Source organism: Sinomonas terricola (assembly GCF_034931225.1).
Taxonomy (GTDB): domain Bacteria; phylum Actinomycetota; class Actinomycetes; order Actinomycetales; family Micrococcaceae; genus Sinomonas; species Sinomonas terricola.
In genome coordinates, this window is the sequence record NZ_JAYGGQ010000011.1 from 109,438 (window position 1) to 191,632 (window position 82,195).

82 protein-coding genes (1 of these 82 cut by a window edge) are annotated in these 82,195 nt (G+C 69.7%); 51 read left to right on the forward strand and 31 right to left on the reverse strand.

Features of this window, described 5'->3' with window-relative positions; all coding sequences use genetic code 11:
* Nucleotides 1-147, reverse strand: partial view of a cupin domain-containing protein gene (locus tag SPF06_RS14495; protein ID WP_323279827.1) — the beginning only. 228 nt of this gene lie to the left of the window's left edge; only the first 147 of its 375 coding nucleotides appear in the window; it begins with the start codon at nt 145-147; the stop codon falls past the left edge of the window.
* Between the two features lie 176 nt (nt 148-323).
* On the opposite strand from SPF06_RS14495, the gene SPF06_RS14500 reads away from it, so the two are divergent.
* A complete protein-coding gene (locus SPF06_RS14500) occupies nt 324-1,292 on the forward strand; it encodes an SMP-30/gluconolactonase/LRE family protein (RefSeq protein ID WP_323279828.1) in 969 nt (322 codons plus the stop codon).
* Between the two features lie 121 nt (nt 1,293-1,413).
* On the opposite strand, the gene SPF06_RS14505 is transcribed toward SPF06_RS14500, so the two are convergent.
* On the reverse strand, nt 1,414-3,312 hold the full coding sequence (locus SPF06_RS14505) for an FAD-binding monooxygenase (RefSeq protein WP_323279829.1): 1,899 nt from the start codon (nt 3,310-3,312) through the stop codon (nt 1,414-1,416).
* A 220-nt stretch (nt 3,313-3,532) separates the two neighbouring features.
* Complete coding sequence (locus SPF06_RS14510) at nt 3,533-4,528, reverse strand: aldo/keto reductase family protein (protein ID WP_323279830.1); 996 nt, start codon at nt 4,526-4,528, stop codon at nt 3,533-3,535.
* A gap of 307 nt (nt 4,529-4,835) precedes the next feature.
* On the opposite strand from SPF06_RS14510, the gene pcaH reads away from it, so the two are divergent.
* The 11 genes from pcaH (at nt 4,836) to SPF06_RS14565 (ending at nt 14,052) form a co-directional block, all read left to right on the forward strand.
* Nucleotides 4,836-5,651 carry a protocatechuate 3,4-dioxygenase subunit beta gene (gene pcaH, locus SPF06_RS14515; RefSeq protein WP_323279831.1) on the forward strand — a complete coding sequence of 272 codons (816 nt, stop codon included), beginning with the start codon at nt 4,836-4,838 and terminating at the stop codon, nt 5,649-5,651.
* On the forward strand, nt 5,644-6,210 hold the full coding sequence (gene pcaG, locus SPF06_RS14520; protein ID WP_323279832.1) for a protocatechuate 3,4-dioxygenase subunit alpha: 567 nt from the start codon (nt 5,644-5,646) through the stop codon (nt 6,208-6,210). Before pcaH ends, pcaG begins: the two co-directional genes overlap by 8 nt.
* 6 nt (nt 6,211-6,216) lie before the next feature.
* Complete coding sequence (locus SPF06_RS14525) at nt 6,217-7,662, forward strand: lyase family protein (protein WP_323279833.1); 1,446 nt, start codon at nt 6,217-6,219, stop codon at nt 7,660-7,662.
* Nucleotides 7,663-7,670: 8 nt separating this feature from the next.
* A complete protein-coding gene (locus SPF06_RS14530; RefSeq protein ID WP_323279834.1) occupies nt 7,671-8,513 on the forward strand; it encodes an alpha/beta fold hydrolase in 843 nt (280 codons plus the stop codon).
* Nucleotides 8,514-8,524: 11 nt separating this feature from the next.
* Nucleotides 8,525-8,992, forward strand: coding sequence for a 4-carboxymuconolactone decarboxylase (gene pcaC, locus SPF06_RS14535; RefSeq protein WP_323279835.1), 468 nt, complete (start codon nt 8,525-8,527; stop codon nt 8,990-8,992).
* The gene (locus tag SPF06_RS14540; RefSeq protein WP_323279836.1) at nt 8,989-10,248 is read left to right on the forward strand and encodes a thiolase family protein; all 1,260 of its coding nucleotides are present in this window, start codon (nt 8,989-8,991) and stop codon (nt 10,246-10,248) included. The genes pcaC and SPF06_RS14540 overlap by 4 nt, the downstream gene beginning before the upstream one ends.
* Nucleotides 10,249-10,270: 22 nt before the next feature.
* A complete protein-coding gene (locus tag SPF06_RS14545; protein WP_323279837.1) occupies nt 10,271-10,930 on the forward strand; it encodes a 3-oxoacid CoA-transferase subunit A in 660 nt (219 codons plus the stop codon).
* Nucleotides 10,931-10,934: 4 nt separating this feature from the next.
* Nucleotides 10,935-11,639, forward strand: coding sequence for a 3-oxoacid CoA-transferase subunit B (locus SPF06_RS14550; protein ID WP_323279838.1), 705 nt, complete (start codon nt 10,935-10,937; stop codon nt 11,637-11,639).
* 104 nt (nt 11,640-11,743) lie between these two features.
* Nucleotides 11,744-12,538, forward strand: coding sequence for an IclR family transcriptional regulator domain-containing protein (locus SPF06_RS14555; protein WP_323279839.1), 795 nt, complete (start codon nt 11,744-11,746; stop codon nt 12,536-12,538).
* Nucleotides 12,539-12,620: 82 nt separating this feature from the next.
* A complete protein-coding gene (locus SPF06_RS14560) occupies nt 12,621-13,415 on the forward strand; it encodes a 2-oxo acid dehydrogenase subunit E2 (RefSeq protein ID WP_323279840.1) in 795 nt (264 codons plus the stop codon).
* Nucleotides 13,416-13,503: 88 nt separating this feature from the next.
* The gene (locus tag SPF06_RS14565; RefSeq protein WP_323279841.1) at nt 13,504-14,052 is read left to right on the forward strand and encodes a flavodoxin domain-containing protein; all 549 of its coding nucleotides are present in this window, start codon (nt 13,504-13,506) and stop codon (nt 14,050-14,052) included.
* Nucleotides 14,053-14,056: 4 nt separating this feature from the next.
* Here SPF06_RS14565 and SPF06_RS14570 read toward each other — a convergent pair whose 3' ends face one another.
* The gene (locus tag SPF06_RS14570) at nt 14,057-14,539 is read right to left on the reverse strand and encodes a DUF805 domain-containing protein (RefSeq protein WP_323279842.1); all 483 of its coding nucleotides are present in this window, start codon (nt 14,537-14,539) and stop codon (nt 14,057-14,059) included.
* Nucleotides 14,540-14,720: 181 nt separating this feature from the next.
* Here SPF06_RS14570 and SPF06_RS14575 point away from each other — a divergent pair, with 181 nt between their 5' ends.
* The 4 genes from SPF06_RS14575 to SPF06_RS14590 all read left to right on the forward strand — a co-directional run bounded on the left by SPF06_RS14575 (nt 14,721) and on the right by SPF06_RS14590 (nt 18,151).
* The gene (locus SPF06_RS14575; RefSeq protein ID WP_323279843.1) at nt 14,721-15,347 is read left to right on the forward strand and encodes a bifunctional 4-hydroxy-2-oxoglutarate aldolase/2-dehydro-3-deoxy-phosphogluconate aldolase; all 627 of its coding nucleotides are present in this window, start codon (nt 14,721-14,723) and stop codon (nt 15,345-15,347) included.
* 101 nt (nt 15,348-15,448) lie between these two features.
* Nucleotides 15,449-16,765, forward strand: a complete 1,317-nt coding sequence (locus SPF06_RS14580; protein WP_323279844.1) for an MFS transporter — start codon at nt 15,449-15,451, stop codon at nt 16,763-16,765.
* An 11-nt stretch (nt 16,766-16,776) separates the two neighbouring features.
* On the forward strand, nt 16,777-17,340 hold the full coding sequence (locus SPF06_RS14585) for a P-loop nucleotide/nucleoside kinase family protein (RefSeq protein WP_323279845.1): 564 nt from the start codon (nt 16,777-16,779) through the stop codon (nt 17,338-17,340).
* A 25-nt stretch (nt 17,341-17,365) separates the two neighbouring features.
* Nucleotides 17,366-18,151: a DeoR/GlpR family DNA-binding transcription regulator gene (locus SPF06_RS14590; RefSeq protein WP_323279846.1), complete on the forward strand. Its 786-nt coding sequence runs from the start codon at nt 17,366-17,368 to the stop codon at nt 18,149-18,151.
* Nucleotides 18,152-18,274: 123 nt separating this feature from the next.
* Here the strand turns inward: SPF06_RS14590 and SPF06_RS14595 are convergent, their stop codons facing one another.
* Complete coding sequence (locus SPF06_RS14595) at nt 18,275-18,838, reverse strand: HutD/Ves family protein (protein ID WP_323279847.1); 564 nt, start codon at nt 18,836-18,838, stop codon at nt 18,275-18,277.
* 53 nt (nt 18,839-18,891) lie between these two features.
* Nucleotides 18,892-20,106 carry an MFS transporter gene (locus tag SPF06_RS14600; protein WP_323279914.1) on the reverse strand — a complete coding sequence of 405 codons (1,215 nt, stop codon included), beginning with the start codon at nt 20,104-20,106 and terminating at the stop codon, nt 18,892-18,894.
* 254 nt (nt 20,107-20,360) lie between these two features.
* Between SPF06_RS14600 and SPF06_RS14605 the strand changes: the two genes are divergently transcribed.
* Complete coding sequence (locus SPF06_RS14605; protein ID WP_323279848.1) at nt 20,361-21,110, forward strand: IclR family transcriptional regulator; 750 nt, start codon at nt 20,361-20,363, stop codon at nt 21,108-21,110.
* A 31-nt stretch (nt 21,111-21,141) separates the two neighbouring features.
* Here the strand turns inward: SPF06_RS14605 and SPF06_RS14610 are convergent, their stop codons facing one another.
* Entirely contained in the window at nt 21,142-21,849 is a 708-nt protein-coding gene (locus SPF06_RS14610; RefSeq protein WP_323279849.1) for an alpha/beta fold hydrolase, read from the reverse strand.
* Between the two features lie 153 nt (nt 21,850-22,002).
* Between SPF06_RS14610 and SPF06_RS14615 the strand changes: the two genes are divergently transcribed.
* Together SPF06_RS14615 and SPF06_RS14620 are read left to right on the forward strand one after the other, a co-directional pair.
* Complete coding sequence (locus SPF06_RS14615) at nt 22,003-23,193, forward strand: 4-hydroxybenzoate 3-monooxygenase (protein ID WP_323279850.1); 1,191 nt, start codon at nt 22,003-22,005, stop codon at nt 23,191-23,193.
* A gap of 87 nt (nt 23,194-23,280) precedes the next feature.
* Nucleotides 23,281-23,763 carry a carboxymuconolactone decarboxylase family protein gene (locus tag SPF06_RS14620; RefSeq protein WP_323279851.1) on the forward strand — a complete coding sequence of 161 codons (483 nt, stop codon included), beginning with the start codon at nt 23,281-23,283 and terminating at the stop codon, nt 23,761-23,763.
* Between the two features lie 24 nt (nt 23,764-23,787).
* Here the strand turns inward: SPF06_RS14620 and SPF06_RS14625 are convergent, their stop codons facing one another.
* The 3 genes from SPF06_RS14625 to SPF06_RS14635 are packed head-to-tail and all read right to left on the reverse strand — an operon-like array spanning nt 23,788 to nt 26,490.
* On the reverse strand, nt 23,788-24,318 hold the full coding sequence (locus tag SPF06_RS14625; protein WP_323279852.1) for a cupin domain-containing protein: 531 nt from the start codon (nt 24,316-24,318) through the stop codon (nt 23,788-23,790).
* Nucleotides 24,311-24,709: a PAS domain-containing protein gene (locus SPF06_RS14630; RefSeq protein ID WP_323279853.1), complete on the reverse strand. Its 399-nt coding sequence runs from the start codon at nt 24,707-24,709 to the stop codon at nt 24,311-24,313. The genes SPF06_RS14625 and SPF06_RS14630 overlap by 8 nt, the downstream gene beginning before the upstream one ends.
* Complete coding sequence (locus SPF06_RS14635) at nt 24,706-26,490, reverse strand: GMC oxidoreductase (protein WP_323279854.1); 1,785 nt, start codon at nt 26,488-26,490, stop codon at nt 24,706-24,708. The genes SPF06_RS14630 and SPF06_RS14635 overlap by 4 nt, the downstream gene beginning before the upstream one ends.
* A 217-nt stretch (nt 26,491-26,707) precedes the next feature.
* Here SPF06_RS14635 and SPF06_RS14640 point away from each other — a divergent pair, with 217 nt between their 5' ends.
* The 4 genes from SPF06_RS14640 (at nt 26,708) to SPF06_RS14655 (ending at nt 31,898) form a co-directional block, all read left to right on the forward strand.
* Nucleotides 26,708-27,319: a PadR family transcriptional regulator gene (locus SPF06_RS14640; RefSeq protein WP_323279855.1), complete on the forward strand. Its 612-nt coding sequence runs from the start codon at nt 26,708-26,710 to the stop codon at nt 27,317-27,319.
* Nucleotides 27,320-27,359: 40 nt separating this feature from the next.
* Nucleotides 27,360-29,288: an ABC transporter ATP-binding protein gene (locus SPF06_RS14645; protein WP_323279856.1), complete on the forward strand. Its 1,929-nt coding sequence runs from the start codon at nt 27,360-27,362 to the stop codon at nt 29,286-29,288.
* A gap of 179 nt (nt 29,289-29,467) precedes the next feature.
* A complete protein-coding gene (gene rlmN / locus SPF06_RS14650) occupies nt 29,468-30,706 on the forward strand; it encodes a dual-specificity RNA methyltransferase RlmN (protein WP_323279857.1) in 1,239 nt (412 codons plus the stop codon).
* Between the two features lie 7 nt (nt 30,707-30,713).
* Nucleotides 30,714-31,898, forward strand: coding sequence for an FUSC family protein (locus tag SPF06_RS14655; protein WP_323279858.1), 1,185 nt, complete (start codon nt 30,714-30,716; stop codon nt 31,896-31,898).
* A 24-nt stretch (nt 31,899-31,922) separates the two neighbouring features.
* On the opposite strand, the gene SPF06_RS14660 is transcribed toward SPF06_RS14655, so the two are convergent.
* From SPF06_RS14660 to SPF06_RS14680, 5 genes are all read right to left on the reverse strand, one after another.
* Nucleotides 31,923-32,804 carry an ATP-grasp domain-containing protein gene (locus tag SPF06_RS14660; protein ID WP_323279859.1) on the reverse strand — a complete coding sequence of 294 codons (882 nt, stop codon included), beginning with the start codon at nt 32,802-32,804 and terminating at the stop codon, nt 31,923-31,925.
* A 322-nt stretch (nt 32,805-33,126) separates the two neighbouring features.
* The gene (locus SPF06_RS14665) at nt 33,127-33,996 is read right to left on the reverse strand and encodes a class II glutamine amidotransferase (RefSeq protein ID WP_323279860.1); all 870 of its coding nucleotides are present in this window, start codon (nt 33,994-33,996) and stop codon (nt 33,127-33,129) included.
* A 161-nt stretch (nt 33,997-34,157) separates the two neighbouring features.
* Nucleotides 34,158-35,582 carry a dihydroorotase gene (locus tag SPF06_RS14670; RefSeq protein WP_323279861.1) on the reverse strand — a complete coding sequence of 475 codons (1,425 nt, stop codon included), beginning with the start codon at nt 35,580-35,582 and terminating at the stop codon, nt 34,158-34,160.
* A gap of 14 nt (nt 35,583-35,596) precedes the next feature.
* Nucleotides 35,597-36,517: an acetamidase/formamidase family protein gene (locus SPF06_RS14675; protein ID WP_323279862.1), complete on the reverse strand. Its 921-nt coding sequence runs from the start codon at nt 36,515-36,517 to the stop codon at nt 35,597-35,599.
* Between the two features lie 8 nt (nt 36,518-36,525).
* Nucleotides 36,526-37,527, reverse strand: coding sequence for a branched-chain amino acid transaminase (locus tag SPF06_RS14680; protein ID WP_323279863.1), 1,002 nt, complete (start codon nt 37,525-37,527; stop codon nt 36,526-36,528).
* A gap of 288 nt (nt 37,528-37,815) precedes the next feature.
* Between SPF06_RS14680 and SPF06_RS14685 the strand changes: the two genes are divergently transcribed.
* The 15 genes from SPF06_RS14685 (at nt 37,816) to SPF06_RS14755 (ending at nt 50,850) form a co-directional block, all read left to right on the forward strand.
* A complete protein-coding gene (locus SPF06_RS14685) occupies nt 37,816-38,703 on the forward strand; it encodes an ABC transporter permease (protein WP_323279864.1) in 888 nt (295 codons plus the stop codon).
* Nucleotides 38,700-39,536: an ABC transporter ATP-binding protein gene (locus tag SPF06_RS14690; RefSeq protein ID WP_323279865.1), complete on the forward strand. Its 837-nt coding sequence runs from the start codon at nt 38,700-38,702 to the stop codon at nt 39,534-39,536. The genes SPF06_RS14685 and SPF06_RS14690 overlap by 4 nt, the downstream gene beginning before the upstream one ends.
* Nucleotides 39,536-40,411 (forward strand): ABC transporter ATP-binding protein, encoded by an 876-nt coding sequence (locus SPF06_RS14695; protein WP_323279866.1) that lies wholly within the window; start codon nt 39,536-39,538, stop codon nt 40,409-40,411. The genes SPF06_RS14690 and SPF06_RS14695 overlap by 1 nt, the downstream gene beginning before the upstream one ends.
* Nucleotides 40,408-41,463, forward strand: coding sequence for an ABC transporter permease (locus SPF06_RS14700; RefSeq protein WP_323279867.1), 1,056 nt, complete (start codon nt 40,408-40,410; stop codon nt 41,461-41,463). The genes SPF06_RS14695 and SPF06_RS14700 overlap by 4 nt, the downstream gene beginning before the upstream one ends.
* Nucleotides 41,464-41,501: 38 nt before the next feature.
* The gene (locus SPF06_RS14705; RefSeq protein WP_323279868.1) at nt 41,502-42,362 is read left to right on the forward strand and encodes a hypothetical protein; all 861 of its coding nucleotides are present in this window, start codon (nt 41,502-41,504) and stop codon (nt 42,360-42,362) included.
* Between the two features lie 8 nt (nt 42,363-42,370).
* On the forward strand, nt 42,371-43,186 hold the full coding sequence (locus SPF06_RS14710) for an MBL fold metallo-hydrolase (RefSeq protein WP_323279869.1): 816 nt from the start codon (nt 42,371-42,373) through the stop codon (nt 43,184-43,186).
* Between the two features lie 151 nt (nt 43,187-43,337).
* On the forward strand, nt 43,338-44,927 hold the full coding sequence (locus tag SPF06_RS14715) for an ABC transporter substrate-binding protein (protein ID WP_323279870.1): 1,590 nt from the start codon (nt 43,338-43,340) through the stop codon (nt 44,925-44,927).
* A gap of 13 nt (nt 44,928-44,940) precedes the next feature.
* The gene (locus SPF06_RS14720) at nt 44,941-45,615 is read left to right on the forward strand and encodes a cysteine hydrolase family protein (protein ID WP_323279871.1); all 675 of its coding nucleotides are present in this window, start codon (nt 44,941-44,943) and stop codon (nt 45,613-45,615) included.
* Nucleotides 45,616-45,641: 26 nt separating this feature from the next.
* A complete protein-coding gene (locus SPF06_RS14725) occupies nt 45,642-46,385 on the forward strand; it encodes an MBL fold metallo-hydrolase (RefSeq protein WP_323279872.1) in 744 nt (247 codons plus the stop codon).
* A complete protein-coding gene (locus SPF06_RS14730) occupies nt 46,382-47,254 on the forward strand; it encodes an MBL fold metallo-hydrolase (RefSeq protein WP_323279873.1) in 873 nt (290 codons plus the stop codon). Before SPF06_RS14725 ends, SPF06_RS14730 begins: the two co-directional genes overlap by 4 nt.
* A gap of 16 nt (nt 47,255-47,270) precedes the next feature.
* Nucleotides 47,271-48,194 (forward strand): polysaccharide deacetylase family protein, encoded by a 924-nt coding sequence (locus SPF06_RS14735; RefSeq protein ID WP_323279874.1) that lies wholly within the window; start codon nt 47,271-47,273, stop codon nt 48,192-48,194.
* Nucleotides 48,191-48,640 (forward strand): cupin domain-containing protein, encoded by a 450-nt coding sequence (locus SPF06_RS14740; RefSeq protein WP_323279875.1) that lies wholly within the window; start codon nt 48,191-48,193, stop codon nt 48,638-48,640. Before SPF06_RS14735 ends, SPF06_RS14740 begins: the two co-directional genes overlap by 4 nt.
* Complete coding sequence (locus SPF06_RS14745; protein ID WP_323279876.1) at nt 48,633-49,394, forward strand: aldolase/citrate lyase family protein; 762 nt, start codon at nt 48,633-48,635, stop codon at nt 49,392-49,394. Before SPF06_RS14740 ends, SPF06_RS14745 begins: the two co-directional genes overlap by 8 nt.
* 68 nt (nt 49,395-49,462) lie before the next feature.
* The gene (locus tag SPF06_RS14750) at nt 49,463-50,101 is read left to right on the forward strand and encodes a helix-turn-helix domain-containing protein (protein ID WP_323279877.1); all 639 of its coding nucleotides are present in this window, start codon (nt 49,463-49,465) and stop codon (nt 50,099-50,101) included.
* Nucleotides 50,101-50,850 carry a maleate cis-trans isomerase family protein gene (locus tag SPF06_RS14755; protein WP_323279878.1) on the forward strand — a complete coding sequence of 250 codons (750 nt, stop codon included), beginning with the start codon at nt 50,101-50,103 and terminating at the stop codon, nt 50,848-50,850. The genes SPF06_RS14750 and SPF06_RS14755 overlap by 1 nt, the downstream gene beginning before the upstream one ends.
* Before the next feature lie 16 nt (nt 50,851-50,866).
* On the opposite strand, the gene SPF06_RS14760 is transcribed toward SPF06_RS14755, so the two are convergent.
* From SPF06_RS14760 to SPF06_RS14775, 4 genes are read right to left on the reverse strand one after another with little or no spacing between them, the layout of a single operon-like run.
* Complete coding sequence (locus SPF06_RS14760) at nt 50,867-51,643, reverse strand: GntR family transcriptional regulator (protein WP_323279879.1); 777 nt, start codon at nt 51,641-51,643, stop codon at nt 50,867-50,869.
* Nucleotides 51,640-52,611 carry a nucleoside hydrolase gene (locus tag SPF06_RS14765; RefSeq protein WP_323279880.1) on the reverse strand — a complete coding sequence of 324 codons (972 nt, stop codon included), beginning with the start codon at nt 52,609-52,611 and terminating at the stop codon, nt 51,640-51,642. Before SPF06_RS14765 ends, SPF06_RS14760 begins: the two co-directional genes overlap by 4 nt.
* Nucleotides 52,608-52,976, reverse strand: a complete 369-nt coding sequence (locus SPF06_RS14770) for a hypothetical protein (protein ID WP_323279881.1) — start codon at nt 52,974-52,976, stop codon at nt 52,608-52,610. Before SPF06_RS14770 ends, SPF06_RS14765 begins: the two co-directional genes overlap by 4 nt.
* Nucleotides 52,913-54,040, reverse strand: a complete 1,128-nt coding sequence (locus SPF06_RS14775; RefSeq protein WP_323279882.1) for an MFS transporter — start codon at nt 54,038-54,040, stop codon at nt 52,913-52,915. The genes SPF06_RS14770 and SPF06_RS14775 overlap by 64 nt, the downstream gene beginning before the upstream one ends.
* Nucleotides 54,041-54,129: 89 nt before the next feature.
* Here SPF06_RS14775 and SPF06_RS14780 point away from each other — a divergent pair, with 89 nt between their 5' ends.
* Complete coding sequence (locus tag SPF06_RS14780; protein WP_323279883.1) at nt 54,130-54,603, forward strand: nucleoside deaminase; 474 nt, start codon at nt 54,130-54,132, stop codon at nt 54,601-54,603.
* 47 nt (nt 54,604-54,650) lie between these two features.
* On the opposite strand, the gene SPF06_RS14785 is transcribed toward SPF06_RS14780, so the two are convergent.
* A complete protein-coding gene (locus SPF06_RS14785) occupies nt 54,651-55,466 on the reverse strand; it encodes a polysaccharide deacetylase family protein (protein ID WP_323279884.1) in 816 nt (271 codons plus the stop codon).
* A 105-nt stretch (nt 55,467-55,571) separates the two neighbouring features.
* Here SPF06_RS14785 and SPF06_RS14790 point away from each other — a divergent pair, with 105 nt between their 5' ends.
* Genes SPF06_RS14790 through SPF06_RS14800 form a run of 3 tightly spaced genes read left to right on the forward strand, consistent with a single transcriptional unit; the run spans nt 55,572 to nt 58,530 of the window.
* Nucleotides 55,572-56,942 (forward strand): amidohydrolase family protein, encoded by a 1,371-nt coding sequence (locus tag SPF06_RS14790; protein WP_323279885.1) that lies wholly within the window; start codon nt 55,572-55,574, stop codon nt 56,940-56,942.
* A complete protein-coding gene (locus SPF06_RS14795) occupies nt 56,939-57,145 on the forward strand; it encodes a hypothetical protein (RefSeq protein ID WP_323279886.1) in 207 nt (68 codons plus the stop codon). Before SPF06_RS14790 ends, SPF06_RS14795 begins: the two co-directional genes overlap by 4 nt.
* The gene (locus tag SPF06_RS14800; RefSeq protein WP_323279887.1) at nt 57,142-58,530 is read left to right on the forward strand and encodes an amidase; all 1,389 of its coding nucleotides are present in this window, start codon (nt 57,142-57,144) and stop codon (nt 58,528-58,530) included. Before SPF06_RS14795 ends, SPF06_RS14800 begins: the two co-directional genes overlap by 4 nt.
* A gap of 58 nt (nt 58,531-58,588) precedes the next feature.
* On the opposite strand, the gene SPF06_RS14805 is transcribed toward SPF06_RS14800, so the two are convergent.
* Nucleotides 58,589-59,092, reverse strand: coding sequence for a GNAT family N-acetyltransferase (locus SPF06_RS14805; RefSeq protein ID WP_323279888.1), 504 nt, complete (start codon nt 59,090-59,092; stop codon nt 58,589-58,591).
* A 177-nt stretch (nt 59,093-59,269) separates the two neighbouring features.
* Between SPF06_RS14805 and SPF06_RS14810 the strand changes: the two genes are divergently transcribed.
* The 4 genes from SPF06_RS14810 to SPF06_RS14825 are packed head-to-tail and all read left to right on the forward strand — an operon-like array spanning nt 59,270 to nt 62,934.
* Nucleotides 59,270-59,596, forward strand: a complete 327-nt coding sequence (locus SPF06_RS14810) for a hypothetical protein (protein WP_323279889.1) — start codon at nt 59,270-59,272, stop codon at nt 59,594-59,596.
* A complete protein-coding gene (gene chrA, locus SPF06_RS14815) occupies nt 59,596-60,825 on the forward strand; it encodes a chromate efflux transporter (RefSeq protein ID WP_323279890.1) in 1,230 nt (409 codons plus the stop codon). Before SPF06_RS14810 ends, chrA begins: the two co-directional genes overlap by 1 nt.
* Nucleotides 60,826-60,876: 51 nt before the next feature.
* Nucleotides 60,877-61,902 carry a LacI family DNA-binding transcriptional regulator gene (locus SPF06_RS14820; protein ID WP_323279891.1) on the forward strand — a complete coding sequence of 342 codons (1,026 nt, stop codon included), beginning with the start codon at nt 60,877-60,879 and terminating at the stop codon, nt 61,900-61,902.
* Between the two features lie 33 nt (nt 61,903-61,935).
* Nucleotides 61,936-62,934 (forward strand): aldo/keto reductase family protein, encoded by a 999-nt coding sequence (locus tag SPF06_RS14825; protein WP_323279892.1) that lies wholly within the window; start codon nt 61,936-61,938, stop codon nt 62,932-62,934.
* A 79-nt stretch (nt 62,935-63,013) separates the two neighbouring features.
* Here the strand turns inward: SPF06_RS14825 and SPF06_RS14830 are convergent, their stop codons facing one another.
* Nucleotides 63,014-63,370 carry a VOC family protein gene (locus SPF06_RS14830; protein WP_323279893.1) on the reverse strand — a complete coding sequence of 119 codons (357 nt, stop codon included), beginning with the start codon at nt 63,368-63,370 and terminating at the stop codon, nt 63,014-63,016.
* A gap of 69 nt (nt 63,371-63,439) precedes the next feature.
* Nucleotides 63,440-64,936: an FAD-dependent oxidoreductase gene (locus tag SPF06_RS14835; protein ID WP_323279894.1), complete on the reverse strand. Its 1,497-nt coding sequence runs from the start codon at nt 64,934-64,936 to the stop codon at nt 63,440-63,442.
* 129 nt (nt 64,937-65,065) lie between these two features.
* On the opposite strand from SPF06_RS14835, the gene SPF06_RS14840 reads away from it, so the two are divergent.
* On the forward strand, nt 65,066-65,797 hold the full coding sequence (locus tag SPF06_RS14840; protein WP_323279895.1) for a GTP cyclohydrolase II: 732 nt from the start codon (nt 65,066-65,068) through the stop codon (nt 65,795-65,797).
* Between the two features lie 48 nt (nt 65,798-65,845).
* Here the strand turns inward: SPF06_RS14840 and SPF06_RS14845 are convergent, their stop codons facing one another.
* The 3 genes from SPF06_RS14845 to SPF06_RS14855 all read right to left on the reverse strand — a co-directional run bounded on the left by SPF06_RS14845 (nt 65,846) and on the right by SPF06_RS14855 (nt 69,150).
* A complete protein-coding gene (locus SPF06_RS14845) occupies nt 65,846-66,949 on the reverse strand; it encodes a pyridoxal-phosphate-dependent aminotransferase family protein (protein WP_323279896.1) in 1,104 nt (367 codons plus the stop codon).
* Nucleotides 66,950-66,973: 24 nt separating this feature from the next.
* The gene (locus SPF06_RS14850; protein ID WP_323279897.1) at nt 66,974-68,437 is read right to left on the reverse strand and encodes an esterase/lipase family protein; all 1,464 of its coding nucleotides are present in this window, start codon (nt 68,435-68,437) and stop codon (nt 66,974-66,976) included.
* 200 nt (nt 68,438-68,637) lie between these two features.
* Nucleotides 68,638-69,150, reverse strand: a complete 513-nt coding sequence (locus tag SPF06_RS14855; protein WP_323279898.1) for a hypothetical protein — start codon at nt 69,148-69,150, stop codon at nt 68,638-68,640.
* A 395-nt stretch (nt 69,151-69,545) separates the two neighbouring features.
* Between SPF06_RS14855 and SPF06_RS14860 the strand changes: the two genes are divergently transcribed.
* A complete protein-coding gene (locus SPF06_RS14860; protein ID WP_323279899.1) occupies nt 69,546-70,622 on the forward strand; it encodes a PP2C family protein-serine/threonine phosphatase in 1,077 nt (358 codons plus the stop codon).
* Between the two features lie 52 nt (nt 70,623-70,674).
* Complete coding sequence (locus SPF06_RS14865; protein WP_323279900.1) at nt 70,675-74,007, forward strand: hybrid sensor histidine kinase/response regulator; 3,333 nt, start codon at nt 70,675-70,677, stop codon at nt 74,005-74,007.
* Between the two features lie 77 nt (nt 74,008-74,084).
* On the opposite strand, the gene SPF06_RS14870 is transcribed toward SPF06_RS14865, so the two are convergent.
* Genes SPF06_RS14870 through SPF06_RS14880 form a run of 3 tightly spaced genes read right to left on the reverse strand, consistent with a single transcriptional unit; the run spans nt 74,085 to nt 77,638 of the window.
* On the reverse strand, nt 74,085-75,470 hold the full coding sequence (locus SPF06_RS14870; RefSeq protein ID WP_323279901.1) for an APC family permease: 1,386 nt from the start codon (nt 75,468-75,470) through the stop codon (nt 74,085-74,087).
* An 18-nt stretch (nt 75,471-75,488) separates the two neighbouring features.
* On the reverse strand, nt 75,489-76,562 hold the full coding sequence (locus SPF06_RS14875; RefSeq protein WP_323279902.1) for an agmatine deiminase family protein: 1,074 nt from the start codon (nt 76,560-76,562) through the stop codon (nt 75,489-75,491).
* Nucleotides 76,559-77,638 carry a nitrilase-related carbon-nitrogen hydrolase gene (locus tag SPF06_RS14880; protein WP_323279903.1) on the reverse strand — a complete coding sequence of 360 codons (1,080 nt, stop codon included), beginning with the start codon at nt 77,636-77,638 and terminating at the stop codon, nt 76,559-76,561. Before SPF06_RS14880 ends, SPF06_RS14875 begins: the two co-directional genes overlap by 4 nt.
* Nucleotides 77,639-77,880: 242 nt before the next feature.
* Here SPF06_RS14880 and SPF06_RS14885 point away from each other — a divergent pair, with 242 nt between their 5' ends.
* A complete protein-coding gene (locus tag SPF06_RS14885; RefSeq protein WP_323279904.1) occupies nt 77,881-79,251 on the forward strand; it encodes a flavin monoamine oxidase family protein in 1,371 nt (456 codons plus the stop codon).
* Nucleotides 79,252-79,253: 2 nt separating this feature from the next.
* Here SPF06_RS14885 and SPF06_RS14890 read toward each other — a convergent pair whose 3' ends face one another.
* Together SPF06_RS14890 and SPF06_RS14895 are read right to left on the reverse strand one after the other, a co-directional pair.
* Nucleotides 79,254-79,481 carry a hypothetical protein gene (locus SPF06_RS14890; RefSeq protein ID WP_323279905.1) on the reverse strand — a complete coding sequence of 76 codons (228 nt, stop codon included), beginning with the start codon at nt 79,479-79,481 and terminating at the stop codon, nt 79,254-79,256.
* Nucleotides 79,482-79,616: 135 nt separating this feature from the next.
* Nucleotides 79,617-80,288, reverse strand: a complete 672-nt coding sequence (locus SPF06_RS14895) for a class I SAM-dependent methyltransferase (RefSeq protein ID WP_323279906.1) — start codon at nt 80,286-80,288, stop codon at nt 79,617-79,619.
* An 89-nt stretch (nt 80,289-80,377) separates the two neighbouring features.
* Here SPF06_RS14895 and SPF06_RS14900 point away from each other — a divergent pair, with 89 nt between their 5' ends.
* Nucleotides 80,378-82,054, forward strand: a complete 1,677-nt coding sequence (locus SPF06_RS14900) for an FAD-binding dehydrogenase (protein WP_323279907.1) — start codon at nt 80,378-80,380, stop codon at nt 82,052-82,054.
* Nucleotides 82,055-82,195 lie beyond the last annotated feature (141 nt).

Here is an 82,195-nt window from a genome sequence, read left to right on the forward strand (position 1 = left end):
CCAGCTCCAGCCCGGGTCGAACGTGAAGCGCCCGATCGTGTAGTCCCCGACGGTGACGATGTCGATCTCGGATTTCTCCGGCCGGCGCGCCTCGTCGGGCTCGTCGTGGGATTTGACGTCCAAGGTCGTGACGATGTTGGTGGGCATGGCGTTCTCCCTTGACTCGTGCGGACGGCATCAGAGTAGGAAGGCGCGCCGAGCGAGTGTCAAGATTCCGAGCAGCCGACTATGGGCTGCTCTCGCCACGCCGCCTACACTGACAGCACCAAGACGCGGAGTTCGGCTGGGGTCTCCCGCGACCGTTCGATCCCAAGGGAGCGACGATGCTTCGCCAACACACCCCATCCCCCGCCGCACGAGGCCTCAGGCTGCGGTTCGCCGCGGCCGGACTCGCGGCACTTGCGGCCCTCTTTGTCTCTGGGCCTTCAGCCGTCGCGGCGCCGCCGTGGTCTGGCTCGAGCTTTGTGGTGCCCCTGACGTCCGCCGAGGGGATTGCCGCAGGCGCGGACTACACCTTCTACCAGGGCGAGCTCTTCACGGGAGACATCTACCGCGGCGACGTCCGATCCGGGACCATCGCGCGCTTCATCGACGCGCCGGACGGTCGGAACGCCGTCGGCATGAAGGCCGATCTGGCCCACCGGCTGTTGTTCGTCGCCGGCGGGTCCACGGGCCAGGCCTACGTGTACAACACTGTGACGGGCCGTGACGTGGGCCTCTTCCAGTTGGCGGCCAGCGGCACATCGTTCATCAACGATGTGGCCTTGACCCCCGCGGGGGCGTGGTTTACGAATTCGAGTGAGGCCGCGCTGTACTTCCTCCCGGTCGACGCCAGCGGGCAGCTTGGTGCGGTTGAACGCTTGCCCCTGACCGGGCCGGCCGCAGATACGAGCTTCGGCTTCAACCTCAATGGCATTGCCGCCAGCCCCGACAGCGGGACGCTGATCGTGGACCACACCGGGCTCGGGTCGCTCTTCACCGTAGATCCGGTGACTGGTGCCAGCGCTCCGGTGGTGATCAATGGATCGGCCGAAGGCGCGGTCGAAGGGGCGGACGGGCTCCTGGTGCAGGGGCAGACCGTCTGGGTCGTGCAGAACCCGGCCAACAAGGTCGCAAGGCTCACTGCAAATGCCGACTTCTCGGCCGCGACCCTCGAGGCGATCAATGCGAGCCCCGACTTCCAGTCGCCATCGACCGCGGCGCTGTTCGGCGACACCCTTGCCGTGGTGAATTCGCAATTCTTCTCGGGGACCGGCACACCTTTCGAGGTTGTTCGCATACCCGCACGCTGAGCCCAGTCCGCGCATCTCTGTGGCCACGCGTGAGGTGAGATGTGGCCACGCGTGAGGTGAGATCTGGCCACGCGTCACCCCTCGACGCGTGGCCAGATCTCACCCTGCGCGTGGCCAGATGTCACACCGTTTCGGCCCGCCGGGCGCGCTGGTTCCCGGCGAAGAAGGCCGCGAGCTCGCCCGTCGCGGTGAGCGGGAGGACGTTGGCCACGTACTGGTCCGGGCGGACGACGACGACGGCCCCTTCGCGGTCGATCCCACGCTGTTCGAAGATGTCCGCCTTCGGATCGACGCCGTAGACCTTCTCAAGGTAGGTGAGCCGGAACGGGCCCACCTCGGGCTTGAACACGGCCGGCACGGCGTTGATGTCGACCTCCGTGTGGCCCTGCTGATAGATGACCTTGACGTCGAACCACGCGTCGCGGTCGAGGCCCTCGGGCGTGGCCGCGATCGGGGAGTCCGGGGCGTTCGCGAGCCAGTCCGCGAACTCTGCGACGCGCGACCCCGCCCCGGCCGCGGGAGCGTCGGCGAAGACATAGATGCGCCACCGGCCGTCGGCGATGGCCTGGTGGCCGAGCTCGAGCGGATTCGCGTCGCACACCCGCACGACGGGCGCGGACTTGAAGCGCTTGCCGATCGGGAAGCCGGTCGCGAGCTCCTGATGCGTGGGTTCTGCGATGAGCATCGACGGCGCGTATTGCGTCATGAAGCCCGCGGGGAACTCAGCTGTGCGCACGTAGAAGTCCTCGAGCTCCGAGGGGTCCTCGAACTCCTCGGGCTTCTTCGCCATGAGCGTCGACCACTCCTTGTCGAAGTCGATGAGGTTCTTCGCGATGACCTGGCGCTCGGCGGAGTACGTCCCGAGCAGGCTCTCGGGGCTGCGGACCTCAAGAACGTGGCCGAGCTTCCAGCCGAGGTTGAAGCCGTCCTGCATCGAGACGTTCATGCCTTGCCCGGCCTTGGCGCTGTGCGTGTGGCACGCATCGCCGGTGATGAAGACGCGCGGGGTGCGCGAGCCTGCGTGCTCGGGGAGGACGTCGTCGAACCGGTCCGTGAGGCGGTGGCCCACCTCGTAGACGCTGTGCCACGCGACGTTGCGGACGTCGAGCGTGTAGGGGTGCAGGATGTCGTTCGCCGTGGCGATGATCTGCTCGATCGTGGTGTTCCGCACGGCCCGGCCGTCCTCCGCTCCGACCTCGCCGAGGTCGACGTACATGCGGAAGAGGTGGCCGCCCTCGCGCGGGATGAGGAGGATGCTGCCAGCCTCGCCCTGGATCGCGCACTTGGTCCGGATATCGGGGAAGTCGGTCACGGCGAGGACGTCCATGACGCCCCACGCGTGGTTGGCCTGGTCTCCGGCGAGCGTGCAGCCGATCGACTGCCGCACCTTGCTGCGTGCGCCGTCGGCCCCGACGACGTACTTCGCGCGCACCGTGCGCTCCTCGCCCTCGCGCTCGCCCGCCGTGTGAGCGAGGGTGACCTTGACCGGGAACTCGCCTTCGCCGTCGACCGTAAGGCCCTGGAATTCGTAGCCGTAGTCCGGCCGCAGGCGCGCAGGCGAGTTGGCCATGAACTCGGCGAAGTAGTCGAGCACGCGGGCCTGGTTGACGATGAGGTGCGGGAACTCGCTGATGCCCATTTCGTCGTCGACCGCGCGCGCCGCGCGGACGATCCGCGAGGGATCGGAGGGGTCCGGCTTCCAGAAGGCCATCTCCGTGATGCGGTAGGCCTCGGCGATGATCCGCTCGGCGAAGCCGAAGGCCTGGAAGGTCTCGACGCTGCGCGCCTGGATGCCGTCGGCCTGCCCGATCGCGAGCCGGCCGGGGCGCCGCTCGACGATCCGAGTCGTGATCCCGGGGAACTGCGAGAGCTGCGCGGCCGTGATCATGCCCGCGGGCCCGGTGCCCACGATGAGGACGTCCACCTCCGCGGGAAGCTCGTCGGGCCGATCGATGCCGACGCCGGCCGCCGGCTGCACACGCGGGTCACCGGAGACGTATCCGTGGTGGTGGAACTGCACGGGCTTTCCTCACTTCGTTGTGGCTGTGCTGTTCGATAATAGAACTCAGTGTTCTCATATCGCTCACCCAATGGTAGGGCGCGTCACAGTCGCGCTTCAAGCCTTAAACAAGAAGGACGACGGCGGCGCGTGCCCGCCGTCGTCGTCCTCGTTGTCTTGTCCTCGCCAAGGGGGAACGCGTGGCCACCTCCCGCCGACGCGTGGCCAGATCTCGCCCGGCTTATGCCCGGTGCTTGACGCCTGTCTGGGCGTTGGCCGCGAGCGTCGGCTCCTTGACGGCGACGCCGTCGAGGGCCGCGTCGATGGCGGCGAGGACGTCGTCGCCCAGTTCGACGCCGGATGCAGCGGCGTTCGCGTGGACCTGCTCGGGCCGTGAGGCGCCTGTGATCGCGGAGGCGAGCTCGCCGCGCCGGAGGACCCACGCGAGCGCCATCGTCGGGAGGGTCAGGCCGGCGTCCTCGGCGATCGGAACGAGCCGTTGAACTGCCTCGAGGATCGGCTCGGTGATGAGGCGGTCCTTCGAGACGTTCATGGCATCGCTCGCGAAGCGGCTGTCGGCGGGGAGCGGCTGGCCCGGCTTGTACTTGCCCGACAGGACGCCCTGCGCGAGCGGCGACCACACGATCTGAGAGATGCCGTTCTGCTCGCACAGCGGGAACACCTCGGTCTCGGGCGCCTGCCACAGCATCGAATACTGCGGCTGCGAGGAGACGAAGAGATCCGGCCCTGCGATGTCGATCGCCGCCTGGATCTGCTCCGGAGTCCATTCGCTGAAGCCGAGATAGCGCGCCTTGCCCTGCTCCACGACCTTCTGGAAGGCCTCGACGGTGTCCTCGATCGGAACGCTCGCGTCAAAGCGGTGCGCCTGGTACAGGTCGACATAGTCGGTCTTCAGACGGGCCAGCGAGGCATCGATCTGCTTCGCGATCTGCGCGGCGGAGAGGCCGGAGTCCGTGTCCGACATCTCGCCGAAGACCTTCGTCGCGAGGATGTACGAGTCGCGCGGGTGCTTCGAGAGGATCTCGCCCCACGCGGTTTCGGCCGCGCCGCGCCCGTAGACGTTGGCGGTGTCGAAGAAGTTGATGCCGGCGTCGAACGCCGCCTCCGTGCAAGCCCTCGTCGCGTCAGCCTCCACGCCGCCCGAGAAGGTGAGCCACGAGCCGAGGGAGATCTCCGAGACCTCGAGGTCGGAACTGCCGAGTTTGCGGTAGCGCATGAGAGTGCCTCCATCGTTGTCAGGGTTACCCTCCATGCCTACGCCTATCGGCTGGCGTGAGGAAGGGTCTCTCAGACCCACTCAGACCCACTCAGACTTCCTCGGGCTCACTCAGGCGGCCGAATCTCTTCCGTTCAACGGAAGATCTCTATCTCTGCGCCATGCCCAAAACCTACGCTGGCAGCACCGCCCTCAATGACAAGTGTTCGCGATACGAACACTTGTGCAGAATGCGAACAGCCGGTACTCTCGAAAGGGAGACGGTGCCGTTCGCGGGGCACTCGGCAACGAAGCTAGAGGAGGAACCATGGGCGAGCCCGTCAAGTCGTCGGACGCCGCTGCTGATAATCAGGCGATCGTCAGCCAGGAGATCCGGGATCTCGAGGAGGGCTACAAGGCGGCCCGCGCCGCCGGTCAGCCGGCGGAGACGCAGCCGCGCGTCGACTACGCGCCGTACCGCAGCTCGATCCTGCGGCACCCCACGAAGAGCCTGCACCACACGGACCCCGAGACGATCGAGCTCTACAGCCCGGCGTTCGGCCACCAGGACGTGCACGCGCTCGAGTCGAACCTCACGATCCAGCACGGCGGCGAGCCGCTGGGCGAGCGCATGATCCTCCGCGGCAAGGTGCTCGACGGCGACGGCCGCCCCGTCGCGGGCCAGCTCGTGGAGATCTGGCAGGCGAACTCGGCCGGCCGGTACATCCACAAGCGCGACCAGCACCCGGCCCCGATCGACCCCAACTTCACGGGCGTCGGCCGCTGCATCACGGGCCCCGACGGCTCGTACGAGTTCCTGACCATCAAGCCCGGCGCCTACCCGTGGAAGAACCACCTCAACGCGTGGCGCCCCGCGCACATCCACTTCAGCCTGTTCGGGACCGAGTTCACGCAGCGCATCGTCACCCAGATGTACTTCCCGGGCGACCAGCTGTTCCCGCTCGACCCGATCTACCAGTCGATCGTCGACCAGGACGCGCGGGACCGCCTCGTGGCACGCTACAACCACGACCTCACCTCGCCCGAGTGGGCGCTGGGCTACGAATGGGACATCGTGCTCACCGGTGCGAAGCGGACGTGGACCGAGAACGAAGCGTATGGAGAGCAGGGCGAGAATGAGTGAGAAGACCCAGTTGATCGCCACCCCCGGCCAGACGGTCGGCCCGTTCTTCGGCTACGCGCTGCCGTTCGAGAAGGGCGCCGACCTCGTCCCTCCGGGCAGCCCCGAGAGCGTCCAGCTCCACGGCACCGTCTACGACGGCCACGGCAACTCCATTCCGGACGCGCTCGTCGAGATCTGGCAGGCGGACGCGCACGGCAACGTCCCGCACGAGACCGGCTCGCTGGTCCGCGACGGCTACACCTTCACGGGCTGGGGCCGCACCCCGGTGGGCAACACCGGAAAGTACGTCTTCACGACCGTCAACCCCGGCCCGACCGAGCCCGGCAAGGCGCCATTCATCGCCGTCGTCGTCTTCGCGCGCGGCCTGCTCAACCGGCTCTTCACGCGGGTGTATCTCCCCGAGGACACCGAGGCGCTTGAGAACGATCCGCTTCTCGCCTCGCTCGAGCCCGCGCGCCGGAAGACGCTCATCGCCGAGCGCCTCGCGGACGGCTCGCTCCACTGGGACATCCGCCTCCAGGGCGAGGACGAGACCGTGTTCCTGGACTTCCAGGGCTGATCCGAGATGACCGCCGCCTTCGACCCGAGCCCCTCCGATCCTTCGGACCGCGGACTCCTCTCGCCGGTGTGGGCCAACCCGGCCCTGTCCGGTGAGACGGGGGACGCTGCGCTCGTCGCCGCGATGCTCGAGCTCGAGGCGGCGTGGGCGGAGACGCTCGAGGCCGCGGAGCTTGCTGAGGCGGGAGCGGGCGACGCCGTCCGCCAGGGGACGACGGCGGGAGCGTACGACGGCGGTGCGTTCGCGACGTGGCGCCTTGCAGCAGCAGCGCAAGGCGGCGGGAACCCCGTCATCCCGCTCGTGAAGGCCCTCCGCGAGGCCACGCCGGAGCCTGGGCGCGCCGCCGTCCACCGCGGCCTCACGAGCCAGGACGTGCTGGACTCGGCGCTCATGCTCGTGGCGCGGCGTGCCGTCGTCGGGATCCTCGCGGACCTTGCCGCGGCGGCGGACGCGCTCGCGGGGCTCGCAGCCCAGCACCGGACGAGCCCGCAGGTGGCCCGCACGCTGGCCCAGCATTCGCTGCCCTCGAGCTTCGGGCTCAAGGCGGCGAACTGGCTTCAAGGCGTCGCCCACGCGGAGGCGCGCCTCGCGGGCCTGACGTTCCCGATCCAGTGCGGGGGAGCGGCGGGAACGAACGCGTCGCTCGTCGCGCTCGGCGGGGAGCCGGCTGCGCTCGCCGCGGACTGGGCCCACCGGGTGGGGCTCGACGCGGCCGTCGCACCCTGGCAGTCGTTCCGCGGTCCGGTGACAGACCTCGGCCACGCGCTGGCCGCGGCGTGCTCGGCGGCGGGCCACGTCGCGAACGACGTCATGCTGCTCTCCCGCCCGGAGATCGGCGAACTCGGCGAACCGCTCGCGGCGGGCCGGGGCGTCTCCTCGGCCATGCCGCAGAAGCAGAACCCGGCGCTCTCGGCGCTCATCCGTTCGGCCGCCCTCCGGGCCCCCGCCGACGCGATGCAGCTCGAACTCGCCTCCGCGCTAAGCGAGGACGAGCGCACAGGCGGCGCCTGGCACAGCGAGTGGCCCGCGCTGCGGGAGCTCCTGCGCCTCGCGGCGGGTTCGGCCGCGGCGCTGCGCGAGCTCACGGAAGGCCTGCGCGTGTTCCCGGAGCGCATGCGCGCGAACCTCGAACTGAGCGGGCCGCTCCTCGTGAGCGAGCGCCTCATGCTCGAGCTTTCGGGCGTGGCGGAGGGCGGACGGGCTGGCATCCAGAAGGCCGTCGACGCCGCACTCGCCGCTGCGGTCGGCGTAGCCGACCCCGCCGATCAGGCGAGGGCCCTCCGGAAGGCCCTGCGCGCCGTCGTGCCTTATATAGCAGCCGACGACGCGCGGCTCGACGACCTCCTGGACCCCGCCGGGTACCAGGGCGACGCCGCCGGGATCGTGGACCGCGTCCTGGCCGACTACGAAGAGCGTGCGGCCGGGCGCCGCACCCAGCACAACAGGAAGTGAGCAGCACCATGAGCGTGCCACAGATCCGTGCGGTGAGGCTCTCGCCGCGCGAGCACCTGGGGGAGAAGGACCTTGTGGTGCTTGGGCCGTCGCTCGGGACCTCGACAGTCATGTGGGACGCGGCCGCGCGCCTGCTCGGCGAGGACTACGACGTGCTCGGCTGGGACCTCCCCGGCCACGGCGTGTCCCCGGCGGCCGCGCCGGACACGGCGTTCAGCGTGGGCGAGCTCGCCGACGCCGTCGTCGCGCTCGTCGACTCGATACTTCCCGCTGAAGCCTTGCCCGCCGGGGGCGAGCGGCCGGTGCGGTTCCACTATGCGGGCGATTCGGTGGGCGGCGCGACGGGCGCCGAGCTCGCGCTCCGACACCCCGAGCGCCTCCTGAGCCTCGCGATGATCTGCTCGTCGCCGCGCTTCAACGGTGCCGAGGGCTACGCGGAGCGTGCCGAGCTCGTCGCGGAGCAGGGCACAGCCGTGCGCCTCCAGGCTTCCGCTGAGATCTGGTTCGCGCCGGGCTTCCTCGGCGAGCACCCCGCCGAGTCCTCGCGGCTGCTCCACGCGCTCCGAGACGCCGACCGCTTCGGCTACGCCGCCGTGTGCCGCGCCATTGCGGCCTACGACGTCCGCGACCGCTTCGGCGAGATCACCGTCCCATTCCTCGCCGTCGCGGGCGAGTTCGACTCCGTGTGCCCGTTCTCCGAGGCGCAATGGATGGCCGATCGCGCCCAGCGCGGCTCCGCCGTCGAGCTTCCCGGCGTCGCGCACATCGCCCCGACGGAGAACCCGGCGGCCGTCGCCGAGCTCCTGCGAAGCCACTTCGCGGCGGCCTACGAGAGCGAGCGTGCCCAGTGAGCGCGCAGCTTGTGGGCGAGAACTGGGCCGACGACGCGCGGGCCGGCGCCGTCCAGCCCGACGCCACCCAGCGCGACGTGTACGACGGCGGCATGACCGTGCGGCGCGAAGTGCTCGGCGACGCGCACGTGGACCGCGCGAATTCGACGACCGATGACTTCACCGCCGAGTTCCAGAACATGATCACGCGCATCGCGTGGGGTGGCATCTGGACCCGGCCCGGGCTGACGCGGCAGATGCGCTCGGTCGCGGTGCTGACGGCGATGATCGCGCACGGGCACTGGGACGAGTTCGCGATGCACGTGCGCGCGGCCCTCCGCAACGGGCTCACGCGTGACGAGATCAAGGAAGTGATCCTGCAGAGCGCCATCTACTGCGGGGTCCCCTCGGCCAACACGGCCTTCAAGGTGGCGCAAAAGACATTGTCGGAGATCGACGGAAACGGCATTGACGCCGCGGGCAGTAAGGAACAGCAGTGACCGAAGCATTCATCTACGACGCCATCCGCACGCCGTTCGGCAAGTTCGGCGGCGGCCTCGCCGGGGTTCGCCCCGACGACCTCGCGGCGCATATCGTCCGCAGCATCGTGGACCGCGCCCCGGGCCTCACCCCGGAAGCCCTTGAAGGTACCGACGGCAAGCACAGCGCGATCGACGAGGTCATCTTCGGCAACGCGAACGGCGCAGGCGAGGAGAACCGCAACGTTGCGCGTATGGCCACGCTGCTCGCCGGACTTCCGACGTCGATCCCGGGCACGACGGTGAACCGCCTCTGCGGCTCGTCGCTCGACGCCGCGATGATCGCCTCGCGCCAGATCGCGGTGGGCGACGCGGACGTCGTCCTCGTGGGCGGCGTCGAGTCGATGAGCCGCGCGCCGTGGGTGCTGCCCAAGACGGAGAAGCCATACCCGGCCGGGGACATGACGCTCGCGTCGACGACGCTCGGCTGGCGGCTCGTCAACCCGAAGATGCCGTCGCAGTGGACGGTCTCCCTCGGCGAGGCGACCGAGCAGCTGCGCGAGCGGCACGCGATCGGCCGCGATCGGCAGGACGAGTTCGCCGCGCGCTCGCACAACCTCTCCGACAAGGCGTGGAGCGAGGGGTTCTACGACGAACTCGTTGTCCCCGTGCCCGGCACCGAGCTCACGCGGGATGAGGGCATCCGGCCCGGTTCGACCGCGGAGAAGCTTGCGGGGCTCAAGACCGTCTTCCGCCCCGACAACGGCGACCGCTCCGGGTCGACGACGGGCGGCACCGTGACGGCGGGCAACGCCTCGCCGCTGTCCGACGGCGCCTCCGCCGCGCTGCTCGGCTCGGAGGCCGCCGCTGCGACGATCGGCCTCGAGCCGATTGCGCGCATCGCGGGCCGCGCTGCCGCGGCGAACGAGCCGCAGTTCTTCGGCTTAGCCCCGGTCGAGGCCGCGAACCGTGCCCTCGCCAAGGCGGGCATCGGATGGGACCAGGTCGGCGCCGTCGAACTCAACGAGGCGTTCGCGGCGCAGTCGCTCGCGTGCCTCGACGCGTGGAAGATCGACCCGGAGATCGTCAACCGGCACGGCGGCGCGATCGCGATGGGCCACCCGCTCGGCGCGTCCGGCGGCCGCATCCTCGGCACCCTCGCGCGCAGCCTGCAGCGCAGCGGCGAGCGCTGGGGCGTCGCCGCCATCTGCATCGGCGTGGGGCAGGGCCTCGCGGTGGTGCTCGAGAACGTTGCTGCAAAGCAGAGCGCAGAGTAGCCGAGAAGGTACAGGACAGAAAATGCTGGAATTCAAGGACACCGTCGCCGAGGCGGTCGCGGGCGTTCAGGACGGCTCGACGGTCATGATCGGCGGCTTCGGCAATGCCGGGCAGCCGTTCGAGCTCATCGATGCTCTGCTGCAGAGCGGCGCGACGGACCTCACGGTGGTCAACAACAACGCGGGTCAGGCCGACGAGGGCCTCGCGCTCCTCATCAAGGAGGGCCGCGTGCGCAAGATGATCTGCTCGTTCCCGCGCCAGAGCGACTCGTGGCACTTCGACGCGAAGTACCGCGCGGGGGAGATCGAGCTTGAGCTCGTCCCGCAGGGCAACCTCGCGGAGCGCATCCGGGCCGCAGGCGCCGGCATCGGCGGCTTCTTCACGCCGACCGGCTACGGCACGATGCTCGCCGAGGGCAAGGAGACGCGCTTCCTCGACGGCAAGTGGCAGGTCTTCGAGACGCCGATCCACGCCGACGTCGCCCTCGTCAAGGCCCTCAAGGCAGACGGCAGGGGCAACCTCGTCTACCGCAAGACGGCGCGGAACTTCGGGCCCATCATGGCCGCGGCGGCGAAGCACACGATCGTCCAGGTGTCCGAGATTGTGCCGATCGGCGGCCTCGACCCGGAGAACGTCGTGACGCCCGGCATCTACGTCAACACGATCGTGAAGGTGGGCTGAAAGCATGAGTGAACTGTCGACGTCGCCTGTTTCTTCAGATGTGGCGCCCCAAAGCGGGGCGCCCCAGACCAGCACCGAGCCCATCGGCCGCGACGACCTCGCGCGGCTCGTGGCGCGGGACATCGCGCCCGGCTCGTTCGTGAACCTCGGCATCGGCCAGCCGACGCTGGTCTCGAACTATCTCACGGAGGAGCAGAACATCACGCTCCACACCGAGAATGGGATGCTCGGCATGGGCCCGGTCGCGGTGGGCGAGGAGATCGACCCGGACCTCATCAACGCGGGCAAGATCCCCGTGACGGAGCTGCCCGGTGCGAGCTACTTCCACCACGCGGATTCGTTCGCGATCATGCGCGGCGGCCACCTCGACGTGTGCGTGCTCGGCGCGTTCCAGGTCTCCGCGACCGGCGACCTCGCGAACTGGCACACCGGCGCACCCGATGCCATTCCCGCGGTCGGCGGCGCGATGGACCTCGCGACCGGCGCCAAGGACGTCTACGTCATGATGACCCTGCTTACGAAGGACGGGAAGTCCAAGCTCGTGCCGTCGTGCACATACCCGCTCACGGGCGTGGGCTGCGTGACGCGGGTCTACACGGACAAGGCCGTCTTCCTCATCACGGGCGACGGCGTGCGCGTGCGCGAGACGTTCGGCGTCACCTTCGAGGAGCTTCAGGAGCTCATGGACATCCCGTTGCTCGCGGGGTGACCACGTAGGGTTGCCATGACCGTTCCTCTACGGCATAACCGTTCCGCATTAGGCGACGGTCGTGCCTCTCAGGGACGGTTACGCAGACTTCGAGAGGACACGTGATGACCGAGAACCCTGCCGCGGGCGACCAGTTCGTGCAGTCGCTCGCGCGCGGGCTCGCCGTCATCCGCGCGTTCGACGCCGACCATCAGGAGATGACGCTCTCCGAGGTCGCGGCCCGGACCGAGCTGACTCGCGCGACGGCACGACGTTTCCTGCACACGCTCGTCGAGCTCGGGTATATGCGCACGGACGGGCGGCTCTTCGCGCTCACGCCCCTCGTCCTCCAACTCGGGTATGCGTATCTCTCAGGCCAGCAGCTGCCCGAGCTCGCGCAGCCGTTCCTCGAGGACCTTTCGCATCGCGAGGGCGAGTCCACCTCGATGGCTATCCTCGACGGGACCGACATCGTCTACCTTGCACGGATCCACACGCGGCGCATCATCTCCGTGGGGATCTCGCCCGGCACGCGCTTCCCGGCGCATGCGACGTCGATGGGCCGGGTGCTGCTCGCGGCCCTCCAGCCCGCCGAACTCGACGCGTATTTCGCCACCGCCCGCCTCGAACAGCTCACTCCCCGCACACTGACGTCTCGCGAGGCGATCGAAGCGGAGCTTGCGCGCGTCCGCACGCAGGGCTACGCCGTCGTCGACCAGGAGCTCGAGGTGGGCCTTCGCTCGGTCGCCGTGCCCGTCCTCGGCGCCGACGGCCGGACTGTCGCCGCGATTAACCTCGCCCTCTCCGCGCGGCTCGACGGCGACGAGGATCGCAACGCCGAAGTGGCGCGCCTCGTGCCCGAGCTGCGCAAGGCTGCGGCCGACATCGCCGACGCCGCGCGGGCCGCAGGGGTCGCGTAGCCCCTTCCTTTCTCCCCGCGGCAATTGTTCGATTAATGCGGGTCGAACCGCCTGATCGGGGGATCGAGAGAGGGGCGGCTGGATGAAGGGTTCGTCCGGATACAGGATTGAACGGCTGACGGCGCAGCGGCGTGCGCTGGCGGCGGGGCAGGAGCTCGCGCGCAAGCGCCACCTCATGTACGGCCTCGTTGAGGCGGATCTCAGCGTGCCCCGGGGGCTGCTCCGTGAGCATCGTGAACGCACGGGCGAGCGGCTCTCGTTCACGGCCTACGTCGTGACTTGCGTGGCCCGCGCCCTGGCCGAGTTCCCCCAGCTCAATGCGCTCCGGCGTGGACGCTCCCTTGTGTTCCTCGACGAGGTCATCGTCGAGGTGCTCGTGGAGCGGAACGTCGGCGGCCAGTCGGCGGTGAGCTATCTCCCGATCAGGCACGCCGACACCAAGACCCTGCGCGACATTCACCGGGAGATCCGGGAGGCCCAGAACAGCACGCCCGAGGCGATCGCGGGGCAGCGCTGGCTCGATGCCATACCCCCAGCGGTCGTCCCATATCTCATGCGCTGGATGAGTCGGAGCATCCCGTGGGCGCTCCGCCTCGGCGTTGCGGGTGTCAACAACGTCGGGATGGGCGCGGGTGCGGTCGGCTGGGCGTTGAGCCCCGGCGCCGGAACGCTCGCGGTCACCATCGGGAGCATCGGCCCGGAGCCACGGCTGGTGGACGGGCACCTCACGGAACGGGAGATCGGCCGCCTCACCATCACCATCGACCACGACGTTGTCGACGGGGCGCCAGCAGCCCGTTTCACGTCTCGCCTCCTCGAACTCCTTGCCGCGGGGGAGTCGGTGACGTCCGCGACCGGACCGCCCGTTCGCCCCTGACCGGTGCGCGGGACCTACGCCTCTTCTGCCGCGGGCGCGAGCGAGTCATCGTTGCACCACCGAGCCGAACGAAAGTTGAGGTGACCCCGTGGCCAGAGTTCTCATCGCCTACGGAACAACCGAAGGGCAGACCGCGAAGATCGCGGACGTCGTGGCTGACGTCGTCCGGGAGAACGGTCATGATGCCGAAGCAGTCGACGTCACGACTCTGGGGGGAGAAATTCCGGACGTCTACGACGCCGTCGTCATCGGCGCATCGGTCCACGTGGGGAAGCACGACAAGCATGCGGTGGAGTTCGCACACAGCAACCGCTCTGTCTTGGAGCGGCTGCCGTCCGCGTTCTTCTCCGTCAGCCTCGCCGCCCACGGCGACACCGAGGAGGCCGAAAAATACGTCGAGCAATTCGAGACCGAGACGGAGTGGCACCCAGACGCCGTCGCGATGTTCAGCGGGGCCCTCCTGTACACGAAGTACGGCTTCATCAAGCGGCGGCTCATGAAGAAGATCTCGGAGGGAAAGCCGGGGGGACTCGGCCTCGACACTTCGCGCGACTACGTCTACACGGAGTGGGACGGCGTGAAGCGGTTCGCCGAGCACTTCGCGAAGCAGCTGGGCGCCGGAACCTCCTCGAGATAGTCCGTCAGGCCTGCGGCGGCTGCGGCGGGTACGGGGAGTACGGCGAGTTTGGCGGGTACGGCGCGGGTGGCCGGTCGAAGCGCTGGCCCAGGGGGCTGGGCGGCAGGATCATGAGCACCACGAGGGCGATCCAGCCGAGCACGGGGATGAGCGCGAGGAGCAAGAGCCACGCGCTCAGGTTCACGTCATGCAGGCGGCGCGCGCCGAGGGCCAGCGATGGGACCACGGTCGCGAGGAACCACAGGCCGTCCAAGGCCGACGACGTGCTCGTGCTCCCGCCTCCGGTCGACCCTGCGGCGTTGATGATTCCCGAGACGAGTGCCGAGATGAGGAACCACCACCAGTATTCGCTGCGGCTTGCCCGTCCGGAGAAGACCACGTATTTCGTCCAGAAGCGCTTGACTGCCTCGAGAGGGGGCGCCCCGTAGTACGGGAGCCAGAGCGGCACAGGGCCCTGAGAGGCATACGGGGGCTGGTAGGTGCTCATGGGGTCGGCCTTTCGCGCGGCGTTGTTACCGCCATCGTAGGAAGCCCCCGGCGAGGACCGACAGAGCCGAAAGCCCCGGCCTCCCAGCACCCGTAGAGCTGATCATTTTTTCACATAGCTATAGACGACATGTGAATCTGTGGGATAGATTGAACGAGTGATGTTAAGCAAGCATGCTGTCGTGAACAGCATCGTGTCCACGGGTGCCGTGCTGATCGTTCGGCTCGACTCCGCCGAGGAAGCCCTCGCCGTCTCGCGAGCCGCGGTCGAGGGGGGCATTCGGGCCCTCGAGATCACGCTCTCGGTGCCCGACGCGCTCGGCGTCATCCGAACGCTCGCGGCCGAGTACGAGGGGCAGGGGATCGCGGTGGGCGCCGGCACGGTGCTCGACGAGGCGGCGGCCTTCGCGTGCATCCAGGCTGGCGCGCGACTGCTCGTGAGCCCCAACGTGAGTGTCGGGATGATCCGGGCGGCCCACCGCTACGGCGCTGCGGCCATCCCCGGCGCGTACACCCCGACTGAAGTAGTGGCCGCCCTCGAGGAAGGCGCCGACTTCGTCAAGGTGTTCCCGACCGAGAGCCTCGGCCCGAGCCACCTCAAGGCGATCAAGGCTCCGCTTCCCCAGGCCGAGCTCCTTCCAGCAGGGGGAGCCACCCCCGAGAACGTCGCGGAATGGTTCGCGGGCGGGGCGAGCGCTGTCGGGGTGGGCAGCAGCATCACCAAGGCGGCGCGGGTCGACGGCGACTACAGCCGGGTCACGCGGGCGGCCAAGGAGATGCTCTCCGCGATTGCTGCCGCCCGCGCCTGAACCCACTCGAGCCTGAACCCGCCCATCCCTCCCTACCCATCCCGTCCCGCACCCCCACCGTGGGGCATCACGCCCCACCGGCTGCACAAAGGAGTGAAGCAATGGCATCGTCGACCCCAGATCTCACGAATACGAGCGACACCAGACAGCCTTCCGAGACCCGCAAGGCCCTGAGGGTTCGCTGGGCGTTCGTGGCGCTGCTCGTCATCGGCGGCGTCGTCAACTACCTTGACCGGAGCAACCTGAGCATCGCCAACACGACGATCGCGAAGGAATTCGCCCTCAATCCGGTCCAAATGGGTCTCTTGCTCTCGGCATTCTCGTGGCCCTACGCGATTGCCAACCTTCCGGCCGGCTACCTCGTGGACAAGCTCGGCCCTAAGAAGATGTTCGCGTGGGCGGCCGGCCTCTGGTCCCTCGTCTCGGCGGTCTCCGCCGCCGCGAACTCCTTTGGCTTCCTCTACGCGGCGCGCGTTGCGCTCGGCATCGCCGAGTCCCCCTTCTTCACGGCGAGCCTCAAAGTGACCGATCGTTGGTTCAACAAGACGGAGCGGGCGCTTCCGGTCTCGATCGTCAACACGGGCTCGCAGATCGCGAACGCGATCGCGCCACCGCTCCTCACCTACCTCCTCATCACGATGAGCTGGCGCGGCATGTTCGTGTTCATCGCGGCGCTCGGCGTCCTCATCGTGCTCGTGTGGCTCCGCATGTACCGCGATCCGTCGATCCGCGAGCAGATCCTGATCAAGGGCGCTGAGGCGGATTCCGCGGAAGAGGCAGAGAAGAAGTCCGTCAAGCCTGCCGGCTGGGGCGAGCTCTTCCGCCACCGCAACACGTACTTCATGATCCTCGGCGCGTTTGGCATCTTCTACACCGTGTGGGTCTACCTCACGTGGCTCCCGAGCTACCTCCAGACGTCCCGCGGCCTGAGCCTCACCCAAAGCGGCTGGCTCGCCTCGCTTCCGTTCCTGTGCGGCGTGCTCGGCGTCCTGTTCGGCGGGTGGCTCTCGGGCCGCCTCGTCCGCCGCGGCGTCGGTACCGTGCTGGCCCGCAAGGTGCCGATCGTGGGAGGCGCGATCCTTGCCGCCGCCGCCGTCCTGCCGGTCGCCTACGTCGACAGCACGGCAGTCGCCGTCGTCCTCCTCTCGCTCGGCTACTTTGCGGCGCAGGTGCCGATCGGGTGCCTCTGGACCCTCGCGGCGGATATCGCGAAGCCGAACCAGGTGGCCTCTCTCGGCGCCATCCAGAACTTCGGCGGCTTCCTCGGGGCCGCGGTTGCGCCGATCGTCACGGGGGCCATCCTGGCGGCGACGGGCGGCAACTACACGCTCGTGTTCGTGATCGGCGGCGCGCTCCTGCTCGTCGGCGCGTTCTCCTACGGCGTGTTCGTCAAGGACCGCTCCAGCGCCGAGGCCTAGGGAAGGGCAGCATGCCGAGCATCTACTTCGTCATCGGGCCGGCGGGATCCGGCAAGTCCACGGTGGCGAGGCTCCTCGCCAAGGAGCGCGGCGCCGTCTACCTCGACAAGGACAGCCTCGCGACGTACTTCACCGAGGCGCTCCTGACCCAGGCGGGCGGTGATCCGCATGAGCGGGACAACAGCGAGTTCTACCAGCGCACCGTCATGGACCTCGAGTACGCGACGCTGCTGCGGGTGGCCGGGGACAACCTGCGGCTCGGGCTCTCCGTGGTACTGGACGCACCGTTCGTGCGGTACTTCCCGCGCGAGGACTACATCGAGGACGCCGCGCGCACGTACGGCTGGCCGCCCGAGACGGAGGCCGTCGTCGTGCACGTGGTCGCGGGGAGCAGCACGGTCCGGGAACGTGTGACCGCACGGTCCCTCGACCGGGACGCATGGAAACTCGGCCATTGGGACGAGTTCTGGGCGAACGCCCAGGCTGCAGAGTGCGAGTGGCGCGGGGCGCGGCATGTGCTCTTCGACAACAGCGGCGACGGCGTATCGGCGGAGGCCCTGGCCCGGCATCTATGATCGTCGGGGTACGAGGGGAGAGCGCGTGAGCAGTCCGATGATCCCGGAGCAGCGTCAGAAGGAGCTTCTGAGGCTCCTCCGAACCGCGGGTGTCCTCAGCATCCGGGATCTCACGGAGCTCATGAAGGTCTCCCACATGACGATCCGGCGCGACATCTCGAACCTCGAGGAGAGCGGACAAGTCGTCGCCGTCCAGGGGGGCGTACGCCTTGCCGAGCACCCCGGCGTCGAGCCTCCCCCTGAGCGTTCGTCGCGCGCCCAGCTCGAGCTGCCCCGCAAGCGGGCCATCGCCGAACGCGCGGCGACGCTCGTCGAGGACGGCATGGTCCTCTTCCTCGACGCCGGCACCACGTGCGAGTCCGTCGTGCCGTTCCTGGCGGCACGGCGGAACATCACGGTCGTGACGAACGACTACGGAACGGTGGCGGCGCTCTTCGACTACCCGGAGATCGAGACGATCCACACCGGCGGGGTGGTCGACGTCGAAAGCCGCTCAAGCAGCGGCCCCCTCGCCGCAGCGACCCTCGCGTCGGTCAACCTGGACCTGTGCTTCCTCAGCACCGGCACGTGGGACGTTCCGCACGGCGTCACGACGCCGTCCACCGAGAAGGTCGTCCTCAAGCGGGCGGCGATGGCTTCGGCGTCGACGAGCGTCCTGCTCGCAGACACGACGAAGTTCGGCACGTTCGAGCGCTTCAACGTCGTGCCGCTCGCGAAGCTCGATGCGGTGGTCACGGACTCCGACCTCAGCGAAACGACGGGCCGCGCCCTGCGAGACCTGGGCGTGGACCTCCACGTCGCTGAGCTCTGACCCGGTCGGCTGGAGGATCGGTGTAGTAAGCCACAACTCGAGCGCCAGAAGGCGCCTTTAAGGGGCGAGTGGCGCGCGAGTTGTGTCTCTGGAAACCGATCCGTCGGCCCGAGTCGGGACCGCTCAGTCGCCGTCGCCGACGGGGTCGACCGAGACCACGGCCAGGAACCCCCGCCCGAGGACGGCCGGCTGGTCCTCGGAGCCGACCACGGTGTCATACCGCCCGAGCTGCTCCCCGCCGTCGATCGCCGCCTCGCCCTGCAGGAGCACGCCGAGCTGCCCGGGGAACAGCGGATGCGCGCGCTTCTTCGACAGCTCGAGGATCGTGACGTGCCCTGCGAACGCGCCGCGGCGCGTGATGAGCCCCAGATCGCGGATCGATCCCGTGGGGAGGACCGCGCTCGCGGGGGCGCCGCCGTCGAACCTGAACGGGCGGTACCGCTCGAGGCCCTGCTCGCGCCCTCCCACGGTCAGCACGAGAAGCTCGCCCTCGACGACCGTGAGGATCCGCTCCATCCCCTCGAAGGAGGAGAAGTCGCCGGCCCGCTCGACGTCGGCGAGGCTGAGCCGCCACCCCCAATCGTCGGCCGCGGTGTCAGGGCCGCGCGCAATCTCGACCGTCGTGCCGCCGCCGTTGCGCCACGCCGTGCGGGGCAGGTCGGAGAAGCGGATGATCTGCGCGGGCATGGGCGTCCTTCCGTCAGTCCTCCAAGGCTACGGCGTCCGCGACGGTCTGCTCGCTAGCGTCCAGAGCGCTCGCGCGCCACCGCCCGAGGAACGAAGGCGAGCGCTGCGACGGCGATGACCGCGGCGAGCGCGAACACGTAGAACCCCCACGGGTAGGCGACGCCTGCCGCGACGAGCGCGCCGGTCACGGCCGGGCCGAGGATCGCCCCGACGCGCCCGACGCCGGCCGAGAAGCCGAGGGCGGTCGCCCTGAGATGGGCCGGGAAGAGCTGGCTCACCCACGCGTAGACGAGCACCTGGGAGCTGAAGACGAACACGCCCGTCGCGAAGACCGCCGCGTCGAGCAGGAGTTCGTTCTGCATGCGGACGCTCAGGAAGGCCAGGAAGACGGCCGAGACGCCGAACCAGAGCAGCACCACGCGCTTGGCGCCGTGCCGGTCGGCAAGCCATCCGGCCACGACGAGCCCCGCGACGGCCCCGACGTTGAGCACGAACAGGAGCGTGAGCGAGGAGCCCATTGAATAGCCGGCACCGGCCATGAGCGTGGGCAGCCACGTGTTGAGCCCGTACACGAGCAAGAGGCCCATGAACGACGCGACGGCGATGCCCACCGCGACGAGCGGGTAGGGCGGCCGGAGCAGCGCGCGGAGGCCGAGCTTGTGCCCACCCGAGGAGGCCGACGACGGCGGCTGGCTGGCGCCGTCGTCGCTGGCGCCGCCGCTGGCGGCGCCAGCGGGGATGATCTGACGCGCGGAAACGGGATCCGGAAGCATGAGCCAGAGGAACGGCACGAGCGCGAGGCCCGCGAGGCCGCCGACGATGAACATCGCGCGCCAGTTGGGGACGAGGGCGATCGCGAGGAGGGAGGTCACCACGGCGCCGACGTGGTAGCCGGTCATGGTGCGCGTGGTGGCGCGGGCGCTGGAGCCCGCGGGTGCGTAGTCGTTCATGTAGGCGAGCGCGGCGGGCAGGCACGCGCCGAGGCCGAGGCCCGCGAGCAGGCGGAAGGCACCGAACACGGCCACGTTGGGCGCGATGACGACCGCGAGCGTGAAGATCGAGAACCACGCGACGCACGCGACGAGCAGCTTCCGGCGGCCAAACCTGTCGGAGAGGGGCGCGATGAAGAGGGCCCCGATCCCCACTCCCACGAGGGAGATGGTGGCGGCAAAGGTTGCCCCGACGGGGTCGAAGCCGAGGTCCTTGGATTTGAGCAGGACGGGAATGACGGCGCCGAGGACTACGAGGTCGAAGCCGTCGAGGACCATGGCGAACCAGCAGAGCCAGATGGGCTGCGGGCCCGGGTGGGTGGGTGAGGAATCGCGGGTGGGAGTGCGGGCGAGTGAGGAATCGTGCGTCGGTGAGTGGGCGGGGGAGGGGGACGGCGTTGTCACTGGGGAACCTCCGGGAAGTGGAAGAGACGTGAGAGGTGTATCACTCTCGAGGATCGGAACGGAACGCAGTTTTCCGTTGAATGGGATAATGAATGACAGTCGCATTGACGGACTCATAGGGAGGCAGCGTGGCCAATTCGAGTTCTGGGGATTCGGTCGTGGACCGCGTGGTCCGCATTCTTGAGGCGTTTCCGGAGGGCGTGAGCGCGCTTCCGCTTGGCGAGGTCGCGGCGCGCGCGGATCTCCCGCTCACGAGCGCCCACCGCCTCGTGGCTCAGCTCGCCGAGCATCGGCTCCTCGAGCAGGCGCCCGGCGGCAAGCTCCAGCTCGGCCTGCGGCTCTGGGAGCTCGTCAACCGCAACTCGCCCATCCTCCTTCTCCGGCAGGCCGCGCTGCCGTTCATGGATGACATCCATCAGGTCCTCAACCAGAACGTCAACCTCGCAGTGCTCCAGGTCGACGACGTCCTGTTCGTCGAGAGGCTCTCCCGCCGCGGATCCGTGGCGAACCGGGCGAAGGTCGCGGGCCGCATGCCGGTGCACATCTCCTCCGCAGGCGTCGCGCTCATGGCCGGGCAGCCGCGATCCGTCCAAAACGCCTACCTCGAGCGCTTTCGCGACCCCACAGGACGCGTCGATGCGGACCACGTCCGCCGGCTCCTCGCGACCGCCGCCGAGCGCGGCTATGCAGAGCTGGCCGGCGTCGTCGATCCGGACACATGGGGCATCGCTGTGCCGATCGAGGACCGCCAGCGACGCACCGTCGCGGCGATCGGCGTCGTCGTTCCCATCGCCGAGGTGAGGATCCACCAGATCGTGCCCGCGCTCAGGACGGCCGCGCGCGGCATCGGGCGGCAGCTCGCCACTCCGGGAACCTGAGCGCGCGACGCATCATCGGTTCAGCGGTCTCCTAGCTGAGCAGGATGTCGACGATCTCCTGCGGATGCGAGTAGAAGGGGGAATGCCCGGCCGCGAGCCGGTGGGTCCTCGCTGGTTCGCGCGTGGCCATGAGCTCCTGGAGGGCCGGAGGGATCGCGCGGTCCTCGCTGCAGATCACGTACTCGGCCGGCGGAAGGGCGGCCGCGCGGATGCTGACCGGTGTCGCGAAGAGGGAGAGCGGCTGGGGTGTCAGCTTCGCAGCCGCCTCCTGGGCCAGATGGGCTGGGACTCCGTTGCCGAAGACGTCGTTCGCCTTCTCGAAGTCGAAGGTCGCGACTGGGGGCTCGCCCGCAACGGTGATGTTCGCCTGGACCCCGTCCCCAGCCCCTTCCGGGAGGTGCGTGAGGTCGAGGAGCGACTCGCCGTCGACGGGGCGAAACGCCGTGACGTAGACGAGCCTGGAGATCAATTCGGGGACCTGTGCGGCCGCTTGCGTCGTGACGATGCCGCCCATACTGTGCGCCACGAGAACCGAAGGCTCGTCGGAAGCCTTCAAGGCCTCGATGACCCGGTCGACAGCGGATTCGAGCGTGACTTCCTCGACCGGCGTCCGGTCATCGCCGGATCCTGGAAGGTCCGGAGCCACGACCGTGTGGCCCCTCTGCGTCAACCCTGCGGCGACCTCGGACCAGCACCATCCGCCGTGGAAAGCGCCGTGGACAAGAACAATGTGTGTCATGCATCACAAGCTAGGGCCGCCTCCAAGAGGGCAGCCACCGCGTTTCCGTTCAACGGAAACGCCCTTACGCGGTCGTCGGCCGCCGTCGCACACTCGATCCAGACGTTCGGCGCGGGCCCAACGGTGGGCCGGCCCGAGAGAGAGCGAGTTGAGATGAGCGAACGCAAGATCCACAAGACCCAGGTCGCCATCATGGGCGCCGGCCCGGCCGGCCTCATGCTGTCCCACCTGCTATTCCGTGCGGGGATCGAGAACACGGTCGTGGAGATCCGCAGCCGCGACTCCATCTCGCGCACCATCCGTGCGGGCATCCTCGAGGCCGGATCCGTGGACCTGCTCGTCGATTCGGGCGTGGACAACGTGCTCCGGAACGGCCACGAGCACGAGGGCACCGAATTCCGCGTCAACGGCGAGGGCCACCGCATCGACTTCAAGGGCCTCACGGGGAATTCGGTGTGGCTCTACCCGCAGAACGACGTCTTCGACGACCTCGCTGCCCAGCGCGAGGCCGACGGCGGCGACGTGCGCTATTCGTGCTCCGGGACCCAGGTCTCCGACCTCACGGGCACCCCGAAGGTGTTCTTCACCGATGCGGATGGCCAGGACTGGGAGCTCCGGGCGGAGATCCTCGTGGGGGCCGACGGCTCGCGCTCGCTGTGCCGTGGCGCGGTCCCCGCGGCCGAGCGCACATGGCACTTCAACGAGTACCCGTTCGCGTGGTTCGGCATCCTCGCCGAGGCGCCGCGCAGCGCGCCCGAGCTCATCTACGCGAACTCGGCGCACGGCTTCGCGCTCATCAGCCAGCGCACGGATGCGGTGCAGCGCATGTACTTCCAGTGCGATCCCGCGACGAATCTGGCGGGCTGGACCGATGAGCAGATCTGGGAGCAGCTGCGCGTGCGCGTCAACGGCAACGGCTTCGAGCTCAAGGAGGGGCCGGTCATCGACAAGGTCGTGCTCCCGTTCCGTTCGTTCGTGCACACTCCCATGCGCCACGGGAACCTGTTCCTCGCGGGCGACGCCGCCCACACCGTCCCGCCAACGGGCGCGAAGGGCCTCAACCTCGCGCTCCACGACGTGAAGCTGCTCTTCGAAAGCCTCGATTCGTACTTCTCAACGGGTTCGTCCGCGCTCCTCGACACATATTCCGACCGCGCCCTCGACCGCGTGTGGAAGGCGCAGTACTTCTCGTACTGGATGACGACGCTCCTCCACACCGTCCCGACAGAGCCGAACCACGACTTCTTCCGCGCGCGGCAGATCGGCGAACTGCGATCGCTCCTCGAGTCGGAGCATGGCCGCGCCTACATCGCCGAGTGCTACACGGGGTGGCAGGGGAAGTAGCTGGCCACGCGTCCGGCGAGAGGTGGCCGACCGTTGGGTGGTGACGCGTGGCCAGATCTCGCCGAGCGGGGATGAAAGGATGCCCCTATGACCCACCCGCTGACCCACCAGCCGAGCCCGATCCCCGCGTTCTACCTCGACAAGGCCGATCCCGGATCGTGGAAGGCCCTCAACGCGCTCGCCGCGGCCGTGCGCGAGGCGACGGACGCCGCCGGGCTGCCGCGCGACGTCGTCGAACTCGCGAACGTGCGCATCTCGCAGATCAACGGCTGCGCCTTCTGCCTTGACCTCCACGTGCGGCTCGCGGAGGAGGCGGGCGCGGCGCCGGTCAAGCTGCGGGTCCTGCCCGCGTGGCGGGAAACCTCGATCTTCACGGAGATCGAGGAGGCAGCGCTCACCATCGCGGAGGCCGTCACCACGCTCCCGGACGACGACGAGCGCGTCGCCTCGCTCGAATCCGCGCGCTTCGCCTTGGGAGACAAGGCATATTCGGCGCTGTGCTGGGCCGCTGCGACGATGAACACGTTCAACCGCGTCTCGATCGTGAGCCGCCACCGCGTGAAAGCGTAGCGGCGTCAGGGCGCACGTCGGCATTCAGGCACCAGCCGCGAGCCGCCGGATGAGCACCTCCCGTTCGGGGAACTGGGCACACAGGCGAGCGACGTCGTCGTCCGTGGGGAGTGTCGGATCGGACGGCTGCCAGCCCGGCCCGAGGCTGCAGCTCACGAGCGCGAACTCCGTGCCGCGGGCAAGCTCGGCGCCGAACCACGTGGAATGCGGCGCCGCGGCGTGCAGGGTCTCCCCGCGTTCGGGATCGGGCCCGATCGCGACCGTGACGGCCCCAGAGTCCGGGAAGCTGTGGAGGAGCAGTGGCCCGCCGACGTGGAAGAACCACAGCTCGTCCTGCTTGAGCTGATGCAGGAGCAGGTGCTGCCCCTCCTCGAGGAGGTACCAATTCGACGAGTACAGCGGGTGCGGGCCGGTGAAGCGCGCGGGGAGGGCGGCGCCGTCGACCGTCTCGTCGGAGGCCATCGCCGCGCCGAACCAGCCCCCGACGGACGACGGCGTGAGGCCCAGCCGCTTGATCCAGCCTTCCGCCGCGCGGCCTCGCCCGAGGCTACTCATCGACCGGGTTCCGCAGGCTGAAGCACACGGTGATGCCGATGATCTCGCCGGTGTCGAGCGAGCGGAGGAGCCCCTTCTGCGTCACGATGTCCACATTGACCATGCCGCCCGATTTCGTGGGCACGGCGATGGTCTCGTGGAAGTTCAGGAGGGGCTTGCCGCTCGCCATGACCTGCTGGTCGTGCTCGACGTGGGCCGCGCGCGAGTCCCTGTGGCCGATGAGCTCGTCCTTGCTCATCCCGACGAGGTCCGCGAAGTTCTCGTTGACCCAGAGGAACACCGAGTCGCGGTTCTTGACGACCCAGTAGACGCCGTCCTGCCGGTTGAGGACGTCCGCGACGCTCATGGGCGGCTCGGTCGGCAGGATCACGGGATCGGGTGCGTGGGTCATCGGGTGCCGCCTGCCGCGGCGAGCTCGTCGGTGAGGCTTTCCTCGCCCTGGGCGGGCCCGGGCGTGAGCCGGTCGGCGAGGTCTTGGGCGAGCGCCGTCATCGTCATGGTCGGGTTCCACGATCCGCCCGTGGGCCACAGGCAGCCGCCCGTGACGTACACGTTCTCCGTGCCGCGCAGGCGGTAGCCCGTGTCGACGGGGAACTCGTTGGTCTCGCCGATCGCGAGCGTCGAGCCCTCGTGGACGAGGCCCGGCACGCGCCGCTCGGGGATGCCCGGCCGCTCGGACGACCAGCTGCCGTCGTCCGGGCTTCCGTGCCAGTACTCGACGCGGCCCGCGCCCGCGGGCGAGAAGACCCGCTCCATCATCTGGAACGTCGCCTCGTCCATCGTGTCCCAGGTCTGGGCGTCCGTCCCGTTGGCCAGGACTTGGAGGGTGACGTTGCAGGTAGGGTCCGCGCCGCCGTCGGGCTTGAGCCAGTTCTCGGAGTTGGCCTCGTCGAGCTCGCCGAGCACGGCGCACACGAAGACGAGGTAGTCCTCGGAGCCGCGGAGCTGCGCCGCGGACGCCGTCGCGACGACGTCGGGCGCGTACCGCTCGGCCTTCTGCGCGTTGATGACCGGTTCGCGATCCGCCAGGACCGAGAGCTGCACGTGGTACTGCATGCCCGCCGAGCTTTCGCCCGCGAGGTAGATCGCGGCGACTTCGAGGCTGCCGAGGCCTTCGCCGAAGGGGAAGTCGGCACGCGGCACGCGCGCGACGACGGACGTGATGAAGTGGGCGGAGAACGTCGAGCCCGCGCCGGGCGTCTCCGGAAACGAATTGAGGACGAGCGTCGTGGGCGGCAGGGTGCCCATCGCGAGGATTAGCTGGGCGTCCCCGAGGGCGACGACGCCGCGGCTCGTCTCGAGCGCGGTCGCGGCGCCGCCTTGGGAGTGGATGCGCTCGACGACGCACTCCGTGACGATGCTCAGCGGCGCGCCGCCGCCGTTCGCCGCAAGCGCGGCCTGCCGGTCGGCGAGCTCGAGGAGAACGGCGGGCGTCGAGAACTTCGCGAAGTCGATGCCCGAGTCGGTCCCGGTCGCGGCGGCGAGCGGCGCGGGGATCCAGCGCGTGCCGGAATCGATGCGGTGGAACTCGGCGCCGAGGATCCCCTGCAGTCCCTTCTGAAGCTCGCCATAGACAGGTCGGGTGCGGCTGATGAGCTCGAGTGCCGCCCGTGACTCGCCCGCGTCGATGCGGTCGGCCGGGATGACGTTGAGGAGGGCCTCCGCGCTTGCGAAGTTCCGCTGGGCCGCGGCGATCGTCTCGGCGGGCCAGGCACGCATCTCCTGCTCCTCGGGCCGCGGGCACCACGCGCTCCACATGATGCTGCGGCCGCCGTAGAACGGCACCATGCCGTGCTGCCAGCCGATCTTCCCGGCGGGTTGCTTGGCGGTCTGGGCGGAGAGCGTCCACGGGAACGTTTCCGAGAGGCCGCCGAGTGTCTGCCGATAGGGGAGCGGAAGGTTCTGGAAGTGCTGGGGGAGGAAGAACGGCCCGCGCTCCAGGATGAGGATGCGCGCGTGGGGGTTGTGGGAGAGGGTCCGCTCGGCGAAGGCGAGGGAACAGAAGCCCGAGCCGACCACGACGAAGTCGAACTGCTGGTCTTCCCTGGCCTGCTTCCAGGCGCCCTGCGAAAGGAAGAAGACGTGGTCCATGACCTTCTGCGGCGTCGGCGCTTGCGGGCCGGGTGTCGGATAGCCGTGGTTGAAGTTGGGTGTGGACGAGACAGCGCTCATGAGAACTCCCGAAGTGAGGTGACACCGTGTTTAAGGGCGTTACTTCTCCGGTCGTCCCCAGCCGACAGCCGTCAAAGTAGTGACGAGATTAGTCATGTACAACGGCGCAGGCAAGAGCTGGGGGAGGTCTTGTGGAATGAAAATTAGCGATATATCGTTGAGACATCTTGATACATCGATGCTGTATCGGTGTATCGCCTTACCAAGGAGAGAATCAATGCATCCACATCCAGACCATCACCACGAGCATCAGCATCACCACGACGGGCGCGGCTTCGGGCCCGGCGGCTTCGGGCCGGGCTTCGGCCCTGGCGGCTTCGGCCGCGGGTTCGGGCGCGGATTCGGTCCCGGGCGGGACTTCCCGCCGGGCTTCGGGCCCCGCGGAGGGCGCAGGGCCAGCCGCGGAGACATCCGCGCGATGATCCTCTCGCTCCTGTCGGAGAGCCCCTCGACGGGCTACGGCATCATCCAGGCCGCGAACGAGCGCACGAACGGCATGTGGCGCCCGAGCCCCGGCTCCGTGTACCCGACGCTCCAGCAGCTCGTCGACGAAGAGCTCGTCGAGCAGACCGGCGAAGGCAAGCGCACCGAGTTCACCCTCACCGAGGCTGGCCGCGAGTATGTCGCCGACCATGCCGAGGAGCTCCAGAAGGCATGGGACGCCGCGCCGGGCCGGAGCGAGGAAGCGGACGCGCTCGTGGCCAGTGCCATGAAGCTCATGGGCGTGCTCAAGCAGTTCCACTTCGCCGCGACCGATGAGCAGCGCGCCAAGGCTGCGGCCGCACTGGACGAGGCCCGCAAAGCGCTGTACCTCATCCTCGCCGAATAGCGGGATCATTGCAGAGTAAGCAGTACTCCTAAGGAGGCGCATGTCCCACATCACACCCGGGCGACCGCCCGCCGTCGTGCGCGGCGGTCGCATTTCGGGCGGTGACGTCGCGCTGCAGAAGAAGCTCAACGCCGAGGCGCCCAAGATCCCGCACCTCTTCCGGCGCATCGCCGAGCTGTTCACGCCGCACCGCGGCGCGCTCATGCTGACCGTGGTCCTCGTGCTTGTCGGGGCGGCGCTCTCCGTCGCCCCGCCGCTGCTCACCCAGAGGACGTTCGACGACGGCCTTTTCCCGCCCGGCGGGCACCCCGACATTGCGCGCCTCGCCGAGCTCGTGGGCCTCATGATCGCCGTGTACATCGTCTCTGTGCTCCTCGGGGTGTGGCAGACGTACCTCACCTCGACCGTGGGCAACTCGGTCATGGGCGCGCTCCGCGTGCGTCTGTTCAGCCATCTGCAGTCGATGGAGCTGAGCTTCTTCACGCGCACCAAGACGGGCGTCATCCAATCTCGGCTCCAGAACGACGTCGGCGGCGTCGCGAGCGTCCTCTCCAACACGGTTTCCGGCGTCGTGGGGAATATCGTGACCGTGATGGCGGCGTTCGTCGCGATGCTCGCGCTCAACGCGCAGCTCACGCTCATCGCCGTCGTGCTCATGCCGTTCCTCGTCATCGCCCAGCGCCGCGTGGGCCAAGTGCGCGCGCGCATCGCAACCAAGACGCAGGAATCGCTCTCCGACATGACCGCGATCACGCAGGAGTCGCTCAGCGTGTCCGGGATCCTGCTCTCGAAGAGCTTCAACCGCCAGCCGGACGAGATCGAGAAGTACTCCGCGGAGAACCGCAATCTCGTGAAGCTCCAAGTGCGGCAGGCCATGAGCGGGCAGTACTTCTTCGCCCTCGTGAGCATCTTCCTCTCGTCGATTCCGGCGATCGTCTATCTCGTGTCCGGGTGGCTGCTCTCGGGCGGGGTCCACGGGATCACGGCGGGCACGATCGTGGCCTTCACCACGGTCCAAGCCCGGCTGCTGTTCCCCCTCATGGCGATCATGCGCGTGGCGCTCGACCTGCAAACCTCCGGCGCCCTTTTCGCGCGCATCTTCGAGTACCTCGACCTCCGCCCCGCGATCGCCGACGCGCCGGGCGCCGTGCCGCTCCCCGCGGCCTCGCCGCGGCTCGGCGAGATCGAGTTCGACGGCGTGACGTTCCGCTATCCGGATGCGCGCGGCGAGGACCGGGCCACCCTCGAGGACGTCTCCTTCCGCGTCGAGCCCGGCCAGTACGCCGCGTTCGTCGGCCCGAGCGGCGCCGGGAAGACGACCGTCTCGTATCTCATCCCGCGGTTCTACGAGGCGAGTGCGGGAGCCGTCCGCTTCGCGGGGCGCGATGTGCGCGAGCTCGAGCGCGAATCGCTCGTGGGCCACATCGGGATCGTGAGCCAGGAGACGTATCTCTTCCACGCGACGATCGCCGAGAACCTCCGCTATGCGAAGGCCGGCGCGACGCAGGACGAGCTCGAGGCCGCCGCCCGCGCCGCGAACATCCACGAGACGATCATGTCCTTCCCCGACGGCTACGACACCGTAGTCGGGGAGCGCGGCTACCGGCTCTCGGGCGGCGAGAAGCAGCGCATCGCGATTGCGCGGGTGCTGCTCAAGGATCCCGAAGTGCTCGTCCTCGACGAGGCCACGAGCTCCCTCGACACGATCTCGGAGCGCGTCGTGCAGAAGGCCCTCGACACCGCGGCCCATGGCCGCACGACGATCGCCATCGCGCACCGGCTCTCGACCGTCGTCGGCGCCGACGTCATCTACGTCGTCGACCATGGGCGGATCGTCGAGCATGGCACGCACGCCGAATTGCTCGCCGCAGGCGGCGCGTACGCGCGGCTCTACCTCGAACAGGCAGGCGCGAGCCCGAACGGGTCTCGCGGCGGGAGCGCTGGTGCCGCGGCGAGAGCGGAAGCGTAACCACCCGCAGCTGGCCACGCGTCGGCGAGAGCTGGCCACGCGTTGGCGAGAGCTGGCCACGCGTCTGGGGGACGGGTGGCCACCTTTCGAACAACCCGTGGCCAGATCTTGCCCCGCGAGAGCGGAATCATAGTGCCCCGATTCGGGAACGCGAAAACCGGCATGGGATGATGGACGGGATGACTTCCCCCACGCCAACTCCGAACACACCTGTGAGCCGCACGCCCGCGAGCCGTGCCGGCGACGACGCGCGCCCCCAGGTCCTCCCCGCGGCGGAGGGCTGGGAACAGCAGCGCACCGCCGAGGGCCGGCCGCTGCTCCAGTTCGCGTCCCCGCGCGTCAAGCAGCCGCCGCAGCACCTCGCGGACCTCACGCTCGCGGAGCGTCAAGGGAAGCTCAAGGAGCTCGGCCTGCCGGCGTTCCGCGCGAAGCAGCTCAGCACGCACTACTTCCAGCACTGGACCACGGATCCCGTGCGCATGAGCGACCTGCCGAAGGCCGGCCGCGAGGAGCTCGTCGAGGCGATGTTCCCGCCGCTCCTCACCGAGGTCCGCCGCCTGCGCACCGACGACGGCAACACCATCAAGTTCCTCTGGCGCCTCTTCGACGGCGCACTCGTCGAGTCGGTCCTCATGCGCTACCCGGGCCGCATCACGCTGTGCGTCTCCTCCCAAGCTGGTTGCGGCATGAATTGTCCGTTCTGCGCGACGGGCCAGGCGGGCCTCACGCGCAACATGTCGACGGCAGAGATCGTGGACCAGGTCGTCGCGGCGAACCGCGTCATCGCGGCTGGGGAGCTCGGCGTGAGTGAACACCCGGACGAGCGCGTCACCAACATCGTCTTCATGGGCATGGGCGAGCCGCTCGCGAACTACAAGCGCGTCATGGCCGCCGTCCACCGTTTCGTGGACCCCGCGCCCGAAGGCCTCGGGATGTCGGCCCGCAACATCACGGTCTCGACCGTGGGCCTCGTCCCCGCGATCCGCAAGCTCGCCGACGAGGAGCTCCCGGTCACCTTCGCGCTCTCCCTCCACGCGCCCGACGATGAGCTCCGCGACGAGCTCATCCCCGTCAACAACCGCTGGAAGGTCGACGAGGCGATCGACGCCGCGTACGACTACTTCCGCAAGACCGGCCGCCGCGTGAGCATCGAGTATGCGCTCATCAAGGACATGAACGACCATGCCTGGCGCGCCGCCCTCCTGGCCAAGAAGCTCAACCAGCGCGGCCGCGGCTGGGTCCACGTCAACCCGATCCCGCTCAACCCCACCCCGGGGTCGATCTGGACCGCGTCCGAGCCAGAGGTCCAGGACGAGTTTGTCGAGACGCTCCGCGCGGCCGGCATCCCCACGACCCTGCGCGACACGCGCGGCAAGGAGATCGACGGCGCGTGCGGCCAGCTCGCCGCCGCGGAGTAAGGGCCGCATGAGCGGGGCAGGGCTTCCGTCCGCATCTCGCCCTGGCGCGAACAACGACGGCGAGGCTCGCCCGCGCGGGCCGCTCGCCGTCGTCGTCCGCTTCCTGCATGAGCTGCTGTTCTCCATCGGCCCGGCCCGGAACGACCACCAGCCCGCCTTGCGCGTGGCGCTGGGAGTGTTCGTTCCGCTCCTGGCGCTCACGCTCGCGAACCGCCTCGACCTCGCGATCTTCGCGAGCTTCGCAGCGTTCACCGGGATCTATGGACGCAACGAGCCGCATCGCGTCCGCGTCGTCGCGCAGGCCCGCGCGGGGCTGCTCATGCTCGGGGTCATCCTCGCGGCCACGCTCGCGGCACGGCTCAGCCCGGGTGGAGCGCTCACTCCGTGGGAGATCGTCGAGGCCACGACCATCGTCGCGTGGCTGTGCTCGGTGCTCGTGGGCCTGTGGCGCCTTCGGCCCGCGGGCTCGCTGTTCCACATCTTCGCGTTCGCGGCCGTCTCGTCGCTCCCGCATCAGCCGCCGCTCGCGGATGCGGTGCTCGCCGCCGGCGCCACGTTTGCCCTCTGCCTCGCGATCGGCCTCTCCTCGCGCGTGACCGCGTCCCGCCGCAGCCCCCTCGCGTGGGCGGACGTTCGGGCGGCGGCGCGCGTTCGGCTGGGGAAGGCTGAGCGGCGGGCAGTGTGGCTCGAGTCGATCGGGTACCTCGTGGCTCCCGGCATCGCGGGTGTGGCCGCGACCGCCGTCGGCCAGGCCCTGGGTTTCGGCCACAACTATTGGGCCATGGTGGCCGCCGTCGTGCCGCTCGTCGGGCACTCGACGCGGCACCGCGCGAGCCGGGGGCTGCAACGTGTGCTGGGCACCGTCGTCGGCCTTGTGCTCCTCGCGGGGATCGCGGCGCTGCGGCCCGCGCCGTGGGCCATGGTCGTGCTCATCGCGGTGTGCCAGTTCGGTGCGGAAATGCTCATCGCGCGGCAATACTTCCTCGCACAGGTGTGCGTGACACCGCTCGCGCTCCTCTCGACCCTTCTCGCCGCGCACACCGATCCCGGGGCGCTCCTCCACGACCGCTTCATCGACACGGCGATCGGCTCCGTGGTCGGCGTGGCGGTGGTGCTCGCGCCGCACGCGTACCGGCGCACCGGCAGATTGCCGAGCCTTTCGGACTCCGCCCCGCGCTCCAGCGCGGGGTAGGGCCCGGACGGGGGGCGGAATCGCTCAGGCGACCAGTATCTGCGGGCTGGGGAGGGGCTGGGCCGCAGCTGCGGTGAGGGGGTCGGGGCGCCAGCCCCAGTCGGGGTTTTCCTCCTGCGAGGAAAGTATCGCGGCGACCGTTCCGTCGGGATCGCCGCGGCAGGGGTCGGCAGACCACGCTGGCCTCGCGTCGATGACGGCCCATCGGCCGACGTCGAGACGGCCGACGTCGAGACAGTACCCCGGGGCTTGATCCGGCCCCACTGCGTCTGCGACCTCCTGGGCGAAGCGTTGGGCATCCCTGGTGTCGGGTCCTTCGTCCCTGCCGTGGGCTTGCCAGGTCGTCTCGGCCCCGCCGTAGCGGGTGCGCGTGTGGCTCACCGAGGTGACTCGAGCCCGGGCGAGAAAGCACCGGAACTCCTGGGCGAAGACGACCGGCTGGGACACGATCGTGGCGAGTCCGCACAGCTCCTGCAGGGAACGGCCTGGGAAGGCGCTCAACGCGAGCGCGAGCAGGGATTCGGCGTCCGAGTGGACTCGGCCGTGGAACGTGCGCGATTCGTGCTGGGCGAGGCTGACGAACAGCGGACGGCGCCATGGGTGGAAGAGGTCTCCGAGGAAGCCCGAGCGCAGCGGCCGCGCGAGGAACTCCTCCGGCAGGCGGGCCAGCCATGCCGGGCCCGGGGAGAGGAACGGGTGGTGGCCGGTGGCAACCACCCTGGCCGCCCAGGACCCCGAGCACCAATAGGCTGCCTGGGGATCCAGTGCCTCCAACCCCGGCGTGTGGACGACCGGGACGAGGGCGCTCGCTCCGAGATCTCGGGCGATCCTGGGCGAGCCCACCACCTCCAGGTGTATGTGGCTTGCGTTGCCGGGGTCGCTGCTGGTCCGCGTCGCGGTCGGCATGCTGTCCTCGCCTCCATCCGGTCTTGCACCCGGACCAAGGGTTTCCACCCTGGGCTCAATGTCCCACGTCGGCTGGGTCGCGTCATGCGTACCCGATACCTGAAATCGATGGGTCCCGGCAGGCGCACCACGCGGCACCGCACGCGTGAGTACGCGGCGAGGAGGGGCGGCGTCCCGCGTTCCTGGGCTTCGGCCACGCAGTGGCGCGCGATCTTCTACGCGGGCCGCGCAGCCACCGCCTGCCGAGTTGTTCGGCGACCGCCCAGCTGCAGTTTGCTCGGGCGAGCCAAAGCGCCGGCCTGACTCAGGCCGAGAGGGCGAGCTAGGCCGGGTGCGGGCGCTGGGAGGCCGCGGCCCTCGCGTCCAGATCGGCGAGTGAGAGCTGGATCGCTGGTGCGCGGGGGATCGGGCGGCTTGAGGCGGGCACAAGGTCCGGCCCCACGTGAAGCAGTTCGCCCGGTTCCACGAGCCGCCACCGGGGGTCGTCGTCCATGCGCTCGGTCGCGACGAGGACGCGGTCGCCCATGTCGGGGCTGCGCACCGTGATCCGCTGGCTCGTGGCGTCGAGGCGACGTGGCTCCGCCTCGGGGGCGCCGTGGTCCTCGCGGACGTACAGCTCGTGGCTGTCCGGGTAGCGCAGGGCCCAGAGTTCGGTGGCCGTCGTGATGATGAAGTTGAGGCTGAAGACGGGGAGGTTCTCGGCGACCCAGGCGACCGCGTGTGCGATCCCCGCGCCCACATCGCCGCCCGCGATGCGCGTTTCCGCGGTGATGAGGGCGAAGAGGCGTTCGCTGTCCGTCTCGCCGCGTACGAGGCTCGCCGTGCCGAGGTCCTCGAGCCGCTGTTCGAGTCGGTCGAGTCCGCCGAAGGCGCCGTTGTGCGCGAAGAGCCGACCGGCCTGTTCGAACGGATGGGTATTGACGAACGTATGGGCTCCCGTGCTCGCATAGCGTACGTGGGCGAGGAAGGTCGTGCTCTCGAGGTGGCGAGCCTCGCGCGCGAACGCCCGATCCTCCCACGCGGCCACGGCCTGCTTCTCGACCTTCGGCCGTCCCTCGGGAGTGAACGTGCCCACGCCGGTTCCGTCGGGCTCACGGCGGCTCTGCTCTCTCAGGCTGTCCGGAGCGTCGAGCAGCCAGAACGTCGCTTTGGCTCGATTTCGACCCGCGTGCAGGGCGAACAGGCGGCACATGCCCACACCATACTGCTCCGAGGGTGGGGCAGCGCGGGCAGCGGACGACGGCGGAGTGCCCCGCCTCTTTGGCCACGGGTTGGCGAGAGGTGGCCGCTCGTCCTAGACGTGTGGCCACGGGTTGGCGAGAGGTGGCCACTCGTCCTGGGCAACGGGAAGGGTCAGCAGGCCGGGCGGCTCCGCACGTCGCTCGAAACCCGCTGCTCCTGCAGCACGCCGAGGGGCCCGGTCTTGAGCTCGCGGTCCTCGACCACAACCTGCCCGCGCAGCACTGTCATGCTCGGCCATGCCGCGACCTCGTAGCCCTCCCACGGCGTGTAGTCGGCCTCGTGCAGGTCCGAGGCGGTGACCCGGCGCGCGTCGGTCGTGTCGAGGACGGCCAGGTCGGCATCGCTCCCGATCGCGATCGCGCCTTTGCGCGGATACAGCCCCAGGATCTTCGCGGCGTTCGCGGACGTGAGGTCCACGAACCGCGTGAGGTCGAGGCCGCGCTTCGAAACCCCTTCGGTGTACGCGACGGCCATCCGCATCTCGACGCCCGCGTGCCCGCCGGTCGCGTCGAAGATCGTCTTGCCCCGGGTCTTGACGTCGAGATCGGTGCACACGCCATCGGTCGCGAGCGTGCTGAGCACGCCTTCGAGGAGGGCGTCCCACATCGAGTCGCGATCGTCGGCCGACTTGAGCGACGGGTACGTGTGGTAGATCGCGCCGTTCTCCTGGCGGTAGTCCTCGGCCGTGAAGTGCGCGTAGTGGGGGAGCACCTCGCCGTAGACCGGCAGGCCGCGCCCGCGCGCGTCGCGGATCGCGTCGACGCCCTCGCGCGCGCTCACGTGCATGAGGTAGATGGGCGCGCCGACGTGCTCGGCGAGCGTGATGGCCCGCTGGAACGAGAGCTTCTCGGAGAGGTTGTTATGCGCGTGGGACATGTACTCGAGGCCGGTCTGCCCGGCTCGCTCGAGCCGCTTGTACGAGTACATGACGATGTCGTCGTCCTCGGCGTGGACGGCGAGCATCGCCCCGGCCGCTGCGGTCTGCTCCATGAGGCCCCACATATTGCCGAGGTCGGTCTTCTGCCGGGGCCGGGTGGGCGTCGTGTTGGTCATCCAGACCTTGTAGCTCCCGTGGCCCGCGGCGACGGCGTCCGGGATCTGCTCGAGCACCTCGAACGGGATCTCCGGCTCCTTGAACGTCCCGTGCAACGCGTAGTCGGTGAAGCTGCTTCCGGCCCATTCGGCGGACTTCCGGGCGAACGATTGGGACAGTTCGTCACCCGGCTGCCAGTGCGCGAAGTCGACGAGCGTCGTCGTCCCGCCGTAGATTGCCCCCTCGCTCACGCGGTCGGGGCCGAAGCACATGATGCCGCTTTCCGCGGCGGTCGGCAGGACGCTGTTGGTGTGCACGTGGGGGTCGACGCCACCGGGCACCACGAGCTGGCCGCGCAGGTCGATGGTCCGGCGGGCTTCGGCGGGATTCCCGAACTCGGGCGCTGTGAGCGAGACAATCGTGCCGCCGGCGATGCCGATGTCGAGGCGGCGGGCGCCCGACGGCGTCACGACGAGGCCGTTGGTCAGCAGGAGATCAAGCATAGAAGCCTCCGAGGTTAGGCAGGAGAGAAGGGGGAATGAAGGAAGTACTCTTCGGCGAGGCTCACCTTGACGGACGCGCGCGCGTTGACGAGTTGCGAGACGGCGACGTCGGCGGCCGCGCTGAGCAGCATCGCCGCCTTCTCGCGGCTCCACGAGCGGTCGACGACGACGAGCTCGAGCATGTCGTCGAGCGCCGCCAGCGCGGCGGCGTCCAGATCGTCGCCGTCTCCGATCGTGATGACACGGCCGGCCGAGAGGACGACGGGCCGCCGCACGGCGACGCCGGGAAGCACACGGCAGGAGAGCGTCACCGAGCCTTCGACTTCGACGCCCGTGAGCGAGCATTCGCCGTCGCCCTGCGCGGCGTGAAGGTCGCCCGCGAAGAGCCGCGCGCCGTCGGCCTGGACGGGAAGGATCACGGCGGAGCCTGCAGTCACATCGTTGCAGTCCATGTTGCCGCCATAGGGACCGACCGTGCTCGAGCTTGGCTCGCCGTCGGCCGGGGCGACCCCGAGCTTGCCCACCATGGGGCGCACGGGGATAGCGACGCCGTCGGCGAAGTGGACCCCGCCGTCGTCGATCTCGACGACGTGACCGAAGCGGCCCAGCGGCTCGCCGAACCCGCCGCGCCCAGGGAGGGTCACCATGGCGCCGCGGTCCGCGACGCGGATGTCGTGGAGGTCGACGCGGAGCGCATCACCCGGGCGGGCGCCGTGGACGACGACGGGCCCGGTCACCGGGATCGAGCACTTCTCGTACTCTCCGGCCTCGAAGAAACCGCCCGTGAGGAGGCTGCGCGCCTCGAGGATGAAGCGCTCGCCCTGTTCGACCTCGAGGATGGGCGCGGCGAGTGCCGTAAACACCGTGGATGCATGATTGTATCCGGCATAGGCGAAGCCTGCGCGGGCCAGCTGGCCGGTGATGGGGGAGGCCATGCCTCGCCCTACGCCGGGTAGACGGGCTGGGCCCAGCCCTGGTCCGCGGCGGCGCGGCCGACGACGGCGTCGAGGTAGAGCCGCTGGAGCCGGGCCGTGAGCTCGCCGACGCCGCCCGAGCCGATGGGCGTGCGGTCGACCGACGTCACGTGGTTGACCTCCGCAGCGCTCCCGCAGACGAAGACCTCGTCCGCCGAGTACAGCTCGGTGCGGTCGATGGGCCGGATATCGACGTCGAGCCCGAGCTCGGTGCGCGCGAGGTGCAAGACGCTGTCCCGCGTGATGCCTTCGAGGATGCTGTCCGTCGTGGGCGGCGTGCAGAGCCGACCCTTGCGCACCATGAAGACGTTGTAGCCCGCGCCCTCGGCGACGTGGCCGGACTCGGTCATGAGGAGGGCAGCGTCGTAGCCGTTGCGGCGCGCCTCGAGCATCGCGAGCCGGCCGTTCTGGTAGTTCGCTATGGACTTGATGCGGGGCGGCATCGAGCGGTCGGAGAGGCGGGCCCAACTGCTGATCTGCACGTCGAGGCCCGTCGCGCCGAAGTAGTTCCCCATCGGGATCGCGGCCATGAAGACGGTCGCGGGGCCGGTGTCTTCGGGCTTGCCGTCGCTCGAGTCGACGAAGACCTGGGCGCGCATGTGGAGGTTGCCGCGCAGCTCGTTGGCGCGGACGAGCCCGAGGAGCTGTTCGGTGAGGACGTCGACGTCCTGCGGCCCGTCGATCTCGACGACGCGCATCGAGTCGACGAGCCGGCGCATGTGGTCGCCCACACGGAACGCGTAGAGCTGCTTCTCGTCCTCGCTCCAATAGGCGCGGAAGCCCTCGAAGACGCCGACGCCGTACTTGAGGGTCGTGCTGAGGACGTGCAGGCGGGCGTCGTGGTAGTCGACGAGTTCGCCGTCGTGCAGAAGATACCGGACCTTCGGTGCGGAGGCGGGGGCCTCGGGGACAGGCAGCGTGGCTTCTTCGCTCAGCGTCGACATCTCGTAGTGCTCCTCTTCCCAGATCATCTTCAACAACGTATGGTGTGTGTCACTATATTGAAGATTGCGTCGGAGGCCTGTCAATGGTTCAACGAATGGCATTCCTAAACTTCTCTCGGCTGGTGCGTCGCAACACGCACTTCTTCCGCTCCAACAAACCGAACGCCCACTCTGGGATACCAGACCTTCCCAAAGTCGGCGAGGGTCGGTTCAATAAAGTGATGACGCTTTGATTCAAGGAGTCCACATGCCCCAGCTGTCTGCCCGATCCTCTCGGCGGCACAAGGACGTGCCCGCCGCCGCGGAGCATGCCCCATGAGTGTTCAGGGAATTCCGCGCACCTCGCCGGGGCTGCGCGTCGCCGAATGGGCGAGGAGGGGGAGGGCTGAGGTCTTCGCACGATCACATGTCGCGGTGACGGTGATCGCCGCAGCCGTGATCCTCGGCCTCCCGCTCCTCGCCCTCGTCATGCCGTATCCCCACAGTCCGCTCAGGCCGGACCCCAACGCGATCGCCGTGGCCCCCAGCGGCACGTACTGGTTCGGCACGGACGGCAACGGAATGGATGTCTTCTCGCGCACGATCGAGGCCGCGAAGCTCGACCTCCCCATTGCCATCGGTGCGACGGCCCTCGCTCTCATCGTCGGCGTTCCGCTCGGCCTCTTCGCGACGAGCGGCCGCGTCGGCGACGCGCTCATGCGGGTCGTCGACGCCTTCGCAGCGCTGCCCACGATCGTGATCGCCGTCGTCGGCATTCAGCTCATGGGCGGTTCGGTGCTCGACGTCGTGATCGCGATCGCCGTCGTCGGGGCGCCGCGCTTCGTGCGGCTCTCGCGGGCGGCAGCGCTCTCGCTGCGCTCGGCGCGCTACGTCGAAGCGGCGGTCGCAACCGGCTGCTCGCCGCTTCGCGTCGCGTTCAACCACATCTTCCGCAACGCCTATGGCGTCGTGCTCGTCCAGGCCACCCTGACCGCCGCGAACGCGCTCGGCACGATCGCGGCCCTCAACTTCCTCGGCGTCGGGGCGAAGCCGCCGCAGCCGAGCTGGGGCGGCATGATCGCGGACGGCTTCAGCATGCTCATTCGCGGGGACTGGTGGGCCTCGGGCTTCCCGACGGCTGCGATGCTCCTCGCGATCGGGTCGCTCAACATCCTCGCGGGCGCGCTTGAGAACCGCATCGAACGCGTGGAGCGTGCCCGATGAGGGCGGGGCTCGAGGTGCGCGGGCTCGTCGCCGAATTCGCGACGCGCGGCGGCGCGGTGCGGGCGCTCCATGGCATCTCGTTCGACGTCGGCGAGACGGAGATCGTGGGCATCGTCGGCGAGTCGGGGTCCGGCAAGTCAACGGTCGTCCGCTCGATCACGCGGTTGCTCGTGCCCCCGGGACGCGTGGCAGCAGGGAGCGTGGTCTTCGGCGGACGCCCGCTGCTCGATGTGCCGGAGCGGCGCATGCGCGAGCTCAGGGGCCGGGAGATCGGCTTCGTCGCCCAGAATCCCTTCAGCGCGCTCAATCCCGTGCTAAGGATCGAGAAGCAGTTCGCGAACATCGCAAAGGCGCACGGCGTCAGGGTCGACGCCGCCTCCCGAGAGCGCGCAGTCGGCCTGCTCGAGGCCACGGGGGTGAGCGAACCCGAGCGCGTGATCCGCGGCTACGCGCACGAGCTGAGCGGCGGCATGGCGCAGCGCGTCGTCATCGCGATGGCGCTCTACCTCAACCCGCGGCTCGTCATCGCCGACGAGCCGACGACGGCGCTCGACCTCACCGTGCAGCGCCAGGTTCTCGACACGCTTCGCGAGCTCACGAGCAGGAGCGGGCGGTCGATGCTCATCGTGACGCACGACCTCGGGGTCGTGGCCGAGTACTGCGACCGCGTCCTCGTCATGTACCACGGGAACCTCGTCGAACAGGGGCCCGTGTCGAAGGTCTTCACCGCCCCCGAGCACCCGTACACCGCGTCGCTGCTCAGGTCCGTCGTGGGGCCATCCGACCCATCGCGGCCCGTTGGGGCCGCGATGTCCGAGACAGGGGGTGCGTGATGCCCATCATCGAAGTGAAGGAGCTGCGCAAGACGTTCCAGACGCCCCAAGGCCGCGTCCTGACGGCGGTCGACGGCGTCTCCTTCGACGTCGAGGCCGGCGAATGCCTCGGGATCATCGGCGAGAGCGGCTCGGGGAAGTCGACGCTCGGGCGCCTCCTCCTGAGGCTGCACGAGGCGGATTCGGGCTCCATCCTGCTCGAAGGGCAGGACGTGCGCGCCCTCGCGCCGCGTGCCCTCCGGCGGAAGCGACGCCACTGGCAGATCGTGTTCCAGGAGCCGTTCGCGTCGCTCAATCCGCGGCTGACGGTCCGCCAGATCGTCGAGGAGCCGCTCATCGTCGCGAAGCTCTGCGCCTCGCGCACCGAGCGGCTCAAGAAGGTTGAGAGGACGCTCGACGAAGTGGGCCTCTCGGCGCAGTTCCTCGACCGACGGCCCGCCAACCTGAGCGGCGGGCAGCAGCAGCGCGTCGGCATCGCCAGGGCCCTCGTGACGGATCCGAGCATCGTCGTCCTCGACGAGCCGACGTCGTCGCTCGATCTCACGATCCGCGCCTCGATCCTGCGCAAGCTCTCCGAGCTCCAGCGGGCCCGCGGGCTCACGTACGTCTTCATCTCCCACGACATCGAGACCGTGCGCCACTTCTGCTCGCGCGTCGCGGTGATGCATCGCGGGCGGTTCGTCGAGACGGGCCCCGCCCTCGACGTCCTCGACCGCCCCCAGCAGCCCTACACCCAGGCGCTCATGGCGGCAGCGATGGCTCCTCTTCCATATATGTCGCCGGACGACGACGGCGGCCTCCCGCCTGTCGGCGGAGCGGACATCCCGCCAGACGACGACGGCTCCCTCCTTCCCACCAAGGCGGCCAACGCATGATCCGGTACATCGCCTCGCGGCTGGCCATCGCCGTCGGCCTTCTCCTCGGCCTCGTGACGCTGAGCTTCGGGCTCGTGTCCCTCTTGCCCGGGGATCCCGCCGTCGCCCTTCTCGGCGAGTACGCGACGCCCGACGATATCGCCCGCATCCACGGCGAGCTCGGCCTCGACAAGCCCCTCTGGGACCGATACCTCGATTACCTGGGCCGCACGCTCAGGGGCGATCTGGGCCATTCGTTCTTCACGGGCACGCCCGTCGCGCAGGAGCTCTGGACGCGACTGCCCAACACGCTCGTCTATCTCGTGCCGGGGCTCGTCCTCGCGCTCCTCCTCGGCGTCGCGATGGGCACGTTCGCGGCGTATCGGAGCGGGCGGCTGCCGGACAAGACGTTCACCGCTGGCGTCTCGGTGCTCATGGCGATGCCAGAATTCGTGCTCGCCCTGCTCCTGCTGTTCATCTTCTACCAGCAGCTCCACCTTGCGCCGGCCCCGCTCGGAATGCTCGCAAGCGCCGATATCCCGCCGCCCAAGGTCACCGGTTCGGTGCTCGTGGACGCGGTGATCGCGGGGCAGTGGAAGATCCTGGGCTCGGTCTTGAGCCGGGCGGCCCTTCCGATTGTCACGATGGGGCTGTTCTTCGCGGCGCCGTTCGGGAAGACCGTCCGCACGGGCCTTCTGCAGATCCTCCACTCTCCGCAGATCGAATTCGCGAGGGCGTGCGGACTGCGGCCCTTCCAGGTGTACCGCTACGCCCTGAGCGACGTGCGGGCGGCCCTCATGACGTACATGGTGCTGCTGTTCGCGGCCGCCCTGAGCGGCGCGGCGATCATCGAGAGCGTCTTCTCGTGGCCGGGCGTGGGCGGGTGGTCGCTCGACGGCGTGCTCAAGGGGGACATGCCGGTCATCCAAGGCTTCGTCCTCGTGATGGGGGCGACGAGCCTGTTCGGCTACGTCATCCTCGACGTGCTCATCACGCTGCTCGATCCGCGGGCCCGCGGTGTCGCGCTGCGGCCAAGACGCCGCGCCCGCCCCATCGCGACGCCGGCAATGTGACCCTTGACACCTTGAAGAGCCATCAATAGATTGAAGATATGTTCACTAAAATAAAGAACGACAAGTTGGTCGTCCTCGGTGGGCTGATCCCCCTCGACGGCCGCGTGAGCTGGGTGCCCCCGCAGGCAACCGGCTTCCAGCCCTCGAACTGCTACCTGCTCTCTGAGCCCGGCGCAGCGGGACACTCCCATCTGCTCGTCGACTCGGGGCTTGCGGTCCACAGCGACGAGATCCTCGAAGACCTTTCGACCCTCATCGGCGAGGGCGGGAGCCTCTCGGTCTTCTTCACGCGGGCCGAGATGGACTGCGTCTCCAATCTTGAGCCCATCGTCCGGCACTTCGACATCGAGCGACTCTTCACGGGTGGCGTCATCAACCCCTTCGACGCGTTCGAGGACCTCGCCCGCACCGGGCTGCGCAGCCGCCGCCACCAGATCGACGCGCAGCGCACCGGCCATGGCGACTCGGTTGCCCGAGCTGCCACCATCGAGATCGGACCCGGCCGCGTGCTCGAGATCGAGGCGCCGCTCCTCCGGCTCCTCATGACCTTCTGGGGCTGGGATGCCGAGACCGGCGCGCTCTTCACGTCAGACACGTTTACCCACGGCGTCATGGCCCGGCCGGACAGCCCCCGCGTCATCGACTCGACCGTCGAGGACACCACGACGCCCGAGCAGGTGGCGGGCCACCTCTACGCGAAGTATGAGTGGCTGCCCCGCGCCACGCGCGAGCCGCTGCGGGACTGGCTCGCAGCGAAGTTCGACGAACTCGATCCCGAGATCGTCGCCCCCTCGCGCGGATGCGCGCTCCGCGGCCGCGACGTGGTGCGACGCCATCTCGACTTCATGCTCAAAGCCCTCGAACCGCAGCACGCCGGGCTCGTGCCGCAGGCCGTCTAGGAGGACCCATGGAAGAGCTAGTTGAGACGATGAGCAGCGACCTTCCGCGGAGCATTGCCGACGGCGTGACCTGGATGAGCTCCTGCCTCCCCTTCAACATCGACGGTCGAGTGATCCACGGCCACAACTCGACGTTCCTCGTTCAAGGCGAAACGGCGTCGATCCTCGTCGACACGGGCAACCCCTCGAGCTGGCCCATCATCTCCGAGAAGCTCGACGGGCTCCTCGGCGGCCGGGAGCTCGACTACGTATTCCCGACGCACCCCGAGCTCCCGCACACCGGCAACCTGCCGCGGCTCGTCCAGAAGTACCCCAACGTCCAGATCGTCGGCGACATCCGCGACTACCACCTGTTCTATCCGCAGATCGAGCCGAACCTCCACGCGCGTGTGCCGGGCGACCGCATCGACCTGGGCGGCGGGACCGAGTTCCTCATCGTCGAGGCCCTCATCCGCGACCTCCCCAACACCCAATGGGGCTTCGTGCCGCAATCCGGCGTCCTCTTCACCGCGGACGGCTTCTGCTACATGCACCGCCCCGAACTCGACGACGAGGATCCCGTGCACCTTCCGGGCGAGTGCGGGCTCGTGACCACCGAGCTTTCCGGGCCGGTCGCCGTCGAGAACGCGGCGTTCTTCACCGGCAGCGCCCTCTACTGGGCGCGCTTCGCGAACGACGCCGACCGGGTCTACGACCGCGTCCTCGCGCTCATCGACGAGCTCGGAGTGACCACCGTTGCCCCGACCCACGGCAACGTCATCACCAACCTCCGCGACGTCGAACCGATCATCCGGGCCGGCCACAAGCAGGCCTACAGGTACTAGCAGGGCTCCCGTGGCCCCGTTTCACCCACCCACCTGTTCTTCCCCCACCCACCCACCTGTTCTTCCCCCACCCACCCCACCTGTTCTTCCCCCACCCACCCCACCTGTTCTTCCCCCACCCACCCCACCCCAAAGAAACCGGTGTAAGACCATGAATCGCTTGCGTCTGCTCTCCGGCGGCCTGGCCGCCGCCCTTGCGGTTTCCCTGACCGGCTGCGGAGGCGGCAGTTCCGCGTCCCCCACTCAGCCGGACAGCATCGTCCTTGCCGTCGGGGCCCTGCCCGACAGCCTCACACCCGCCCCCTGGGGCGGAAGCGCCTCCCACGTCGTGCTGAGCGGCCTCGGCTCGCAGCTGCTCCAATACAAGTCCACCGCGACGAGTTCAGATCCGTGCGGCCAGCCCACCACCGAGGTGTCCGGCCGGCTCGCCGAGAGCGCGACCCCCGCCCCGGACGGCAAAGGCATCATCGTCAAGCTCAGGAAGCTCACGAGCCAGTTCGGCCACACGCTCTCGGCCGAGGACGTCCGGTGGAGCCTCCAGATCGGCATGGTGCGCCAGCCGGTCATGAAGGGCACGCTCGCGAGCAGCGGCTTCGATGTCAACAACGTGGCCAAGGTCATCGATGACCAGACGGTCGAGCTCAACACGACCGCCCTCACGTCGTTCAGCATCGAGTCCCTCCAGAACAACCTGTTCTACATCCACGACAGCGTCGAGGCGAAGAAGCACATCACCGCGGACGATCCGACGGCGAACAACTGGCTCTCGAAGAATCTCGCCGACTACAGCGGATGGGACCTCGAGGAGTTCACGCCGGGAACGTCCCTCACCGTCACGGCCGATCCCAAGTGGGAGGGCCAGCGCGGCTCGGTCAAGCGCGTCGTCGTGAAGGCCGTGCCGAACACCTCGACCCGCAGCCAGCTCATGCAGTCGGGCGAGGCGCAGATCGCGAACGGCTTCGAGTACGACCAGTACGCATCCCTCGGGAAGTCCCCCGACGTGACGGTGCTCAATTGCCCGAGCGCAACGCGGGACACGCTCATGTTCAACGTCAAGTCCGGTCCCCTCTCCGACGCCCGCGTGCGCCAGGCCCTCTCGATGGCGATCGACCGCGATGCCCTCGTGAAGGGCGCCTACGCCGGCTACGGCAAGGCGGCCCAGGCGACGTTCCCCGGCGGCGACCCCTCAGGCGTGTACAAGTTCGACGCGGCCGGGGCGAAGAAGCTCATGGCGGACGCCGGCTACGCGAACGGCTTCAAGCTCACGCTGAGCTACAGCGCGACGCGGCCCGGGCCCGTCGCGAACAAGTCGTCCGTGCTCATCCAGTCGATGCTGAGCCAGATCGGCGTCACCGTCCAGCTCCAGAACGTCGCGAGCTCGACCGACTTCTCGAGCGCGCTCATCCAGGGCCGCTTCGAGGCGGTGCTCTATTCGGAGCCGATCGTCATCGCGGATCCCGCGTTCTACAGCTTCGCGTACTACGCCGGGAACGCGCCGAGCAACACGACGGGCTGGAAGGACGCGAAGTTCGACGAGCTCCGGACGAAGCTCGCCGCGACGCCCCAGGATCAGACTGCCCAGCGGAACGACCTCATCAAGCAGATGACCGCCGTCGTCGATGCGGGCGCCCCGATCCTCTCGCTTGTCGAGACGCGCGGCCTCATCGCAGCGAAGAAGGGCCTCACGGGCGCAAGCCCGCTCACCAACGGCCAGGTCTACTTCAACGCCCTCGGCAGCTAGGAGGAAGTGAATCATGATCGAACTGTGCGGAAAGCTCGTCCGCGACACCCTCGACGAGCTCCTCGACCCCGCGACCACGGCCCTCGTCGTCATCGACATGCAGAAGGGAGCGGTCTTCCCCGGCGGAGCCATCGGGGATTCGGGCCATGACCTGAGCATGATGCCCCGCGTCCGCGAGCAATGCCGCGCGGCGATCGACGCGGCTCGCCGCAACGGCGTCCCGGTCTTCCACATCCGCGTCGAGAACCTGCCCGACGGCGCGAGCTCGCCGGCGGCCTGGCTTCGCGCGCTCTACACGGCGTCCAACGGCCGCCCGATCGATCTGGGCAAGCTCAGCGTCAAGGGCGATCCGGCCACGGAATTCTGCGACGAGTGCCTCCCCCTCGACGGCGAGCCCGTCATCACGAAGCGCCGCCCGAGCGCGTTCGTCGCGACCGAGCTCGCCCTCCTCCTGCGGAGCCAGGGCATCGAGTCGGTCGCGCTTGTCGGGGTTTCGACGGGCGGCTGCGTCGAGGCCACGCTGCGGGACGCCGTGCACCACGACTTCTACGCCGTGCTGCTTGAGGACGCCGTCGGCGCCTACGACACGACGGTCCACGACGCCGCGCTCACGGTCATGCGCGCGCGCCACGACATCTGCAGCGTTGCGGAGGCCGCCGCCGTGTGGGACGCCGCGCGGGGAGCCTGAGGGAAGCGATGAACAGGAGCGCGGGAGTGCTGGCCCCGCCCGTGGGCCTCGCGGGCACGAGGGTGCATCGCCTTGGCGGCGAGATCGCCCTGGATGAGCACGTGAGCTGGTGTCCAGAGGGCGTCCGACGTCCCCAGCCGGTCAACGCGTATCTCATCAGGGGAGAGAGCGGCGCCGTCCTCGTCGACACCGGCGTGCGGCGCCACGAGGCCGAGATCCTCGGCCAGCTCGGAGAGCTGCTGGAACCAGGCGAGCCACTCACGATCCTCCTCACGAGGACGGAGATGGAGTGCTGCCTCAACGTCCCGGCGATCGAGGCGAGCCACCCCGTGGACGCGGTCTGGTACACGGGCGGCATCACGGTCCCGCGCTCGTCCGCGCCGGCCCGCCGGGTCTCGGTCGAGCCGGGGACGTCGCTCGACGTCGAGGTGCGCCCCGGCGTCGTCGTCCAGCTCGTCTCCCCGCTCCTGCGGCTCCTGCCCACGCTCTGGGTCTACGACCCGCCGTCGGGCGCCCTGCTCACCTCGGACGCGTTCACGCACGGCGTCGCCGACGGCGAGCCGGGCGACCCGGCGGAGGGCCTCGTGAAGTTCCGCTGGTTCGCGGGAGCGGACACGCGCCCCATCGCGCTTGACGTGCTGCGCGTCGTCGGACGACGGCTGGTCACGGCGATCGGCCCGGGCTACGGCTTCCCGTTCATCGGCGAGGCGGAGTGCCGCCGTGAGGCCGCGCGCCTCGCGGCGAGCCTTGAGGAGGTGGGAAGGCGATGACCAACGACGACGACGCCGCAGCTCGCCGCGTCGCGGGGCAGCCCCGAGGGGGCGGGCGTAGGGAGAGTGCCGACGCCGCAGCTCGCCGGATTGCCGACGGCGTGTTCTGGCTGGGCGGCTGCCTTTCGGCCTTCTCGGCGGGCGAAGAGGTTCATTACCACGTCTCCTCCTACCTCGTGATCGGCTCCAGGGCGACGCTCCTCGTCGACACGGGCGATCCCGCGCACCGGCCGCTCGTCCTCGACCAGCTCGAGCGGGCACTCGGCGGCCGGCCGCTCGACTACGTGTTCCCGACCCATCCGGAGATTCCGCATGCGGGCAACCTTCCCGCGCTGCTCGAGCGGTTCCCGGGAGCCCGCGTGGTGGGAGACGTCCGTGACTACGCGCTGCACTTCCCCGAGTCCGAAGGACGCTTCGACGCGAAGCGGCCCGGGGACGCGATCGATCTGGGCGGACGGGAATTCCGCTTCCTCCCGGCGTATATCCGGGATCTCGAGAACACCCTATGGGGCTACGACAGCGGGGCTCGCATGCTGTTCGTCTCGGACGGCTTCTCGTTCATCCATGACGTCCCCTCGCCGGACGGCGAGGACGAGCCGGCCCACCGGCCGGGCCAGTGCCGGCTGCTCTCATCAGAGATGCCCGCGCCGCCGTCGGTCGAGCAGGCCGCGTATGGCACGGGGCGCGCCCTGTATTGGACCAAGTTCGTCGACGTGAGCTCGGCGTTCGCGGAGATCGAGCGAACGCTCGCCGAGCTGCCCACAGAGCTCATCGGCCCCGCCCACGGCAACGTCATCGACGACGTGGACGGCATGCTCGCGACGTCCCTCGCGGCCCATCGGCGGGTCTACGAGGACGCAAGGATTTAGGTAAAGGAGTACGGACATGAGAGATCTCATCGGATACGGGGAGAACCCTCCCGTGGTCGAATGGCCGGGGGGCGCGAAGGTGGCGGTCTCCGTCGTCGTCAATTACGAAGAAGGGGCCGAACGGTCTATCGCCTGGGGCGACGAGGCGGACGAGGACATCGTGATCTTCGGCGGCTGGTCCTCGGACCCGTCGCGCCGGAACCTCATGAAGGAGTCGTTCTTCGAGTACGGCCCGCGCGTCGGCGTCTGGCGCTACCTCGCGATGCTGCGCGAGGTGGGAATCCCCGCGACGTTCATGGCCTGCGGCGCCGCGCTCGAGAAGAACCCCGAGGCGGCCCGCGCGATCGCCCGGGACGGGCACGAGATCTGCGCCCACGGCTACCGCTGGCGCGGGACGGCGGGCATGACCCCGGACGAGGAGCGCGCTGAGATCCGCGCGGCGCGGGCAGCGATCGAGGCCACGGCGGGCGTGACCCCCGTCGGCTGGTACGTCCGCGAGGACATCACCGAGAACACGCGGGCCATCCTCGCCGACGAGGGATTCCTCTACGACTCGAACTCCTACGCCGACGACCTCCCGTACTTCGTCCAGGCCGGCACGGCGCGGCACCTCGTCCTTCCCTACGCGGGGGATACGAACGACGGACGCTTCTGGGGGCCCGGGAGTCTCGGAACCGGGGCCGACTTCTTCAGCGTCCTGAAGGACACCCTCGACTGCCTTCTCCTCGAGGGGGAGGACGTTCCCAAGATGATGTCGGTCGGGATCCACTTGCGCATCGGCGGTCGGCCGAGCGTCGCCCACGGCGTTCGCCGATTCCTCGAGTACGCGCGCGCGCAGACGGGCGTGTGGTTTGCGACGCGCGAGGAGATCGCGCGGTGGTGGCTTGAGCACGCGCCCGCGGAACCGCAGCGCGGCGTCTTCGAGGAGATTGCCTCGTGAGCGCCGTGGACGGCCGCACCGACGGTCCGCGCACTGACAGTAGGCGGACCGCAGATCTCGCGAAGCTCGTGCACAATGTCCACGAGCAGGGCTTCCAAGAACTCGACCGCGTCGGCCTCAGCGGGCAGCGGGACCAAGGACTCGTCTCGACCCTCATCTCGCGCGATCTGAGCGATTCGGACGATCTCTGCATCAGCTGGGGCCGCATCCTTCCCGGCCAGCGGCACCTATGCCACCACCATCCCGACGCGTCCGAGTTCTATGTGGTCATCTCGGGGACCCCGCTCGTCTTCCTCGGCGACCAGGAGTACCGGGCCAAGCCCGGCGACGGCATCTACATTCCGCGCGGCCTCACGCACGGGGCGCGGAACGACACGGACACGCCGGTCGACCTCGTGGTCGGCGTGAGCAAGCCGGCCGACTGGGAGTTCGTCCACGATGAATGAGGCCCGTATAGCCCATGAGGCCCGCGCGACGTACGAGGCGGGCGCGGCGCGTGAGGCACGCCGCGCCGTCGGCCTCATCACGGCGGACACGAGCCCGACGCTCCTCGCGGTTCTCGCCCACGCGCGAGTCGACTTCGTGGTGCTCGACGCCGAGCAGACCCCGCTCGACGTCCAAGCCTGCGCGGGCGCGGTGCAGCGGCTGCGCGGAACCGGGGTGAGGGTCTCGGTCCGCGTTCCGGACCTCGAGCCCAACACGCTTGTGGCGTTTGCGAACACGGGAGTTGACGAGCTCGTGCTCCCGCATCTCCGCAGCGTCGGCGAACTCGAGCGCGCCCGCGAGGCCATTGCGTACGCGCCGCGCGGGCTGCGTTCGCGACAGGTCTCACCTGCCTCGGGCTTCGGCACGGATTTCAGCCGCGAGCCCGTGCTGAGCGTCCTGTTCGAGACCGTCGACGCGGTCGCGGAGGCCGAGGGCTTCGCGGCCTGCGAGGCGTTCGGCGGGGGCTGGCTCGGGCCCACCGACCTCGCGGCCGATCTGCAGCGGGACGGCCGGTCGGCCCCTGACTATCTCGACAAGGCCATGCAGTCGGTCGTCGAGACGCTGCGCGGCGCCGGGCACAGCGTGGGCTTGCCCGCGCCGTCGATGGCCCGCGCGAACGAAGTCTTCGCCCGCGGGGCCGATCGCTGCGCCGTCTATTGGGAGCGCGAGCTCGCGACGCTGCTCGCGGGATTCGTCGCGTCGCAATCGGCATGACATCCAGCGTCACGTCCCCGTCAGCTCGGTACAATGCCGCCAACCGAGACATATTGAAGGAGCCCTGCGTGGGAGACTCTCCGAACGGCACAGCCAGCGTGAGCGGGAACGCCACCGCCAACGGCGAGGCCGTCGATCGCGATTTCTGGATTGCCCGGATCGGCGCCACGATCCGGGAGCAGCGCGTCGGCCGGTACACGGTCGAGGAGCTCGCGGAGCGCGCGGGGGTGAGCGCCGGCCTCATCAGCCAGATCGAGCGCGGGATCGGGAATCCCTCCTTCGCGACGCTCCTCAGGCTCGCGAGCTCGCTCGACCTCCCGCTCGCGAGCATGTTCAACGAGCCGCCCGGGGGCCGTCACAACATGCTCGTGCGCCGCGCAGACCGTCGCCGCATCGAGATTCCGTCCCAGGGCGTCGTCATGGAGCTCATCGTCCCGGACACGGAGCGCAAGCTTGGGGTTGTGAGCATGACGATCCCGGCGCATTTCGACGGCGCGAATTCGTCGGATTCGCACGAGGGCGAGGAGTGCGTGATCGTCCAGTCCGGCTCGCTCGTCGCGACCGTGGGAGGCCAAGAGTTCCACCTCGAGGCCGGGGACAGCCTCACGTATGATTCGTCGCTCCCGCACTGGTGGCACAACCGGACCGATTCGGCCGCCGTCATGATCGCGATCTCCACGCCGCCGTCGCTCGGCCGGGCGCACTGATGGCGCGCCCCGGCCCGAGCTCTCCCGGGTCGGCAGGCGCCCCTGGTCCGCGCGTCCGCCTCGGGATGCTCGTCCCGTCGTCGAACTCGAACGCGGAGACGCTCACGGCCGCGCTTCTCGCGCACCGCCCCGACGTCGGCGTACATTACAGCCGCTTCCGGCTCCCTCCCGAGCTCGGGGATGCGATCGACGCCGCGGTTCTCGGCGACGCGCCGAGCCTGCTTGCAGATGCCGAGCTCGACGCCGTCGCCTTCCACGGCACTTCGGGCAGCTGGGTAGGGCTCGACGGCGATCGGAACCTGAGCGCGTCCCTCGCCGCCGCGACGGGTGCGCCGGCGACGACGGCGTCCCTCGCCGTCGTCGATGCCCTCGCCGCACTTGGGGCGACCCGCATCGCCGTCGTCTTTCCCGGTCCCGCGCCGATCGCCGACCTCATCGCGCAGGAGTATGCGCGCTCGGGCCTCGAGGTCGTCGCGACGTCGACGCCCGAGACGGTCCTCTCGAACCCGGAGATCGCACGCCTGCCCGCCGAGGACATCGCAACCCTCATGCGACCCGCGTTTGTGCCCGACGCCGAGGCGGTCGTGTGCATCGGGACGAACCTGCGCGCGGGCTACCTCGTGCCGGAGTTCGAGCGGGAGTTCGGCGTGCCCGTCGTCGACAGCGCGGTCGCGACGCTCTGGAAGCTCCTGCGCCTTGCGGGCGCCGCCCAGCCGACGCCTGGGTGGGGGCGGCTCTTCGAGGTTTGACCGAGACCGCCTGCGGTCAGAAAGTGCTGTGGGCGACGGACACGTGCGTCTTTCGGGGGTCGACGAGGATCTTGCTGATGTAGAAGGCCCGGTCGTTGAGCTGCAGCGTCCTGGTGAGGAGAAGCACGGGCTGGGCGGCGGATGCCTCGATGAGTTTTGCGCGGTGGGTGCCTGCCGTTCCCGCAGAGATGTCGGTTACGCCTTTGCTTGGACGCAGGCCGGCGGCGAGGATGGCTCCGAGGATCGTCTGGCCGGGCGGTGGGTCCGCGAGGATGGCGGCGACGGCCGAGAGCTCTTCGGCGAAGGCGTCCGGCGTCGGCAGGTGCTCTTGCACGAGGGCGACGGGGGTCTCGTTGCGGAGGATGACGCTCTCGATGAACCATGACGGATCGGACTCGGCGAGGTGCAGCGCCTCCGCAGCGAACGATGCGGTGGTTTCCTGGAGTGATCGCTCGATGCGTTCGACTCGCACGGTCCCCCCGTCGGCGAGCATCACCTCCGCGGCCTGGACCTTCTCGATCCCGGAACGCGGAAGCTGCTCGCTGACGAACCGTCCGATCCCTTTCCTGGAGCGGATGAGGCCGTCCTCCTCAAGGAAGATCAGGGCTTCGCGGACGACCGTGCGGGACACCCCAAGGAGATCCACGAGCTCCGACTCCGACGGCAGCAGCGACGCAGGGGGCAGGGCGCGGCTGCGGATGGCGTCGCTGATCCGCATGTACGCTGCCACCCGGAGGGGGACTTTGCCATGCGTCGGCAGCGGTCCGCGCAGCGCGCTCTCTACGGTGTTCACGTCCCAAGTCTCTCAGCAGAAGGGGATGGAGCGGTTCTCACAGCGCTGGCCATGATGCGGTCGAGGATCACTGTCGCCGCCGACTCTTGGGCGGCGACGATGACCCGCACGAGAGGATCGCCAGGGGTGTCCACCGGAACTGTCTGCCCGCGGTTCGCTGATTCGAGCACGACGTCAAGTGGGACTTCGCGAATTTGCGTGGGGGTGACTTCGCCGGCCGCGATGGCCGCGGCGAGCGGGTCGTGCAGGGGTGCCCGGCGGATGAAGTCGACGCTTTCGTAGAAGTCGATGTAGCGGTGAAGCATCTGCCCCAGAGCAATGTGGAGGTCCGAGCCGGTGCGGGCGAGGAGGTCGGCGTCGCCGTCGTCGAAGCGATGCTGGAGGGTCACGTCGAGCGGGACGAGGTTGATCCGGAAGCCAGCGCGGAACACGCGGCGGGCGGCTTCGGCGTCGTTGAAGATGTTCGCCTCGGCCGCAGCAGTGATGTTGCCAGGCACCCACACCGCGCCGCCCATGATGGTGAGGGTCGACACGAGGTTCGGCAGCGTGGGGTCCAGTTCGAGGGCTTTGGCCAGATTGGTGAGCGGGCCGATGGCGACGACGTCCAGCTTCCCCGGGTGGGTGCGGGCGAGGCGGACGATCATGTGCGGCGCGGTCTCGGCCACGGGTGCCGCGCCCCCAGACAAGGCGACGTCTCCGACGCCGTTGCTGCCGTGCACGTCCGGGGCCCCTCCTCGGTACGAGCCTGCGATGGGGTCATGCGCGCCGACCGCGACCGGGATCTCGGACCGGTCCGCCAGCGCGAGCAGCGCCGCAGTATTCACCGCCGCTTCCTCGGAGGAGGTGTTTCCCGAGACAGTGCCGATGCCCACAAGGTCGACGGCTGGAGTGTTCAGCAGGTAGGTCAAGGCGAGGGCGTCGTCGATGCCGGTGTCGCAGTCGAGGTAGAGGCTTACGGAGGTCTTCATGCGTGTCCCTTGATCACGAGAGCCTTGGCAGGCATGGAATGGGTGGTCGGACGGAGGATGAGAGCGCTGACAAGGCCTGCGGCGGCGAGCCCGGCTGAGACCCACAGGGCGGCTTGGTACCCTGCCGCGGTGCCGAGATTGACCAGTGGGGCGACCATCGCGATGCCAGTGGATGCGCCCAGGCCGAAGCATGCGCCGTTGATCCCGGGCAGGGACCCGGGTGCGTCCTCGGGTGCGTTGAGCACGGCCAGGCCGTTCGCGGTGGACTGGAACTGTCCCAAGTAGAACAGCCCCATCGCGATCAGGACCCCGAAGGCGATCCTCGCGTCGAGGGCGAAGACCGCCAGGGCTGCGGAAAGCAGCACAATAGCGCGGTGGAGACTCGCAGGGAGACGACCCATCCCATCTTCTGCGCGAGCCATCCTGCGACGGTCGCTGCGATCACCCCCGCAAAGGCGGTGGGGGTCAGGTACAGAAGACCCGAGATGCTGGCATCGAGCCCGTATCCGACCTTATGGTCCTGGCTCAGCAGGATGATGGTGAAGTTGGTCGAAGAGAAGACGCCCGCCAGGGTCAGGAACGTGCTCATCAGGACGGGCCAGACCTTGCGGGAGCGCAGTGCGGGGACGGGGATGAGGGGCTGGCGGGTCTTGCGCTCGACGGCGACGAATGCCACCGCGCTCCCGACGGCGCCCGCGAGCCAGAGGAGGCTGGCGGCGTCGGAAAGGCCGTTGCTGGAGAGGGCGCCGATCAACTGCGTGAGGGACACCAGGAACACGGCCAGCAGCGCGGCGCCGACCCAGTCCATGCGGCGGGCGGCTGAGCGCCGGTGCCAGGGCACAGCGAAGATCACGCTGACCGTGGCCAAAATGCTGACGCCCAGGATGATCAGGAACACCGCTCGCCAGCCGAACGCGTCGGTCACGGACCCGCCGATGTAGCCGTCGAGGCCACCGAGGCCGCCGTTGACGGCGGTGACTATGCCGACCGCGATGCCGAACTGCTTGGCTGTGAGCTCTTCGGCGAGCACCAGGAACGCGATCGTGAACGACCCTGACGCCGAGCCCTGCAGGATCCGGCCAGCCAGCAGCACGGGAAGCGAGGGCGCGATCAGGGTCAGGCCCGTGCCGACCAGAAGCATCCCCAGCGTGATGAAGAGGGCCGGGCGCCGTCCGATCGTGTCCGACCATCGGGAGATGACCATGCCGAGCACTGAGCCTGACAGGAAGAACAGCGACTGCACTTGCGACACTGCGTTGGCGTCGACCAGCAGGTCGCGCGAGATTGCCGGGAGTGCCGGGGATAGCAGGCTCGCATTGAGCTGGAATGCGAGCACGGTGAGCATCAGGGCACCCACCAGGATCACCACCCGCGCGCCACGAAGCGTGGGGGCCTCCTGGACGGCGGCGGTTTGGTCAGTCGTGGACATTGGAGAACTCCTTCGGTCACAGTCCGTGAAGACATAGTACTTACTCGTATTACGGGTGCATAGTACGAGCCTGTGTTATGTTTGACCGCATGAATGAGAATGATCGTCGGCTCCTCCGCCGAGCCGTCCAGGTGTCCAAGGACGCCAAGGCCCACGGGAATCACCCATTCGGGGCGGTGCTAGCCAACGCCGCAGGCGACGTGGTCCTCGAAGCAGAGAACACCGTGACCACGAGCGGGGACTGCACCGGCCACGCCGAGACCAACCTGGTCCGCCTGGCCTCGACGACGATCCCCCGGTCCGAGCTGCTCAGCCACACGCTCTACACGAGCTGTGAACCCTGTGCGATGTGCTCTGGCGCGATCTACTGGGTCGGGATCGGCCGCGTCGTCTATGCGCTGGCTGAAACCGGGCTCCTCGCGCTGACCGGCTCGCACCCCGACAATCCGACGCTGGCCCACCCCTGCCGTCTCGTCTTCGCAGGCGGCCAGCGCGAGACCGAGGTCTCGGGGCCACATCTGGAGGAGGAAGCCGCGGATCCCCACCGCGGGTTCTGGGACTAGACAGTCAGCGGGGGCGCATCGAGTCTGCGGGAGGCAATGGAGGCTCGCTACAGGCCGAGCCACGCCTCAATGATCTCGCGCCGCGTCGCGATCCACGCCCCCCGACTGATCGCGTGCTCGAGGAAGCGGTCGAGCGCGCCCGCGTACGCCGGGCGCCCGATGATCCGCGGATGCAGCCCGACGCTCATGACCGAGGGGCCGCCCCGAGGGTCGTCGAGCTGCAGGTCGAGGCAGCCGATGAGATGCTCGGCGAAGGCCTGGCCCGTGGGGAACTGGCTCATGAGCCCTGCGTCGTTCGTGTCTCCAGAGTAGGGAAGCACGGGCAGGCGCGCAGCGTCGGCGCCCCAGTGTGGAAGATCGTCGTTGAAGCTGTTCGACTCGTACGCGAACCCCTCCTCGACGAGCAGTCTGCGGGTGTGGGGGTTGAGCCCATCCTTCGAGTACCAGCTCGTCGGCCGGTCTCCCGTGGAGGCGGCGATCGAGTCCCGTGAGGCGACGATGAGCTCCCGCTCCGCCTCGGGGGTCAGGCCCGCGTGGGCGTCCCAGCCGTAGCCGTGGTCGGCGATCTCGTAGCCGCGTTCCGCGAGGGCCGCCGCGATGGCCGGGTTGGACTCGAGGGCGAGGGCGCAGCAGAACGCCGTGGCCTTGACCCCGTGCCGGTCGAGGATGCGCAGGACGCGCCAGATTCCCGCGCGGGCTCCGTAGTCGATGGCGGTCTCCTGGCCGGGGGCGGAGCTCCGCTCCGCACCTTCCTCGATGTTGAGCACGAGCGAGACGGCGACGCGGGAGCCACCCGGCCACGTGACCGCGGGCGGGTGCTCGCCGTAGCCGGTGAGGTCGCGGGAGTAGGCTCCGTCGGGCACCGTGGGCGTCCTCTCCGTCGAGGCTCAGGGGGGATTCCGAGAGCCGCTCGACCCGGTTATAGTGAAGCAACTTCGATATTATGAAATTAGTGTACAGGGAGGGCGATGTCCACGCTCATTCGCGGGGGAACCCTCGTCACCGGCACAGGAGGCGTGATCGAGGCAGGCGCGCTCGTCCTCGCCGACGGCAGGATCGACGCCGTCCTCGACCGCTGGGATCCGACGCTCGGCTTCGACGGCGAGGTCATCGACGCGACCGGGCTCCTCGTGATGCCGGGGCTCATCAACTGCCACACCCACGGCGTGACCCCCGGTCCGCTCTTTCCGAGCGCAGCACCCGCGCTTCCCGACGAGGAATGGCTCGGCCACCTCGACCGGCACCTCCTCGCGGGCACCACGACGGTCCTGAGCCTGTGCGGCTTCGCGACCATGGACCACGTCCGGGAGGCGGACCGCCGTCACCCCGTCCACGTCCGCGGCGCCACGACGCACCTTCCCTCGGCGCTCGCGGCCGCGCAGCGCGCCGACGGCGGCGGGCTGAGCGGGCGCGAGGCGCAGCTCAGCGTCGAGAAGATGCTCGACGACGGGGCCGTCGCCGTCGGCGAGCTCGGCGGCGGCCAGACGCTTGGAGGCGGCGGCCAAGATCTCGTGTATCTTCCGGCGGCGATCGGGCGCCGCACAGGCGTTCGCATCTCGCAGACGGAGGCACGGCGGCTCAAAGAGGCCGTGCTCGGGCGCTTCCTGGATGCTGCCACCGTCGACGTCGACGAACTCACCGCGGCGGCCGACGACGCCGGGCTCGCGGGCCGCCTCACGCCAGGCGAGCTCGCGGCCCTCGTCGCGGATACCGTCATGCCGTCCATCGCCCCCGCGCTCGAGGGCATCCGCGAGGGCGTGCGGGCGGCCGCTCGCCTCGGCGTGCCCGCCGTCGTCCATAGCGCCTCGGCGACCGCACGGGTGCTCCGGGAGCTCATGGAGGATCCAGCGACCGCCGGCGCGACGGTCATCGCGGGCCACGCCAACCACCCGTCCCACGCCTCCCGCGAGGCGCTTGAGCTCGCGAGGCTCGGCCGCGAACACGGCTGGCTCGCCGAAGTGTCTGTCTTCGACCTCCTCCACAGGCGGCACACGGTACAGACGCGAGAGCACTGGGACGCGCTCCTCGCCGAACCCGACCTCGTGCAGGTCCTCGGCACGGACTACGGCCACGGCGGCCGGCACGACGAGCTCATCGCCGCCGTCCAAGACATCACCGCCCGTGGCCACCGCACCCTCGGCGAGGCCGTCGCGATGGCGACGAGCGCCGTCGCCCGCGCCATCCCCGGCCTCGCCCCGCAGCGCGGCGAGCTGCGAGCCGGGTTCGCGGCCGACGTCGTCCTCGCGGACGCCCGCGACTTCCGGGAGGTGCGCGACGTCTTCGTGGACGGCGAGCGCGTCGTCCACGACGGTGCGCTCACGGCGGGAGCCCGCCGATGACCGCGCCCGCGGGAACGCCTCGCGAGCCCGTGCCCCGCGAGGCGGTGCCGCGGGAGCCTCTGGACGCGGCGCAGCGCCGCGTCCTCGAGCGGCTCGTCGGCGCGGACGTCGCGCGGCAGGACGAGGCCGCGGTCGCGGAGGCCTACGCGGACTTCCGCGACGCGATGGACGCGCTGCGCCGCGAATTCGGAGGGCAGCGATGAGCGAGCCGTGGGAGCTGGGGGGCGCGGAGGCGGCCCGGATGATCCGCGAGGGCGCGCTTTCCGCCGTCGAACTCCTCGACTCGGTGCTGGGCCGCGTCGTCGCAACGGAAGGCTTCGCGCGCGCGTGGGCCCATGTCGACGCCGACGGCGCGCGGGCCGCGGCGCGCACGGCCGACCGGATCGTGCGCCGGGGCGGCGGGGGGCCGCTCGTGGGCGTTCCGCTCGGCGTCAAGGACGTCATCGACGTGCGGGGCCTGCCGGCCGAGGGCGGGTCCGCCGCGCTGCGGGGACGCATCGCGATGCGGGACGCCGGCGCGGTCCGGCGGCTCCGCGACAACGGCGCCGTGATCCTCGGAAAGCTCCGGACCCACGAATTCGCCTTCGGGCAGGGCACGCCGCCCACACGGAACCCGTGGGATCCGGGTCGCTACGCGGGCGGCTCGAGCGTGGGCTCGGGCGTCGCCGTCGCGGTGGGGAGCGTTCCCGCGGCGCTCGGCACAGACACGGGCGGGTCGGTGCGGAACCCGGCCTCGGTCAACGGCCTTGTGGGGCTCAAGCCGACGTCCGGCCTCGTTCCGGGCTCGGGGGTGCTCACTGTGAGCCACACGCTCGACCACATCGGGCCCATCGCGCGCAGCGCCGAGGACTGCGCGCTCGTGCTGCGGGGATTGGCTTCTCCCGCGGCCGCCGCTGCGGCGCCGCGGACGACGACGACGGCGCGCCTCGCCGTCGACCGTGGCCTATGGGCGCCGTGGGGGGTCGCTCCTGATGTGCGGGATATCGTCGACGCCGCGATCGGGGAGCTTGCGCGGCTCGGTTTCGAGATCGTCGACGTGAGCCTCCCCGAGCTCGACCTCGCGCTCCCGGCAAGCCTCGCCATCTCGCTTTCGGAGGCCTCGCATCACCACCGCGAGCGGCTGCGCACGTCGGCGGACCGCTATCTTCCGCAGACCCGCACGATGATCGAGACCGGCGCCCTCGTGACCTCCGCCGACCTCCGTCTCGCGCACGACGTTCGGACGCACCTCCGCACCGCGCTTGCGGCGTTCTTCGAGCGCACCGGCGTGGACGCGCTGCTTTCGCCCACCCTGCCGGTCGCTGCGCCGCGCCTCGAGTCGATGGCCCATGAGCTCACGGGCGACGCCGACGGCGAGTCGCTCTCCTCCGCGCTGCGCATGCTCTCGGCCGCGAATCTCACAGGCTTGCCAGCCGTGAGCGTGCCGTGCGGGCTCGCGGGCGGGCTGCCCGTCGGCCTGCATCTCCTGGGCCCCATGTTCTCGGACTACGCCCTTCTCGAAATCGCCGAGGCCTACGAACGGGCCTCGCCGTGGCAGGCGATGGTGCCGCTACGGGAGCTGCCGCGCCTCCCCGTATCGGCCCGCTGACGTCCCGCCGTCACCTTCGCAGGGTGCGGCGCGGCCAGGTCTCACCCGGCGCCGCGCCTCAGCTCGCGACGGCGTGGACCCGCACGGGCGCCATGACCGGCTTCGCGTAGCAGACCGAGCCGTCGACCTCCTGATACGGCCCGAAGTTCGGGACGAGCCGGTAGCCGGCGGCCTCGTAGAACATGCGTCCGTCCGGCTGCGCCGAGCCGGCTTCGGCCATCACGAGCGTGATCCCCGCATCGTGGGCCTCGGCCTCGAGGGCCAGGAGAATCGAGCTCGCGACCCCGGACCCCCGCGCGTAGGGGAGCACGTAGACCCGCTTGACCTCCGCCGTCGTCCGATCCAGCCAGCGCAAGCCGCCGCAGCCGAGCGGCTGCCCCGTCGCGCGCTCATAGGCGATGAGGAAGACGGCCATGTCCGCCGCAGTGGGCGGCTCGCCGGCCTCATGCTCGCTGTGGCCGTAGCGCGCGTCGAGCTCGGCCTGCTGGGCTGTACGGAGGTCTCGGCCCACGGGGTTGGACCATGACGTTCGACGGATGGTCAGCTTCGGATGGGTCTGCATGCCGCCTCCTGGATCGACTGGATCGAAGGGTATGCAACTAAACGGTAGGCATGACCCGTTTCCGTGCCGTTACGGGGGTGTGAGTTCTGCGGGAATTCGCCATTTCGGCTGCTCGCCCACGAAGGAACACCATGGTTGCGATAGTGTTGGCGCGGCCCACCGATCCAAGGAGCCCCGGTGATCTCACCCCTCCTCATCGTCGTCGCCGCCCTGCTCTCAGCAGGGGCGGTAGCCATCGCCGCGCGGTTGTCGCGTTGGTCCGCGACCTCTCTCGCGGCGGGAGCTGGCGGCACGTTCGTCGCCGTGGCAGCTTGGCGGCTGATCGCGAATCTCTTCGCGCTGAACGACGACTTCATGCCAGCCGTCAGCGTCGCAGACGTCGGCTGCCTCATCGCGGGCGCCCTTCCGCCGGCCCTCGTCGTCAGTAAACAGTGGGCCAGCAGAAGCCTCGTGATAGCCACCGGGGCGCTCGTCGCGTTCGTCGTGAACGTCGTCATCCTCTGATGGCCAACGGCACGGGCGGTCACAGCGCCGAGTCCGAGACCACGCCGGGGGAGGACGTCCCGTTCCGCAAGTTCCTCCTCTACTTCCTGCGCCTGGGCACGATCGGCTTCGGCGGTCCCATCGCGACCGTCGGGTACATGCAGCGCGACCTCGTCGAACAGCGCGAGTGGATCGACCGGCAGGACTTCCTCGACGGCGTTGCCCTGGGCCAGGCGATGCCGGGGCCCCTTGCCGCGCAGGTGGCCATGTGGATCGGCTACCTCCGGCGCGGGCCATGGGGTGCCATCGCGGTTGCGGCGGCGTTCATCGGCCCCTCGTTCCTCATGGTCGTCGTCGCCGGCGCCCTGCACGCCGCCTACGCGGGAACCGGCATCGTCCAGGCCCTCTTCTATGGGATCGCCCCCGCGGTCATGGCCATCATCCTCATTGCCGCCTACAAGCTCCTCAGGCTCACGGATCGCCGTGACTGGCGGCTCTGGGCGATCAGCACCGTCGTCTTCTCGGTCACGGCTCTCACGGGCTCCGAGCCCATTCCGCTCATCCTCGGCGCTGGCCTCGTCATCCTGTTCTTCGACGCCCCGCCTCCATGGCCCAGGCGCAAGAAGAGGCGGCCGGGCGGCGAGCCGCCCTTTCCGCCCGCCCGCGGGCACGCGCTCCTGCCCGCGCTCGCGGCGCCGTTCGCGGCCGCCGGGGCGGGGGGCGCCGCGACGCTCGTGCCGCTCGGCCTGTTTTTTCTCCAGACTGGCGCCCTTGTCTTCGGGTCCGGGCTCGCGATCGTGCCGCTCCTGCGCGACGGCGTCGTCGCCCAGCACCACTGGCTCGACCAGTCGCAGTTCCTCGACGCCGTCGCGATGGGCCTCATCACCCCCGGTCCTGTCGTGATCACGGCGGGATTCATCGGCTATCTCACCGCCGGGCTTCCCGGCGCGATCGTGGCCACGGTGGGAATCTTCACCCCGATCTATCTCGCCGTCGTCCTCCTCGGGAGATGGTTCATCCGGCACCGGGAGAATCGACGCGTCAAGGCCTTCGTTGCCGGCGCGACCGCGGCTGCCGCCGGCGCGCTCGCCGGCGCCGTCGTCGTCCTCACGCGGCAGGCCGTCGAGGATTGGGCGACCGCCGCCATTGGCCTCGTCACGCTAGGCCTCCTGTGGCGGTTCAAGGTGGGCGAGCCCTGGATCGTCCTTGCGGCGGGAATCCTCGGCCTCGTCCTCCACCTTCCGCGGTGAGCGTTTCGCAAGCGCTTGCGAAATAGCGCTGAACCCGACTACGCTCTTCTTGTGTCAGTTTCCGTCGTGAGTGTTGCCGAGCGTGCTGGCGTCTCGGTTTCCACGGTGTCGCGCGCGCTGCGCGGGATTCCGGGAATCGCCGAAAGCACCCGCAAGCGCGTGCAAGATGCGGCCGAGGAACTCGGCTACGTCGCCTCTCCGAGCGCATCGCGTCTCGCGACCGGACGCACTCGGACCATCGCCGTCGTTGTCCCGCTGCTCTCGAAGTGGTTCTTCGCGGAAGTCATCGCGGCCGCGGGCCGCGTGCTGAGCCGTGAGGGCTACGACGTCCTGCTGACGGAGCTGTCCACGCCCGCGCTCCGCGCCGAGTTCTTCGCGAGCCCGCGTCTCCACGGGCGCTCGGACGGCGCCCTCGTCGTCGCCCTCCAGCTCGCACCCGAGGAGTTCGCGGCGCTTGAGGCGCAGGGGCAGGCCGTCGCGCTTGTAGGCTCGGAGCGCACGGGTGCGTCCTCCGTGCAGGTCGAGGACAGGGCCGGGGGCCTCGCCGCGACCCGCCACCTCGTCAACCTCGGCCACGAGCGCATCGCGTTCATCGGCATCCAGGAGCTCCCGGGCTCGCCCCTCGGGGGCGTGCCCCCGGCCGAGCGGCTGCTCGGCTACCGCGACGCGCTCGCAGGGGCCGGGCTGCCTCCGGATCCGGAGCTTGAGCTCGGCGTCGAGAACACGGTCGACGACGGCGTTGCGGCCATGGCGTCCCTTCTCACCAGGGCGGATCCACCGACGGCGGTCGTCGCGGCGTCGGACGAGCTCGCCTTCGGCGCCCTCTCGACCCTGCGTGGCGCGGGCCTCGACGTTCCGCGCGACGTCTCGATCGTCGGCTACGACAACCACGAACTCGCACGCGCCGTCGGCCTCACGACAATCGACCACGGAGTCGCGGACCAGGGCCGCCTCGCCGCCGAGGCTCTCGTCGCGACGCTCGCGGGGCAGCCCGCCGCCGTCGGGCGCCTCGAACCACGCCTCGTCGTGCGCGGCACGACGGCACCGCCGCGCCGGCTCCGCGCCGGCAGCTCCTGACTACCCGTCCCCCCCTTCCGCGAAAGGAACCCCATGGAATACCGCAAGCTCGGCAACTCCGGCATGTACGTGAGCGAGATCGCGTATGGCAACTGGGTCACGCACGGCGAGCAGATCGACCAGGCCGCAGCGACCTCGTGCGTCCGCGCGGCCCTCGACCTCGGCATCACGACGTTCGACACCGCAGACGCCTACGCGGGGACGCGGGCCGAGACGGCCCTCGGCGAGGCTCTCGACGGCGTGCGACGCGAGAGCGTCGAGATCTTCACGAAGGTCTACTTCCCCACCGGCGAGGGGAAGAACGACCGCGGCCTCTCCCGCAAGCACATCATGGAGTCGATCAACGGCTCGCTCCGCCGCCTGCGCACGGACTACGTGGACCTCTACCAGGCCCACCGCTACGACTACGAGACGCCGCTCGAGGAGACGATGCAGGCGTTCGCGGACATCGTGCACTCCGGCAAGGCCCACTACATCGGCGTCTCCGAGTGGACCCCGGACGAGATCCGCGCGGGCGTTGCGCTCGCGAAGGAGCTCGGCATCCAGCTCGTCTCGAACCAGCCGCAGTACAACATGCTGTGGCGCGTGATCGAGCCCGAGGTGGTGCCGCTGAGCGAGGAGCTTGGCCTGGGCCAGATCGTGTGGTCGCCCATTGCGCAGGGCGTGCTGACCGGCAAGTATGCACCGGGCGCTGCGGCTCCGGCGTCGTCCCGCTTCTCCACGCCGGAGGGGGCGGTGAAGGCCGACCACCGGTACCTTCAGCCCGCCGTCCTCGAGGCCGTCCAGGGCCTGCGACCGCTCGCGGACGAGGCTGGCCTCTCGATGGCGGCGTTCGCCGTCGCGTGGGTCCTGCAGAATCCGAACATCTCCGCCGCGATCGTGGGCGCCTCGCGGCCCGAGCAGCTCAAGGACAACGCGACGGCGTCCGGAGTCGTCCTCGACCCGGCGCTCCTCGCCCGCGTCGACGAGGTGCTCGGCGGCGTCGTCGAGCGCGACCCCGCGAAGGTCGAATCCTTCCTCAAGCGCCCCTGACCGCTCATCGACTGCTCCGCAACTGTCGTTCTCAGGTCTCATAACGACAGTTGCGGAGCAATGGATCGGTGCCGGCGCGCTACTCCTTGCAGAGGCAGAACGGGTGGCCCGCCGGGTCGAGGAACACGCGGAAGGTCGTGCCCGGCTGGAATTCCGCCTTGCGCGCGCCGATCGCCAGGACGGCCGTCTCGGCTTCGTCGAGGTCATCCACGACGACGTCGAGGTGCATCTGCTGAGGGGCGTCCTGGGTGGGCCACTCGGGCGCCCGAAAGTCCTCAACCTTCTGGAAGGAGATGCAGTCCCCGTAGTCGGCGCGGAGGTCGGCCCAGTCAGAGGAGGCCTCCAGCTTCCAGTCGAGGAGGGACGCGTAGAACGCCCCGAGCTCGGCGGGATCGGGGCAGTCGATGACGACGGTGGGGAATCGAGCGATGGCCATGGGGCCAATCTAAGCCCGCCTGCGGACAGGACGCGTCCGCAGGCCGTCCCGATCATCCGCGCAGGAGGACTACGTGTGCGGCGCAGGCACAGCCCGCGAAGACAGGGGCCTTTCCGCCGGTCCGTGGATGACCGAGCCGTCGAGGGCGAACCGCGACCCGTGGCACGGGCAGTCCCACGTTCTGGCGCTCGCGTTGAACTCGACCGTGCAGCCCAAGTGCGTGCACGCGGCCGTGAGGGCTCGGAGCGAACCGTCGTCCTCGCGGTAGACGGCGGTCGGCTTGCCGTCGTCATCGACCACGGTCCCCTGCCCGGGCCGCAGGTCCTCGGGCGCCGTGCTTTCGGCCGCCTCGGCTTCGGCGGACGACGGCGGGGCGAGCTTCGCGTGCACGGTCCGGGTGCTGTCGAAGACCCCGGCCCCCGGGCTGTCAGCGCCCGTGATGAGGTCTGCCACGACAAGCGCCCCGGCGGTGCCGTTCGTGAGCCCCCACTTCCGCAGGCCCGTGACAACGTAGACGTGCCGGGAGTCCGGGGACATCGGTCCCGCAAACGGCAGCCCGTCCGCGGGCATCGCGTCCTGGGTCGACCAGCGGTACGTCGGCGCGTCGGCCCCGAGGCGGTCGCGCGCGAACGCGCCGAGCCGCTCGAAGCGCTCGGCGGAACCCGTCTCGCCTCCGACGCGGTGCCCCTCTCCTCCCACGAGCGCGTACTGCACTCTGTCGGCGCGCACGCCGAGCATCGAGCGCATGGGCTCCTCGACGCTGATGAACGTCGATCCTTCGGGAAAGTCGCGGACCGGGCTCGCGACGATGTACGAGCGGTGCAAGTACAGGCGTTCGTCGAAGCGCCCGCCGTCCTCGATCGGGACGTTCGTCGCGAGGACGACGTCGAGCGCGCGGACGGTCCCGCCGTCGGACGCGACCTCCGCCGGCGAGCCGTCCCGGACCGCGCCGACGCGCGTCCGCTCGAAGACGAAGCTGCCATCGCCGTCGACCGCTCGGGCCATCCCCTGGACGTAGGCCACCGCGTTGAGCTGGGCCTGGCCATCGAAGCGGACGGCGCCGGTCGTCGCGTAGGGCAAGGGCACGTCCGTGGTGAAGCTCGCGGGAAGCCCCAGTGAGGCAGCGAGCTCTGCCTCGGCCATGACCGCTTCCCGGCCCTCGGCGGTCTCCGCGTACGTGTAGTTGGCCACGCGCCGGAAGCCGCACGCGATGCGCTCCTCCGCGGCCGTCCGCGCGATGTGCTCGATCGCGGCCTGGTTGGCCCGGCCGTACGCGCGGGCGGTCTCGAGGCCGTGGTCCGCCGCGAGCGACGTGTACGCGAGCCGATGGAGCGAGGTCACCTTGCCTGTCGTGTTCCCCGTGACGCCGGTGGCGACGCGCGCGGCCTCGAGGACGGCCACGGTGAGCCCCCTGCGCTTGAGGGCGAGGGCCGCGGTCAGGCCCGCGATGCCGCCGCCGACGATGACGGTGTCGACGGCGAGATCGCCCTCGAGCCGGGGGTAGGCCGTCTCGTGGGCCGTGGCGAGCCAGAGCGAGCCTGCGCTGGGTTCGGGTGTTCGCTGCACTGCGGCCTCCCGCTCGTCTTATGCCCCAGCTGCCGGGGGCAAATGCAAAACTGAGATACGCTATTTTAGAGATGTCTGCCGCGGTTGGCCAACGCTTCCGCATCCGTTTTCAGCGCAAAGGAGCCCATCATGGGACAGAGCCAGCCGCATCGGTCGCCGGAAGCGCAGATCCGCACGCGCGTTCACCTGCCGCTCAGGTTCGCCGACGGCTACACGGCGAACGCCGCCGTCTTCACGTTCCGGCACCTCGCGGACCGGAAGGAGCACCTCCTGCTGGGCCTCGGGGACTGGGCCGGCGCCGTCGAACGTTCGACGGCGGGAGGCGAGCCGCCCCTTGTGCGCCCACACAGCGAGTGCCTCACCGGAGACGTCCTCGGTTCCCAGCGCTGCGACTGCGGGCCGCAGCTGCGCGAGGCGGTCGAGCGGATCTCCGAGGCGGGCGGTTTCCTCCTCTACCTGCGGCAGGAGGGGCGCGGCATCGGCCTCTACGCGAAGCTCGATGCCTACGCGCTCCAAGACGACGGCCTCGACACCTACGCGGCCAACGTTGCCCTCGGCCACGGCGAGGACGAGCGTGATTACCGCGCGGCCGCCCAGATGCTGCGCTCCGTCGGAGTTGGCCGGGTTCGGCTCCTCAGCAACAACCCCGACAAGGCCCGCCAGCTCCACGCCTACGGCATCGAGGTGACCGAGCGCGTGCCCACCGCGGTTCATCTCTCGTCCGCGAACGCGCGCTATCTGGCCGCGAAGCGCGACCACACGGCGCACACGATCGACCTGCTCTCCCCATCGACTGTCCCCATCGGCTCCCCGGGCTCGTTCCTCGCTCAGGGGCACCTCGCCGATGTGGGCCCCGCATAACCGCGTTTTGAGGCGTCAAAACGGCGGTCGCGGACCAGTCGCTTCCCGCTAGCCGCGCGACGCCGCGATCGCCTCTTCGAGCGCCCCGAGCACGAGCGTCACGGCCGCCGGGCTCGCGTTCGGCCCCATGAGGCCGATCCGCCACACTGTGCTCGCGAACTCCCCGACGCCCGCGCCGATCTCGATGCCGAAGCGCTCGAGCAGGTGCCGGCGCACGCGCGCGGAGGTCACGCCGTCGGGCACTTTCACGGTCGTGAGGCTCGGCAGGCGGTGGCCTTCCGCGGCGAAGAGCTCGAGTCCCATGGCCTCGAGCCCGTCCCGCAGCGCGGCCCCGGCCGCCTCGTGACGGGCCCACACGTTCTCGAGGCCCTCGGCAAGGATGCGGTCGAGCCCGGCCTCGAGCCCCGCGACCATCGTCACGGGCGCGGTGTGGTGGTACGTCCGCGTGTGGCCCTCGGCCGCGCCGACGTATCCGCCGAGCAGCCCGATGTCGAAGTACCACGAGCGCGGATCCTGGACCCGCCGCTCGAACGCACGATCCGACACCGTGAACGGCGAGAGTCCCGGCGGCACGCCGAGGCACTTCTGCGTGCCCGCGTAGCCGATGTCGATGCCCCAGTCGTCGGCGCGGAGCTCGAGGCCGCCGATCGACGTGACGGCGTCGACGAGCAGAAGTGCGTCCCCCTTGCCGGCGCCGAGGGCGGCGATGTCGGAACGCACGCCCGTCGACGTCTCCGCGTGGACGGCAGCGATGACCTTCGGGTGCGGATGGGCACTCAGGACGCGGTCGACGTCGACCGGCTGGCCCCACGCGTGGTCGACGCGGACCACCTCGGCGCCGCAGCGCCGCGCGATCTCGCACATGCGGTCGCCGAACATCCCGTTGACCGCGATGACGGCCACGTCGCCGTCGGACACCATGTTGACGAGCGCGGCCTCCATGCCGCCCGATCCGGTCGCGCTCACGGGCCATGTGCGCGCGTTCGCGGTGCCCCACACGCGCCGGAGGCCCGCCGAGACGCGGTCGAGGCGGTCGATGAACGCCGGGTCGAGGTGGCCGATCACGGGATGCGAGAGCGCGGCCATGACCTCGGGGTACGCGTTCCCGGGGCCGGGGCCGAAGAGGTAGCGGAACGGCAGGATCTCAGGCACGGCTTCACTGTCTCACACGGTCGGTCAACCGAAGGCGACGTACCACTTGCCGCCGATCCGGGTACAAGCGGTCGCAGAGAGGATGGTGGTGCTATTCGTGCTGTTGGCGACGGCCTGCGCGTAGTAGGACTCGAATGCGGCCGCGGTGGGCGGCATCCCGCGGGCCGGATCGGAATTCGCGACGCAGGGGGTAGACGGGGCGCAGAGGGACCCGGTGACGGGAACGAGCGCTTGGCTGCCGGAGACCACAGCCGTGCCGACTGTCACGTGACCCGTCGCCGCACCCTGACCGCTCGTTCCTGCGAGACAGAGCGTCTGGGCGGCGGGTTCCACGTAGGAGCACACCGACGCCCAATCGCCGGCAAGCTCAGCCTCGAAGAATCCGTCGACGGCGTCCTCCGGAGTGGCGTAGCCAGGCGTGGCTGATGGGGATGGAGGGGCGAGCGGCGGTGCAGTGGGGGTGCTCGGCGCCGGGCGGGGTGAGGAGGGCGCGGCGATGGCGGACATGATCATGCCCACCGTGCTCGGGCAGTTCTTCGCTTCGCTGTGGATCCACAGCGAGCCCGGCATGCCGTAGGTGAGGTTGTTGTACTCGATATCGGCCGGGTTGGCGTAGGAGGGGCCGTTGCTGCAGACGGAGTCGACGCCGGGTGTTGGGGCGCAGGACGAACTCGTCGTGTCTTCGGACGCGAGGCAGTGGGGGTCGAGGATGAGCTGGGAGAGGATGCCGTTGTGGGGCGGGGAGCCCGGGACGGCGTCGCCCACATCGTAGAGCGGATCGCCGTACGTCCCGGATGCTGTGAAGCGGTGGTCCGCAGAGTCGAGATTCAGGATGGCCGCATCCCCGACATCGGACGCGCTGTCCTCCCACAGCGAGACGTAGGCGTTGGCGGTGGCGGATCCGACGCCGAGGGAACCGCACAGGCCCAGTTGGCAGAGCGGGCCCGCGCGGCTCACTCCATTGAGCGGGCTGTCCAACGAGAAGACGTCCGCGACCGCGGACGGCGGGCGGTACCGGGCCCACCATTGCTCGGCGATCAGGCCTCCATTGGAGTGTCCGATCACGACGATGGGCACTGCGGGGAAGATGGCGTTGATGCTTGCCACCTCCGCCTCGAGTTTGGCAGGCCCCGCGGACCGAGGGTCGCTGTTCGCCACGTCATCGATTCCGTAGGCCGTGTACGTGAATTTGGGATGAGCGGGCGAGCCGTTCATGGTCGCTCCCGTATAGGAGAACGGCAGGACGTAGCCGCCTGCGTGCGCGAGCGAATCGATGAGGTCGTTGGGGTAGGACGCCGTGGCCGCGTCCTGCCACGTGCACGGCGCATAGATGCCCACCGGGCAGTCCCAGTTCAGCCATTCGTCGGCCAGGCTCTGGAGAATGGGCTGGGGATTGTCAGGCGGCGACTTTCCGTCCGGCGAGGTGCAGTAGCTCTGGGCCGTGGGGTCGAACGAGCCGGTGGGGGTGCCCACCGAATTGGTCTCCACGGACGAATTGATGCCCTGCAGCAGGATGGCGATGAAATGCGGGTGCGCGCCAATGGGCGCACAGGCGCTGATCGTGGCCGCAGCCGAAGGGGGCGTGTCGCCGCCCGCCTGAGTTGGGCAGCCTGTCAGGCCGAGGGAAAGAGCGATTGCACCGCCCGCGGTAGCCAGAGCATGCACAGCGCGTCTCATTGCCCTGGCCCCTAGTTCAGCGCGACGGCGCAGGCCGGATCCGAGACGTCGCAGCCGACGGTCCTTTCGGCGAACACCTTGAGGTCTTTGAGCGGGGCGCCTTCAGGGATCGGCTGTCCAGACGCGCCACCGAGCCCGAACGGAAGGATCGTGAGCGTGGCGGTGGCGCCCGGGGCGAGCTGGGGCAGGTTCGAGTCGTCGCTCGCGGGGCTGAAGCCGCCTACCTGACCGCTGAGGGTGCAGTAGCCAGTGGGGACGTTGGCGCCGGTGCAGAACATGGAGTGGTTCACGTCCGTGTCAGGGATGCCGAAGGCCGCGAGATCCCCTTTCGGGATGCCGAACGGGAACGTCGTGTCCAGCTGAGGCAGGGGCCCGGTGCCGGGGAAGAGGAACGGCTCTTGGCGGCCCGAGTTGTTGACGATGGCTAGGGTTGCTGCGATCAGAACCTTCCCCGGCGGGGCGTCGAGGGTGGTCCCTCCGCTCCCGGTGCCGTCGTCGGTGGTGAACGACGTCGTGGTACGCATGGCGACAAGAGAAACTTGGAATCTATAGCCGTCTGCGGCGGTGATCTCCACGGTCGGGCCGAGTGCCGTGGGCGACGGCGTGGAGCCTGGCTTTGTGGATGCCGTGCCGGGCGGCGCGGGCGACGATGCCGCGCCAGGCGTCGAGGACGAGCAGCCGGCCAGCATGAGAACCGTCATCAGACCCGCTGCGAGGACTCCGCGGGCACGACCGAGTGAACAGAACACCTTCTCCTCCGGACACTTCTAGAACACCCCGCCACCGGTCATGGTAGATCGCCTCGACGTGACAGGACAGGGTACGAACAGACCGCGACCTCGTCGTTGCCCGTGCTCGGGCCGAAGAGAGCTCGTTGTGGCGTCTACGTTTGTCCCCTGCGCTCGGCTTTAATGTGCTCATGCTGGGGCATGGGGCGCGTCGTGCGCTGATCGTCGAGGACAGTGCCGACGTTGCGATACTGCTGAGCGCCGTGCTGTCCGGCGAGGGGTTCGTCACCGAAGGCGCGGCCAGCGGGCATCGTGCCCTCGAAGCGGCGCGCGAGCTTAAGCCGGACCTCATCACGCTCGACTTGGGCCTTCCCGACATCGACGGCCTCGAAGTCTGCCGGGCGCTGAGGCTCTTCACGGACGCGTACATCCTCGTGATCTCCGGAAGCGCGGACGAGGCGACGCGCCTCGCGAGCCTCGAGGCCGGCGCGGACGGCTTTCTCGGCAAGCCGGTCAACCCCCGCGAGCTCAAGGCGAGGGCCGAGGCCATGCTGCGGCGCCCGCGGGCCGAGCCGGTTCCCGCGACCGAGCTCGAGACGGCCGCGCGCGTGCAGCGCGGCCTCCTCCCGCAGCGCAGCCCCGTCCTCGAGGGCTATGACGTGGCGGGGGCGTGCCGCCCGAGCCGCTCCGTGGGCGGAGACTTCTTCGACTGGCAGTCCGACGGGCACGTCATGGACGTGACGCTCGCCGATGCCATGGGCAAGGGGATGGGGGCCGCGCTCATCGCCGCCACGGCCCGCGCAGTGCTCCGGGCGGGCATCGGCGAACCCCCCGTGGCCCTCGTCGGGCATGCGGCCGCGGCCCTCGAGCCCGATCTCGAGCGGATCTCCTCGTTCATCACGCTCCTGTACCTCCAGCTGGACGGGGCCACCGGCGCCGTCGACTACGTCGATGCGGGGCACGGCCTCGGCATGCTGGTCCATCCGGGCGGCGGATGGGAACGGCTCGTCACGGGAGGTCCGCCGCTCGGGCTCGTGCCCGAGTCGACGTGGAGCGGCGCGACGTTGAGCATGGAGCCGGGAAGCACGGTCGTGGTGATGAGCGATGGCGTGCTGGACTCGTTCGGCGGCCTCGAGGAGGCGCTCAGCGCCGTGGCCTCCGTCGTGCAGGGTGCGGGGGGCGCGCAGGACGCCGTCGACCGCCTTCTTGACCTCGCGCGCGAGGCGGAGGACGACGTGACGGCGGTCGTCTTCAGCCGATGCGCGTGAGGCCCGTGGGCCGCGCTCGCCGGCCGCAGCTGGGATCAGAGGGAGGGGCGCCATGATCGGCGCGGAGCAGTACCCGAAGGCCAGAACAAGCGGCCTGCTGTGGGGAATCGTCGCGGGCGCGCTCATGCTCGCGCTCGTCGTGGGGGTCGTGGCCGCTGACCCGGGGTCGGACTCGAGCCAGACGGTCGGCGACTTCGGCATCCTCGCGGCAGCCCTCGCGGGCACCGCGAGCTGCGCCCGGGCCGCCGCGAGGCGCGGGCCCGAGGCACGGGCTTGGCTCTGGATCGGCCTGGGCGCCTTGATCTGGTCGGCGGGTCAGGCCATCTGGACCGGCTACGGGCTCGCCACCGACCACAACTACCCGTTCCCGTCCCTCGCCGACGCCGGCTTCGTGGGCTATTCGGTGCCCGCTGTCATTGGTCTGCTCACCTTTCCGCGCACCAAGGCCACGCGGGTCGGGCTCGCGAGAACCGTGCTGGACGCGGCCGTGATCGCTGCGGCCGTGCTCTTCGTCAGCTGGTCCGTCGTCCTGGGGCCTCTCGTCGGAGCTGAAAGCCATGACGTGCTCAGCCGGCTCACGGGACTGGCCTACCCCGTCGTCGACGTCACGGTGACGTCCTTCGTGCTCGTGCTCACCATGCGTCAGACGCCGGGGCATCGGCTGCCGTGGCTCTGCCTGGCGGCCGGACTCATCATCCTGACGGTCACCGACAGCACCTATGTGCGGCTGACGTTCGACGGCGCCACGGACACCACGGGCACGATCCTCGCCGGAGGCTGGATGGCCGCCTTCCTGCTCATGGCGCTGGCTGCCGCAGTTCCCCCTCGGCGCCGCCCCAAGAAGGACCGAGCGGTCTATGCGCTGGCCTTCGAACTCCTGCCCTATGTGCCGGTCCTGGGGGCGATCGTCCTCTCGTCGTCGAGCCTCGCCGCTGGGAACGAAGCCTTCCTGCTCGGCACCGGGATCGTGCTGCTCGCCCTCGTCGTCGCCCGCCAGGTGCTCATCGTCTTCGAGAACGTGACGCTCACGCGCGGGCTCGAGGCCAAGGTTGCGCAGCGCACCGCAGAGCTCGAGGGGCTGGCGGCAATTGTGAATTCCTCGTCGGAGGCGATCGTCGGCAAGACCACCGACGGCGCGATCACGAGCTGGAATCCCGGCGCCGAGCATGTTTACGGCTACGCCGCGGCGGAAGCCCTCGGACGAGATCATGCGTTCCTCATCCCGGAGCATCGGCGGGCCTTCGAGGAGGAGAACTTCGAGGCCATCCGGGCGGGGGGCGTGACCCGTAGCTACGAGACCGAACGACGGCGCCGCGACGGCACGCTCGTCCCCGTGTCCATCACGGCGTTCCCCGTGCGCGGAGACCACGGCATCCACGGGATCGCCACGATCGCCCAGGACATCACAGAGCGGCGGCGCACGGAGGCCGAACTGCTCGCCGCGAGGGAGGCGGCGCTCGAATCCAGCCGCCTGAAGTCGGAGTTCATGGCCACGATGAGCCACGAGATCCGGACTCCCATGAACGGCGTGATCGGGCTCACGAGCCTCTTGCTCCAGACGCCGCTCGATGAGGCCCAGAGGCAATACGCCGAAGGGGTCAAGACGGCCGGGGAGGCCCTGCTTGCTCTCATCAATGACATCCTGGACTTCTCGAAGCTCGAGGCCGGCAAGGTCGAGCTCGAGCTCATGCCGTTCGACCCCCGCGCGCTCCTCGAGGAAGTCGCCGGGCTCTTCGCGGAGCAGGCGCAGGGCAAGGGCCTCGAGCTCATCGCCCACTGCCGGCCCACCGTTCCTGCGCGCGTGCTCGGCGATTCGCGGGCGCTCCGCCAGATCCTCCTGAACCTCGTCTCGAACGCCGTGAAGTTCACGGGCCACGGCGAAGTCGCCCTTGTCGCGAAGCTCCAGGACGAGACCCCGGAGGGCGCGCGGCTGCGCTTCGAGGTACGGGACACCGGAATCGGCATCGCCCCGGAACAGCAGGAACTCATCTTCGACGCCTTCGCGCAGGCCGATGCCTCGACCACCCGGCAGTACGGCGGAACCGGGCTTGGGCTCGCCATCTGCCGCCGCCTCACGGAGGCCTTGGGCGGCGAGATCGGGCTCATGAGCCAGCCGGGAGCGGGATCGGTCTTCTGGATCTCGGTCCCGGTCTCCGTCGTCGCGGGGGACGACGCGCCCGAACCGATCCTCGCGCCGTTCCACGCGGGCCTCCGCGCCCTCGTCGTCGACGACAACGCAACGAACCGACTCGTGCTCGGGCGCCAGCTCGCCGCGTGGGGCATGGAGCCAGAGTCGGCGGAGGACGCCGCGGGGGCCCTCGAGCTCTTGGGCGCGGCAGCCGCGGAGGGCCTGCCCTTCGAGCTCGCCGTCCTTGACTTCTGCATGCCCGGGACGAGCGGCCTCGACCTCGCCCGGTCCATCCAGGCCGATGCCGCGATCGCCTCGACCCCGGTCATCATCCTGACCTCGGCGGGGCACGCCGATCGCGACGAATTCGAACGCGCCGGCGTTCGGGAATGGCTCAGCAAGCCCGTGCGCAGCTCCGAGCTCTTCGACCGCGTGAGCCGCCTCCTCGCACCCTCCGCCGCGGCCGCCGACCCGGCGCCCGCGGCGACGGCGCCGTCGCGAGGATCCGCGCGGGGGCGAATTCTCGTCGTCGAGGACAACGAGGTCAACCAGCTGGTCGCGAAGAGCATGGCCGAGAAGCTCGGCTATGACGTGGATCTGGCCGGCGACGGCGCCCAAGCGGTCGAGGCTGCCGGACGGGTCGAGTACGCCGCGGTGCTCATGGACTGCCACATGCCCGTGATGGACGGCTTCGATGCGACTCGAGCCATCCGCGCACTGGGCGGCTCCGGAGCGGCGCTGCCGATCATCGCGATGACCGCGGGTGCCTCGGAAGAGGACAGGGAGCGATGCCTCGCGGCGGGCATGGACGACTACCTGTCCAAGCCCGTCGACCTCGCACGGCTCGAGGCCGCGCTCGACCGTTGGGCGGGCCACGCGCAGCCCGCTGTGCAGCGTCCCGCCGATCCGATTCGGGAGTCCGCGGTCGACGGCGATCGGCTCGACATGCTGCGCTCGCTCGGCTCCGGCGTGCTCGAGGCCACGGTCGAGGCCTTCGAACGGGAGGCCGGCGCGGGATTGGAGAGCCTCCGGCGCGCGAGTTCGGCCGGCGGGGGCAGCGACCTCCACAGGGCCGCGCACAAGCTGAAGGGCTCGGCCGGGAACATCGGGGCTACGCGCGCCGCCGAGCTCTGCCGCGAGCTCGAGGAGCTCGGGCGCCAAGGCGGCACGCCCGCACCCGATCAGCTCGACGAGCTCGAGGCCGAGCTTGCGCTAGTCAGCGAATCGCTCCGCCGCGCCGTGCTGTCGGAGCGCTAATCAGGCCCTGGCGAGCTCGACGGCGGTGGGCTGGCAGATCTGCCGGCCCACCGCCGTCGCGCGCTCCCCAGACGCCGCTAGACCGCCGCGGCGTCGAGCTCGACGGCGTCCTCCTCGCGCATGCTCACGCGGAGCGGCCTGCGGAAGCCGCGCGTGACGACGAGCAGGCTCACGACGCCGATGCCAAGCCAGACCGCGCCGTACAGGAGCGCGTCGAGGTGGAGGTTGGCCCATAGCACGCCCGTGAGGGCCGTGCCGATGAGCGGGAGGACGACGTTCGTGAGGACCTCCTTCGGCGTCCGCACCTCCTTGCGGCGCAGCGCGAAGAACACGATGACCGTGACATTCACGAACGTGAACGCGATGAGCGCCCCGAAGTTGATCATCGACGAGATGAATTCGAGCGTGAAGGGAATCGCGAGCAGGGACACGGCGCCCACGAAGACGACCGCGAGGGACGGCGTGCGGAACTTCGGGTGGACGTAGGAGAAGAAGCGCGAGACCGGGCCCGAGCCGTTGCGGCCCATGACGTAGATCATGCGGGAGACCGACGCGTGCGAGGACAGGCTCGACGCGACCGTCGCGGCGAACGCCGCCGACGTGAACAGGATCTTGAAGAACTCGCCGCCGACCTTGAGCGCCATCTCGGGCAGGGTGTCGTCGGTGTTGTCGAAGCCGTCGAGCGTCGGGAACACCGACTGGCCAAACCACGCGGCGACGAAGAAGATCGCGCCGCCGATGAGGAGGGCCAGGACGATCGCCTTGGGGACGGTCTTCGTGTCCTTGGCCTCCTCGGTGTACATCGTGATCGCGTCGAAGCCGATGAAGGAGAAGCACACCACGGTCGCACCGCTGATGACCGCGCCGAAATCCACGCCGTCGTGGACGAGCGGGGCCGAGCTGAAGACCGAGCCGTTCCCGGCGCCGTTCGCGAGGGCGTTCCACGCGAGCACGATGAACACGCCGATGAGGACGACCTCGAACACGACGAGGATCCCGTTGACCTTCGACGTCGAGTTCATGCTCCACAGGTTCAGGATCGTGATGAGCACGACGTAGGCCACGACCCAGATCCACGACGGGATGTCGGGGAAGAACGACTCCATGTAGATCCGGATGAGCAGCGCGTTCACGAGGGGGAGGAGGAGGTAGTCGAGGAGCGAGGCCCAGCCGACGAGGAAGCCGACGTTGGGGTGGATCGTCTCCGAGGTGTATGTATAGGCCGAACCGGCCGACGGGAAGATGCGGGTCATGCGGCCGTAGCTCACGGCCGTGAAGACCATCGCGACGAGCGCGACGAGGTAGGCGAGCGGGACGACGCCGTTCGTCTCGCCGGAGACGATCCCGAACGTGTCGAAAACCGTGGTCGGGGTCATGTAGCCGAGGCCGAGGCCGACGATGGCCCACAGTCCGAGGGACCGCTTGAGCCCGGCGCCGCTGGGGGGAACGGTGTTCTGAGGCATTGGAAGTATTGTCTTTCGTCAGGCCCCGATGGGGCGAGCCTTGGGCTGCTGCTGGGTGATGCGGTGGATACCGCTGGCGAGGGGCTGCTGCTGGGTGACGCAATGAATGCCGCCGCCTCGGGAAAACAGCACGCGGGCGTCGACGGCGCTCACGTGCCGGCCGCGGTAGGCGTCGGCGAGGATACGGAGCGCCTTCTCGTCGTGGGGGTCGGCGAACGAGCACGCGACGAGCCCGCCGTTGAGCGCGACGTGGTTGATGTAGCTCCAGTCGACCCAGTCCTCGCCGTCGTGGAGGGTGTGCGGCGCAGGAACCTCGATGATGGTCCACGGCTTGCCGTCCGCGGTGCGGGACGCGTGGAACAGCTCGAGGTACTCCCCGCTCACCTCGTAGTCGGGGTGCTCGGGGTTGTACTGGACGTGCACGAGGAGGGTTCCCGGAGAGGGGATCGCCGCGACGAGGTCCACGTGGCCACGCGTTCCGTACTCCTTCGAGTCCCGCGTGAGGCCGCGGGGGAGCCATACGGCGTGGCTCGCGCCGATCGTCCGGGCGAACTCGGCCTCGACGTCGGCCTTGCTCAGCCCCGGGTTGCGGTCGGGGTCCAGCTGCACGGACTCGGTGAGGAGCACCGTGCCGAGGCCGTCGGTCTGGAAGCCGCCGCCCTCGTTGACGAGCCTGCTGGCAACGACCTCCGCCCCCGCGGCCTCGGCGACCGTCCGGCCGATGGCCGAATCGTGCTCCCACGAGGCCCAGCTCTGCTGCCCCCAGCCGTTGAAGACCCAGTCGACCGCCCCCAGCCGGCCGCCGTCGTCCGTCACGAAGCTCGGGCCCATGTCCCGCATCCACGCGTCGTCGAGCGCGGCCTCGACAACGCCGACGCGGCTGTCGAGGTAGGCCGCCGCGATGCCGCGGTCCTCAGGCCGCACGACCATCGTGACGGGCTCGTAGCGCACCGCGGCGCGGGCGACGGCAGCCCACGCCGCGCGCGCCTCGTGGGCCTCCTGATCCGTGTCCCCGAGCGTGTAGCCGCCGGACGGCCACGCCATCCAGAGCCGCTCGTGCGGATCGGTCTCCGCGGGCATGCGCCACGTCATGCTTGGGCGCCTTCCAGCTCGGTCGTCTGGCCGAACGGGGCGGCCGGGTTCACGGGCGCGGTGAGGGCCGCGTAGGTCTCGGGGCGGCGCGTCGTGAGGAACGGGAAGAGGGCGAGCCAGTCGCGCCGCTGGTCGAGGTCGAGATCGGCGACGACGACGGCGGAGCCCTCGCGCGGGGCGCGGGCCAGGATGCGGCCGTACGGGTCGGAGATGAAGGACGAGCCGTAGAACGTCACGAGGCCCTCGCTGCCCCAGCGGTTCGGGACGACCATGAACAGGCCGTTCGCGATGCCGTTGCCCACGATGACCTGGCGCCACAGCGGCTCGGTGTCGAAGTCCGGGTGGCCGGGCTCGGAGCCGATCGCCGTCGGGTAGGCGAGGATGTCCGCGCCGTTGAGGGAGTAGACGCGGGCGAGCTCGGGGAACCACTCGTCCCAGCACGTCGGGAGGCCGAGTCGGGCGCCGTCGAGCTCGGCGGGGGCGTGCACGGGGTAGCCGTTGTTGGCGGCCTGCGGCTGCCCGGGCTGGGGGCCCTGGTGGAAGAACTTGTCCTCGTAATAGCCCTCGGTCACGGGGATGTGGAGCTTGTCCGTCGCGGCGAGAAGCGTGCCGTCGGGGCCCACGAGGATCGCAGTGTTGTAGCCGCGGTCGTCGCCTGCCGCGCCCTTGCGGTACAGGCTCGCGTGGACGCAGAGGCCGTGCTCCAGCGCGGCCCGGCGCGCGAACGCGAGGGTCGGGCCGGTCTCGAGGTCCTCGGCGATGCTGCTCGGCGTGTAGTCGGGGAGTGTGTCCGCGGGGTAGCGCGAGAGGGTGAGTTCGGGGAGGAAGACGATCTTCGCGCCGTGTTCGGCTGCGCGGCGGATGCCTTCGGCGAGCTCCGCTTCGGTGTCTGCCGGGTTGTCGTGCCAGCGGTGCTGGACGAGGGCCACGCGGAGCGGGGCTCTGCGCTGGTTGCGGCCTTCGCGTTGGTTGCGGCCTTCGCGCTGGTTGCGGCCTTCGCGCTGGTTGCGGCCTTCGGCCGCGTTGCTCGTGCGGGCCCACGACACCGGGGGCTGCAGGGCAAGGATCTCGTGCATAGGGGTGTCCTTCGGCTGAAGAGGTCTGAGGTGAAGGTCTGAGGACGTCCATAAATGAATGGCGTTCGTTTATTAGAGCAGTGACCCATCCCACAGTCAAGTGACGGCGCACACACCCCGGCCGCCGGGCACCTTCGGTCCGCCAGGTCCCCTCCACCTCTTGCCAAGAAGCATAAATGAACTATATTCATTAAGAGACGTGCACCACACAGGGGCGTCGCCCCGTCACGAAAGGAATCAGCATGGGAGCTGAGAAACGAGAACTCGAGGCCGACGTCGTCGTCGTCGGAGCCGGCCCGGCTGGCCTCATGGCCGCGCGGACCCTCGCGAGAGCAGGCGAGAAAGTGGTGGTGCTCGAGGCACGCGACCGCGTGGGCGGCCGCACGTGGAGCGATACGGTCGACGGCGCGTGGCTTGAGATCGGTGGCCAGTGGATCAGCCCGGACCAGACCGAGCTCCTGGCCCTCGTCGAGGAGCTCGGCAAGGAGACGTACCAGCGGCACCGCGAGGGCCAGAGCGTGTTCGTCGCCGCTGACGGAGCCCGCACGGTCTACTCGGGCGCGGACTTCCCGGTCTCGCCGGGCACGGTCGCGGAAGTCGACCGGATCACGGCCATCCTCGACCAGCTCGCCACCGAGATCGGCCCCGAGGAGCCCTGGGCCCATCCGAAGGCCCGTGAGCTCGACACCATCTCGTTCCACCACTGGCTCCGCGCCCAGTCCGCGGACGAGGACGCGTGCGAGATCATCGGCATGTTCATCGCAGGCGCGATGCTGACCAAGCCAGCCCACGCGTTCTCCGCGCTCCAGGCCGTCCTCATGGCCGCGTCGGCCGGCTCGTTCAGCAACCTCCTCGACGAGGACTTCATCCTCGACCGCCGCGTTGTGGGCGGCATGCAGTCCGTGAGCCTCGCGATGGCCGCGGAGCTGGGCGGCGCCGTCGTCCTCAACGCCCCGGTGCGCACCCTCGCGTGGGGTGTGGACGGCGTGCGCGCGGAGGCCGACGGCGTGCGGGTCACCGCGCGCCGCGCGATCCTCGCGGTCCCTCCGACGCTCTACAGCCGCATCTCCTACGAGCCGCCGCTGCCGCGCCTCCAACACCAGCTGCACCAGCACCTCTCGATGGGCCTCGTCATCAAGGTCCACGCGGTCTACGATCGCCCGTTCTGGCGCGAGGCCGGGCTCTCGGGGACGTGCTTCGGCGTGGGCCAGCTCGTGCAGGAGGTCTACGACAACACGAACTACGGCGACGAGCGCGGCACCCTCGTGGGCTTCGTGTCCGACGAAAACGCCGACGCCGTGTTCACGCTGAGCGCCGAGGAGCGGAAGGCGAAGATCCTCGGCTCGATCGCGCACTACCTCGGCCCCGAGGCGCTCGACGCCGAGGTCTACTACGAGTCCGACTGGGGCTCCGAGGAGTGGACCCGCGGCGCGTACGCCGCGAGCTTCGACCTCGGCGGGCTCTCCCGCTACGGCGCAAACCAGCGCACGCCCGTGGGCCCGATCCACTTCGCGTGCTCGGATATCGCCTCGGAGGGGTACCAGCACGTGGACGGCGCGCTCCGCATGGGCCGCCGCGTGGCGGAGGAGATCCTCGCGAGCCGCGTTTCCTGACGTCAGCTCCTGGGGGAGACGTTCGACGGCGGTGGGCTGGCCCGGCCCACCTCCGTCGTCGCGCCGTCGGATGCGCCGCGCGGCGTCGGGGCCGTGTCGAGCGGCCCCGGCTCGGCGTCGTCACCGACCCGGCCGAACTCGTCGCGGCCCAGCTCGTCGTGGCTCGGGTCGTCGCGGCCCCGGGGAGCCTCGTGATTCCGGCGCTCGTGCGCCAGCCAGCGATTCATCATCGAGCCCACCCCGGATCCAGATCCCGCGTAGTCCTTGGCCCCAACGGGCCTCCAACATCACGCTAGGGGCGGCACCGGCGCGCGGCCGGGATCCTTCGGGATTGCTCGGCAAAGCCTTGCCGCGTGCTTGGCGAGCTAGCTGTTCCGCACGGCCCCCACGACATGCCACACGGGGCTGTTCCAGCGGAACGACGGTTCGAGCCCCTGGCTGCGCAGGACGTCGATCATCGCCGCGGGCGGATGGATGAAGCCGCGGAAGGAGCGGCCCGACGCCGCAATCAGCGCGTTCATGAGCCTGATGAACGCGCGCGAGGGGAGGTTGGCCGTCGGGTAGCTGAAGACGAGCGCGCGCCGAGCGTGCCCCGCCGCCGCCGTGAGGAGCTTGGCGTAGTCCGCGTAGCAGCACACCACTCGGTGGAGGACGACGACGTCGGCCGCCTCGATGCCGTGGCCCTCCTCGGCGAGGTCCACGCCCAGCCGGCGTTCGATCCGCCCGCCGAACCCGGCCTGCTCGATGAGCCGCAGGGCGTCCTCCTCGTATCCGCCGGACAGCTCGAGGTTCACCGCCCGGGCCGCGCCGCGCTTGAGAAGCTCGAGCTGGATCTCGCCCACGCCCCCGCCGACCTCGAGCACCGTCGCCCCGTCGATCCCGGTCCCCGCAAGGAAGTCCACGATCCGGCGCTCGGGCGCACGCAGCCCCCGCTGGCCATAGCGCTTGGCGATCGCGCCCGAGAAGCGCGAGTCGAAGATCGCGTCGTATCCATGATCGCGTCCGGGTTCGAGGGGGCCGCCGCAGCACGAGTCCATGGCATGAGTATGCGACGCGTTGACTCCCTTGTCCCGGCCGGGAAGGCTGATCTGTGACGCCGACTGTGACGCCGACGGAAGGGAAGCCTATGGACGCACGGAATTCCTTCGACAGCGATGTCATCGTGGTCGGGGCCGGGCTCGCGGGGCTTGTCGCCGCCGCTGAGGCCGCCGACGCCGGGAGGCGCGTGATTGTCGTCGACCAGGAGGGCGAGCAGTCGCTTGGCGGGCAGGCGTTCTGGTCTCTCGGCGGGCTCTTCCTCGTGGATTCGCCCGAGCAGCGGCGCATGGGCGTCCGCGATTCGCGTGAGCTTGCCGGGCAGGACTGGGCGGGCAGCGCCCAGTTCGACCGGCCCGAGGACCACTGGCCACGGCGCTGGGCCGAGGCGTATCTCGACTTCGCCGCGGGGGAGAAGCGGGCGTGGCTCCACGGCCTGGGCGTTCGCTTCTTCCCCGTGGTCAGCTGGGCCGAGCGCGGCGACGGGCGGGCCGACGGCCACGGGAATTCGGTGCCTCGCTTCCACGTCACGTGGGGCACGGGGCCCGGCGTCCTCGAGCCGTTCGTCCGGCGCGTGCTCGACCACGCCGACGCCGGGCGGGTCCGCCTCCTGTTCCGGCACCGGGTCGACGAGCTGCTCACGGAGGGCGGCGCCGTCGTCGGCGTGCGTTGTGCGGTCCTCGAGCCGACGACGGCGCGGCGGGGCGCGGCGACATCGCGGGCGGTGACGGGCGACGTCGAGCTGCGGGCTTCCGCCGTCGTCGTCGCCTCCGGCGGGATCGGCGGGAATCACGAGCTGGTTCGCCGGATGTGGCCCGCACGGCTCGGTACTCCGCCGTCGACCATGGTCGCCGGGGTGCCTGCGCACGTGGACGGGCGCATGCTGGGGATCGCGGCCGAGGCCGGCGGCCGGATGATCAACGGCGACCGGATGTGGCACTACGTCGAGGGCCTGCGGAATTGGGATCCGGTCTGGGAGAACCACGGGATCCGGATCCTGCCCGGGCCTTCGTCGGTGTGGCTCGACGCGACCGGGCGGCGGCTCCCCCCACCGTATTTCCCGGGGTTCGACACGCTCGGGACGCTCAAGCACTTGCGGGGCACGGGGTACGACTACTCGTGGTTCGTGCTCACGCAGAGGATCGTCGAGAAGGAGTTCGCCCTCTCGGGCTCGGAGCAGAACCCGGACCTCACCGGGAAGGACGTGCGGCTCTTGTTGGGGCGCGTGCGCGGCGGGGCGCCGGGGCCGGTCGACGCGTTCCTGCGGCACGGCGAGGACTTCGTGGTCGCGCCGGCGCTCGGCGAGCTCGTCGAGGGGATGAACCGCGTCGGGGAGCCGGGGCTTCTGACCGAGGCGGGGCTGCGCGCGGTGCTCGAGGCGAGGGACCGGGAGGTCGAGAATCCGTTCGGCAAGGACGCCCAGGTCATGTTCCTGCGCGGCCACCGCCGATACCGGGGGGACCGGCTCATTCGTGTGGCTGCCCCGCACCGCATCCTCGATCCGGCCGCCGGCCCCCTCATCGCCGTCCGGCTCAACATCCTCACGCGCAAGACGCTCGGCGGCCTCGAGACCGATCTCTCGGGACGGTGCCTTGCGGCGCCGGACGCGTCGGGGGTCGGGCGGCCCGTGCCGGGACTGTTTGCGGCGGGCGAGGCCGCGGGGTTCGGCGGTGGCGGGCTCATGGGCTACAACGCCCTCGAGGGCACGTTCCTCGGCGGGTGCCTGTTCTCCGGGCGGGTGGCGGGGCGGGCCGCGGCGATGGGGTGAGCTGCCAGGAGGCATGCAAAAGGCCCCGGATCCACTGGATCCGGGGCCTCCGATTGGTTGCGGGGACAGTGTGCTGGTTCAGGACATCGGAATGGGGTGTCTCGGGTCATCGGAATGGCGTGTCTCGGGTGATCGGAATGC

Coding starts and splice junctions, on each gene's coding strand:
- SPF06_RS14615 (WP_323279850.1), top strand. CDS start 22,003: ATGAGCGAACGCAAGATCCACAAGACCCAGGTCGCCATCATGGGCGCC.
- SPF06_RS14690 (WP_323279865.1), top strand. CDS start 38,700: ATGAGGGCGGGGCTCGAGGTGCGCGGGCTCGTCGCCGAATTCGCGACG.
- SPF06_RS14720 (WP_323279871.1), top strand. CDS start 44,941: ATGATCGAACTGTGCGGAAAGCTCGTCCGCGACACCCTCGACGAGCTC.
- SPF06_RS14655 (WP_323279858.1), top strand. CDS start 30,714: ATGAGCGGGGCAGGGCTTCCGTCCGCATCTCGCCCTGGCGCGAACAAC.
- SPF06_RS14790 (WP_323279885.1), top strand. CDS start 55,572: ATGTCCACGCTCATTCGCGGGGGAACCCTCGTCACCGGCACAGGAGGC.
- SPF06_RS14580 (WP_323279844.1), top strand. CDS start 15,449: ATGGCATCGTCGACCCCAGATCTCACGAATACGAGCGACACCAGACAG.
- SPF06_RS14875 (WP_323279902.1), bottom strand. CDS start 76,562: ATGACGTGGCGCATGCCCGCGGAGACCGATCCGCACGAGCGGCTCTGG.
- SPF06_RS14710 (WP_323279869.1), top strand. CDS start 42,371: ATGGAAGAGCTAGTTGAGACGATGAGCAGCGACCTTCCGCGGAGCATT.
- rlmN (WP_323279857.1), top strand. CDS start 29,468: ATGACTTCCCCCACGCCAACTCCGAACACACCTGTGAGCCGCACGCCC.
- SPF06_RS14830 (WP_323279893.1), bottom strand. CDS start 63,370: ATGGCCATCGCTCGATTCCCCACCGTCGTCATCGACTGCCCCGATCCC.
- SPF06_RS14670 (WP_323279861.1), bottom strand. CDS start 35,582: ATGCTTGATCTCCTGCTGACCAACGGCCTCGTCGTGACGCCGTCGGGC.
- SPF06_RS14600 (WP_323279914.1), bottom strand. CDS start 20,106: ATGGTCCTCGACGGCTTCGACCTCGTAGTCCTCGGCGCCGTCATTCCC.
- SPF06_RS14715 (WP_323279870.1), top strand. CDS start 43,338: ATGAATCGCTTGCGTCTGCTCTCCGGCGGCCTGGCCGCCGCCCTTGCG.
- SPF06_RS14640 (WP_323279855.1), top strand. CDS start 26,708: ATGCATCCACATCCAGACCATCACCACGAGCATCAGCATCACCACGAC.
- pcaH (WP_323279831.1), top strand. CDS start 4,836: ATGGGCGAGCCCGTCAAGTCGTCGGACGCCGCTGCTGATAATCAGGCG.
- SPF06_RS14730 (WP_323279873.1), top strand. CDS start 46,382: ATGACCAACGACGACGACGCCGCAGCTCGCCGCGTCGCGGGGCAGCCC.
- SPF06_RS14525 (WP_323279833.1), top strand. CDS start 6,217: ATGACCGCCGCCTTCGACCCGAGCCCCTCCGATCCTTCGGACCGCGGA.
- SPF06_RS14840 (WP_323279895.1), top strand. CDS start 65,066: ATGGGACAGAGCCAGCCGCATCGGTCGCCGGAAGCGCAGATCCGCACG.
- SPF06_RS14890 (WP_323279905.1), bottom strand. CDS start 79,481: ATGATGAATCGCTGGCTGGCGCACGAGCGCCGGAATCACGAGGCTCCC.
- SPF06_RS14585 (WP_323279845.1), top strand. CDS start 16,777: ATGCCGAGCATCTACTTCGTCATCGGGCCGGCGGGATCCGGCAAGTCC.
- SPF06_RS14570 (WP_323279842.1), bottom strand. CDS start 14,539: ATGAGCACCTACCAGCCCCCGTATGCCTCTCAGGGCCCTGTGCCGCTC.
- SPF06_RS14745 (WP_323279876.1), top strand. CDS start 48,633: ATGAATGAGGCCCGTATAGCCCATGAGGCCCGCGCGACGTACGAGGCG.
- SPF06_RS14885 (WP_323279904.1), top strand. CDS start 77,881: ATGGGAGCTGAGAAACGAGAACTCGAGGCCGACGTCGTCGTCGTCGGA.
- SPF06_RS14855 (WP_323279898.1), bottom strand. CDS start 69,150: ATGCGTACCACGACGTCGTTCACCACCGACGACGGCACCGGGAGCGGA.
- SPF06_RS14660 (WP_323279859.1), bottom strand. CDS start 32,804: ATGCCGACCGCGACGCGGACCAGCAGCGACCCCGGCAACGCAAGCCAC.
- SPF06_RS14775 (WP_323279882.1), bottom strand. CDS start 54,040: ATGTCCACGACTGACCAAACCGCCGCCGTCCAGGAGGCCCCCACGCTT.
- SPF06_RS14665 (WP_323279860.1), bottom strand. CDS start 33,996: ATGTGCCGCCTGTTCGCCCTGCACGCGGGTCGAAATCGAGCCAAAGCG.
- SPF06_RS14545 (WP_323279837.1), top strand. CDS start 10,271: ATGCTGGAATTCAAGGACACCGTCGCCGAGGCGGTCGCGGGCGTTCAG.
- SPF06_RS14510 (WP_323279830.1), bottom strand. CDS start 4,528: ATGCGCTACCGCAAACTCGGCAGTTCCGACCTCGAGGTCTCGGAGATC.
- SPF06_RS14870 (WP_323279901.1), bottom strand. CDS start 75,470: ATGCCTCAGAACACCGTTCCCCCCAGCGGCGCCGGGCTCAAGCGGTCC.
- SPF06_RS14625 (WP_323279852.1), bottom strand. CDS start 24,318: ATGAGTAGCCTCGGGCGAGGCCGCGCGGCGGAAGGCTGGATCAAGCGG.
- pcaG (WP_323279832.1), top strand. CDS start 5,644: ATGAGTGAGAAGACCCAGTTGATCGCCACCCCCGGCCAGACGGTCGGC.
- SPF06_RS14880 (WP_323279903.1), bottom strand. CDS start 77,638: ATGCACGAGATCCTTGCCCTGCAGCCCCCGGTGTCGTGGGCCCGCACG.
- SPF06_RS14620 (WP_323279851.1), top strand. CDS start 23,281: ATGACCCACCCGCTGACCCACCAGCCGAGCCCGATCCCCGCGTTCTAC.
- SPF06_RS14645 (WP_323279856.1), top strand. CDS start 27,360: ATGTCCCACATCACACCCGGGCGACCGCCCGCCGTCGTGCGCGGCGGT.
- SPF06_RS14825 (WP_323279892.1), top strand. CDS start 61,936: ATGGAATACCGCAAGCTCGGCAACTCCGGCATGTACGTGAGCGAGATC.
- SPF06_RS14685 (WP_323279864.1), top strand. CDS start 37,816: ATGAGTGTTCAGGGAATTCCGCGCACCTCGCCGGGGCTGCGCGTCGCC.
- SPF06_RS14555 (WP_323279839.1), top strand. CDS start 11,744: ATGACCGAGAACCCTGCCGCGGGCGACCAGTTCGTGCAGTCGCTCGCG.
- chrA (WP_323279890.1), top strand. CDS start 59,596: ATGGCCAACGGCACGGGCGGTCACAGCGCCGAGTCCGAGACCACGCCG.
- SPF06_RS14805 (WP_323279888.1), bottom strand. CDS start 59,092: ATGCAGACCCATCCGAAGCTGACCATCCGTCGAACGTCATGGTCCAAC.
- SPF06_RS14530 (WP_323279834.1), top strand. CDS start 7,671: ATGAGCGTGCCACAGATCCGTGCGGTGAGGCTCTCGCCGCGCGAGCAC.
- SPF06_RS14560 (WP_323279840.1), top strand. CDS start 12,621: ATGAAGGGTTCGTCCGGATACAGGATTGAACGGCTGACGGCGCAGCGG.
- SPF06_RS14610 (WP_323279849.1), bottom strand. CDS start 21,849: ATGACACACATTGTTCTTGTCCACGGCGCTTTCCACGGCGGATGGTGC.
- SPF06_RS14765 (WP_323279880.1), bottom strand. CDS start 52,611: ATGAAGACCTCCGTAAGCCTCTACCTCGACTGCGACACCGGCATCGAC.
- SPF06_RS14705 (WP_323279868.1), top strand. CDS start 41,502: ATGTTCACTAAAATAAAGAACGACAAGTTGGTCGTCCTCGGTGGGCTG.
- SPF06_RS14500 (WP_323279828.1), top strand. CDS start 324: ATGCTTCGCCAACACACCCCATCCCCCGCCGCACGAGGCCTCAGGCTG.
- SPF06_RS14860 (WP_323279899.1), top strand. CDS start 69,546: ATGCTGGGGCATGGGGCGCGTCGTGCGCTGATCGTCGAGGACAGTGCC.
- SPF06_RS14795 (WP_323279886.1), top strand. CDS start 56,939: ATGACCGCGCCCGCGGGAACGCCTCGCGAGCCCGTGCCCCGCGAGGCG.
- SPF06_RS14635 (WP_323279854.1), bottom strand. CDS start 26,490: ATGAGCGCTGTCTCGTCCACACCCAACTTCAACCACGGCTATCCGACA.
- SPF06_RS14755 (WP_323279878.1), top strand. CDS start 50,101: ATGGCGCGCCCCGGCCCGAGCTCTCCCGGGTCGGCAGGCGCCCCTGGT.
- SPF06_RS14595 (WP_323279847.1), bottom strand. CDS start 18,838: ATGCCCGCGCAGATCATCCGCTTCTCCGACCTGCCCCGCACGGCGTGG.
- SPF06_RS14700 (WP_323279867.1), top strand. CDS start 40,408: ATGATCCGGTACATCGCCTCGCGGCTGGCCATCGCCGTCGGCCTTCTC.
- SPF06_RS14800 (WP_323279887.1), top strand. CDS start 57,142: ATGAGCGAGCCGTGGGAGCTGGGGGGCGCGGAGGCGGCCCGGATGATC.
- SPF06_RS14675 (WP_323279862.1), bottom strand. CDS start 36,517: ATGGCCTCCCCCATCACCGGCCAGCTGGCCCGCGCAGGCTTCGCCTAT.
- SPF06_RS14865 (WP_323279900.1), top strand. CDS start 70,675: ATGATCGGCGCGGAGCAGTACCCGAAGGCCAGAACAAGCGGCCTGCTG.
- SPF06_RS14900 (WP_323279907.1), top strand. CDS start 80,378: ATGGACGCACGGAATTCCTTCGACAGCGATGTCATCGTGGTCGGGGCC.
- SPF06_RS14895 (WP_323279906.1), bottom strand. CDS start 80,288: ATGGACTCGTGCTGCGGCGGCCCCCTCGAACCCGGACGCGATCATGGA.
- SPF06_RS14735 (WP_323279874.1), top strand. CDS start 47,271: ATGAGAGATCTCATCGGATACGGGGAGAACCCTCCCGTGGTCGAATGG.
- SPF06_RS14695 (WP_323279866.1), top strand. CDS start 39,536: ATGCCCATCATCGAAGTGAAGGAGCTGCGCAAGACGTTCCAGACGCCC.
- SPF06_RS14630 (WP_323279853.1), bottom strand. CDS start 24,709: ATGACCCACGCACCCGATCCCGTGATCCTGCCGACCGAGCCGCCCATG.
- SPF06_RS14550 (WP_323279838.1), top strand. CDS start 10,935: ATGAGTGAACTGTCGACGTCGCCTGTTTCTTCAGATGTGGCGCCCCAA.
- SPF06_RS14680 (WP_323279863.1), bottom strand. CDS start 37,527: ATGATCTGGGAAGAGGAGCACTACGAGATGTCGACGCTGAGCGAAGAA.
- SPF06_RS14780 (WP_323279883.1), top strand. CDS start 54,130: ATGAATGAGAATGATCGTCGGCTCCTCCGCCGAGCCGTCCAGGTGTCC.